The following is an 82,489-nucleotide window of genomic DNA, read 5'->3' on the forward strand; positions in this document are numbered from 1 at the left end:
GAAAGCGCTTTGCACTTTTCCCGGGAAAACCGTCTCACACTTTTCCTGAATTGCTCTGGGCTTTCAGGAAAAGTCAACTTTTGGCGGCCAAATATGCCGGCCATGGCAAAGCTTCTGATCGTCGAGGACGATGAGTCCGTCCGCACCCTGGCCGCCCGCGCGCTTGAACGCGCCGGGCACACAATCGATATCGCGGCGGACGGCGCGCAGGGGCTTTCGCTGATCCAGGCCGCGCGTGGCGGCTATGATCTCGTCGTCTCCGACATCCGCATGCCGGAGATGGACGGCATCGAGATGGCGATCGCGGCTGCGGCACTGTTTCCGGCGATCAAGATCGTGCTGATGACCGGCTATGCCGACCAGCGCGAGCGCGCCGAGGAATTGAACGGCATCATCCTCGATGTCGTGCAGAAGCCCTTCACGCTGGCCGAAATCCGCTCGCGCGTCGAACGGGCGCTGATCTGCTTCGCCTGATCAGGCTGGATCGGCAGTAGCGAGCACGGGGGCTGCGCTCTTGCGTCGTTCGGTGTTGAGCGCCAACAGGCCGGCGCCGATGATCAAGGCGGCCCCGATGACGGTCGTCGACCGCGGTACTTCGGCGAAGAACAGGAAACCCCACAGCGGCGACCACAGGATGCCGGTGTATTCGAAGGTGGCAACGCGGTTGGCCTGCGCCATCCGGTAGGCCTGCGACAGCAGGATCATGCCGGCGGAGGCGACGAAGCCGCAGGCGGCCATCTTGAGAAAATCCGGCAGCGTCGGCCAAAGCCATGGCCTTACCAGGAATTCCAGGCTCGGGTGGACGGCGTGGGTGATGCCGGCTAGATGAAACGCCCCGGCAACCACGGCGGCGCCGACCAGATAGGCGCCGTTCTGATAGAAGGCCATGACGGTGGACGATTCAGTATCGCCGATCTTGCGGGCCATCAGCTGCGAAAAACCATAGAGCGCCGCCGAGCCCAGCGACAGCAGCGCTGCCCAGTCGAACAGTCCTGCGCCGGGACGCAGCATCACGAGGACGCCGAACAAGCCGATCAGCACGGTTGCCAGTGTCTGCCAGGAGACGCGCTCGCCAAGATACGGCCCGGCCAGCACCATGATGAACAGCGGCGCCATGAAATAAAGCGCCACCGCATCGGCAAGCGGCAAGGCAGCGATGGCTAGGTAGTACATCGTATAGGAGGTGAACTGAATGAAGGCGCGCACCGTCAGCATGCCGAATCGCTTCGACAGGATCGCCCGCAAGCCGACATCGGCATGGACCAGAACGATCAGGATCGGCAGGGCGACGATCGAGCGGATCGCCATCACCTCGGTCACTGGATAGCCGCTCGACACGGCTTTGACGAGCGGATCCTGCAGCGAAAAGACCAGCACGCCGAGGCACAGGCTCAGGATGCCGCCCACCATCCGATTCTGCATCTGCATCCAGGCTCCTGCGCGTACGATCCGAAGCTGCCGCTTGCGGGTAAAAAGAACCCGCCACCGTTTCGGGCAGCGGGCACGAGTGAGGACTCTTGATTGGTCCGCGGCTGATTTCGCAGCCGCATATCCAATGGGTGAGGCCACTATCGTCCGCCGTTTGACATGTTGCAAACGAATTGGAATGATGCCAGCAATCAAATTCTCTTATGGCGGGTTTCATGCGGCCGACCCTCGACAGCGACCTCCTGCGCACCTTCGTGGCGATTGCCGAGACCGGCAATTTCACCAAGGCGGCGGAGCAGGCCGGCCGCACCCAATCCGCGGTGTCGATGCAGATGAAGAAGCTCGAAGAGCTGATCGGCGCCAGCCTGTTCGAGCGCGGTTCGCGCGGCGTCGCGTTGACGCGGCGCGGCGGCGAACTCATCGTCAACGCCCGCCGCATTGTCTCGCTGCTCGACGAGACGTCGGCATCGATGGCGGCAGCGCCGCTTGGCGGTCCGGTTCGCATCGGCATTCCGGAGGAATATGGCCACGCCATCCTGTCGCGCGCTCTTGGCGCCTTCTCGAAGCGTCATACGCAGGTCGAAGTCACTGTGCGCTATGCCCATTCCGGGGCACAGATGGCGGCGCTCGCCGCCGGCGAGCTCGATCTGTGCGTGGTGTTCGAATGGCAGGATCCTGCCGGCGGCGAAGTGCTGATGCACGACCCGACCGTGTGGGTGACGTCGACCCTGCATCACATGCATGAGGAACAGCCGGTGCCGATCGCGCTCTACAACCGGGCCGGCTGGTGCAAGGACTTTGCCATCAAATCACTGGAGCAGCGCGATCTTGCCTATCGTGTCGCCTATACCAGCGACACCACCGGCGGCCTCAAGCTCGCCGTCACCTCCGGACTGGCGATCGCGCCGATTTCGCGAAGCAACATTCCGGACGGCTGTCGTGAACTGACCACGGCAGACGGATTCGGCGCCATCGATTCCTCGAACGTGGTGATGCACCGCAACCCGAATGCGTCAGGCGAGGCGATCGACGGCATGCAGGATGCTATCCGCGAAGCCTTCGTCAACAGGCTCAGTCAGCCGGCGGCATCCTCGTAGAAATGCAGCCTGTTGCCGAACGGATCGGCGACCGATATCTCGCGGGTCTTCCAAGGCGTCTCTTCCACGCCTAGCCGGGCGAAGCGGTAGTTTTTGCCGATCAGTTCGCCATGAAGAGCCGTGATGTCCTCGACCTCGATGCGCAGGGCGATGCCGGGTGCACCGTCGCCATGATGTTCGCTGAGATGCAGAACGCAGCCGTCGCGGCCGACCGCCATGTAAAGCGGCGCGTCGTCCGCGAAGCGATGTTCCCACTGCACCTCGAAGCCGAGGAAGCCGACATAGAATTCACGCGCCTTGGCAATGTCGAAGATGCGCAGGATGGGTGTGACGGCGCCAAGTCTGGGCATGGTGGTGCAACCGTGCGAGAGGATTTTTCAGGTGGGACGGACGCGGGCGGCAATCCTATGTTTTTTCGCAATTCCGGACGGAAAACCGCTTCACACTTTTCCTGGAATTGCTCTATTTCAGCTCGAGCAGCCGTTCCAGATAGCTGCGTTCGATATCAGGGCTGAGCGCATTGCCGAGCCGCTTGCGGATCGCTTCCAGTATCTGGCGGGCACGCTGCACGTCGATCTCGTCGGGCACCTTCACCGAATCGCCGAAGTCGGGACCCGTGCTGGCGCGTGGCCGGCCGAGCGGATCACGATCGGCGTTCTGCTGGCGGCCGCCTTCCTCGCCGCCGCCCTGGTCGCCTTGCATGGCCTGCATCTGCTTCATCATGTCCTTGGCGCCCTTGCGCAGCGCTTCCAGCGCCCGGCCCTGATGACCGACGGCCGCATCGCCTTCGCCCTCGCCGAGTGCCTGTTCGGCATTGCCCATGGACTTGCCGGCCTCGCCAAATCCTTCATTGGGCTCCATACCCATGCCTTCGAGGCCCTTCTTCAGCTGCTCGAGGTCGCTTTGCAACTGGCCCTGGCCCTGCTGCAGCTGTTTCAGCGCATCGGCGAATTCCTGGGGCGTCATCGGCTTTTGCCGGGCGAGCGGATCGCGGTCTTCGCCGACGCCGGGTCTGTCCTCATCCTGGCCGCCTTCGCCGAGCTGCTCGTCACGGTTCTGCCCGCGCTGGCGCTCGCCGCGCTGCATCTGATCCATGCGGAAGGTGTCGTTCATCATCTCCTGCTGACGTCGCAGGATCTCGCCCAGCTTGTCCATCTGTTGGCGCATCTCGCTGTCCTGCTGGCCGCCTTGCTGCTGACGGCCGGCTTGCAGATTGTTCATCATGTCCTGCAGTTGCGACAGCAGTTGCTGGGCCTTGTCGCGATCACCGGACTTGGCCAGGTTTTCGATCTGGTCCATCATGCGATCGATGTCGCTCTGGCGCAGTTCCTGGCCGTTCTGCTGCATCTGCGGGGCGTTGGGATTCTGCTTGGCGCGCTCCGCGAATTCCTGCAGGAACTGGTTCATCGCCTCGCGCAGTTCCTTCATCGCCTTTTCGATTTCAGCGTCGCTTGCGCCATTCTTGATGGCGTCCTGCAGCGCCTGTTGCGCCTGACGCAGCCGTTTTTCGGCGGCCGAAAGATTGCCTTCCTCGATGCCGAGCGCGATTTCCCAGAGATAGGAGACTTCGCTGCGCAATTGATCGTCGCTCTCGGCCATCTTCAGCCGGGTGCGGGCGCTCATGATGGCAAGGTAGTGGGACATGTTGTCGAACGTGTCTTCCGGCCGCAGCGTGATGGCGTCCATCAGGTCGAGCACGCGCGGCTTGGCGTTGGCGTCGAGCGCCAGCAGGCGGCGCTGTTCGATCACGGCGCGTGCCAGCGGATTGGCGAAAGGCCGCTCCGGCATCAGCAGCGTCTTGGTTTGGCTCGATGCGGTGTGCCCGCCATCGTCGGTGGCGACCAGCGTCAGCTTGATGCTGCTGCCGGCCCAGACATGCTCGGTCAGGTCCTTGGAGGTCCTGGCGGCGTTCGACTTGCCGCCGCGGCGCGGCAGCGTCAGCGGCATTTCAGGTGCACCGTACAGCGGACGCGCATTCGGCGCCTGCGGATCGGCGAGCGCGAACACCGCCCTGGCGGTGGCGGCGCCATAGTCGTCGTCGATCTGGTAGTTTAGCTCGAAGGCGCCGTTGGCGGCGCGCTTGGGCTCGCCGACGAAGCGGATCTGCGGCGGCTTGTCCGATACGACCGCGAAGGCCCAGCGGCCGAGCTGGTCCTCGCCCGACGTCAGCGTCAGCGTGCCGTCGCCGGTCAGCTTGCTGGTGAACTGGCGCACCTTGGACGGCGGCGCCGGGCTTGCAGCCGGCTTGGCGGCGGCCTGCGGCGCAGCGGGGTCGATGACGCGGGCGTTGCCATTCTTGTCGGCATAGCCGAGCGTTTCCTCACCCGAGCCGCCCGTCACGCGCAGCGAAACGTCACTGCCTTCGGGAACCGTAAAGGTCGGGATCGCCTGGTTTGCATCGGCGGTCAGGAAGATCGGCGGCTTGCCGGTATAGGCCGGTGGCGTCACCCATGCATCGATGCGCGGAGGCACGATATCGCGCGTCCCATGGGCATTGAAGCCGTCGCTGATCCTGCCGCCCGTCGGTCCGAAGGAGAAGGCGAAGGCGGTAACGAGCAAAAGGGCCGCCACCGCGCGCAGCCCCCAGGGGTCGCGCTCCGGCACGCGCGTGCGCGGCAGGTCGGCGCCAAGGTTGTCGAGCTTTCCGGCCATGCGCTTCTGGTGTTCACGCCACAACGCCTGCGAGAAGCTGCTTTCCCTGCCGCTGGGCCGGTCGGTCTGCACCAGCACCGGGCTGTGCAACAATTGATTGGCGGCCTCGATGCGGCGGTCGATTTCGCCGGCGCCCGGCAGGCGGAAGAAGCGCAGCGGATAGAGCGCGGCCAGTGCCGCTATGGCAAAAGCAGCGACGAGGCCGATGCGCGCCATATCCGGCAGCCGGGAGAACAGCCCGAGCCAGGAGATGCTGAGGAACAGGCTGGCGACGATGACGAGCGGAAGCAGCAACGGCCAGCCGCGCTCGACCATCATCGAGACCCGCGTCGCCAGCCGGCTCACGGCCAGCCGCCCGGCGAGGCCGCGATTGCTGCTGAAGGTGGGTCGTTGCGTCATCGGCCCTTCCTTGAGCCTATCCCGGAAACCGGGATGCGGCCCTATCCCTATGAGCATGATCTGTTCCGAAAGGGATTTCACTTTTCGGGATCATGCTGTGGAGCGGGCAGGATAGCCCGACGCCTCACGACTCAAAGAATACCAGCAAACACGGCAAAGGCGAGGCAGTTCGGAAAAACGTGAAGTGGCCGTTATCGTTCCATCCTGCATACCCTTCAGAAGTTGGTGGGCCCCTTTAGAAGGTAGCGGGGTCTGCATTCGCCCCGCAGACCAGTACGGCGACCCGTTCGCCCGCCGCCGGCGCATAGCGGCCGGACAGGACCGCGGCAAAGGCGGCCGCACCTCCCGGCTCGGAGATGATGCGAGCCCGGTTCCACAGCGCCTTCTGCGCGGCGATGATGTCGTCGTCACTGACCAGGATCGAGCGTTCGACAAAGGCCTCGGCGATCGGGAACATCATTTCGCCGACGCGCTTTGGCGCCAGCGAATCGGCGGCGATGCCCTCGGCCGGTGCGTCGACGGGGTGTCCGGCCTCGAAGGCGCGATGCAGCGTCGGCGCTCCTTCCGGCTCGACGGCGATGATGCGGATGCGGCCGGCAAACCAGGCAGCGATGCCGCCGATCAGGCCGCCGCCGCCGACAGCGACCAGCAGCGTGTCGATCTTAGGCAAATCGCTCTCGATTTCGAGCCCGAGCGTGCCTTGGCCGACGAGCGTTTCCTCCTGGTTGAAGGCATGAATCTGCAAGGCGCCGGTTTTCTCGGCGAAACGTTCGCTGGCCGCCAACGCCTCGGCATAGCGGGCGCCGCCGACGATCAGCTCGGCGCCGTAGCTGCGGATCCGTTCCAGCTTGGCCGCCGGGCTCACCTCGGGAACGAAGATGGTCGCCTTATGGCCCAGCCGCATGGCGGCATAGGCGACGGCCGCGCCATGGTTGCCGCCCGATGCCGCGACGACACCGGCGTCGGGAACCGGCCGCTCCAGGAGATTGGTGAAAGCGCCGCGCGCCTTGAACGAGCCGGAATGCTGCAGGCATTCGAGCTTCAGGTCGACGGCCAGCGGCGGCCGGTCGAAGTCGGCCATGTCGACGCGCAGCACTGGCGTGAGCCTGATATAGGGGCGGATGCGCGGTTCCATTGCGGCAATGCGCTCGCGTGTGACGGTGATGCCGTTCGTCATGATTGCTCCCTGTGACGGGTAGGTGTGTTTCCGGCGCTTCTATGCAAGCCAGTCGGGCATGGAATCCAGCCCGATCAGGTCGTCATAGGTCAGGCGTGGGCGCACGACGTGGAACCGGTCGCCGTCGACCAGCACTTCCGGAACCAGCAGACGCGTGTTGTAGGTGCCGGCCTGTACCGCGCCATAGGCGCCGGCGGTGGAGACGGCAATCAGGTCGCCGGCCTTCAGCCTGGGCAGATCGCGGTCCAGGCCGATATAGTCGCCGGTCTCGCAGACCGGGCCGACCACGTCGACCATCATGCGCGGCGTGTCGGCCGGCGGCTGCACGACCGGACGGATGTCGTGGAAGGCGTCGTAGAGCGTCGGCCGGATGAGATCGTTCATTGCGGCGTCGACGACGAGGAAGTTCTTGGCGTCGCCTTCCTTCACGAAGATCACTTCCGAGACGAGGATGCCGGCATTGCCTGATATCAGCCGGCCAGGCTCGAACATCACCTTTAGCCCGAGCTTGGTGACATGCTTCCTGACGATCTGGGCATAGGCGTCGGGCAGCGGCGGCGGGTTGTTGTCGATGCGGTAGGGAATGCCGAGCCCGCCGCCGACATCGATATGCTCGATGGCATGGCCGTCCGCCCGTAGCGCGCCGACGAGATCGACAAGCAGGGCGAAGGCATCGTCGAAGGGCTGCAGCTCGGTGATCTGGCTGCCGATATGGGTATCGATGCCGGTGATCCTGATGCCGGGAAGCTTTGCCGCGCGGGCATAAACCTGCCGCGCCCGCTGCCACGGGATGCCGAACTTGTTCTCGGCCTTGCCGGTGGAGATCTTCTTGTGGGTCTTGGCGTCGACGTCGGGATTGATGCGCAGCGAGATCGGCGCCACCTTGCCAAGGGCAGTGGCCCGCGCCGACAACAGCTCGAGTTCAGGCTCGGACTCGACGTTGAAGCAAAGGATGCCGGCGGCAAGGGCAAAGTCCATTTCGCGCGCGGTCTTGCCGACGCCCGAAAACAGGATCTTGCCGGCCGGAATGCCGGCGGCCAGCGCCCGGCGCAATTCACCTTCCGAAACCACGTCGGCGCCGGCGCCGAGCTTGGCCAGCGTCCGCAGGACGGCCTGGTTGGAATTGGCCTTCATGGCGTAGCAGACCAGCGCGTCGAGCCCGGCAAAGGACTGGGCAAACACCCGGTAGTGCCTGGTCAGGGTGGCCGTCGAATAGCAGTAGAATGGCGTGCCGATCTGTGCGGCGATATCTGGTATCGCCACGTCCTCCGCATGGAGCACGCCGTCGCGGTAGTCGAAATGGTTCACGAGAGTGGTTCCGGAAAGTTGGGGCTCGATGAGATCGGGTTGGAAGGCCCCGCTCTCGTCGGCTCTAGATCAGCGGGTCGAGGATGAATTTCTTGTCCTTGACCGGTTTTTCCGGCTCCGGCGGCACGGGCTGGTGGGCCTTCGAGGCATCCTTGCGCGCCTGCACGGCCGCCTCATAGGGCGTGTCGAGAGCGCCCCTCCTGCCGCAGGCCGAAACGGCCGCGATCGCAACCAGCAGCGTCAGCGTCACCAAAATCCTGCTTCCGGTCATCGATCCATCCGTCCGAAACGTTTGTCAGCCGCCGCTTTTAGCCGAGTTCTCGGCGCATTGCACCCCGAGATATTGCTCGTCGAAATATCCGGGATATTACTGCTCGCAATATCCGGCATTACGCCTTCGCCAGCCGCTTTTTCCAGGCGCGGATCTGCTTCCTCACTTCCGACGGCGCGGTGCCGCCGAAACTGATGCGGCTCTTGACCGAGTTCTGCACCGCCAGCACCGAAAATATGTCGGCCGTGATGCCGGAATTGATCGACTGCAAATCCTCCAGTGAAAGCCTCTCCAGCCCCACCTTCTTGTCTTCGGCCAGCGCCACCGCCCGGCCGGTGACATGATGCGCTTCGCGGAACGGCAGGCCGAGCGTGCGCACCAGCCAGTCGGCAAGGTCGGTTGCTGTCGCGTGGCCGGAGCCGGCGGCCTTCTTCATCGCGGCAGCGTTGACCGTCATGTCCGAGACCATGCCGGTCATCGCCGCCAGCATCAGGTCGAGCGTCTCGGCGGCGTCGAACACCGATTCCTTGTCTTCCTGCATATCCTTGCCATAGGTCAAAGGCATGCCCTTCATCACCGTTAGCAGGCCGACCAGATGACCGGTGACGCGGCCGGTCTTGCCGCGCACCAGTTCGGCGGCATCGGGGTTCTTCTTCTGCGGCATGATCGAGGAGCCGGTGGAAAACGAGTCCGACAGCCTGACGAAGCCGAACTGCGGCGTCGACCAGATGATGATCTCTTCGGCCAGCCGTGACAGATGCGTGGCGCAGATCGCGGCAAGAGCGAGGAACTCAAGCGCGAAATCGCGATCCGAGACGCTGTCGAGCGAATTGCGCATCGGCTCCCGGAAGCCGAGCGCCTTGGCGGTCCGGTGACGGTCGATCGGGAAGCTGGTGCCGGCGAGGGCCGCGGCACCGAGCGGGCTTTCGTCCATCCGCTCGATCGCATCGCGCACACGCGACAGGTCGCGCGAAAACATCTCGACATAGGCCATGCAGTGATGGCCGAAGGTCACCGGTTGTGCCGCCTGCATATGGGTAAAGCCCGGCATCACGGTCGCGGCATGCTCCTCGGCCCGCTCCAGCAGCGCCTCGATCAGCCCTTTCAACGCCTCGGCGACGCGAAAGCACTCATCCTTGACCCACAGCCTCAAATCGACTGCGACTTGATCATTGCGCGAGCGGGCGGTGTGCAGCCGGCCGGCCGCCGGGCCGATCAGATCGGCGAGGCGCGCCTCGATGTTCATGTGGATGTCTTCGAGCCGTGTCGAAAACTCGAAGCTGCCGGCCTCGATCTCTTTCAGGATCGTGTTCAGCCCGTCAGCAATTTTTTCTTGGTCGGCCGCCGAAATAATGCCCGTTTGCGCCAGCATCTCGCTGTGGGCGATCGAGCCTTTGATGTCCTGCGCATAGAGTTTGCGGTCGAAGGAGATAGACGCGTTGATCGCTTCCATGATCGCGGCCGGACCCGAGGCAAAACGTCCGCCCCACATCTGGTTGCTGGTTTTCTTGTCGCTCATGGCTATAACCCGTGCTTCGGAGCAGTTTTGAAAAAATGGCAGACGGTAGTAGATTCTTCCCGGCCCCGCGCCTGATCCTCGCCGCCTTGGTGGCGGGCGCGCTGGCGGGCGCGGTCGCGGTATATGTCAGCGAGAGCCGGTCTGGCAACAATGCACCGGCACAAGCTGCCGTGGATGAGAGCAAGGACGATGTCGCCTGCGCGGCCAAGAGCGACCGCGCCAAGAAAATCGCGGCGTCGGCCACCGGTGAGGTTGCGGCACTTTTGCCGGCCGATCCGCCACAATCCCTGAAGAGCCTTGCCTTCAATGGCCCGGACGGCAAGCCGATGACGCTTGCCGATCATGCCGGCAAGACGGTGCTGCTCAATCTGTGGGCGACATGGTGCGCGCCGTGCCGTGCCGAAATGCCGGCGCTCGATGCGCTGCAGAAGGAAAAGGGCAGCGACTCCTTTGAAGTGGTCGCCGTCAATGTCGATGCCGGCGACGATGTGAAGCCGAAGAAGTTCCTCAGCGATACCGGCGTCACGACGCTCGATTATTACCGGGATTCGACGATGGAGCTGTTCAACGACCTCAAGAAGCGCGGCCTGGCGCTAGGCCTTCCCGTTACCATGCTGATCGACGGCGAAGGCTGCCTGATCGCCCATATGAACGGCCCGGCCGAATGGTCGGGGCCGGACGCCAGGCGGCTGATCGAGACGGCACTCAAGCCCGAGAGTTTTTAAGCCCTATTGAGGACAGGCGCGGGTGCGAAGGCCAGAACGCTTCTGTCGCGCAAGGTGGCGGGTTTGCTGCCGACAGCGGGTGCGACTACACCGGTCAGCTCGCCGAATTCCTCGATGAGAGCTGGCCTGCCGATGTAATAGCCCTGGCCGATCTCGCAGGCTTCGGCGTCCAGGAATTTCAGTTCGCCGAGCGTCTCGACACCTTCCGCCAGAACCGGCAGGCCGAGACCGCGTCCAAGTCCCAGGACGGCGCGCACGATCGCCGCGACCTGGCCGTTCTTGTCGACGGACTTGATGAAGGAGCCATCGATCTTGATCTTGTCGAAGGGGAAGGCGCGAAGGTTGGAGAGCGAGGAATAGCCTGTACCAAAATCGTCCATGGCGACGCGCACGCCCAGCGCCTTGACCTGCCGCAAGGTGGCCAGTGCCCGCGGCATGTCCTTAACAAGCGCCGTCTCGGTGATCTCAAGCTCGAGCCTGCCGGGCGCCAGGCCGGAATTCAGCAAGGTTTCGTGGACCTTGCGGCTGAAATTCGTGTTGTGGAGCTGCACCGCCGAAACGTTGACGGCCACCGTCAGCGGATTTTCCCAGCGGGCGGCTTCCTCGCAGGCAGCCGTCAGCACCCATTCGCCAATCTGGCCAATGGCTCCGCTGTCTTCGGCCACCGGGATGAATATGCTCGGCGACACGTCGCCGCGCGTCGGATGCCGCCAGCGGACCAGCGCTTCGAAACCGACCATCTTTCCGCTGCTGATCTCTTTCTGCGGCTGATAGACGAGGTAGAACTCCTGGCGCGCAACCGCCTGGCGCAGTTCGTGCTCCATCACGCGCTTGTCGCGCGCCTCGGCCCCCATCGAAGCTTCGAAATAGCGATAGGTGTCCTTGCCTTCGGTCTTGGCCCGGTAGAGTGCCGTATCGGCGTGGCTTATCAAGCTGGCCTGGTTCTCGGCATCCGATGGATAAAGCGCAATGCCGATGCTGGCCGACACCAGGCCGCCGCCGACAGAAAGCCGGTTTTCCTCGCGCATGGCGGTCAGCACCGCGTCGGCGATACGGCCGGCCTCCAACGGGTCGGTCAGGTTCGGCGCGATGATGGCGAATTCGTCGCCGCCCAGCCGCGCCACCATCTGTCCCTGGCGAAGGATGCCGGTAATGCAATGCGCAACCTTCTGCAGCATGGCGTCCCCGGCGCCATGCCCATACAGGTCGTTGACCTCCTTGAACCGGTCGAGATCGAGCAGCAGAAGCGCAAGCTGGCCGCCTTTTCTGGTGCGGCCCATCGCAGCAATTTCCGTCTCCAGCCGGCCGGAAAAGCTGCGGCGATTGGCCAGTCCGGTCAATGGATCGAAATGGGCAAGCCGCAGGATCTCCTGTTCCGCCTTCTTGCGCTCGCGAATGTCGCGGACCGCGACCACGTTGTGCGGCTTGCCACAGTAGTCGATGCTCCTGGCGATCAACTCGACAGGAATGCTCGTGCCATCGCGGCCGCTCAATTCGGCCTCCTGCGGCTGTTCGCCGAAGCCTGACATGTCGGATCCGAAGAGATCGCCAAGCTGCATTCCGTTCAGCGTCGCTGTTGCGATGCCCGTCAATGTCGCCATGCTGTCATTGGCACTGATGATGCGGTTGCCGTCGCAGACGATCAGCCCCTCCACGGCGGCATTGGCCAGGCCGTGCATGCGGTCGACCTCGAGCTTCTGGCGACGGAAGCGCAAATCGATCCACAGCGCCGATGCCGACAGGACCAGGATCACCAATGTGGCGGCGGCGGCGGCGAAAGCCTGCGAGGTCGGCTCGATCGTGTATTCGGATATGACGATCGAGGGATCGGGGAAGATCGAGACGGCACCCATGCCGATGAAATGCAGGGTGCAGATTGCCAGCGTCAGCAGCACCGCGCCGCCGGATGTCGCCTTCAGGGAGGGGCGGCGCTGCACGACACGCAGCGCCAGCGCCGCGAGCGTTACGCCGGCCAGAAGGGAAACGGCGACAAGCAACAGGTTCCACTCGATGCGGCCCTGAACCTCGAACGCCGCCATACCAATGTAGTGCATGGCCGCGATACCGCCGCCCAGCACGGCGCCGCCGACGAGATGATAATCTAACTCATTCCGCAAGGTGGCGATCCACATGCCGGCTGCCGTCAGAGTGACCGAAGCAGCGAGCGAAAGCACGGAGAGTGCGGGATCGTAAGCACTGGGTATGCCCGGTGTGAATGCGAGCATGGCGATGAAGTGCGTTGCCCAGATGCCGAAGCCGGTCGAAGTGGCCGCGATCATCAGCCAGGCAAGCCGGTTCCGATCGGTGGAGCGGCTTATGTGATGAAGCAGGTTGACGGCAGAGAAACAGGAAATTCCGCAGATCAGCGCGGCAAGTGCGACCAGTCTCAGATCGTGTTCGTTGACGATACAATTGTAGACCGTCAGCATTTTATTTCACCTGATCTTTGGAAATAAACAGGGCAGCAGGATTGAGTAGCGCGTTGCCGTTGAGGGATCGATAAAGTCGCCTGCAACCTTGGCGTGTCTCTTCGGGTTGCGGCGGCTGCAATCAGGGCTGACACGCCGAAGCCAGCTTGGCAGTTCCGATGGTAGTTCCTGGCGCGCTTGTCGTCGCGCTAAGCCGGCTAACCGTGTGGCTTTCCATGTCTCCAAGCGGAGGCGAGGGTGGCGTGAGGTAAAGGGTGAAGTTCGTCGATCTGCAACAAAACCGTTGTCTGATTGTCACGAGCGACACATATTGCCTTCGCGGGAGTGCCCCTTTCGCCAATGACAAACGGGAGATGAAACATGAAGTCCTTCGGCTTCGCGGCCGGTGTTGCCGCCACCTTTATGCTGCTTTCCTCAACCTCCGCTTTTGCTGTCACGCAGATCAGTTGGTGGCACGCCATGACTGGCGCCAATGCCGAAGTTGTCGACAAGATCTCCAAAGATTTCAATGCCAGCCAGAGCGACTATGAACTCGTTCCGGTGTTCAAAGGCACGTATCCCGAGACGCTGAATGCCGGCATCGCCGCCTACCGCGCGGGCCAGGCGCCCGATATCATGCAGGTGTTCGATGTCGGCACCGGCGTGATGATGGCAGCCGAAGGCGCAATCAAGCCGGCAGCCGATGTGTTGACCAGCGCTGGAATGACCTTCGACAAGAGCCAGTATCTGCCAGGCATAGTCGGCTATTATTCGAAGCCGGACGGCACCATGCTCTCCTTCCCCTACAACTCCTCCTCGCCGATCCTTTATTACAACAAGGATATCTTCAAGAAGGCTGGTCTCGACGTCGACAGCCCACCCAAGACCTGGAATGAGGTGTGGGAAGACGCCAAGAAGATCAAGGCGAGCGGCGCAGCCGCCTGCGGCTACACCTCGACCTGGCTGACCTGGATCCATCTGGAGAATTTCGCGGCCTGGAATGACGTGTCATGGGCCACCCAGCAGAACGGTCTGGCCGGCGGCGATGTCGAGCTCAAGATCAATGCGCCGATTTTCGTCAACCATTTCCAAGCGCTCGCAGACCTCGCCAAGGACGGCACCTTCAAATATGGCGGCCGCACCTCCGAAGCCAAGCAGATCTTCCTCGCTGGCGAATGCGGGATCATGACCGAATCCTCCGGCGGCCTTGGCGATATCGTCAAGTCCGGCATGAATTACGGCATCGGCCAATTGCCCTATGACAGCGACGCCAAGGGCGCGCCGCAGAACACGACGCCGGGTGGCGCCAGCCTGTGGGTTTTCGCTGATAAATCCGACGAGGAATACAAGGGCGTCGCGGCCTTCTTCGCCTACCTGTCGAAGACCGAGGTGCAAGAATACCTGCACCAGAAGTCGGGTTATCTGCCGGTGACGCTGGCGGCTTATGAAGCGACCAAGAAGTCCGGTTTCTATGACAAGAACGTCGGTCGCGAGACCCCGATCCTGCAGATGACGGGTAAGGCACCGACCGACAATTCCAAGGGCGTACGTCTGCCGAACCTGCCGCAGGTGCGCGATATCCAGAACGAGGAGTTCGAGAAGATGCTCGCCGGCCAGCAAACCGCCCAGCAGGCGCTCGACAATGCGGTTACGCGTGGCAACGCCGCGATCAAGGAAGCGCTGGGGAATTAGAGCGAGCGCAGGTCCTTTGCTCTACGGCGCGCCCATCTGTCCTGCCAGGCATCTCCCCTCGGCGAGGGGAGTTTTGCCGTCCCTTGCGATTTCGCCAATGGTCGATGATGCCAACGCCGAAACGCTCTTCAAAGCCATCTTGGCGAAGAGGGGTGCCGCATCGTGCCGCCCGCCTCATCACCTCGGAGTGGCTCCATGACCCCTCGCGTCGTGTTTCCCAACAAGATCCTTCCCTACCTGCTGGTGGCGCCGCAACTGGCCATCACGCTCGTTTTTTTCTACTGGCCGGCCGGTCAGGCGTTCTACCAATCCATGCTCAGGCAGGACCCGTTCGGACTGAGGACCAAGTTCGTCTGGTTCGCCAATTTCAGGAAAGTGCTTGCCGATCCGGCCTACCTGAACTCGATCAAGGTCACGGTGGTGTTTTCCCTTGCGACCGCTATCGTCGCCATGTGCGTGGCGCTCCTGCTCGCGGTCATGGCAGAGAAGGTGGTGCGCGGCAAAGGTCTCTACCGCACGCTCTTGATCTGGCCCTACGCGGTGGCGCCGGCGATCGCCGGTATGTTGTGGCTGTTCCTCTTCAACCCGTCGATCGGGTCGCTGGCCTACATGCTGAGGAGTTTCGGCATCGCCTGGGATCCACTGCTCAACGGCACCCACGCCATGATCCTGCTGGTGTCCGCCGCTGCCTGGAAGCAGATCAGCTACAATTTCCTGTTCTTCGTCGCCGGCCTGCAGGCGGTGCCGAAAGCCTTGATCGAGGCGGCGGCCATGGACGGCGCCGGCGAGACCAAGCGATTCTGGACCATCGTCTTCCCGCTGCTTGCGCCGACGACCTTCTTCCTGCTGGTCGTCAACACCGTCTATGCCCTGTTCGACACCTTCGGCATCGTCCATGCCGTCACCGGGGGTGGTCCGGGCAAGACGACTGAGACGCTGGTCTACAAGGTCTACAATGACGGCTTCGTCAATCTGATCCTCGGTGACTCGGCGGCGCAGTCGGTCATCCTGATGGTCATCGTCATCTCGCTCACGGCCATCCAGTTCCGCTACGTGGAACGCAAAGTCCATTACGGCTGAGGGCGAGCGATGATCGGCCAGTCACCGCTCCGCACCGTCATCGCCCACGTCGTGCTGATCCTCGGCATACTGATCGTCGCCTTCCCGATCTACTACACATTCGTTGCCTCGACGCAGACGCTGCAAACGATCCTCAGGCCGCCGTTGCCGCTCCTGCCCGGCTATCAGTTCTGGAACAATTACGCCGAAGCGCTGTTCGGCGGTGTCGGTCGCATCGGCGGCGTCAGCGTCGGTCGATTGCTGCTCAACACCACGGTCATGGCGCTCGGCATCGCGGTGGGGAAGATTTTCATCTCGATCCTGTCGGCCTATGCGATCGTGTTCTTCCGTTTTCCGCTGCGGATGGTCTTCTTCTGGCTGATCTTCATCACCCTGATGCTTCCCGTTGAGGTGCGCATCCTGCCGACCTACAAGGTGATGGTCGATCTCGGCATGATCGACACCTATGCCGGCTTGATCATCCCGCTGATCGCCTCGGCCACCGCCACATTGCTGTTTCGACAGTTTTTCATGACCATTCCAGGTGAGCTGGTGGAGGCGGCGCGTGTCGACGGTGCGGGGCCGTGGCGCTTTTTCTTCGATATCCTGTTGCCGCTGTCGCGGACAAACATCGCGGCGCTGTTCGTCATCCTCTTCATTTATGGCTGGACGCAGTATCTGTGGCCGCTGCTCGTCACCAACAGCAGCAACATGAACACGATCGTCATCGCGCTCAGAAAGATGGTCTCCTTCGCCGATGCCGATACGCAATGGAACCTGGTCATGGTCACAGCGATGCTGGCCATCGTGCCGCCGATCCTGGTCGTGGTGCTGATGCAACGCTGGTTCGTTCGCGGCCTGGTCGATTCCGAAAAGTGAGAAGCTGATGGCGACCGTCGATCTGAAGGATGTGAAGAAGGTCTACCCCAGCGGTTTCGAGGCCGTGAAGGGCGTTTCAATCGCAGTTCCCGACAAGGAGCTTTGCGTGCTGGTCGGCCCATCGGGCTGCGGCAAGTCCACGCTGCTCAGAATGATCGCCGGGCTCGAAACCATCTCCTCGGGAACAGTTGCGATCGATGGCAAGATCGTAAACTCAGTCGGTCCGACCGAGCGTGACATCGCCATGGTGTTCCAGAACTATGCGCTCTATCCGCATATGAAAGTCTACGACAATATGGCCTATGGGCTGCGCAACCGCGGCACGCCGAAGGACGAGATCGACAGCCGGGTTCGCGCGACGGCGAAAATACTGGAACTTTCGGCGCTGCTCGACCGCCGCCCGCGGGAGCTTTCCGGCGGCCAGCGCCAGCGTGTCGCCATGGGTCGTGCCATTGTGCGCAACCCGAGGGTTTTCCTGTTCGACGAGCCGCTCTCCAATCTCGATGCCAAATTGCGTGGCCAGATGCGGGTCGAGATAAAGAACCTGCAACGCTCGCTTGGCGTCACGTCGGTCTATGTCACGCATGACCAGCTCGAGGCGATGACGTTGGCCGACATTCTCGTCGTCATGAATGCCGGACTGGTCGAGCAAATGGGGGCGCCGCTCGACGTCTACGAAAGACCGGCCTCGACCTTCGTCGCTTCCTTCATCGGCGCGCCGCCGATGAATCTCCTGGCACTGACCGAAGGCGCCTCGGGCGCGGTGCTCGCAGACGGCACGGCGATCGCTTTCGCGCCTCGGGAGGCAAGAGCTGCGACCCTCGGTTTTCGGCCCGAGGATGCCGACGTCACCTTCAATGCGGAGGCGCCGTCCGGCGCGCTCGTCCTGCCGGCGCTGGTCGAGGCAGTCGAACCGGTAGGCGCCGAAAGTTTCCTTCACTGTGCGGCAGGCGGCAACCGCATCGTCGTGCGTGTCGCGGGTCGCGCCACCGCCACGGTTGGCAACCAATTGCGCGTGGTTGCCAAGGCAGAAAAGCTGCACTGGTTCGATCAGGCAGGAAAGCGCGTCGGTTAACCGCATACGGCGTTCAGGCGAAGACATGCGCCTTTCCCGATACGGTCAGTCGGACGATCTCGCCGACCGCCGGCGCGTCCATGCCCGGTTTGCGCAGGACCAGCGGCGTGTTGCCGATCGCTGCCGCATCGGGCGGATCGGCATTGTTCAAGAGCCGCACCGCGACCGTGCACATCGAGCCGGCGAATTCCGATTCCGTCACTTCGCCGAACAGCATGTCCGAGGTGCCGGACATGCCCTCGCGCGACGTTCTCTTCAGCGCGATCTGCTCCGGGCGAAGCATGATGCGGGCGATATCGCGGCTGTCATTGGTGTCCACCGCGATGCGGCCGAGCGGCGAGTTGGCGAAGCCATTCGATATCTTGGCCGGCAGGATGATGGCGTCGCCCAGGAATTCGGCGATCATCCTGTCCTTCGGCTTGAGATAGAGCTCGCGCGGCGTGCCGATTTGCGAGAACTTGCCGTCGCGCATCACCGCGACCTGGCTGGCAAAGGACAGCGCCTCGGCCTGGTCGTGCGTCACCAGGATGGTGGTGATGCCGGCGGCCTCCAGCAGCTCGGCCACCGCCTTGCGCATTGAGGCGCGCAGGCCGGTATCGAGCGCCGAGAACGGCTCGTCGAGCAGCATCAGCCGAGGCTTCATCGCCATGGCGCGGGCCAGTGCCACACGCTGCTGCTGGCCGCCGGAAAGCTCGTGCGGGCGACGTTTGAGGATCGCCTTGTCGAGCCCGACTATATAGGCGAGCTCGACGATGCGCTCAGCGCGCTTGTCCTCGCCGCGGCCCATGCCGAAACCGATATTGTCGCCAATGGTCAGATGCGGAAACAGGGCACCATCCTGCGCCACCACGCCGATGCCTCGCCGATATGCCGGCACCGCAGCGCCGCCATTGGCCAATATCGTACCGTCGAGCGTGATGTGCCCCTGGTCCGGCGCCTCGAAGCCGGCAATCAGCCGCAGCAGGGTCGTCTTGCCGCAGCCGGAAGGACCGACAATCGCCGTGCGGCTGCCGCTGGCGACGTTCATGTCGACGCCGGCAAGGGCCGACACCGGGCCGTACTGCTTGTGCAGGCCGCTGATTTCGAGAAAGCTCATCGTCCGGCCATCCGTTTCGACTGGACATAGAGCAGCCAGGTCAAGGGCAGCGACATCGCCACCATGATGAAGGCGTAAGGTGCCGCGGAGGCATAATCAATCTCACCGCTGTAGGACCAGAACGCCATCGCCAGCGTGCGGGTACCGTTGGGCGCCAGCATTTGGGTGGCGGTCAGTTCGTTCATGATGCCGAGCGCCACCAGCGCCATGCCGGCCGCGGCACCAGGCGCCGATAGGCGGATCGTCGTCGACCACAACGCCTGCAGCGGCGGCCGGCCGAGGCTGGAAGCGGCGCGTTCGAGTTCGACCGGCGCCTGCGCGATCGACGCCCGCAGGCTGACCAGCGCGCGCGGCAGGAACATCAGCGCATAGGCCACCAGGATGGTGAACAGGGTCTGGTAGAGCGGCAGCGCGATGCGCACCGTGATGGTGACCAGCGCCAGTGCAATGACAACCCCCGGCAACGAGCCGACAATGTAGTTGCAGCCCTCCAGCAGGCGCTGCAACGGCCCCGGCGCGCGGATCGAGATCCAGGCCATCGGCATGGCGGCGACCGTGGCCAGCAAGGCGCCGGCGAGCGCCAGGAACAGCGTCTGGCCAAGCGCCAGGCCGATCTCGTTCAGGCGCCAGACAGCGGCGCCGCCGGCGGCAAGCCAGCCGCCGATGGTGACGAACGGCACGCCGAGCGCCAAAAGCGTGGTGACGACAAGCAAGAGCAGGCTAGGGATGGTGGCGCGTCCGAGGCTCGTGCGTTGCTGATGGCGCGCCGCACCTGAGCCGACGCGGGCATAGCGCTCCTCACCGCGCACCAGCACTTCGAGGCCGAGCAGCACGAAGCAGCAACTGACCAGCACGCCGGCCAGCATGTTGGCGGCCGGTCCGTTGAAGGTCGACTGGAACTGGTCGACGATCGCCGTGGTGAAGGTGTCGAAGCGGATGAAGACATAGAGGCCGTACTCGGCCAGCAGATGCAGGCCGACCAGCAGCGAGCCGCCGCAGATGGCGAGCCGCAATTGCGGCAGCACGACCCGCCAGAACACGCGCCGGGGCCCAAGGCCGAGTGCGGCGGCGGCGTCCTCGAGGGCGGGATCGAGACGGCGCAATGCCGCCGACACCGGCAGATACAGGAACGGGAAATAGGCGATCACGGAAACCAGCACGCCGGCCCACAGGCCGTGCAGTCCCGGCACCATGGTGATCCAGGCATAGCTGTGCACGAAAGCCGGGATGGCGAGCGGCGCCACGCATAGCCAGGCCCAGAGCCGGGCGCCCGGCAGGTCGCTGCGCTCGGTCAACCAGGCCAGCGCAACCGACAGCACGATGGTGATCGGCACGGAGAGCGCGACCAGCAGGACAGTGTTGACCAGAAGCTCGCCGACACGCGGCCGGAAGACCAGCGCCGAGACGGTTTCCCAGCCGGTCTGCACCGCGATCCAGATGATGAAGGCGAGCGGCACCAGCGCCAGCAGCGCAACGAAGATGGCGGCGAGGACCAGCCAAAGCGGTGCGCGTCGCCGGGCCCTTCGGCCTGTGCCCGAAGGCAGGCCCGAGCGCGCGAGATCAACCGCGGACTGCATCAGGTCAGACGCCGTGCCGCTGCCGTCCAGCGGCAGCAATTGAAGGACCGCGATCACGGTCGGGAACACAGCGTGTCGTCATCGACGAATGCCATCTCGAAAAACAAAATCACTCCCGCGGAAGGCGAATTCCCGCGGGAGCGTGGTCGGGTGTCCTTTTAGGACGAACGGCAACTAAAGCAAGCCGGCTGCCGTCATCAGGTCGGTGACCTTCTTGGAGTTCAGCGTCGTGGCGTCGACCTTCGGCGCCTGCAGATCGGCGAGCGGCACCAGCTTCGGGTTGGACTCGGCACCCTTGCCGACCGCGTATTCGAAGGAATCGCCGGTCTTCAGCACGTCCTGGCCGCCCTTGCCGGTCAGCCATTTCAGGAAGGCTTGGGCTTCCTTGGGATGCTTGCTCGAAGCCAGCACGCCGCCGCCGGAGATCGAGACGAAGGCGCCCGGATCCTGGTTCTTGAAATAGTGCAGCTCGACATTCCCGCTGTTTTCGCCGGTCTTGGCCTGATCGCCGAAGTAGTAATAGTGATAGATGATGCCGCCTTCGATCTCGCCGGCATTGACCGCCTTCATCACCGTGCTGTTGCCCTTGTAGGCGGTGAAGTTGGTTTTCATCGCCTTCAGCCAGTCGGCGGTAGCGGCTTCGCCCTTGAGCTGGAGCAGGGCGCTGACGATGGCCTGAAAATCGGCGCCCGACGGGGAGGCGGCCCAACGGCCCTTCCAGCTCGGATCGGCGAGGTCAAGCATCGACTTGGGCAACTGGTCGGCGGTCAGCTTGGTCTTGTTATAGGCAAAGACCGTGCTGCGCGCTGCGACGCCGACCCATTTGCCGCTGGCCGGCTGATAGTCCTGGGGAACCTGTGCCAACGTGTCGGCGTCGACCGGCGCGAACAGGCCGGCCGTCTCGACCAGCACCATGGCCGGCGAGTTTTCCGTCAGGAACACGTCGGCCGGCGAAGCAGTACCCTCAGCGACGATCTGGTTGGAGAAGTCGCTGTCGCCGCCATTGCGCACGGTGACCTTGATGCCGGTTTCCTTGGTGAAGCCTTCGGCCCACGCCTTGGTCAGGCTTTCGTGCTGGGCGTTGTAGACAATGATGCCGGCATCCTCGGCCATCGACGGGCTGGCGATCAGCAAGATTGCCAGCGCGGTGGCGCTGGCGAGGGTGGAAAGAGCGTATTTCATGTCATTGTCCTAAAGTTCGGTTGGCACCGGCTCACCTACCGATACCTGATAGCCTTAGTCAACATTGGTGATCTGCTTCAATCGGCCGCTGAAGCACAAACGCTTGATGTCGGGCTCACAATTCCAAGTGATGAAGTGACGCGAATGGCGTGCCGAATTCAACCCGATGTTTGATCGGCCGACCGGATGAATGGGGCGGCTTGCAAACCGTGGAAAAGCACCGAATGCCGCCTGACGACCCTGGGAAGATCCAAGCACCAGCCTTTGGCCTGCGTGAACAAGGCCTCCAGCAGTACAGCCATTTCTAACCGGGCGACGTGTTGACCCAGACAGGCATGCAGTCCGGTGCCAAAGGCAAGGGCCGACGAAATGCCGGAACCCAAATCCAACCGGTCGCCCGCCGGAAAAACAGAAATGTCTCGATTGGCGCTCGCCAGCACGGGTACAACGGCCTGCCCGGCTTTTATGGTTGCGCCACCAAACTGCAAATCTTCCGCGGCGATACGCGCTCCGGCATAGTGAACCGGAGCGCAAAAACGGAGCAGCTCTTCGGCTGCTGAAAACCAACTGACTTTCCCATCTGCAAGCAGCGAAAGCTGTTCAGGGAAGCGTGCAAGCGCGACCAGCGCATTGCCGAAGGTATCGACGACTGTCGCCTGCCCGGCAAAGAGCAGGAATACGATGTTTGCAATGGCATCGTCTTTCAGCCAGCGGCCAGCCTCGACTTCGGCAAGCATCTGAGCTGAAATACCGTTTGGGCGCACAGCACCGTGTTCTATCACGCTGGATACCCATGCCTCCAACCGGCGGCAGGCATCGTTTGCGTCTTCGTCTACGCCTCCGGCCCTTATTTCCAGGGCGTTGGCCATAAGCTGTGCGTCGGCGCCAATCCGCCAGGGATCGTCCATGTCGATACCAAGGATCTGTTCCAGGCCTGAAAACGATAGCGGCAGGCCTATATCACGAACCGCGTCGAACTCCGGTTTTTGTACAGCTGCCTGCGTAAGTTCCGACGCTTTGGCCGCAAGCCGGTCGAACAGCCCATTGCTGGAGGAAAAGCTTAGCGAACCAGCCAATGGGCGGCGCAGGCGCATGTGCCGCGGCGGGTCGGACAGCAGCATGGAACGGGTCAACAGGTCCAGGGCCGGATTGGCGCTGATCTTTTGCCTGACCTCCTGATAGGCGCCCGGCGGTGCCTGCAGCAACAGCGGGTGTTTCAAGGCCTGGGAAACAAGCGCATGGCTGAACACGTAGAAGGCTTCACCGACCTCGGGATAAGGAGGTTTGCCCCAACTGGCGCCTCCTGAACTCCGACGACGGGCGAATTCGGGAAACGCATCGCTGCCATGGGCAATGGGGTCAAATAGATCAGCTTGATCTGTCATCGGGCAAGATCGACAGCAAAGATAACGCGAAATCCGCCGGAACTCATGTCTTCAGGTAGAAAATCGGACGCGAGATGTAGAAATTCGCACCGGAGAACACGGTTATAGAACCGCAGTAGCGGATCCCTCGTTATTGATTCCACCGAAGGCATGACACCGGTCCGGTGCCAATCGTCGATGGTCCGACGAAATTCCGGATCCGGCCGAACCTTGTCGGGCAACTCGTCCTGTGCTCCCGCGTAGGACGGGCAACGTCCGTCGCCGACCAACCAACGCGCACCGACCTGCCGGCCATAGTCAGACATTTGCGACAACAGGCGGCGTGCCATGTCGGTGCCGCGGAATTCGGGTCGCACACCAAGATTGTAAACGTAGAGTGACCGTGCAGGTTGGCTCCTGACAAGCGAAGAGTAGGCGGAGAAGGTCTTGGGGAACCTTCCCGTATCGTGCGGATCTTGGCTGGTTTCCACGAAGCAGATCGCGCCTGCAACAAGGTTCTCAACCATGGCCAGGATCATTGTATGCCCGAGCGAAAGCCGGTGGTGAATTGTTTTTTCGCTGGCACCGAGTCGTCCCCAGGCTGCGGCCTCCATCGCGGCCATGCCCGGAACGTCGTCTGCCACAAGTTGTTGAAATACGATCATCTTCATCGTCGAAAGGCCGCTCGTAATTGCGATATCGAATCGATAATTTTCTGATACCAGCTGTTGATGGGTGCATGAGTAGGGGCGGGTTGTCTCATGATCTTCTATGTTTGCCATCGCTTGCATGCCTATACCCTGGCAAGCCTGCTACTCTATTTTCGAACTGATTTGCAGGATTCTGTGCGCTTTGTCCCCTATGACGAACGGGCGCATCTGCTTGAGATTTCCAGAGGCACCGTTCTTTGGACGGATTTGGACCGACTGAGCGAAGCAGAGATTGAAGCATGCTCCAATCTCAGCCAGCGAATGAAGTCGCAGCAGCCTGATCTGTTTCAACTCAACCATCCGCGAAAAAGCCTTCAGCGTTTCGATCTATTGCGTATGCTGTTCGCGGACGGCATCAATGATTTCAATGTATACAGACCCGAAATTCTGCCGGCGGGAATGCGTTTTCCTGTCTTTCTGCGTGACGAGACGGGCGCCGCTTATAAAGTGCCGCCGCTGTTGCAATCGCCGGCGGAACTCGGCGAGGCGCTCTCGAACCTGGGTACGATGAATTTTGTTCGCCCCATGGTGGTGGAGTTTGGAGCAAAGGCTGGTGCCGATGGCAGCTACCGAAAATACTCGGCATATCGGATCGGCGAGCGCAGTTATGCGCAACACTGCTTCGCCAGCAAGGAGTGGTTCATAAAGGTACAGGGAGGCGGTATGTCGGGGCAACATCGGGTCGAGCATACCGCCTTTGTGCGCGACAATCCGCATGCGGTAGAGCTGATGCCGATTTTCGAGAAGGCGGGGATCTCATATGGCAGGATCGACTACACCATTGTCGATGGTCGCATCCAGGTTTTCGAGATCAACACCAATCCCACTGTATTGAACGACCCTCCCACACCCTTCGACAGATATGATTCGTTGCCTTACGCCAACATGCATGCAGATGCCTTGGCACAGCTGCCATATGCTAACGATCCCCTATCCACTCCGGATATCGATGAGACACATCTCCACATCTTGGGCCGCCTGAGAAACAAGTACCGTCGCAGACGAATGAAGCTGACCGTTCGAAAGGGCTTCAGGTCTTTCCGGGATGCCATGTTCGGCGCCAAGCCTTGAGTTCAAGAACAAGAGCGCGGGGCAATATCGCACTGGCGATCGGCGCGCAGTGTGCAGCAAACTTTCGTGATTTGCCGGCAGTTTGGCTTGGACATTATTTCGCCGGCCACGTAACAAATCAGCGCCGAGACGCGAAATTCGGGGGAGTGAACTCTTGTGAGCGGCAAGGACGAGGCCGAACTTTCCCGGCTGATGCGGGCCGCCATCGCGGGAGATGAAAGGGCTTACGCCGACTTTCTGCACCGGATTGCCGCGCTGGTTCGCGGTTTTGCCAGGCGCAAGATCGTGCTGGGCGGGGTCGATCCCGAGGATGTCGTGCAGGAAACCTTGCTGGCCATTCATGTGAAACGACATACCTGGCGCCAGGATGCGCCGGTGTTGCCGTGGATCTACGCGATCGCCCGCTTCAAGCTGATCGATGCGTTCCGGCGGCGCGGACGGCGCATCGAGATCGACATCGACGATATCGCCGAGACGTTCGCCGAGCCGGAAACCGAGACCGTCAGCGAGCGAGACATCAACCGGGCATTGCACAGCCTGTCGCCGGCACAGCGCGCCGTGGTCTCGGCCGTGTCGGTGGAAGGGCGGTCCATCGGTGAGACGGCGGCGAAGTTCGGCATCAGCGAGACGGCGGTGCGTGTGTCGCTGCATCGCGGACTTGCCGCGATAGCCAAGCGATTCGGGTAGGGGCGGTTCGGGCGGGAATGACATGAGGACGGACGATCTCATCAAGGCGCTGGACGCCGATGCAAGCAGCAAGGCGATGCCGCTGCAATCGGCCTGGTGGCTGGCCGCCGGTGCGGGGGCGGTGATCGCGGCCATCGTTTTCCTGCTGACCATTGGCCCGCGCCCAGACTTCATGGCGGCCGCGCACACGATGCGCTTCCTCTCCAAATTCGTCTTCACCATCGTGCTGGCCGTCAGCGCCTTCGCCCTGATCCGTGCCTTGTCGACGCCGGGCGCCTCGACGGGCCGGGCAATGGCCTGGATGGCCGCGGCGCCAGTGCTGGTAGCCGTGGCGGTGCTTCTGGAGCTTTTCATGGTGCCGGAGGCGCTGTGGGGTACACGGATGGTCGGCAACAACATGATGCTCTGCATGGGCTTCATCCCGCTGATCGGTATTGGCCCGCTTGCCATCTTCCTGTGGATGCTGCGCTATGGCGCGCCGACACGGCCGGTGCTTGCCGGTGCGGTGGCGGGCCTGCTCGCCGGCGGGCTGGCGGCAACCTTCTATGCCGCGCACTGCTTCGACGACTCGCCGCTTTTCGTCGCCCCCTGGTACACGATAGCGATCGCAGCGCTCGCATTGCTCGGTGCGCTCGGCGGACGGTTTTTCATACGCTGGTAGCGTTTCGTAACGATCGCGGACCCGTGCACCGATCCTTAATCATGCCGGCAATTGTTTGCCGGTTAGCGACCACGCCGGCAGGCCGGACGCAACCTTTCCTTAAAATCGATCCGCCAAGGTTGATGCGAGAACATGCGTTTGCGCACGGGGGTGGCACGTATCGTGATGTGGCGAGGATTGACCAGCCGAGAATCTCTTGGGCATGCAGGGTTGGCGTTGCTCGTCGCCGGCCTGGGCGTGCTGGCGACCTCGATCCTGCTTTCGCGCCTGGACCTCGGCACCGAAGCGCTGAAGCTCTGCCTGCAGATCGCGGTGGCGGTGGCGGTGGGCGCGCTGTTCCTCGCTGCCCTGTCCGCCCGTAGGATCAGCAGGGATCGCCAACAGATCGCCGAGAGCGAACTGCGCTTCCGCCGCGCCATGGAGGATTCGGCGATCGGCATCGTGGTTGTCGGTCTCGACGGTCGCATCCGCCAGACCAATCCGGCCTTCGCCGCCATGCTTGGCTACACAAGCGAAGAGATCGAGGCGCTGACTTTCTTCCAGATCACGCATCCCGACGATCTGCAGATCGGGCGGGAGACGATGGACGATCTGAAGGCGGGCACGGTCAATTCCTTCCACTTCGAGAAGCGTTATCTCAGGAAGGACGGAACGCCCGTCTGGGCCCATCTTGCCGGCTCGGTCATTCGCGATGAAAACAGCGGCCGTCCGCTCTATCTCGTCTCGCAAATCGAGAACATCGACGCGCGCAAGCAGGCCGAGGCGCGCATTGCCGAAGCGGAAACGCGTTGGAATTTTGCTCTGGCTGGTGCCGGCCAAGGCGTCTGGGACCTCGACATGCGCAAGGGCGGCACGACCTATTCCTCGACCTGGGTCAAGATGCTGGGCTATGCGGATGGCGAGCTCGATGGCGACACCGACAGCTGGCTGACGATGATTCATCCCGAGGATCGCGAGACTGTCGCCGAAGCGGATCGCGCTCATCTCGAGGGCAAGACACCGTTCTTTGAGGCCGAATTCAGGATGCGCCACAAGGATGGCCACTGGATGTGGATACTCGACCGCGGCAAGGCCATCGAACGCGACGAAAATGGACGGCTGATCAGAGCCATCGGCAGCCTGACCGACATCACCCGTCGCAAGGAGGCCGAAGAGCGCCTTACTGTGTCGGCGGCAATGCTTGCCGATGAAAAGGAGCGGCTGAGGGTGACGCTGCAATCGATCGGCGATGCCGTCATCTGCACCGATGCCGCAAACCGCGTCACCTTCATGAACCCGGTCGCCGAAAAGCTGACCGGGATTGCCGGCGGCGAGGCTCTCGGCAAGATGCTTGGCCATGTCTACTGGGCGGTCGACGAGGAGACGGGGCACAGGATCGGCGTGACCCGGCCCGCGGTTGGCGTTCATGCGCCCGCCGACCAGAACAGCCGCGCCGTCCTGATCCGGCGCGACGACACGCGCTGCAGCATCCGTCAGGTCGTGTCGCCGATCATCAACGAACGGAACGAATTCTGCGGGCTGGTCATCGTCTTCCAGGACTTTACCGATGCGCGCGCGCTGCAGCGCCAACTGGCGCACGCCGCGGCACACGATGCGCTGACCGGCCTTGCCAACCGCTCGAGCTTCATCCGCGCCATGGAGGAACTGGGCGGTCAGGCCCGCAAGGACGGCACCGCCGACACGAGGAAGTCGACCGGCGACACGACAGAGTCGGTCGGAGCCAGCGGACATCAGTTCATGTTCATCGATCTCGACCACTTCAAACTGGTCAACGACACGGGCGGCCACGCGGCGGGAGACGCGCTGCTGAAGCGGGTTGCCGAGGCTATTCGCGGCGTGCTTGGTCCAGACGATATCGTCGCTCGCCTCGGCGGCGACGAATTCGCGGTCATTCTGAAATCGGGTTCGGCAGCCGGCGCGAAGATCGCGGCACGTTCCATCATCGATGCGATCGGCGGGCTGGACTTCACCTGGGACGGCCGTCCTCACGTGATCGGCGCCAGCATCGGGCTGGCTGCGATCAATGCCAATTGCGGCGAGGTCGACGAGATCATCGCGAGAGCCGATGCGGCCTGCTATGCGGCCAAGGCGGCCGGCCGTGGCTGTGTCTCCGTGGCGCCCGACGCACCGATCGTGGATGGCCGGACAGAGCCGCTGGCCGCGGCCTCCTGATCGAGCCTGTCACCGCCGAAAGGCTTGCCCCTGATTTGCACCGACGATGCGCTCAGCGCGTCGGAACGGGATGCTCGCCGCGATAATCGTAAAAACCGCGCCCGGTTTTGCGGCCGAGCCAGCCGGCCTCGACATATTTCACCAGCAGCGGGCAAGGACGGTACTTCGAGTCCGACAGGCCGTCATGCAGCACCTGCATGATCGACAGGCAGGTATCGAGCCCGATGAAATCGGCCAGCTGCAGCGGCCCCATCGGATGGTTGGCGCCGAGCCGCATGGCGGTGTCGATGGCGTCGACCGAGCCGACACCCTCATAGAGAGTGTAGATCGCCTCGTTGATCATCGGCAGCAGGATGCGGTTGACGATGAAGGCCGGAAAATCCTCCGAGACCGTAATCGTCTTGTCGAGCTGCTTCACATAGGTCTTGGCCGCCTCGAAGGTCTGGTCCTCGGTGGCGATGCCGCGCACCAGTTCGACCAGCTTCATCAGCGGCACCGGGTTCATGAAATGTATGCCGATGAACCGCTCCGGCCGGTCGGTCTGCGCGGCAAGCCGCGTGATCGAGATCGACGAGGTGTTGGTCGCAAGGATGGCTTCGGGATTGAGCTGCGGACAAAGCTGGGCGTAGATCTTGCGCTTGACCGTCTCGTCCTCGGTCGCCGCTTCGATCACCAGATCCGCGCCGGCAAGATCGGCCATCGCGGGCGCGGCCGAAATGCGGCCCATCGCGTCGTTGCGCACCTTCTCGTCGAGCTTGCCGGATCCCACCTGGCGGGCCATGTTGCCGCTGATTGTGGCGATGCCTTTCTCGATGCGGTCGGGCGAAATATCGTAGATCAGCACCTTGTAGCCCGAAAGCGCGGAGACATGGGCGATGCCGCCGCCCATCTGGCCCGCGCCGATGATGCCGATCGTCTCGATCTTGCTCATTACACCGATCCCGTCCTGAGCCCTTCCGCTTGAACTGCGAAAGCGCTCCACCTTTTTATTTTACCGCAATTCCCTAGGGAAAGCGCTACGCGCTTTTCCGGGAAAACCGCTGCGCACTTTTGCTGGTTTGCTTTTCGCCTTTGCGGCCTGCTTTTTGTGCGGTGCAAACTAAAAGGGCGGGGCGACTTCGTCTACCCCACCCTCACCATTTAATACGCTTTGGCAGAAAGCGTCAAAGCGCCTTTTGCAGCTCCGGCAGGATGACGAAGAGATCGCCGACGAGGCCGTAGTCGGCAACCTGGAAGATCGGCGCCTCCTCGTCCTTGTTGATGGCGACGATGACCTTCGAATCCTTCATGCCGGCGAGATGCTGGATGGCGCCGGAGATGCCGACCGCGATGTAAAGATCGGGGGCAACCACCTTGCCGGTCTGGCCGACCTGCCAGTCGTTCGGCGCATAGCCGGCATCGACCGCGGCGCGGGAGGCGCCGACGGCTGCACCGAGCTTGTCGGCGACCGGCAGGATGACCTCCTGGAACTTCTCCGCCGAACCCAGCGCACGACCACCCGAGATGATGATCTTGGCCGAGGTCAGCTCCGGACGGTCGGTCTCGGAAAGCTTGTTCTCGACGAAGGTGGACAGGCCGGGATTGGCCGCGGCCTTGACGGTCTCGACCGCCGCCGAGCCGCCCTCGGGGGCTGCCTGGAACGAGGCTGTGCGCACCGTGATCACCTTCTTGGCGTCGCTCGACTGCACCGTCTGGATGGCGTTGCCGGCATAGATCGGCCGCTTGAAGGTGTCGGGAGATACGACTTCGATGATCTCGGACACCTGCGCGACATCGAGGAGCGCAGCCACGCGCGGCGCGATATTCTTGCCCGACGACGTCGCCGGCGCGATGATGGTGTCGTAGGCGCCCGCCAGCGACACAATAAGCGCTGCCGTCGGTTCGGCCAGGCGCTCGGCAAGCTCGTCGGCTTCGGCCAGCAGCACCTTGCTCACGCCCTTCAGCTTGGCGGCAGCGTCGGCTGCCGGCTTGGCGCCCTTGCCGGCAACCAGCACATGCACGTCCGAGCCGATCTGCAGCGCCGCCGACAGCGCCTTGGCGGTCTGGTCGGAAAGCGTTGCGTTGTCGTGTTCTGCGATGAGGAGAATAGCCATTTTTCTGTTCCTTTCCCGATCGCTTACAACACGCCGGCTTCGTTCTTCAGCTTGTCGACCAGCTCAGTGACGCTCTTGACCTTGACGCCTGCCTTGCGGCCACTCGGCTCCTCGGTCTTGATGACCTTCAGCCGCGGCTTGACGTCGGCGCCGTAGTCGGCCGGGCTCTTCTCGTCGAGCTGCTTCTTCTTGGCCTTCATGATGTTGGGCAGCGAGGCATAGCGCGGCTGGTTGAGGCGAAGGTCGGCGGTGACGATCACCGGCATCTTCAGTTCCACGGTCTGCAGGCCGCCGTCGACCTCGCGCGTCACCTTGGCCTTGTCGCCGTCGAGCACGATCTTGGAAGCGAAGGTGCCCTGCGCCCAGCCAAGCAGTGCCGCCAGCATCTGGCCGGTCTGGTTGGAGTCGTCGTCGATAGCCTGCTTGCCGAGAATGACGAGGCCGGGCTGCTCGGCGTCGACGACGCCCTTCAGCACCTTGGCGACGCCGAGCGGCTCGGTCTGTTCGTCGGTCTTGACCAGGATGGCGCGGTCGGCGCCCATGGCGAGCGCGGTGCGCAGGGTTTCCTGCGCCTGCTGCGGGCCGATCGAAACGACGATGATCTCTTCCGCCTTGCCGGCTTCCTTCAGCCGGATTGCTTCTTCCACCGCGATCTCGTCGAACGGGTTCATCGCCATCTTGACGTTGGCGAGTTCCACCGCCGAACCGTCAGCCTTCACGCGAACCTTGACGTTCGCATCCACAACCCGCTTCACGGGCACAAGGATCTTCATTTGCCTGTCACCTCTTCACGCTAGTTGGGCGCGCTATAACAGCCTGCGCCCTTTCTGAGTTGTCGAAAGCCGACATTCCTGACTGAATTTTGGCCGGATGGAATTCTGGCCGGATGGAAATTCTGGTCTTTGCCCGCCTTAGGTTGCGGCGGTGACGTTTCCGTAGTTGCGGCAACCCTGCACGTCAATACGCTGCAAGCTGCTCAAATCGGTTCAGTCCGAACTGGAAGCGTTTCCTCGCCCCCAGCGCGGTGTCGCGGCGGGCGGGTCGGGGATCAGCGGTTCCGTGGCAACCGGGGGTTGGTCGGGAGCGGTGGGCGCGACGTCCTCGTCGGCGCCGGCAAACAGCGGCACGCCGCGGCTGCGCAGGACGAGCACAAGAACGGCTCCGGCAATGATGCCGCCGATATGGCAGGCCCAGGAGATCTGGTCCTCGCCGCCGGCGGCAAACATCACCACCTGGAACAGCACCCACAAGATGAGCGGGATGAAGGCCGGAATCCGCAGCGGGATGCGGGCAAAGGCCAGCACCCAGACCTTCACCCTGGGATAAAGGATCAGATAGGCGACGACCACGCCGGCGATGGCGCCGGAGGCACCGATCAGCGGCGCCTGCGAATCCCAGGCGACGAGGCCCTGGAAAGCGGCGCCGGCAATGGCGCACAACAGGTAGAAGATGAGATAGCGGATGTGGCCGAGCGCATCCTCGACATTGTCGCCGAACACCCACAGGAACAGCATGTTGCCGCCGAGATGGAAGATGTCTGCATGCAGGAAGGAATAGGTGAGATAGCTCAGGCTTTCTGGGATGACGATGAAACGGGGATCGAGCTCGGCGGTGTCATGGACGACCGACGGGATGAAGCCGAGACCAAGGACGGCGGCATTGGAGAAACTCTCGCCGCCGAGCGCGGTGGCGAGGTAGACCAGGGCGTTGACCACGATCAGCCCGATGGTCACATATTGCAGGCGGATGTGGCGCAGCCTGTTGGTGTCGTAAAGCGGGATGAACATTGCCCCAGGCCCTCTTCCGCTTTCGACGATCAGCGGTTCTTGCCGGGAACCCATAGCACGTCGGCGTTTCCGTTGTCATTGACCGCCCGGGCGGCGACAAACAGGAAATCCGAGACGCGGTTGATGTATTTCAGACCGTCGCGGTTGACGTGCTCGTTCGGGTCCTGGGCAAGGGCCACGATCAGCCTTTCGGCCCGCCGCGCCACGGTGCGGGCAAGGTGAAGTGCCGCCGCTGCCGGCGTGCCGCCATTGAGCACGAAGGATTTGAGCGGCTGAAGCTCCTTGTTGAGAAGGTCGATGTCCTTTTCGACCCGGTCGGTCTGCACGGCGACGATGCGAAGCGGCTCATAGCCGAGCGGCTTGCCGTCGTCGGGCACGGCGAGATCGGCGCCGAGATCGAACAGATCGTTCTGGATGCGGGAAAGCATGTCATCGATCGCGGGATGGGTCGCGGCCGTGTGGACCCGGGCGATGCCGATGCAGGCATTGGTCTCGTCGATCGTGCCGTAAGCGTCTACCCGAAGGTCGGATTTCAGCCGCCTTTCGCCGGTGCCGAGACCCGTGGTGCCATCATCGCCGGTGCGGGTGTAGATCTTGTTGAGCTTGACCATTTCGCCTCCCCGGCTGCCGATATCCTCACTTGCGGGTGAAATACACCGCAAGCAGGATCAGCACCAGCGCCACGGCCTGCAGCATGACGCGTGCCTGCATCAGCTTGTTCGATGTGACGCCGGAACCGCCGCGCATCATGTTGATGAGGCCACGAACAAGCACGACCGCAACGGCGACCATGACCAGAATGGCGAGAATGTTGAAGACGGTTGCCATTGTTGCGTTCCAGTTGTTTGGCGTTCAGGCGCGTTTGGCCATCAGGCGGTAGAGCATCGATGCCGGCAGGATGCGTTTGAGCACCGCACCGATCCTGGCCGGCACTGTTACCACATAGTGCGGGCGCGGGCGCCGCGACAGAAGTGCATGGCGCAGCGCCGCATGAACGACTTCCGGCCCTGGCTTCAAGGCCGATTGGCTGCCGCCGGCCCGCAACCGCTCGAGTTGCGCCGCATAGTCCACGCGGTGCACGGAATTTTCGTGGTCGATGTTGCTGAGAAACCAAATGAGGCCATTGCTGGCGATCTTCGACTTCACCGGCCCCGGCTCGATGAGCGAAACGTGGACGCCGCTGCCGGCCAGTTCCTGGCGCTGGCAGAGCATCAAGGCCTCCAGTGCGTGCTTCGATGCCGAATAGGCGCCGCGGAAGCGCACCGGCACCAGGCCAAGGATCGACGAGCAGTGGACGATGCGGCCCTGACCCTGGCGGCGCATCACCGGCACCAGCCGGCGAGTCAAATCATGCCAGCCGAAGAAATTCGCCTCGAACTGCTGCTTGAGCGCCGCAACAGGCAGATCCTCGACGGCGCCCGGCTGCGCATAGGCGCCGTTGTTGAACAGGGCGTCGAGCCGGCCGCCGGTGCGGTCGAGCACCGCCGCCACCAGCGAGGCGATGGAGTCCGGCTCGCAATAATCGAGATAGAAGGCCTCGATGCCGTCGGCTTCGAGTGCGGCGATGTCCTGCGGCTTGCGCGCCGTTGCGAACACCCGCCAGCCTTCCGCCTTCAACGCGCGGGCGCAGTACGCGCCTATTCCCGAAGACGCACCGGTGATGATAATCGAGCGCACCTTCTGCGCCGGACTGTTCGTGGTTTCGCCAAGGGTTGCCATTTGCCGCAATCCCTTCCCATATTCCCGGCGTGGAGACAATTGGAGGGCGCGGTTCTTGTTGCGGAAGATCGTAGCCCTCAAGCGGGTTCTCTACGACGCGCTTGGCCATTTCAACACCGATGACGGCTGGGCCATGGCCAGCCATCTGGCGATCACATCGCTGATGGCGCTGTTCCCGTTCCTGATCTTCGCGACGACGCTGGCGAGCTTCCTGGGCGCACAGGCGTTCTCCGACACGGCCGTGCATCTGGTCTTCGACACCTGGCCCGAACAGATCGCCAAGCCGATCGCGCGCGAAGTGCTCAATGTGCTGACCGTCCGGCGCACCGACCTTTTGACCTATGGTGTGGTGCTTGCTGCCTATTTTGCGTCGAACGGCATCGAGGCGCTGCGCACGTCGCTCAACCGCGCCTACCGCGTTTCGGAAACGCGCGGCATCATCTACCGCCGGGTGCAGAGCATCATCTTCGTTCTCATCGCCACGGCCGGTTTCCTGGCGATCAGCGTGCTCCTGGTGTTCGCGCCGCTGCTGGCGCGGCTCGCCGAAGCCCATATCGACTGGATCAAGCCCTATATGGGCACCATCACCCTGTGGCGTTACGTCATCGCTTCGGCGGTCATCGTCGGCGGATTGTTTGCCGTGCATTTCTGGCTGCCGGCGGGCAAGCGCCGCTTCGTCTCGCTGGTGCCGGGCATCGTCTTCACGCTGGCGGCATGGCTTATCGGCTCGACCATCTTCGCCACCTATCTCGACCACTTCTCGTCCTACGTGACGACCTATGCCGGCCTGGCCTCGATCATGATCGCCGTGGTCTTCCTCTACATGGTCTCGGCGATCTTCATCCTCGGCGGCGAGCTCAACGCCGCGATCAGTCGCTATCTGGAGGCGCGTGCGCGGGTGGGATGACAGGTCGAATTGGGGAACTGGGGAATGGGAGAATTGAAGAATTGAAGAATTGACGTAGCACCCAGCGCCAGATGGCCCCCATCTTCCTCAATTCCTCAATTCCTCAATTCCTCAATTCCTCAATTCCTCAATTCCTCAATTCCTCAATTCCTCAATTCCTCAATTCCTCAATTCTTCAGTTCTTCAATTCCCCAACTCCCTTGGCCTGCCGAGCCGTTGCCAGGCCAACGCCGAAGGTCGTGATCGCCATGCCGGCGATCTGCAGCGCATTGAGCTGTTCGTCGAACAGGGCCCAGGCGATGATCGCCGTCACCGCGGGCACCAGGTAGAACAGCGAGGCAACTTTTGACATCTCGCCGTCGCGGATCATCACCATCAGCAGGAAGATGGCGCCCAGCGACAGCACCAGCACCAGCCAGGCCATGGCGAAGATCAGCTCGCCATTGATGATGATCGTGTGGGTTTCGAAAGCGAGCGAGGCGAGGAGCATCAGCGAACCGCCGCCGACATATTGCCACATGGTCGCCGCGACCAGGTCGCCGCCGGAAGCGAAGCGCTTTTGCCAGATGGTGCCGGCGCTCATGCCGAGCACCGAGACCAGCGAGGCGGTCAATGTCGCAACTGTTACGCCGCCGCCCAGCGCGCCGAGCTTCGGCCACAGCACGATGACGATGCCGATGAGGCCGATGCCAAGGCCAAGCCAGTGGCGCGGCAGGATCGCCTCGCCGAGAAACTTGCCGGCAAGCACGGCCGTGATCAGCGGCTGCAGGCCGACGATCAAGGCCGAAAACCCGGCCGGCATGCCCCTGTGGATGGCCCAGAACACGGCGCCGAGATAGACGCCATGCATCAGGATGCCGGCGCCGGTGGCATGCAATGCCTCCTTGCGCGTGGCTCTTTTTGAACCCAGCACAAGCATCAAAACTGCCAGCAGGATGGCGGCGATGACGAAACGCGCGGCGAGGAATGTGAACGGTTCCGCCCACGGCATGGCGTAGCGCGCGCCGATAAAGCCGGTCGCCCACAGGACGACGAAGGTGGCGGGGATGAACCGCTTGATGCTGTGCATGTTCCGGAGACCGCCGTGTTGGGGGGAGTTGACCGTGGCGCTGCTCTAATGCGCTTCAACCCGACGCGCAAAGCGAAACCATTGATCCATGCATCATCGGAATTCAACGGCCGGCGCATTTGGCAGGTGGTTTGTCTGATCTCGCCGGCTCAAAGCCCGACTATCCGCCGGATGCCGTCAGGTGATGCGCCGGCATGGCGCAAGGCGGCAAGGCTGGTGTCGCCGAGGCTTTTGGACAGCTTTCGTCCGTCTGGCCCCAGGATGAGACGATGATGGAAATAGGCCGGTTGCGGCAGTCCGAGGAGTTGCTGCAGCAGGCGCTGCACGCCAGTGGCGGAAAACAGATCCTGGCCGCGCACGACGTGGCTGACGTCTTGCAGCGCATCGTCCATGACGACGGCGAGGTGGTAACTGGTCGGAATGTCTCGGCGCGCCAAGATCACGTCGCCCCAGTCCCGCGGGCGGGCTTCGACGGAGCGCGTCGCGGAAAGCGTCTCGTCAGAATACTCCGTCCATGAAAGGTCCTTGCCGACACGCGCCATGGCGGCATCGACATCCAGCCGCCAGGCGAAGGGTGCATTCTCGGCGATCCGCCGCTGGCGTTCCTTCAGCGGCAGCGCCTTGTCGGTGGCGGGGTAGAGCGGCACGCCATCGGGATCGCGCGGCCAGTCGCGCCCACGCTTTTCGCTGTCGGTGATGAAGGCGCGGATCTCGCCACGGCTCATGAAGGCGGGGTAGACGAGTTCGTCCGCGATCAACCGCTCGAGCACCGCTTGGTATTCGGCGAAATGCTCGGACTGGCGGCGCACCGGCTCTTCCCAGCCAAGCCCCAGCCATTTCAGGTCGGCAAGCACGCCTGCCTCGAATAGCGGCGTGCAGCGCGTCGTGTCGATATCCTCGATGCGCAGCAGCAGGCGGCCGTGCGCCTGTGCCGCCAGCTTCTGGTTGAGCAGCGCCGAATAGGCGTGGCCGAGATGCAGGTCGCCGTTGGGGCTGGGCGCGAAGCGGAATGTCAGGAGTGTCATCTCTCAGGCGGCAATCATGTTTTGCGGCGCTCCGCCAATTGCTACCCTGTCGACGGTCGAGGAACAAGAAAGCATGCGCCGTATCGTGACATCAGACGACATTGCCCGGGGGCTCGACGCGCTTTGCGTGATCGACCCGCGCCTGGAAAAGGTGCGCGGCATGGCCGGCGAGGTGCCGCTGCGGCTGTCCGAGCCGGGGTTTCGAAGCCTGGCGTCGATCGTCGTCTCGCAGCAAGTGTCCCGCGCCAGTGCCGATGCGATCTTCGGCCGGCTGACCAAACTCGTCGATCCGCTGACGCCGCAAGCGATCCTGGCCGCCGGCGAGGACATGTTTCGCGAGGCCGGCCTGTCGCGGCCCAAGCAGCGCGGCCTGATCGCAATTGCCCAGGCGGTGGCCGACGGCCTCGACCTTCATCACCTCTGTTCGCTCGATGCCCAGGAGGCGATCACGACGATGACGGCGGTGTCCGGCATCGGCCCGTGGACGGCGGAAGTGTATCTCTTATTCGCCGCTGGGCATCCCGACATCTTCCCCGCGCGCGACGTCGCGCTGCAGAGCGCGGTCGGCCACGCGCTCGGCATCGAGCCGCGTCCGCCGGAGAAAACCCTGATCGCATTGGCCGAATCATGGAGCCCGTGGCGAGGTGTCGCATCGCGGCTTTTCTGGTCCTATTATCGTGAAACCAGAGGGCGAGACGCCGCGCCGCCGGCCTGAATCCGCAAAAAATCATAAAAATCACGCATTTTTGGCGCTTAGGCCACGCGACAATCCGCTTCACATCCCTGTCATGTCGGGCTTACAGTATCCGCGCCGTTCGGGTCTAGAACCAAGGAGGTGAACACGTGACGGTTGCCGTATCTCCGGATGGGCTTCCAGCACTGGTGCTGAATGCGGATTACCGTCCGCTCAGCTATTACCCCTTGTCGCTCTGGTCGTGGCAGGATGCCATCAAGGCGGTGTTCCTCGACCGGGTGAACATCGTCGCCGAATACGAGCACGCCGTCTCCTCGCCGACCTTCTCGATGAAGCTGCCGAGCGTGGTCAGCCTGAAGGCCTATGTGAAGCCCTCCAGGCACCCGGCCTTCACCCGCTTCAACGTCTTCCTGCGCGACCGTTTCCAGTGCCAGTATTGCGGCACGCCGGAGGACTTGACCTTCGATCACGTCATTCCCCGCCACCGTGGCGGCGCGACGACATGGGAGAATGTCGTTGCCGCCTGTTCGCCCTGCAACCTCAGGAAGGGCGGCATGATGCCGGCGCATGCCAAGATGTGGCCGCTGCAGAAGCCTTTCCAGCCGACGGTGCACGATCTGCACAACAACGGCCGCCTGTTCCCGCCCAACCATCTGCATGAGAGCTGGATGGATTATCTGTACTGGGATGTCGAACTGGAGCCCTGAGATCGTTCGAGAATTCGGGAGGCTGGCCGTCTGGAGCGATTGTCTGCGCTTCCGATGCTCACGGACCAAATGTCCGCTCCGCTTCGGTTCTCGAGAATCACTCCATACGACTCAGCCAGCCGAATTCTTTGAACGATCTCGCGTCGGCGCCATCGCGCCAAATCAGTCGCGGGTGAGGGCGCCGCGGAAGGCTACGGCGGCGAGGATCAGGCTGGCGATTGCGTTCCAGCCGGCCAGCGACAGGCCGAGGATGCGCAAGGCGGCCTTGTCACAGGACGGCGGCACGAATTTGTCGAGCGCGTCGAGCACGCCCTTGCCGCCGGTGTCGACCGGCCCGGCGCCTGCGGTACAATCGGTCGGGCCGGCCCACCACTGCCATTCGACGCCGGAGTGGTAGACGCCGAGATAGAGGCCGTAGAGCATCAGGATGCCGCCGGCGGCCAGCAGGCCGCGCGTCAGCCAGCTGGGTGCGTGCAGCATCGATGCAATCACCGCCAGCACCATCAGCGGCACGCCGATATAATAGGGCGTGCGCTGTTCGAGGCAGAGGTGGCAGGGGATGTAGCCGCCGAGATACTGGAAGCCGAGCGCCGAGCCGACGGTTGCGGCCATGGCGACGGCGAGGAACAAGGCGGTTAGCGTGCGCTGGCGTCCGGTGTCGGCATTCATGGTCGCTGTCATCTCAATCGGTCCGTCCGGCTCGCAATGGTTCTGTTCAGAACGCGTATTTGACCAGGATATAGAGCAAAATCAGGGCAGCCGCGCCGGCGCCGGCGATGAGGCCGAGGCGCTTTTCGATGAATTCGCGGATCGGTTCGCCATAATGGCGCAGCAGCCAGGCGAGCAGCAGGAAACGGCCACCGCGGGCCACGATCGCCAGCACCACGAACAACAGCAAATTGACGCCGATGACGCCGGACAGGATCGTCACCACCTTGATCGGCGGCAGGTGGGCAGCGCCCGACGTGATCAGCATCAGGACGATGAAGCCGACGCCTGCCCCCGCGCGCAGCGCTTCGAACTCGTCGTACTTGCCGTAGAATTCGAGGATCGGCCTCGCCACCGCGTCATAGGCGTAGTGGCCGATGAACCAGCCGGCGATGCCGCCCAGCACCGAGGCGACGGTGGCGATCAGCGCATAGCGGTAGGCGCGATCCGGCCGCGACAGCGCCATCGGCAGATAGAGCACGTCGGCCGGCACCAGGAACACCGAGCTCTCGACGAAGGCGATGAAGGCCAGCCACCATTCGGCGGATTTGCGGGCCGCCAGCGACAAGGTCCAGTCGTAAAGTCCGCGAAGCATCGGCACTCCTAATGCGTGTCGTTCAATTGCGCAGGCAGGTTGGGGTGTAACGGGATGCACAGAACAAAGACCCAGAGCACGCCATCCGTCCCCGCAGACGTGCCGCGCTTTGATGCGCCGCCTGTCTAGAAAGATTTTCCGCGCTGCACAATGGCAGCCCCGTCACGAAATCGAAAGGCGCAGATTGGTCGCATCTTGAGGGCACCGGAGAATTGGCCAGTTGACGAACAGCCCTCCAACCGTATAGTCCCGCGCCATCCAGGCCGCCCGGCCTGAGCCCCTATGGCGGAATTGGTAGACGCGCTCGACTCAAAATCGAGTTCCGCAAGGAGTGCTGGTTCGATTCCGGCTAGGGGCACCAACCTTCACTCTTCGAGCTTTGGGTGGCAAATCCCAACGCGATCAAGACGCCTTGCGCGTCGCGGTGGGATCGCCGTCATTGGCCGCGCCAAGCTCGCCAGCCGCCAGCAATTCGTCGAATGTCCGTTCGAGATCGGCATTGTCATCCGCTGCCGGTCCGCTGGGCGGATCCTGGCGTCTCAGCGTTTCCAGCCTGTGGTGAAGCTGGCGGTTCTCATCGCGGCAACGGGCATGCGCGAGTTCGTCGGTCATGTCGCGCAAGCGGAGATCGGCGAGTTGAACCTTCACCGCGCCATAGTCTCGGCGCGCCGCGTCGCGCTCCTGGCGCAACGTCGCAATCTCGGTTTCCGAGGTTTGGCGCCGATGCTCGGCCACGTCCTCGGCGCGCTGCCCCACGCTCGGCGTTGCGCGGACCACGCTTTGATCGGCGGCGCTGCGCTGGAGCGAGCGCAACCTCTTTTCAAGTTCGGCGGCCCGTACCTGAGCGGTGGCGGCGCAATCGCCGAGAACGCCGCGCTGATGCTCCACCATGGACAGCCGCACCTGCAGGTCCTGCTGCACCAGCATCTGCGCAGACAGTTTGCCGGTCAGTCTTTCGTTGTGGAGCTGGTAATCCGCGACCTTGGAACGAAGCAGCATGGCGGCCTGTTGCAAGCTGGCGAGCCGCGATGCGACGTCCTCACGCGCCTGCTCGGCGGCTTGCCTGGCGATGATCTCGTCGCGAAGTTGCCCCGACACGCGCGCCAGGTTCCGGCCCAGACGCTCGACCTCGACATTCGCTTCGAGGAACCGCGTTGCGCGCTGGCCGGCATGCCTGTCCGCTTGCGCAATGGTCTGCCGTGCCTTGTTGAGTTGGACCTCCAGGTCGGCGATTGTCTTACTCGCGATCGATAGCTCGCGCGATTTTCGCCCAAGCTCTTTCGAGGTGCGATCCTGCAAGCGCTGCAGCTTCGCCACCTCTTCCTGCAATTCCCATTTGTCGGTATCGGGAGCGTCGGCATCGTGGTCAACCAAAGACCACGCCAAGTCGTCATCGGCACGTGGATCCAGCCTGTCGTTGGACAAGAGCGAGGAGCCGCGCATGGCGCGGGCCTGGCTCGAGCCCGTCCGGGCCGAAGTCGAGCCGAGGGAGGCGGCCAGCGTGTCTGACTGGGCCAATCCGGTCACGGGCTCCTCTTCGAAGAGAGGCAAAGCTTGATGCGTTGCGGCTCGAATGCTTCGAATCAGTTCTTCGAAGTCTTCGTCGGCCCTTCGGACAACGGCGCTGTCCTCCGCACTGATGTGCCGGGCGCCGTTGGCCTCATGATTCAGCGACATTTCTCTCTCATCGCTACCGAATCACTAGATTATCGTGAATTAAGAACAAGAATGCGAGTAGATCTTATCGGCTTTCACCGAAAATTTCTGCGAGAAATCTCGTTTTTTTATAAGCAGAGATCAATATTCGCGTTTTCCTGCTGGCAACCGAAGTAAATTCCCGGTCACCCACCCCTCAAATATTGCAGCGAAGATGTGCCATTCTCTAGAACCGCACCCTGCCTTTTCTCAGCGCCGCCCCAGCAAGCTCTTCATGCGGTTGCGCAGCAGGCGGGCCATGTTGCGGGTTTCGCGGTAGAGGTGCAGTTGCGAGGCGGCCTGGCGGGTGAGGCGGTCGGCGTCCGGCGCCAGGCCGATCACCAGGGTGCCCATCGGCTTGCGCTCGGCCCATAGCCGGCTCATCACCGGATGGTCGGGCACCGCGCAGGAATCGGTCATCATGATGTTGGGATCGTCGAGATGCTGCCTGGTCACCTCGATCATCAGTAGCGTGCCGGGCGAATAGCTGGCCAGCGTCTCGTCATAGGCCGTCTTCCAGGTGTAGGCGATGCCGGCTTCGACGAAGACGATCAGGCAGGCGATGGTGCGGCCGTCGAGCGTCAGCGAATGGATGCGGCACATGTCCTGTTCGGCCAGCCGGTGCACGGCTTCGCGGGCGAAGGCGGCGCGGAAGCGGTCGATCGCCATGGCGGTGCGTTCGCGGCCTTTCCAGCCGGCCGCTTCCAGCGACAGGAAGCCTTCGATGGCATGGCGGATGTCTTCGGGGCCGCGCGCCACGACATGCTCAAGCTTGCCAAGGTCGCCAAGGCGCCGCTTCAGGCGGCGGAACTCGCGATAATGGTGCGAGCGCAGCGAGGCCTTCAGATAATCGTCTCCATCGAGCTCGCTCTCCAGCGCCGGGCGCTGGCTCTGGCCGGTGGTGACCAGCGTCAGGCCGCGCGCCTCGGCCACGGTGGCAAGCAGGCTCGCCACCGGGCCATCGAGCCGGATGTCGGGCAGGACGAACACTTTCGGCAGCTTGAGATGCGGGCGCGACAGCATCGCGAAGAAGTCCTCGACGACGCCGACCGGGTCGTCGCGGTCGACCAGCGGCGTGCCGAGCGGACCGAACGGGCTCGACCATGTGCGCATGACCGGAACGCCGAGCGGCACCACCGGCCGCTCAACCGAGAACGGCACCAGGAGGCGCAGCCGGTTGCGGTATTCGTCGCCGTCGCGAATGACCGCCAGCCGCACCTCGCGATCCTCCAGCCGCGGCATGGCGGGCGCCAGGAAACGCGGGTTGAAGAACACGTTGGACTCGACCGTGCGGGCGCAGAGATAATCCAGCTCCTCGACCAGGTCGAAACCGGCCGATGCCGGGTAGATGGCGAGCTTGCGCTCGGGCCGGTTGTTGGCGAGGATCTCGATATGGGCGGGGTCGGCGTCGCGGGTCAGCCCGGCAAGGCCCGACACCATGGCTCCGGCGGTGCCGCCGCTGGTTTCCTCAAGCAACGGGATGGCAGCCATCACGCGGCTCCTTTCGCAGGCACGAAGATGAGCATGGCGATGCCGAGCTTGCGCCACACCGTGAAGGAGAGCGCGCCGGCTTCGAAGATCATGGCAAAGGCGGTGGCCATTGCCGCGCCCCACAGGCCGAACATCGGGATGAGCACCACATTGAGGGCGATGTTGAAGGCCAGCGTCATGGCATAGACGGCGGCGCAGATGTTCTGGTTGCCGCTCATCGTCAGCAGGCTTTCGCAGGGGCCGACGGCGGCCCGCGCCACGACGCCGAAGACGAGCAGGAACAGCAGCGGATAGCCTGATGTGAATTCAGGGCCGAACAGCACCAGCATCGGCTCGCCGAGCGCCAGCACCAGCAGCGCCATCAAGAGCGATGGCCAGAACGTCCACGACACCGTCTCGCGGGCAAAGGCGGCGAGCCTTTGCGGGTCGCCATGGGTGAACTGGGCGTAGCGCTGGGCAACGCCGGCCTTGACGGCGAAGTAGACGAAATGCACCAGCGCCAGCGTCTTCACGGTGGCGAAATAGATGGCGACGTCGTTGGGGTCCATATAGGCGCCGACCATCAGCACATCGGCATTGGTCAGCAGGAAGAAGAAGCTCTCGACCAGGAAGATCGGCAGCGAGACGATGAACCATTGCGCGAAATGCACCTTCATCGGCCCTGCCGGGATCTGCCTTTCCATGCGCTGGGTGACACCGATGAGTTGTCCCAGCGTGGTGGCGTAGGTGGCGGCGATCGAGGCGAAGATGGCGGTCCTGGCATCGGGTGCGTAGCCCACGAACAGCATCAGCGCCATGAACAGCAGGATAAGCACGGGCCGCACCAGATAGGTCGGCGACAGGGCAAACAACGCCCAGCTGTTGGCGCGTGCCAGGCCCGACAAAAGGTCGGACATGGCGATCATCGGCAGGCAGATGACGCCGAGGATGAACGGGATCACATAGTAGTTCTCGATCCAGGGTGCCGCCAGCCAGACGCCGAGCGCGCCGAGCCCGGCAATCAGCGTGGAGGCGATCAGCACGAACAGACGGCTGGCCAGTACGATGCCGCGCAGCTCATCCATCAAGCCGCGCTCGCGATATTCGGGAATGTAGCGGATGACGGAGGTGTGGAAGCCCAGGCAGGCGAGGTTTCCGACGATGACCATCGTCACCCAGACGAGGACGAAGATGCCATATTCGAACGAGCCCATCCAGCGTGCCATCAGCACCTGGCTGACGAAGGCGATGACGGCGCTGACGATGCGGACCGAGAAGGCGATGACCGACATGCGGCTCGCCTCGCCGCGCTCGTCGGCGGTGAACAGCACGGCATCGATGCGGCCAAGCAACGGCCCCATGCGCAGCGCCCAACGCTGCGGCAAGAACCGCCCGGCAGTCGTGGCCGCGGAAAAGCGCACCCCGATTTCTCTCCGTTTTCCGCTTCTTTTCAGGCTTTGGTGTAGCGGAGACACATTAAGAAACGGTTGGGTGAGGGGGAGCGGGACGGGGCGGACGAAAAGCCAACGGTTTGGCTTTTCGAGCGACGAACGCCCGGAGCCATGGCGAAGGGCCGGCAGGGGATGGTGCGCGGCACGCGCATTCGTCATGGCGGTGCGGAGCGATCCGCGCAGCGGACGAAAGCCAACTATTTGGCTTTTCGAGCGACGAACGGTGGAGCGCCGCGGTAGTGGGTCAGTTTAAAATTCCACCTTTGAATGGCCGGGCTTGAATGCGATATTGAGAACATGGCTATTTCAAGCACGGGCACCCATGAAATTCGCTGCGAAAAATGCGGGGCGCGCTACCTAGCGACCTATCAGGACGGGCCGCAACGGGAACGAGGAACGTTCGATTGCCTGAAATGCGGCGACACATTTTGGCGTTGGAACAGCTCCAGAGACTATCTGGACATGAAGTTGATCGATTAGGCGATGACCGACAAGCACCCTAAGCGCCCGCGCGATGCCAACCAATTGGCGAAGTCGATTGTCGATCTAGCGACCGGCGAAACGGAAGACAAGAAGCCGCTCGCCAGCGCCCGCAAGGGTGGCCTTATCGGTAGCAAGGCCCGCCTCAAAGCACTCACGCCGGAACAGCGCTCTGAGATCGCCAGAACGGCAGCGGCGGCGCGCTGGAAGAAATCTAGCTAAGCCGCCTTCTCTTCGTCGATACCGGCAGCGATCATCATCTCTTCAACGTCGTCGTTGAAATCCAAGACAAGCTGGATTCGCTCTTCGTCGGGATGAGCGTCGCTGTAGTGATCGGCATCCATGCGAAGCTGCCAACAGTCGCCGACGATTTGCTTTCTGCGCTGGCCTACAGCCTTTTCGACATGACTTCTCGGGGCAGTATCGATGTCACCCCACAGCGACGTTTGGCGACCGTCTGTGGTCGCCCGCACAGCCAGGTTCGCGCGGTATCGCCTTCCGGCGCTGTCTGTTCGGTATTCTTCCCTGAGCGCCTCAGCCATCTCGTTGGCGAAGCGGGTCTGAATATCCGCAGGTCGCGGGTGCCAAAGCCCCTGTTTCATCGCCCAAGATCCAACCTCCCGCAAATCGGCAGGATCGGGCGACACCTCAGCCGCGTACTGTGCAAAGATCGCCTGCATTTGTTGGTGATAGTTGGCCATCATGGCCCTCCTACAATTCGACAGGGACTACATCGCCCCAGCCATCAGCCAAAGTTGCAATGCTTAGATGCTCTCTTATTCTAGCCTGATGCTTTCGAAGGAAGTCGTATCGGCCCATCCTTCTCTGCAGTTGGCCAACGATAATTCCGATATGAACACCCATCCGTGTCGCAAACGCGGCTACATCGCGCTCCGAGAAAAATGGGTTCTTCCGGGCATAGAAGGAATTCATTTTGTCCTGAGGCACACAGAATTCCGCAGCGTCGGAGTTCGCTAGCTTCTCCTCCGCATCGATGCCGTCTTGCTTTTCAAGTTCAACATCGATGATCTCTTGGGACATGCCGTGACCGTGAAGGACATGGGCGCATTCATGCGCTAGCACAAACCAGAAATTATCAACCCGGTCGAACCTAAGAGACATTCCAATTACGGGACTGTCTTTGTCGAGCCAAAAACAAACACCATCGATCTTGCTACCCGGCAGACCTTCCGAGACGACAAACCGAACTCCGGCTTCTAACAAGACGCTCGGCACTTGGCGGGCATCCTCGACATTGGCGAGCCACCTCTTCATGACAGTCAATGCTTTCCGAAGTTTGTCCTGAGAATACTTCGGAGCAACCATTTCTCTGGCGATATGACGGACGCGAAATAGCCAAGCAAGTTGTGCGGGCGGCACTTCATCATAGTGGCTCTTCTTGGCTGCGTACTCCAAATGCGGCACATCATCGATGGATGCCACACTGAAAAACCGAGCGAGCTGCAGCTCCATCATGTCTGCCGATGCATCGGCAATCCAGCCACGCTTAATCATCTCTCTCAGCGGATATTTCGATTGAACTCGACCTCGCCGGGCAATGGCTGGATCGGGATCATGCGCGCGGGACAACTCGTAGGATTTTTGCAGGTTGGCAAAGAGATCAGCGGAAGTGCCGAAGGCGTCGCCGAGCGCTTTCGCCATGTCTGCGCTGATGCCTCGCTTTCCAGAAATGATCTGGTTCACGCCCTGCGGATGAATTCCGAGAATGTAGGCCAAATCGGTCTGCGACCAGCCGCGCTCGTCAAGTTCCTCCTGAATGAACACGCCCGGAGGTACAGCGAAATTGTTGAACTTAGCGTCCACGTCCTGTTCCCTCCTCAATGAGGGTCACCGATGAAGGTGACCTCGATTTCGTTTGGCTGGCAGCTGCTATCCAGCGTGAAATGCATTCGGTACTGGTCATTGAGACGTATCGCACACTCGTTTGTATCGCCCTTCAGCCGCTTGAAATGCAGGCTGGCCCATTGCCGCAAATCCCTTTCGTCTTTCGTTGCCCGAATAAACAGAAGCTTGTTCCTGAGCGACGCAATGACCGCCGTCGGCAAGCCGGTTGAGTTGGCCTGGTCCGTCTCCACAAGAGCGTCGATCTTTCGGGCGAATCTGACTTTCATGGAACGGGATATCCGCTGTTACCTCAAATAAGTCAACATACGTTTAACCGCAAGCGTTAAACTGACCTGAATGCTTGACTGCGACGCATTGACTCGATATGGCGTGGGCATGAACAAGCTCGATACCAACACCCGTTCCCAAATCCTGCACATGCTTTGTGAGGGCCAGTCGATTCGAGCGATCACCCGCCCCAAGGGCATGAGTAAGAACACGATCGCCAAGCTCCTTTCGGACGCCGGCGCCGTATGTGCCGAGTATCACGACCAGGCCGTTCGCAACCTGACCAGCAAGCGCATACAAGTCGATGAAATCTGGTCGTTCACCTACGCCAAGCAGAAGAACGTCGCGGCGGCCAAAGCTGCCCCAGAGGGCGCTGGCGACATATGGACATGGACAGCCATCGACGCCGACACCAAGCTTGTCATGTCGTGGCTGGTCGGCGGTCGCGATAGCGAATACGCAATGGGCTTCATGAACGATCTTTCGCGCCGCCTTGCCAATCGCGTCCAGCTGACCAGCGACGGCCATAGCGCTTATCTGGAGGTCGTTGAAGGCGCGTTCGGCGGCGACATCGACTACGCGATGCTGATCAAGCTGTACGGGGCTTCGCCGGACAGCGCGAAGGGTCGCTGTAGCCCCGCCGAATGCACTGGCATCAAGAAAAACCGCATCGAGGGCTCGCCCGATCTGGCACATCTCAGCATATCGTTTGCCGAACGCCAGAACCTCACGATGCGGATGCACATGCGCCGCTTCACGCGCCTGACCAACGGCTTCTCAAAGAAGGTCGAAGCGCACGCGAACGCGGTTGCCCTGCACTTCATGTACTACAATTTTGTGCGCATTCATGCTTCTCTGCGCGTGACCCCGGCGATGGCCGCTGGCGTGACCGATAAACTTTGGGAAATCGCGGACATCGTTACGCTTCTCGAGGCGAAGGAAGCTGAGAAGCCGACCGTTCGCGGCCCCTACAAGAAGCGTGAGAATGCTCATGTCGACTGATGACTGTAGCGTAATTGGCAGAACCCCATGTCCGTGCGGGAAGGGGGAAATTGTTGTAGAGCATTGCACGCCTGACCATCCTTGGGCGAGGGACAGTCAAGGTTGGTATAACAACACCTTAAGCTGCGCAGAATGCGAATTGCGATATGAAATTTTTCAGAAGGAGCAAAGTGCGAAAGGCAGGCTTGTTTTGCGAGAGGAAGCTGAGCGTGTGCGCGATGCAGAAAAGAAGTGGCATCAGACCTTGAGGAACATCGAAGCTTCGCAGGCCTTTAACCGGCTATCCACGCAGCTCGACAGAGCCTTGAGTGAGCAGCGATCTGCTGCGGCCGCACACCGTCTGCTTGTCCAAGCAGAGCTGACTTATGATTCAATCGGACAATACCGTCGAAATGGCTACAAGTTGTCCGCCCTCAACGCGGGCGAGGCTTTAAGGCTATTCCGCAACCATGCCCCCGACCTTGAGGCGATGATTTCTGACGAAAGCAGCTACCGCAAGGCAATGCGGGAAACACCTGCGGCTATTAAGACCGGAAATCCCGGCCTCATCCTTTAATTCAAACGCTGCGCTTACGCGAACGCGCCATGGCAATGCTTGTACTTCTTCCCCGAGCCGCAGGGGCAGGCTTCGTTGCGGCCGACTTTGCCCCAGGTGGCGGGGTTGTTGGGGTCGCGGTCTTCGGGGGCGACGATGGCGGTTGTCTCCGGGCGGACCAGGAGGGCGGTCTCGCCGCCTTCGAAGTCGTTTTCGCCGGTTGTGCCGTCAATATGGGTGCCGAACATGTCGGGGGCTTCCGGGGGCGGCGCTTCGGCGGCCTGGCGGACCAGTTCGACGCGCATCAGCTGCGCGGTGACGGCCTGGCGCAGATTGCCCAGCATGGCCTGGAACAGCTCGAACGCCTCGCCCTTGTATTCCTGCAGCGGATCGCGCTGGGCGTAGCCGCGGAAGCCGACGACCGAACGCAGATGGTCGAGATTGACGATGTGCTCGCGCCACAGATGGTCGAGCGTCTGCAACACAACCGAACGCTCGACATAGTTCATCACCTCGGGGCCAAAACGCTCGGCGCGCTCCTTGGCGGCGGCTTCGGCGGCCTGCGCGATGCGCTCGCGGATGTCGTCCTCGGCGATGCCCTCTTCCTTGGCCCAGTCTTCGACCGGCAGGTCGAGGTTCAGGAACTCGGCGATCTCGGCCTTCAGCCCGGCAACGTTCCACTGCTCGGCATAGGCATTTTCGGGAATGGCCTTGGCGACGATCTCGTCGATGACGCCTTCGCGCATCTCGGCGATCGTTTCGGAGAGGCCCTCGCCGTCCATCAGTTCGATGCGCTGCTCGAACACCACCTTGCGCTGGTCGTTGGAGACGTCGTCATATTTCAAAAGGTTCTTGCGGATGTCGAAGTTGCGCGCCTCGACCTTCTTCTGCGCCTTTTCCAGCGCCTTGTTGATCCACGGATGGATGATCGCCTCGTCTTCCTTGAGGCCGAGCTTCTGCAGCATGCCGTCCATGCGCTCGGAGCCGAAGATGCGCATCAGATCGTCCTGCAGCGACAGGAAGAATTTCGAGCGGCCGGGGTCGCCCTGACGGCCGGAACGGCCGCGCAACTGGTTGTCGATGCGGCGCGATTCGTGGCGTTCGGTGGCCAGTACGTAGAGGCCGCCGGCGGCCAGCGCCTTTTCCTTCAGCCGCTCGATGTCGGCAATGATTTCCTTTTCCCGCGCTTCGCGCTCGGGTCCGGCCGGCATGTCGCCGAGTTCGTCTTCAATGCGCATCTCGGCATTGCCGCCGAGCTTGATGTCGGTGCCGCGGCCGGCCATGTTCGTGGCGATGGTGATAGCGCCTGGCTTGCCGGCCTGGGCGACGATCGCCGCCTCGCGCTCGTGATGACGGGCGTTCAGCACTTCGAAATCGGTAAAACCTTCCTTGCGCAGGCGCTCGGCCAGCTGCTCGGACTTTTCGATGGAAGTGGTGCCGACCAGCGTCGGCTGGCCCTTGGCGCTGGCTTCGCGGATCTCCCTGACGATCGCCTTGTATTTCTCCTCGACAGTCCGGTAGACCTCGTCGTCCTCGTCGATGCGCACGACGGGCAGATTGGTCGGGATTTCGGTGACTTCCAGGCCGTAGATGTTGCCGAATTCCTCAGCCTCGGTCAGCGCCGTGCCGGTCATGCCGGAGAGCTTCTTGTAGAGGCGGAAATAGTTCTGGAAGGTGACGGAGGCCAGCGTCTGGTTCTCCGGCTGGATCGCCACATGCTCCTTGGCTTCGAGCGCCTGGTGCAGGCCTTCCGAATAGCGGCGGCCCGGCATCATGCGGCCGGTGAACTCGTCGATGATGACGATCTCGCCGTTGCGCACGATATAGTCCTTGTCCTTCTGGAACAGCCGGTGCGCCTTCAGCGCGTTGTTGACGTGGTGGACGATGGCGACGTTCTCGACGTCGTAGAGCGACTCGCCCTTGAGCAGGTCGGCGTCGCGCAAAAGGTTCTCGAGCTTCTCGGTGCCTTCCTCGGTGAAGATCGAGGTCTTCTGCTTCTCGTCGATCTCATAATCCTGCGGCTGCAGCTGGATGATGAAGGTGTCGATGGTGTTGTACATTTCCGAACGGTCCTCGAGCGGACCGGAAATGATCAGCGGCGTGCGCGCCTCGTCGACCAGGATGGAATCGACTTCGTCGACGATCGCGTAATTGTGACCGCGCTGCACCATCTGGGCGCGCTCGTATTTCATGTTGTCGCGCAGATAGTCGAAGCCGAGCTCGTTGTTGGTGGCATAGGTGACATCGGCGGCGTAGGCGGCGCTGCGCTCCTCGTCCGACAGGCCATGGACGATGACGCCGACCGAGAGGCCGAGGAATTTGTAGACGCGGCCCATCCATTCGGAGTCGCGGGTGGCCAGGTAATCGTTGACGGTGACGACGTGGACGCCCTTGCCGGCGAGCGCATTGAGGTAGACAGGCAGCGTCGCGACCAGGGTCTTGCCCTCGCCGGTGCGCATCTCGGCAATACCGCCATTGTGAAGCACCATGCCGCCGATCAGCTGGACATCGAAGGGGCGCATGCCGAGCACGCGGCGCGCTGCCTCGCGGGCGGTGGCGAAGGCCGGGATCAACAGGTCGTCGAGCGTGGCGCCGTTGGCGATGTCCTGGCGGAATTTCGCGGTGCGGCCGACCAACTCCTCGTCGGAAAGCGCCCGCATCTCGTTTTCCATGGCGTTGATTGCCTCGACACGCGGCCGGGTCGATTTGACCCGACGGTCGTTGGAGGAACCGAAAACCTTACGGGCGAGACCGCCGAGACTGACCATCCAATGGTCCTTTCGATAGAATTCTCAATCTTGAGATGAGCGCCGGCCGGCCCCATCAATTCCACGTGAACACTGGCAAACACATTAGTGAGCACTGGCAAACACAAAAAGCGCCCGGAAAACGGTTCTGGACGCAAAGTCGTTGGACAGATAAGAGGGGGCTCAACTGATGTCAACGCCGCGCTGGCCCTGCTGGCTGCGCCAAATTCCGCCACAATCTGGCCGATCTGGAAGCCACCCCTCTTTCAATCCCCACCGGAGTCACCCTATGTCCCTGTTGTTCCGCCGCGCGTCGCTCGCCAGCCTTGGCTTGGCCGTCGGCCTGTCGGCCCTTTCGCTCTCGCCGCTGATGGCGCAGCAAACCGCTCCCGCTCCGGCGGATGCAGCAGCGCCAGCCGCGGCACCGGTCGATCCGAATAAGGTTATCGCCACGGTCAACGGCCAGCCCCTGACCGAAGCCGATCTGGTGCTTGCCGAAGGGGAATTGTCGCAGCAGTTCGCGCAATTGCCGCCCGAGCAGCGCCGTGCCGCCGCCCTTTCGGCTGCCATCGAGATCCGCGTCATGGCCGCCCAGGCGGTCACCACAGGGCTCGACAAGGATCCCGACTTCCAGCGCCGCATGGCTTTCCTGCAGCAGCGCGCGCTGCATGGCGAGATGGTCGAGAAGGGCGTCGTCGACAAGGTCACCGACGCCGAGGTCCGCGCCCGTTACGACCAGGAAATCGCCAACACGCCGCCCACCAATGAGCTGCATGCCCGTCACATCCTCGTGAAGACCAAGGAAGAGGCCGAGGCCATCATCAAGCAGCTCGATGGCGGCGCCGACTTCCAGAAGCTCGCCAACGAGCACACCAGCGATCCCTCGGGCAAGACCAGCGGCGGCGATCTCGGCTGGTTCGGACCTGGCCAGATGGTGCCGGAGTTCGACAAGGCGGCCTCCGCGCTCGAGGTCGGCAAATACACCGAGCAGCCGGTGCAAACGCAGTTCGGCTGGCATGTCATCAAGCTCGAGGACAAGCGCACCAAGCAGCCGCCGGCCTTCGACGACGTCAAGGACCAGGCCAAGCAGGCGGTCATCCGCGACAAATATTTCGCACTGGTCAAGTCGCTGCGCGCCGGCGCCAAGATCGAGATCCCCGACGCGAACCTGAAGAAGACGGTCGATACGCTGGAAAGCGCCAAGTAAGACCGATAGCTCCTTGAAAAAGGGCGCGGCAGCCAGGGGTTGCCGCGCCCTTTCTCATTGCCATCTTTACGGGGCGGGCGCCGCTATGCCTCGCATCACGTAGTTGACCGCCTTGCCGATGGTCGCTTCGTCCTCGTCGAGCCGGTTGGTCAACAGATGTCTCCAGGCGAAGGAGGCGATCAGGTCGGCGACAACAGCTGAATCGACGCTGGCCGGGATTTCGCCCCTTGCCTTGGCGCGTTCGATGATCTGGCCGGTATGGGATCGTCGGCCCAGTGAGTAGTCGGCAAGGGCCGCGGCAGCGGCCTCGTCCGACTGTGCCTCGGCGATCAGCGACCGGAACACGCTTCCCGACGATGTCTCGCGCCAGTGGGCGAACAGGTTTTTGAGGAAGCCGACGAGATCCTCCTCCAGCCGCCCGGTATCGGGAACCTCGACGCGCTTCTGGCGCTGATAGACCTCGAGCAGCAATGCCGCCTTGCTCGGCCACCAGCGATAGATGGTGGGTTTGCCGGCGCGGGCTCGCCGCGCCACCGCCTCGATCGAGAAACCGGCATAACCGGCTTCGACCAGCACGGCCTCGGCGGCTTCGAGAATGGCATCGGCGCTGTCGGGGTTGCGCCGCGCACCGATCGATCTGCGCGCCGGATCGGCGTCCTCGGCCATCTCTGTCTCCTCGCCAACACTATCGCCGGCAATATAGGCGACCCGACGCTCAAACGAAACGGCGCGTTTTCAAGCTTCAGGAACGGATGGTAGCGGCAGGGGTTAAGTTTATTCTCTGGAAGTCTACCGGCGTGTCGGTTGGCGAAGCTCCAAAGGCAAAAACCCGCCGGGCGGCGGGTCACTGGCGCAAATCAGCACCATGGGCAAAAATGTAGCATAGCTGCCCTCACAGAGTCAAGAAAAAATTCCTATCGCTATGAGACGCTGCCGGCTTAAATTGCCCGGCTGGCCGTGGGATCACGCCTACTGCATCGCCTGCGATGTCTCGGATTCGATACGCCAGCCGCCGCCGGCCTTGACCAGCCCAAGCGTGACGCGCGCCTTGCCGGTCAGGCGTGCCGCCGACGTGTCCTTTGGAAGATAGTCGTAGCGCATCGCAAAGACTGCCTCGGCGCGATCTTCGCCCTGCGGAGCGACTTCCAGGCTGCCGGCCTCCATGCTTAGCGACCAGGAGGCCCACTGCGCGAACCAGTCGGCCTTGACCTTGACGATGGCGTCGGCGTCGTAGCGGGTTCCGAAGATGATGGCGGATGGGCCGTAGAGCCGTTTGACGGTCTCGCTCATCGCCCTGGTGTCCGGCGTCAGATAGTCCTGGCGCAGGAATTTCTCGATCGATCCCTTGTCTTCGCCGACAGAGCGTTCAAGTGCGGCGACTTCCGTCGAAGGGGCCGGCGCCGCGGCCGGCCTTTGTGGCTCTGCAGGTTGTCCGTCCGAGACGAATTCGAAGCGTTCGAGCAGCGATCCCTGCTCCCAGGGGCGCTGGGTTTCGCGGGTTTGCGAAACCACGTCACGGCGCACCGCGATCATCATGTCGTTGATGCTCTGGCCGGGCTCGGCGATGTGGCGCAGCAGGGCGGCGGCGAAGGGCGAGTTGCGTCCGCTGCCGTCCATGGCGACAGCGCCAGGTGCCGTCGAGAAGGCGATGAACGAGCCGCGCGTCGAATCGAACTGGGCCAGCCCGGCCAGCGCCTTCGCCGAGCGCGTGGTGGCGGTGCGGCTGAGACTGCGGGCAAATGGATTGTTGCGGCAGGCATCGAGAAACACCAGGCTGACCTTGGTCTGCTGTTCCATGATGTCGAGGACTTCGTCGATCGGCACGGCCTCGAGCTGCAGCTTGACCGGTACGTCCAGCCTGGCGTCGACCGGCACGATGTAGTTGCGCCCGTCGACCTGCAGGCCGTGGCCGGCATAGTAGAAAAGCCCGACGCCGGCGCCTTCGAGCGCATCGGAGAACTCACCGATGCTGCGCTCGAGTTCGCGCTTGCCGAGATCATTGCCTTCGATGACATCGAAGCCGATGGAGCGCAGCTTGTCGGCGATGTCGAGGGCGTCGTTCACAGGATTGGCCAGCGTGCCGGCTTCAGCGTAAGTGCCGTTGCCGATGACAAGCGCTACCCGCCGTTGCGGCTGCGCATCCGCGCTCAGCAGCAAAAGTCCCAGAAATGCCCATGCAAGGATCGCAAGCCTGCCCATGGGGCAGATCATAACGCCATCGGCCCCGGCGACGCCATCGGATTTGAAATGCAGGCCTAACCTAACCACGAGCGGGTTCGAGCTCCCGGGCAAGAGCGACGAAAACGCCCTTGCGCCCGCGCGGTCTATCGGGCAAACCGGCCTTCCCCTGCGATTTTTCCCGCCCGAGGCCTCCATGTCCACGACGATTTCGCCGCTCGCGCCGAAGAAATACCCCAAAATGCCGGAAATCGAAGGGGTGCGCATCGCCACCGCCGAGGCAGGGATAAAGTACAAGGGCCGCACCGATCTTTTGACCATGGTCTTCGATGAAGGCACCGCGATCGCCGGCGTGTTCACGAAATCGAAATGCCCTTCGGCGCCGGTCGACTTCTGCCGGCAGAATCTCGGCGCAGGCAAGGCCCGGGTGCTGGTCGTCAATTCCGGCAACGCCAACGCCTTCACCGGCAAGAGAGGCCGCGAGTCGACCGCGCTGACCGGCGAGGCGGCCGCGAAGGCGGCCGGCTGCACGGCAGCGGAGGTTTTCCTGGCCTCGACCGGCGTCATCGGCGAGCCGCTCGATACCAGCAAATTCAGCCATCTGCTCGCGGGACTGGTCAGCAACGGCAAGCCCGGGCTGTGGACCGAAGCGGCAAAGGCGATCATGACCACGGATACCTATCCGAAACTGGCGACCGCGACCGTCAAGCTCGGCGACACCGATGTCACCATCAACGGCATTTCCAAGGGCGCCGGCATGATCGCGCCCGACATGGCGACGATGCTCTCCTTCATCGCCACCGACGCGCCGATCGCCGCCCCTGTCCTGCAGGATCTGTTGTCGCGCGGCACGGCCAAGACTTTCAACGCGGTCACCGTCGACAGCGACACCTCGACCAGCGACACGCTGCTGATCTTCGCCACCGGCAAGGCCGCCAAGCGCGGTGCGCCGGAGATAACCGATCCCAGGGATGCGCGCCTTGGCGCGTTCCGCCGGGCGCTCGGCAAGGTGCTGAAATCGCTGGCGCTGCAAGTGGTGCGCGACGGCGAGGGCGCCCGCAAGCAGGTCGAAGTCACCGTCACCGGCGCCAAATCGGCGCGCTCGGCCAAGCGCATTGCGCTGTCGATCGCCAATTCGCCGCTGGTCAAGACGGCGGTCGCCGGCGAGGACGCCAATTGGGGCCGCGTCGTCATGGCCGTCGGCAAGGCCGGCGAACCCGCCGATCGCGACCGGCTGTCGATCTGGTTCGGCGACAACAGGCTGGCGCATGAAGGCGAGCGCGACCCCGGCTACTCCGAGGCCGCGACGTCGGCCTACATGAAGCGCGACGACATCCGCATCCGTGCCGATATCGGCATCGGTCGCGGCAAGGCGACGGTGTGGACCTGCGATCTCACCAAGGAATATGTCGCCATCAATGGCGATTATCGGAGCTGACGGTTTTGAGCTCCAGGCATCCGGCAAGCATGCTCGCGATCGTACGCCGCTACGAGGCGGCCGGCTTTCGCGCCTGGCCGGCAGCCGCCGTCCACTATGACGGCACCTGGGTGGTGCGGCTGACCGCCGGCCATCCTGCCAAGCGGCTGAACTCGGTCAATCCGCTCGATCCCGGCGATATCATGCACATGGCCGACCGTATCGGCCGGGCCAGCCGCCGTTTCGATGCCTATGGAAGGCCGCTGACGTTCCGCATGTCGCCGCTGTCGGGTCCAGATCTCGCCAGCCATCTCGACCGCGAGGGCTGGAGCCGGTTCGACGAGTCGCTGGTCATGCGGCTGCCGCTGGCCGGCGCGCAGCTCGACGCCGCCATGGACCAGATTCCGCTCAAGGACATCAGCCGCTTCATCGGCGCGTTGCTCAAGGTCAGCGGTTCGGATGTTTCGCTGCGGCCCGGCCTGTCGGAGATCATCGGCGCCATCCAGCCCGAAGCCGGGCTGTTCGCGCTCGAAGATGGAGCCGAGGCGCTGGCGACGCTTATCTGCGTCCATGACGGCGATCTCGCCGGCCTGTTCGAGGTCGCCACCGACAGATTGGCGCGCAACAGGGGCCATGGCCGCAACCTGATCCTGTCGGCGCTCAAATGGGCGCGGCTGCGGGGCGCGCGGGAAGCCTGGCTGCAGGTCGAGGCCAACAATGTGCCGGCGCTGGCGCTCTACCATTCGCTCGGCTTCGAGGAAGTCTATCGCTACCACTACCGCCGGCCGCCGGGTCATGAATGATGTCGTGACCGCCGGCAAGCGCCTGCTCCTGGTCGCCGCCTGCGCGCTTGTCGATGCCGACGGCCGGGTGCTTCTGGCGCAGCGGCCTCAGGGCAAGCAACTTGCCGGGTTGTGGGAATTTCCCGGCGGCAAGGTCGAGCCCGGCGAGACGCCCGAACAATGCATCATTCGCGAACTGCATGAGGAAATCGGCATCGAAACCGACATTCCGTGCCTGGCGCCGCTCACCTTCGCCAGTCATTCCTACGACGATTTCCACCTGCTGATGCCGCTGTTCATCTGCCGCCGCTTTCGCGGCATAGCCCATCCCAGGGAAGGGCAGGCGCTGAAATGGGTGCGGCCGAAGCAGATGCGCGACTATCCGATGCCGCCGGCCGACGCGCCGCTGATCCCGTTCCTCATCGATCTTCTCTGAGGCTCGCGTCCGGTCGGTTCCTGGCCGAGGCGTGTATCAGCCAGCGTTAATGGAAGATTTATATCGTCGTGAAAAATTGAAGCATGGCCGTTCGCGGCCGAGCCGTCGATTTGCCGGGGAGCGATAGCATGAACCTAGACAGGGATTGGGATTCGATCCGGCCCGAGCGCGGCTTTCGCGCCGCCGATGCGGGCATGGGCATATTGCGCATCACGCTGCTGTTCGGTTCGGCCGCGGTGGCGCTGGCGCTGATTGTAACCCCTTTCCTCGACAGCCAGACACGCTCGCTGTCGGCCCGTGATGGTTTCGGCGGGCTTGACATGGCGGCGACAGGCTCGATCGGCCATCGCGAAACCTACACGCTGCGCCGCAGCGTGCTGCAGCCGCAGCCGAGCTCGGTCTGCATCATCAGGTCCAATGGCAGGAGCAGCGGCGACTGCTGACATGGTTAAGAGATTTCGGAAAGGCGGCGGTTTCATCGCCTGTTAAGCCTTTGCCGTTAACCTTTCTTAACAGGTCGGCTGTAGGGTCCCGGACAGAGGGGTTGAGGCCATGAAAGCAGTCCTGCTGGGTTTTTTGAACGACGAGACCGGCGCCACGGCCGTCGAATATGGCGTGATCATCGCCGTGCTGTCGCTGGCCATCATCGGCGGTATCGGTGAGGTCCGTGACGGGATCGTCTGGCTGTTCAGCGACAACAACAGCAAGCTTGCGAACGCTTTCGCACCCACTCCCTGATCCAACTTTTCCGCGCCTGCGGGCAGGATCATTGCCCGTCGGGCGCCTCCAGGATTGTTTTCAGCGAGACCTTGGCCGACCCTGGCTTCAGCGGTTTTTGCTGCGATGCGTCGGGCGCCCAGCCGGACATCCAGACAATCGAGAAACTTGCCCTGACACGGCCATCGGGGTCGGAAAACCGCTCGGCGTAGATTTCCGCCGCGCGGGCAAACAGCTTGCGCGAGCCCGGCCGCCGGCTGCGATCGGTGAGCGCATTGGTTTCGCCCATGGCCCGCAGATCCGCCATCAGGTTGAACAGGCTGGCATAGCGCACGGTCACCGTCTCGACGTCGGCGACCGGCAGAGCGAGACCGGCGCGCTGCAGCAGCGCACCGGCGTCGCGCACGTCGGTGAACGGGACGACACGGGGGCTGGCGCCGCCGTAAAGCTCGGTCTCGGCCGAAAGCAGGCTTTCGCGCAGCTCGAAAAGCGTACCGGCGCCGGCAAAGGCGCCGAGGAAAAGCCCATCCGGCCGCAACGCACGCCGGATCTGGATCAGCATGCCGGGGATGTCGTTCATGGCCTGCAGCGACAGAAGCGACACCGCCAGATCGAGGCTTTCGGGTTCGAACGGCACGGTTTCGAGCGGTGCGATCAAGCCGGCGCCGCCACCGCTCAGGAAGGCCGTGTCCGCCTCGACGCGGACAATGTCGGCGACCTTGCTGCTTTCGGCGAGCGTTTCGGCCGCCGCCGGCGTCTGGCAAAACAGCACAGCCGCCTTGCCGAACCTGCGCTCGACGGCGCCCAGCCGGTCGGCAAGGTCCTCGGCCGTGCGGCGCATGAGGAAGTCCGCGCCGTCGACCGGATGGGCAAGGGCGCGCCGCTTGTGCGCCAGCCACAGAGAGGTATCCATTATCGGCTGCAACGGGCAGATCCTTTGTTTGTCCACGCTCCGAGATCGTTGATATAGTGGCGTGCAGGAGCAACCACGTGGCCGATCCGATGCCCAAGATCAAGTCCATCGGAATCACGAACCTGGCCCGGTCGGTTGTCAGCTGGCCGGCGCGGATGCTGTTTCCGCCGGTCTGCGCCGGTTGCCGCCGGCATGTCTCGCAGCCGGGCGTGCTGTGCGGCGCCTGCTGGCCGAAGCTTAGGCTGCTGGAGCGGCCATGGTGCGCGGTCATGGGCACGCCGTTCACCCACCATATGGGCGAAGGCTTTCTGTCGGCCGAGGCGATTGCCGATCCGCCGCCTTTCGAGCGGGCGCGGGCGGCGGTCGCCTATTCCGGCGTTGCCCGACAGATGGTGCAGGGGCTGAAATACCAGGATCGCACGGATCTGGCACCATGGATGGCGCGCTGGATGGTTCGCGCCGGTGCCGATCTCATCGCCGACGCGGACGTGGTGGTGCCGGTGCCGCTGCACTGGCGGCGCTTTTTCAGGCGGCGCTTCAACCAATCGGCGGAGTTGGCGAGGGCGGTCTCGGTACTCAGCGAATTGCCCTTCGCCCCCTCGGCGGTGCGGCGCGTGAAACTCACCCGCCAGCAGGTCGGGCTGGAGCGCGGGGAGCGCGAGGAAAATGTGCGGGCCGCCTTTCGGGTACCCGCCGAGGCGGAAATCGAGATCGCCGGCCGCAGGGTGCTTTTGATCGATGATGTCTACACCACCGGCGCCACGGTGCGTTCCGCCACCAAGGCGCTGAAAAGGGGAGGTGCGGCCGCCGTCGACGTGCTGACCTTTGCGCGTGTGTTGCCGGGGGACTTCCGGGCGGACGAGTCCGCGACTATATAAGTCGGCAACGAACAGCGGAAATTCGTCATGGCCGATGTCACGATCTACACCCGCATGATGTGCGGCTATTGCACGGCAGCCAAGCGGCTGCTCGAGCGCAAGGGCATAGCCTTTACCGAGCACGATGCCTCCTTCTCGCCGGAACTGCGCCAGGAGATGATCTCCCGGGCGCATGGCCGCACGACCTTTCCGCAGATTTTCATCGGCGATACGCATGTCGGCGGCTGTGACGATCTCCACGAGTTGGAGGCCGAAGGCCGGCTCGACAAACTGCTCGCTGACGGCGCGACGAATTGAGGGAATGACGATGGGTGTTTTCAAAGCCGCTGCGATCCAGATGCGTTCAGGCGAGAGCCCCGAGCGCAACGCCGTCGATCTCGAACGGCTGGTGCGTGAAGCAGCCAGCCTAGGTGCCACCTACATCCAGACGCCGGAAATGACCGGCGCGCTGATCCGCGACAAGGAAGCGCGCGCCGCATCGTTCATGTCGGAGGACAGGGACATCGTCGTCGCGACCGCGCGCAGGCTGGCCAGGGAGCTCGGCATGTTCCTGCATATCGGCTCGACCGCGATTTTGCGCGCCGACGGCAAGCTCGCCAACCGGGCGCTGCTGTTCGGGCCGGACGGCGCCACGCTCGCCACCTACGACAAGATCCACATGTTCGACGTCGATCTCGACAATGGCGAGAGCTGGCGCGAATCCGCCGCCTACGAACCGGGCACCGAGGCCGTCGTCACCGAGATCGAGGGTACAAAGCTCGGCTTCGCCGTTTGCTACGATCTGCGCTTTCCGCAGCTCTTCCGTGCCGAGGCACTGGCCGGCGCCGACCTGCTTTCCGTACCCGCCGCCTTCACCCGCCAGACCGGCGAGGCGCACTGGCACGTGCTGCTCAGGGCCCGCGCCATCGAGAACGGCGCCTATGTCGTCGCCGCCGCGCAAGGTGGGCTGCATGAGGATGGCCGCGAGACCTACGGTCATTCGCTGATCGTCGATCCGTGGGGCCGTATCATCGCGGAAGCCGCGCATGACGAGCCGGCGGTGATCGTCGCCGAAATCGACCCGGCGCAGTCGCTTGCGGCACGCAAGAAGATCCCCAATCTCAGAAATGCGCGGGATTTCGCCGTCAATGCCGGCTTGGGCGAGGCGCCGCGGCTCAGGGGTGCAGCCTCTTGATCCGTTTTGCTCTGATCTGCGAGCACGAGCACGAATTCGAAGGCTGGTTCCGCAGCAACGACGATTTCGACACCCAGAAGAAGCGCGGCTTTGTCGATTGCCCCACCTGCGGTTCGCACAAGGTGCAGAAAGCGCTGATGGCGCCGGCTGTCTCCACGGCGCGCAAGCAGGAAACCGTAGCGCTCGCCATGGGCGAGGCGCAGAAGCAGGCCCTGGCGCAGCTGAAGGCGATGGCCGAGAAGGTGCGCGAGAATGCCGACTATGTCGGCGACAAGTTCGCCGAGGAAGCGCGAAAGATCCATTTCGGCGAGAGCGACCCGCGCGGCATCTATGGCGAGGCGACGCTGGACGAGGCCAAGAGCCTGGCCGAGGACGGCGTCGAGTTCATGCCGATCCCGGTGTTTCCGGACGATCGCAATTGACCGGCTAGCTGACGCTGCCGATCAATTTCTCAAGCAGCCGAGAGAGCGTTTCGCGTTCCGCCTGCGTGAAGCCCGAAAGCACCGCGTGTTCGTTGGCCACGTGGGCGGTAACGGCCTCGTCGATCAGCGCCAGGCCTTTTTCGGTCAGCCGCACGACAATGCCGCGCCTATCGTTGGGATGAGGCCCGCGCAGGATCAATCCGGACGTCTCGAGCCGGTCGAGCCTGTTGGTCATGGCGCCCGACGTCACCATCGTCGCCTCATAGAGAGCGGTCGGCGTCAGCGCGTAAGGTAAGCCCGAGCGGCGCAGCGTTGCCAGCACATCGAATTCCCCGGACTGCAATTCATAACGGGCAAACAGCGGCGCGAGCCGTTCGCGGGCGATCAGCGAGGCGGCCTCGTTCAGCCGTCCGAGCACGGCCATCGGCGAGACGTCCAGATCGGGTCGCTCCCGCTTCCATTGCTCGATCGCTCTTGCTGCCCTGTCCAATTGTCTCACCATCATATATCTTGACGTTAAGAATCTTTCCATTATCTTATCGTAACGTACAATGCCGGCCAAGAGCCGCGCTACAGGATTCGGTCAATGAAACTTCTCTGGGATTCGGCGCTCGGCCTGCTGGTCGTCACTGGCGGCCTGCTCGGCCTGACGCTGCCCTTCGGCAAGCTCGCCACGGCTGCCGGCGTGCTGGCCATGGTCTGGGCCTTCGTCATCTCGCTCGGCGCCGGCGGGGTCTTGCTGTGCGTGCTCTTGGCTCGCGGCAAGCGGGTCCGGCTCACCGCGCACAAACTGCGCTATTTCTTCGTCACCGCCGCGGTGTCCTATGCTGTCCCCAACCTCCTGATGTTCTCGGCCATCCCGCATCTGGGCGCCGGCTACACCGGCATCATGTTCACCCTGTCGCCTGTCATCACACTGGTGTTCTCGATCCTGTTGCGTGTCCGGCGCCCCAACATGCTGGGCATTGTCGGCATCGCCGTCGGCTTCGTCGGCGCTGTCATGGTCGCGGTGACGCGCGGCGAGGCCGGCCAGCCGGCCGATTTGTTCTGGGTGGCGATGGGGTTGCTCATTCCGGTCAGCCTTGCCGTCGGCAACATCTACCGCACGGTCGACTGGCCGGACGGCACAGGCCCGATCGAGCTTGCCGTCGGCAGCCATCTGGCGTCAGCGGCGATGCTGCTTGCCGGCATTCTTCTCCTGTTCGGCGGCGAGGCTTTCGTGCCACTCGGCGGCGTGCCGCTGGTGGTGGTCGCGCAGGTCGCGTCGGCGTCGGCGATGTTCGCCTTCTTCTTCCGGTTGCAGGCGGTCGGCGGTCCGGTCTATCTCAGCCAGATCGGTTATGTGGCGGCGGCCGTCGGCCTGTTTGCCGGCACGATCTTCCTCGGCGAGCACTATCAACTGCTGACCTGGGCGGGTGCGGTCATCATCACCGCCGGCGTTTTCATCACCACCACGGCACAAAGCCAGAAGGGTCGAGTTCCTGCAGCCGGAACCGCCTTGCCGATCCGTTAGGCCTGGCTCGCGTCAAAGATTTTCCTGAGAGCCGGCGGGGCAACATTTCGCCATGACATCCGTATTGCGCTGCGAAATGTCTTTCATCGCATGCGTCAAGAATGATCGACGTCCAGCCCTTTCGTCCCCATCCACCAGGCACTGGCTTGAAAACCAGCGGTTCGGCTGCAGTCGTCATCTCTTGCTGGCCGATGTCGAGCTTTATGACGGCGCGATCGTTTTCGGGCAGCGACATGAAGATGCGATTGCGTACCCGGAAGTCGGCCTTGCCGAAATGCGATTTCTCGGCCGCTTCGGGAAGCTCAAGCGCCAATTGTCGGGCTCTCACACTGTCCACGGTCCGACAAATCTCCAGATCAGCCTTCAGACCGAGCCTTTTTCCGCCAGGACCATGTAGTTGACGTCCATGTCCTTCGACCGCGCCCAGCGGTCGGCCAGCGGGTTGTAGGTGACGCCGGTGCGGTCGATGATGGTCAGGCCGGCGCCGCCAAGCGCCTTTTCGAGCTCTTCCGGGCGCACCAGCTTGCCGAACTGGTGGGTGCCGCGCGGCAGCCAGCGCAGCACATATTCGGCCCCGATGATGGCTAAGCCCAGCGCCTTCAGCGTGCGGTTGATGGTGGCCACGAACATGATGCCGCCGGGCCGCACCATCTCGCCGCATTTGGCGACGAACAGGTCGATGTCGGCGACATGCTCGACCACTTCCATGTTGAGGATGACGTCGAATTTCTCGCCGGCGTCGGCAAGGTCCTCGGCCGTCGTGGCGCGATAGTCGACGCTGACATTGCCCTCGGCGGCGTGCAGCTTGGCCACTTCGATGTTGGTTTCGGAGGCATCTGCGCCCACAACCTCGGCGCCAAGCCGCGCCATCGGCTCGCACAGAAGTCCGCCGCCGCAGCCGATGTCGAGGATGCGCAGGCCCTCGAAAGGCCTTGCAGCGCGCGGGTCACGGCCGAAGCGCGTCGCTATCTGGTCGCGGATATAGGCCAGCCGGACCGGATTGAATTTGTGCAGGGGACGGAATTTGCCGTTCGGGTTCCACCATTCGGCGGCAAGGGCGGAAAAGCGTTCCACTTCTCCGGCATCGATCGTCGATCGTCGGGGCTCTGGCATCGGTTGGTCTCCTCGACACTACAGCGCCGCGCGTCCTCTTGGACGCGCAAAGGACGCTGTAGCACTTTAAATTCTGCGTATGATCCTTTCCGAAATCGACTTCGATTTCGGGGTCATGCGCTAGGAAGTCGGGCGTGAGGCCGCGAATGTCAAGGCAGCATTTTCCTCGGCCTGCCAGGCAACAGGCTCTGTCAGGGCATGTCACCTGTCACGCGCCTGCATCGAAACACAATTGATCCGCCGGGCGAAAAGGAGACAGGATTTGAATTGGAGGAAACCATGATGAAACAGGAAACGGCTTCGATCCTTTGGCACCGCCTCGACGTGGAGGGTCACGACGCCTGCCTGTTGTCACAGACCAATGTCGGGCACAGTCTCGAGGGACAGGCCATCTTCATCCAGGACGGCAAGCCGTGCTGCCTTGGCTATGAGGTGATCTGCGATGTCGGCTGGCGCACGCGTTCAGCGCGGATCGACGGCTTTCTCGGCACCCGCAAGCTGCATTATGCGATCGAACGCGATTCGGACGGCCAGTGGACGCTGAATGGCGAAGTCCAGCAGGGCGTCGACGGCCTTGTCGATGTCGATCTTGGCTTCACACCGGCATCGAACCTGCTGGCGATCCGCCGGTATGACCTCGGCATCGGCGAGGCGACGCCTGCTCCGGCCGCCTACCTGACTTTCCCTGAACTGAGCCTGGTGCGCCTCGATCAGACCTATCAGCGTCTCGACACGGTTCGCTACGCCTATGCCGCGCCGGTATTCGGCTATGACGAGACCCTCAACATCTCGCCGCACGGCTTCGTTGTCGACTATCCTGGCCTGTGGAGAAGCGCGGTTGCGTCAGACTGAAGCGATTGTGGTCAATCCGCTGCGCCCTGCGTCGTGCCGAGCACGTCACGCAGTTTCGCCGCCAGTTGCTCGATGGTGAAGGGCTTGGCGAGGAAATGCACGTCGTGGTCGAGCACGCCGTTGTGGACCACCGCGTTCCTGGTGAAGCCGGTGGTGAAGATCACCTTCAGCAGCGGCATGCGGGCAACGGCCTCTTCCGCCAGCTTGCGGCCGTTCATGACGGGCATGACGATGTCGGTGAACAGAAGGCCGACGTTCGGGCGCTCCGCCAGTTTCTGCAACGCTTCCTCGCCGCTCGCGGCATGAATGACGGTGTATCCGAGTTCGCGTATGGCCTCGGTGGTGGAGACCCTCACGCGGGCATCATCCTCGACGACAAGGATCGTTTCGGTGACCGGTGCGGCGGGGTTGTCGCCTCGCCCGGTGGGCACGGCCGGCTCATCGGCGCCGAAATACCGCGGCAAGTAGATCTTGATCGTCGTGCCTTCGCCGGGTTCGGAATAGATATTGACGTGGCCGCCCGACTGTTTGACGAAGCCGAACACCTGGCTCAATCCCAGGCCGGTGCCCTTGTTGACCGGCTTGGTGGTGAAGAAGGGTTCAAAGGCCTTGGCGATGACATCGGGGGTCATGCCCGAACCGGTGTCGCTGACGGCGATCATCACATACTGGCCGGCCGCGACTTCGGCATGGGCGGCGGCGTAGCTCTCATCGAGATGGCTGTTGGCGGTCTCGATGGTCAGCTTGCCATCATCGCCCATGGCGTCGCGCGCGTTGACGGCCAGGTTGAGAACGGCGTTCTCGATCTGGCTCGGGTCGGCATGGGTTTTCCACAAGCCTCCCGCCAGCACCGTTTCGATGCGGATGGTTTCGCCGAGTGCCCGACGGATCAGGTCGGACATGCCGGTCAGCAGACGGTTGGCGTCGACGATCTGCGGCGCCAGCGGCTGCTGGCGCGAGAAGGCGAGCAGCCGGGCCGTCAGATTGGCGGCACGGGTCGCGGCATCGATCGCCGCATCGACGAATTGTGCGATGTCGTGCTCGCCGCGCGCCAGCTTGCGCTGGGCGAGGTTCATGGCGCTGATGATCACCGCCAGCATGTTGTTGAAGTCGTGGGCGATGCCGCCTGTAAGCTGGCCGACAGCCTCCATCTTGTGCATCTGGCGGATCTGGGATTCGGCCTTTTCGCGTGTCTCGATCTCCTTGCCGAGGGCGACGTTCTTGCGCACCAACTCATCCTGGGCAACGGCAACCTCACGGAAGCGGCGGCGCGATTCCCTGATCGCGTAGCCGGCAAGCAGGAAGATCGCCAGCAGCGCCGCCACCGAACCGATGCGTAACCAGGCCTCGACCTGGTCGGTATGCGCATCGCGCGCGGCGACGGCTGCGGCGCTGATGCGTCGGACCGTATCCATGCTGGTCCGGATTTCCTCCATGACGGCCTTGCCCTGGCCGCTGCGAACCAGATCCAGCGCATTCGTCGCATTGCCCTGGTCGTACAGGGCAATCGTCTCGGCCAGTTCAGCCTGCTTTTGCGAAAGCGCGTCCTTCATATGGCTGATCTGCTGGACGAGCTGGTCGTCAGGGGCAGTCAAGCTGTCGATGCGGGCAAGTTGCCCCGGAATGGCGCCGACAGCGCGCTGATAGGGATCGAGATAGGATTTCTCGCCGGTCAGCAGATAGCCGCGTTGGCCGCTCTCTGCATCTTGCGCCAGCGAAAGCAGTCCCGAAAGCAATTGCTGATATTCGATTGCCTCGCGCGCGGCGGCGCGGTTGGCCCGCTGTTCCTCGACCAGCATGGCACGGCTGCCGACAATCAGCGCCAGCACGGCAAAGCCGGCGACAAGCGGGAGCGATTGCCATCGCATGGCGCGTCGAAGACGAGCAATCATCATCTGTTATGCCGAACCAAAAGAATTCCCCGCAGGCAGCATTTCGTAGGCGGCGGCGGGGCGGAAGGCAATATGCCGGCTTCCGGAGCCGCAATCGGCCGCCAGCCTTGCGAAACCTTCATCATTTGGCTAAGGAGGCCGCGCATTCAGCGGCCGGCGTCAGCCGGCCTTCCGCTTTTCGGGATTCCGGGTTTTGGCCGGGTCCGGCTTCAGGCAAAGGCATTTCGCTCCCATGGCGCGCATCGTGATGAAATTCGGCGGAACCTCGGTCGCCGACATCGCCCGCATCCGCAACGTGGCGCGTCACGTCAAACGCGAGGTCGACGCCGGCCATGAGGTGGCGGTGGTCGTTTCGGCGATGGCCGGGAAAACCAATGAACTGGTCGGCTGGACGCGTGAGGCCTCGCCGATGCACGACGCACGCGAATATGATGCGGTCGTCGCTTCCGGCGAGCAGGTCACGGCCGGCCTTCTAGCCATCACCTTGCAGAATATGGGCGTGCATGCCCGCTCCTGGCAGGGCTGGCAGATCCCGATCAAGACCGACAATGCGCATGGCGCGGCGCGCATCCTCGACATCGACGGCGCGTTCCTGATCAAGCGCTTCGGCGAGGGCCAGGTGGCGGTGATCGCCGGGTTCCAGGGCATCGGCCCGGACAATCGCATCGCCACGCTCGGCCGCGGCGGCTCCGACACCAGTGCTGTCGCCATCGCCGCGGCGGTCAAGGCCGACCGCTGCGACATCTACACCGACGTCGACGGGGTCTACACCACCGATCCGCGCATCGAGCCCAAGGCGCGGCGGCTGGCCAAGATATCGTTCGAGGAAATGCTTGAAATGGCTTCGCTCGGCGCCAAGGTTCTGCAGGTGCGTTCGGTCGAGCTTGCCATGGTGCACAGGGTGCGTACCTTCGTGCGGTCGTCCTTCGACGATCCCGACGCGCCCGGAATGGGGGATTTGCTCAATCCGCCCGGAACGCTCATTTGCGACGAGGAAGAGATCGTGGAACAGCAGGTCGTCACCGGAATTGCCTACGCCAAGGACGAGGCGCAGATTTCGCTGCGCCGGGTCGGCGACCGGCCGGGCGTTGCCGCCGGCATCTTCGGGCCGCTGGCCGAGGCCAACATCAATGTCGACATGATCGTCCAGAACATTTCCGAGGACGGCAAGTTCACCGACATGACCTTCACCGTGCCGTCGGGCGATGTCGACAAGGCGCTGGCCGTGCTTGAACGGCTGAAAGCCGAGATCGGCTACGACGTCGTGCAGTCGGAGGCCGGCATGTCGAAGGTTTCGGTCATCGGCATCGGCATGAGGAGCCATGCCGGCGTCGCCGCCACCGCTTTCAAGGCGCTGGCCGACAAATCGATCAACATCCGCGCCATCACGACCTCCGAGATCAAGATTTCGATCCTGATCGACGGTCCGTATACGGAACTTGCGGTTCGTACTTTGCATTCCGTCTACGGTCTGGATAAGCAGTAGCGAGAACGATTTGAGTTGTTGCGTGTGCGCCGGTCGCGGTGGAAACTGCGGCGGGCAGAATGCCCATTGGAGAACAAGCCGCGATGCGTGATCAGGCCAGTGGCCCGCGCGTTTTGCTCAAACGGCTCCGCGAGCTCATGCAGGAGCCGCTGGAGCCGCAGGAGCGGCTTGACCGGATTGTGCGCGACATCGCCTCCAACATGGTCGCGGAAGTCTGCTCGCTCTATGTGCTGCGCGCCGATTCAGTGCTCGAACTCTATGCCACCGAAGGTCTGAACCCGAACGCCGTCCACCTGGCGCAGTTGCGGCTGGGCCAAGGCCTGGTCGGCACGATCGCCGCCAGCGCGCGGCCGCTCAACCTGTCCAATGCGCAGGAACACCCTGCCTTCGCCTATCTGCCGGAGACGGGGGAAGAGATCTACAACTCGTTCCTCGGCGTGCCGGTGCTGCGGGCAGGGCGCACGCTGGGCGTGCTGGTGGTGCAAAACAAGACCATGCGCCACTACCGCGACGACGAAGTCGAGGCGCTGGAAACCACGGCGATGGTGATCGCCGAGATGATCGCCACCGGCGATCTGGCGCGGCTGACCCGGCCCGGCCTCGAACTCGATCTGCGCCGTCCTGTCAGCTTCACCGGCCTGTCCTTCAATGAGGGCGTCGGGCTTGGCCATGTGGTGCTGCACGAGCCGCGCATCGTCGTCACCAATCTGTTCAACGAAGACAGCGAGGAAGAGGTCCGCCGGCTCGAGACCTCACTCAGCTCGCTCAGGCTGTCCATCGACGACATGCTGGAACGCCGCGACGTCGCCTTCGAAGGCGAGCATCGCCAGGTGCTGGAAGCCTATCGCATGTTCGCCAACGATCGCGGCTGGGTGCGGCGGCTGGAAGAGGCCATCCGCAACGGCCTGACGGCCGAAGCGGCGGTGGAAAAGGTGCAGAGCGACATGCGCGCCCGCATGCTGCACATGACCGATCCCTATCTGCGCGAGCGGATGAGCGATTTCGACGACCTCGCCAACCGCCTGCTGCGCCAGCTGATGGGGCGCGGGCCGGAAGATGTCGCCGCATCGCTGCCGAAGGATGCCATCATCGTCGCCCGTTCGATGGGGGCCGCCGAGCTGCTCGATTATCCCCGCGACAAGATGCGCGGGCTGGTGCTCGAGGATGGTGCCGCGACCAGTCACGTCGTCATCGTCGCGCGTGCCATGGGCATCCCCGTCGCCGGCCAAATGAAGGGCGCCGTTTCCATGGCGGAAAACGGCGATGCCATCATCGTCGACGGCGAAGAGGGCGTGATCCATTTGCGGCCGCAGCCAGATCTCGAGGCCGCCTACGCCGAAAAGGTGCGTTTCAGGGCGCGCCGGCAAGAGGTCTACCGCGAGCTGCGCAAGAAGCCGTCGACGACCAGGGATGGGGTCCAGGTCGATTTGCTGATGAATGCCGGTCTTGCCGTCGACCTGCCGCAGCTTGCCGAAGCGGGTGCGGCCGGCATCGGCCTGTTCCGCACCGAACTTCAGTTCATGGTCGCCTCGACATTTCCCCGGGCCGAAGCCCAGGAAAAGCTCTACCGCGACGTGCTCGAGGCGGCGCGCGGCAAGCCGGTCACCTTCCGCACCATCGATATTGGCGGCGACAAGGTGCTGCCCTATTTCAAGGGCGCGATCCAGGAAGAGAACCCGGCGCTTGGCTGGCGGGCGATCCGCCTGACGCTTGACCGGCCAGGGTTGTTGCGCACCCAGATACGCGCTTTGCTCAAGGCCAGCGGCGGCCGCGAATTGAAGCTGATGCTGCCGATGGTGACCGAGTTGGGCGAGATCGCCCAGGCACGCGAGATCATCGACCGCGAGGTGCGGCACTTGTCGCGCTTTGCCCATCATTTGCCGACCAGCCTGAAGTTGGGCGCCATGTTGGAAGTGCCGTCGCTCCTGTTCCAGCTCGATGAATTGATGAAGGCGGTCGATTTCGTCTCGGTCGGTTCGAACGACCTGTTCCAGTTCGTCATGGCCGTTGACCGCGGCAACACGCAACTGGCCAACCGCTTCGACACGCTGTCGGCGCCGTTCCTGCGCGTGCTCAAGCAGATCGCCGATGCCGGCGTCCGCAACCATACGCCGGTGACGCTGTGCGGCGAACTCGCAGGCAAGCCGATCTCGGCGATGGCGCTGATCGGTCTCGGCTTCCGTTCGATCTCGATGTCGCCGGCCTCGATCGGTCCGGTCAAGGCGATGCTGACGGAACTGCCGCTGGACGAGTTGAAGGCGTTTTTCGACGACAATCTGATGGCTCCGGCACAGGGCTTGCCGATGCGGGCGCTGCTGCAGGCCTTTGCCGACGACCGTTCGATCCCGTTATAGCAGCTTCATCATGGTCAATTTGCCCCGCGATCGTATGGATCAAGTCGTCAAGCGTTTCGAGATGCTCGAAGCGCAGATGTCGGCCGGCCCGGCGCCGGATGCCTATGTGCGGATGGCGTCTGAATATGCGGAAATCCAAGACATGGTGGCCAAGGTCAGGGCGCTGCGCCTGGCCGAGCATGAGCAGGCCGACCTCGAAGCCATGCTTGCCGACAAGGGCACCGATGCCGAGATGCGGGCGCTCGCCGAGGCCGAGCTGCCGGAGGTCGAGGACCGTATCGAGGCGCTGCAGAAGGACATCCAGATCCTGCTGTTGCCCAGGGATGCCGCCGACGACAAGAACGCCATTCTCGAAATCCGCGCCGGCACCGGCGGTGACGAGGCCGCGCTGTTCGCCGGTGACCTGTTTCGCATGTATGAGCGCTACGCCGCCGAACGCGGCTGGCGTTTCGAGACCGCCTCGGCCAGCGATGGCGATGCCGGCGGCTACAAGGAAATCATCGCCACCGTGTCCGGCAAGGGCGTCTTTGCGCATCTGAAGTTCGAATCCGGCGTGCACCGGGTGCAGCGCGTGCCGGCAACCGAGGCGAGCGGGCGCATCCACACCTCGGCGGCAACCGTCGCGGTGCTGCCAGAAGCCGAAGAGGTCGACATCGACATCAGGGCCGAAGACATCCGCATCGACACGATGCGCGCCTCGGGTTCGGGCGGCCAGCACGTCAACACCACCGATTCGGCCGTCCGCATCACCCATCTGCCGACCGGCATCATGGTCGTGCAGGCGGAGAAATCGCAGCATCAGAACCGCGCCAAGGCCATGCAGATCCTGCGGGCCCGGCTCTATGATCTGGAGCGCGGCAAGGCTGACGAGGAGCGTTCCGAATCGCGCAAGTCGCAGGTCGGTTCCGGTGACCGCTCGGAACGCATCCGCACCTATAATTTCCCGCAAGGCCGCGTCACCGACCACCGCATCAATTTGACGCTGTACAAGCTCGACCGGGTAATGATGGGCGAACTCGATGAGATCATCAACGCGCTGATCGCCGATCACCAGTCGAAATTGCTCGCCGACATCGGCATCGATGACTGACCTGCCCGATGCACTCGGGCCGCTGCTGCGGGAAGCGCGGGCTCGGCTTGCCGCTGCCGCTATCGATGATCCGGCGCTCGATGCGAGGCTGATCGTCGAGCATTTTTCCGGCACCACGCGCACGCAAGCCATTGCGGACCCCGAACGCAGGCTCGGCGCCGGCGTTGTTGCCGAAATCGATGCCGCCTTGAGACGCCGCGCTGGCGGCGAACCGGTGCATCGCATCCTCGGCTATCGTGAATTCTACGGTTTGCGCCTGTCGCTGTCGCCGGAAACGCTGGAGCCGCGGCCGGATACCGAAACGCTGGTCGGGGCGATATTGCCCTTCGTCAAGGCAGTTGCGGCGCGGGAAGGCGAGTGCCGCATCCTCGATCTTGGCACCGGCACCGGCGCCATTGCGCTGGCGCTGCTCAGTGTCGTGCCGACGGCTAACGCCACGGGCGTCGATCTGTCCGCGGGTGCGCTGGCGACGGCGGCGCGCAATGCTGGGCAACTGGGTCTTGCAGGCCGGTTCACGGCGCTGCAGTCGGACTGGTTCGAAAAAGTTTCCGGCCGGTACCATGTAATTGTCGCAAACCCTCCCTATATAACCACGGAAGACATTGGAAATCTGCAGGACGAAGTCCGCAATTTCGACCCGCGCCTGGCCCTGGATGGCGGTGCGGACGGTCTGAACCCCTACAGAACCATCGCAGCGGAAGCGGCAAGGTTTTTGGAAACTGAAGGCAGGATTGCGGTCGAGATCGGCCATACGCAACGCAACGAGGTCTGCGAGATATTCGCTGCAGCCGGCTACGTGTCGGGCGGTGCTTTTCGTGACCTCGGTGGAAACGACAGGGTTGTTGTCTTTGAAAGGATAAAGCCTTGACGCAGTGCAAAAAAGCGCTTGGCAATGCCGGGGAATGCGGCTAGGGTCGCCTTAACCGGATGAGACGAAGCAGGCAGTGCTCTTAGCGATTCGGTTTTCCTTGGAAATAGCTGCCTTCTTGCGCAAACGATGCCCAAGCTTCGTGCGGGAATCGTCCGGCAAGTGATGTAACCGGAACAGGATGGCACGTGGCGCCAACGCAATCGATGCGGGCGAACGCCGGTGAAGAGACGAAACGGCTGGCTGCATGAGCGCCTCCGTTCGTGAAGAGTTTTTCGAAAATTTCAAAATGAAGAGAGTTTGATGAGGCCACAACAGCAGAACAGGCGCATGCGCGGTCGCAACAATAGTGGCGGCGGCGGTGGTAACAACAACAACAACAATAACAACAACAACCGCAAGGGGCCTAATCCCCTGACGCGCAACTACGAGAGTAATGGCCCGGATGTGAAGATCCGCGGTTCGGCTCAGCAGATCGCCGAAAAATACGCCACCCTTGCCCGCGATTCTCACAGCTCCGGCGACCGGGTCATGGCGGAGAACTATCTCCAGCACGCCGAGCACTACAATCGCATCATCGCGGCCGCACAGGCGCAGATGCCGATCCAGAACGCGCAGCAGAATCGCGACGATTTCGACGATGACGGCGACGAGGATCGCGACGATTTCGACAATGGCGGCAACAACAACAGCAACACTGTTTCCGACGTCCAGATCCCGGTGATCAACCATGGCGCCGGCCCGCAGCCGGTCATCGAAGGGACGCCTGCCGAGGTTGCGCTCAACCGGGAAGGTGGCCGCGAGGCCCGTGATAACAATGGCGGGCGCAACAATGGTGGCCGCGACAACAATGGCGGGCGCCATCGCGATCGTCGCCCCAATGGCGGTTATGGCCAGAACGGCCAGCGCGACTTTGGTTCACCCGTGGAACAAGGTGGTCAGCCTCAGGGCAACGAGACCCCGGTTCAGGGCGAAGCCGTTTCGCCGACCGAATCTGTAGCGCCGGCCGAACCGGCTCCGTCGTTCGAGAATCTTTCCCCAGCAGGTCTTGCCGCCCAGGCCGAACTCAACGAGGCGGCCGCCGAAAGCGGGGCTGCCCGTCGTCCGCGTCGTCCGCGCCGCCCGCGCGTCAACGCCGATCAGGTTGATGGCGGTAGTGACAATGCCAATTCCGTGGCCGATGCCGGCGAGGCGGCTGCGGCCCCGGTCGACAGCGGCAACGCCCAACCGGTCAACGTCGATACCGACAGCTGATCGAACGGCATTTCAAGGCATTGAACGGCGGAGAGAAATCTCCGCCGTTTTCGTTTGGGCGGCGGTGCAATATTATGAAGTTGCCGATATCGAGACGTCTTGAGGGTTCGGGACCTGTGCACCATATCAGCCTCAACTGGACCCGGCTCGAATGGGCGGGTCCGTCACCGCAATCGGATCCGGTGCCGCAAAGCGGGCCGGTGATGGAAGGAGACAGATATGAACCTCGAGAAATACTCAGAGCGTGTGCGCGGCTTTATCCAGTCCGCGCAGACTATGGCACTTTCCCGCAACCACCAGCAATTCACCCCTGAACATATCCTGAAAGTGCTCGTCGACGACGATGAGGGCCTGGCGGCGTCGCTGATCGAACGCGCCGGCGGCAACGTCCGCGACGTCAAGCTTGGCGTCGAGACGGCGCTCGAAGCGATGCCCAAGGTCGAGGGCGGCAATGGCCAGCTCTATTTGGCCCAGCCGCTGGCAAAAGTGTTTTCGACCGCCGAGGAACTGGCCAAGAAAGCCGGCGACAGCTTTGTCACGGTGGAGCGGCTCTTGCAGGCGCTCGCCATGGAGAAATCGGCCAAGACCGCCGACATACTGGCCAAGGCCGGCGTCACCGCGCAGGCGCTCAACCAGGTCATCAACGATGTCCGCAAGGGCCGCACCGCCGATTCGGCGAGTGCCGAACAGGGCTACGACGCGCTGAAGAAATACGCGCGCGACCTGACCGCGGATGCCCGTGCCGGCAAGCTGGACCCCGTGATCGGCCGTGACGACGAGATCCGCCGCACCATCCAGGTGCTGTCGCGCCGCACCAAGAACAATCCGGTGCTGATCGGCGAGCCGGGCGTCGGCAAGACGGCGATCGCCGAGGGCCTGGCGCTGCGCATCGTCAATGGCGACGTACCGGAATCGCTGAAGGACAAGCAACTGATGGCGCTCGACATGGGCGCGCTGATTGCCGGCGCCAAATATCGCGGCGAGTTTGAGGAGCGGCTGAAGGCCGTGCTCTCCGAAGTCACCTCGGCCAACGGCAACATCATCCTGTTCATCGACGAGATGCACACGCTGGTCGGCGCCGGCAAGGCGGATGGCGCCATGGATGCGTCGAACCTGTTGAAGCCGGCTTTGGCGCGCGGCGAGCTGCACTGCGTCGGCGCCACCACGCTCGATGAGTATCGCAAGCATGTCGAGAAGGATGCAGCGCTTGCCCGCCGCTTCCAGCCGGTGTTCGTCGACGAGCCGACGGTGGAGGACACCGTTTCGATCCTGCGCGGCCTGAAGGAAAAATACGAGCAGCACCACAAGGTGCGCATTTCGGATTCGGCGCTGGTGGCGGCGGCGACGCTGTCCAACCGCTACATCGCCGATCGCTTCCTGCCGGACAAGGCGATCGACCTGGTCGACGAAGCCGCATCGCGGCTGCGCATGCAGGTCGATTCCAAGCCCGAGGCGCTGGACGAGATCGATCGCCGCATCATGCAGCTCAAGATCGAGCGCGAGGCGCTGAAAGTCGAGACGGACGATGCTTCGAAGGACAGGCTCGCCCGCCTGGAAAAGGAACTCGTCGGCCTTGAGGAGGAATCGACCGAGATCACCGCCAAATGGCAGGCCGAGAAGCAGAAGCTCGGGCTTGCCGCCGATCTGAAGAAGCAGCTCGACGAGGCGCGCAACGACCTTGCCATTGCCCAGCGCAAGGGTGAATTCCAGCGCGCCGGCGAGCTTGCCTATGGCAAGATCCCGGAGCTGGAAAAGAAGCTGAAGGAGGCCGAGGCCCAGGACGGCAAGGTCGGCATGGTCGAAGAGGTGGTCACCCCCGACCACGTCGCCCATATCGTCTCGCGCTGGACCGGCATTCCGGTCGACAAGATGCTGCAGGGCGAGCGCGACAAGCTGCTGCGCATGGAGGACGAGATCGGCAAGCGCGTCGTCGGCCAGGGCGAGGCGGTGCAAGCTGTCTCGAAGGCTGTGCGGCGCGCCCGCGCGGGCTTGCAGGATCCGAACCGGCCGATCGGCTCGTTCATGTTCCTCGGGCCGACGGGTGTCGGCAAGACCGAGTTGACCAAGGCGCTGGCGAGCTTCCTGTTCGACGACGACAGCGCGATGGTGCGCATCGACATGTCGGAGTTCATGGAAAAGCACTCGGTCGCCCGGCTGATCGGCGCACCTCCCGGCTATGTCGGCTATGAGGAAGGCGGCGCGCTGACCGAAGCGGTGCGGCGCCGGCCTTATCAGGTCGTGCTGTTCGACGAGATCGAGAAGGCGCATCCCGATGTGTTCAACGTGCTGTTGCAGGTGCTCGACGATGGCCGCCTGACCGATGGCCAGGGCCGCACGGTCGACTTCCGCAACACGCTGATCATCATGACGTCGAACCTCGGCGCCGAATCTCTCGTCAATCTCGGCGAGGATCAGGACGTCGATCTGGTTCGCGACGAGGTGATGGGTGTCGTCAGGGCGTCGTTCCGGCCGGAGTTCCTCAACCGCGTCGACGAGGTGATCCTGTTCCACCGGCTGCGCCGGCAGGATATGGGCCGCATCGTCGAGATCCAGCTCAAGCGGCTGGAGAGCCTGCTTGTCGATCGCAAGATCACGCTGTCGCTGGACCAGGAGGCGGTCAATTGGCTGGCGGCCAAGGGCTACGACCCTGCCTATGGCGCGCGACCGCTGAAGCGAGTGATGCAGAAGGAGTTGCAGGATCCGCTGGCGGAGAAGATCCTGCTCGGCGACATTCTCGACGGCTCGACCGTCAAGGTGACAGCCGGTTCCGACCGGCTGAACTTCCGCTCGAAGCCGACGATTGTGGCGGCGGAAGTGGCAGCCTGATCCAAAGCCGCGCGTCCATCCCGGACGCGCGGCTTTTTAGGTTCTTTGTCATATGCATGTCGTTCTCCCAAAACCGGGGCCACTTTTGGGCGACATGCGCAAAAAAGCGGGCGCGGATGACACTGGACGATTACAACAGCTTCTGCGCCTCGCTGCCCGCGACGAGCCATGTCGTCCAGTGGGGCGGCGCCCATGTCTGGAAAATCGGGGCCAAGGTCTTCGCGATCGGCGGCTGGGACCAGGGCCAGCAGCTCTTCGTCACCTTCAAATGCTCCGATATCGCCTATGACGTGCTCAAGGAGCAGCCGGGCCTGCGGCCCGCGCCCTATCTTGCCTCGCGCGGCATGACATGGATCCAGCGTCGGACAAGCCAGAGCATGGATGATGCCGCGCTGAAGGACTATTTGCGCGAGAGCCATCGCCTTGTAGCCCTGAAACTGACCAGGCAGGCGCGCAAGGAATTGGGACTTGCCGCAAGCTAGTCTATATTCCTCGAGGCGCCGGAAAACCGCCATCTTCATGCCCGGTTCATGTTGGAACCATATGGTGGGTAACTGGTTTGCTGGCGAGGGGCTTCGCCAGAGAACAATGCCGGGCGGCGGCAATTACGGACCGGAGAGTTTCGCCACTATGCTGCGTACGATCTTCACCCTTTCGGTACTTGCCGGCGGGCTTTTGTCTGCCAATGCAATCGCTGCCCCAACGCAGGACAGCGCACCACCGATTGTCCGTGCCGCCGATACCGGGGGCATCCTTATCGCCCAGGACGGCAATCTCGACATCTACTACGACGCTAGAGGCAACCGCGTCATCGTCGATGCCGATACCGGCAAGGTCATCGCCATCCAGCCGCCGCAGACCCGGCTCGACCGTCGTGCCCTGCGCCGTGAGACACGACTGCGCGAATTGGGCCGCGCCCCCGACGGCGACGACCGCTACTATCTCGACGATCCGGAAGACATGGCGCGGTTCCGCCGCCAGCAGTTGGAAGAGGAAGGCCGCGTTATCCCGCCGCCGGCGGACGAGTACGATCCCTATGGGGACAATTCCGTCGAAGCCTATCCTCCCCCACCGCAGGACGATGGCAGCTACGACGACAATTATCCCGACGCGCCGCAGCCGGCGAAGCCGGGCACCATCAAGCGCCAGCCGCTGAACGAGGCCTCGATAGACCCTGCCCAGCCGGCGATACCCGCCGATCAGGCGGCTCTGCCACCAAAGGCTGGCGACAAGACCACTGTTGCCCCGGCACTTTCGCTGGGAGCGCGCCAGGATGTCGCCGCCCTTCAGGTGCTGCTCGACCGGGGTGGCGCTTCGCCTGGCGTCATCGACGGGCGTTTCGGTTCGAATGTCGACAAGGCGCTCGCTGCCTACAACCAGATCACCGGCGCCAATCTGCGATCGACCGACGCGGTCGCCATCCAGGCGGCACTTGCGCAATCCGGCGGCGATGCCTTCGCCAACTACACGATCACAGCGGAGGATGCGGCCGGTCCCTATGTCGCGTCGATCCCGGAAGACTACAGCCAGAAGGCGCAACTCGACCGCATGGGTTACACGTCGGTGACCGAGGCGCTCGCGGAGCGCTTCCACATGGACGAGAATTATCTCAAAGCGCTCAACCCGGACGTCGATTTCAATCGTCCCGGCACGACCATCAAGGTCGCCAATTTCGGAAAACTGGTTTCGACGCCGGTGGCCCGCATCGTCGCGGACAAGGACAAGAAAGAGGTTTTCGCCTATGATGCCGGCGGCAGACTGGTCGCGGCCTATCCCGCAACCATCGGCTCATCGGACACGCCGTCACCGTCCGGCATTCACACGGTGTCGCGCGTCGCGCTCGATCCGAACTACACCTACAATCCCAGCATCAATTTCAAGCAGGGCCAGAACGACAAGGTCCTGACCATTCCGCCGGGCCCGAACGGTCCCGTCGGCTCGGTCTGGATCGCCCTGGACAAGCCGACCTATGGCATCCACGGCACGCCGGATCCGTCGAAGATCGGCAAGACCGAAAGCCATGGCTGCGTACGCCTGACCAACTGGGATGCGCGGGAGTTGGCCAAGCTGGTTTCACCGGGTGTCACTGTGGAGTTTGTCGGCGGACCTTCAGCCGATAGCCTTGCGCAGCAGTGAACTGTGAAGTGCGGTGGCATAGACCAGATGCACGATCGGGATGAAACCGAGCTTTCAAGTGGTCGCCTCACCGAAATCCCCGCCGGCTGCGTGTAACGGGGCTGGCATGACTGTGCCATTTGCGCCCTGACAGGGTGCAACCCTGGCCAAACGGCTGGTTTCAGCGACAGCAAGCCACTGGATGGTTGTTGCCGGTGCGCTAGGGGTTTAAGCAAGATTTCATGCATTCACCGAGTAAAGCTGCCGCCGTCCCGCTGACCAGCCCGGTCAGGAATGGGACGTTCTGTCCGCAGTCGCAGCGGCGATTTGTGCTGATCGCGGCAATTCTGGCCTCGGCGCTTAGCTTCATAGACGGCTCGATCCTGGCCATCGCCACACCGGCGATCCGCGTCAATCTCGGCGCCAGCCTGGCCGAGGCGCAGTGGATTTCCAATGCCTATGCGTTGACGCTCTCGGCACTGATCCTGGCCGGGGGTGCCGCCGGCGACCGATTCGGCCTGCGCCGCGCCTTCGTGGCCGGCATTGCGCTGTTCATCGTCGCTTCGCTTGCCTGTGCGCTGGCGCCGAATGCCATTGTGCTGATCGCATTTCGTGCCGTCCAGGGCATTGGCGCAGCGATCATGGTGCCCGGCAGCCTCGCCATCATCGCCAAGGCCTACCCGAAGAAAGAACGCGGCCGCGCTATCGGCATCTGGGCGGCGGCTTCGGCGCTGACCACGGCACTTGGCCCGGTGCTCGGCGGCTTCGTGCTGTCGGCCTTCGGCGACGGCATCTGGCGGGCGATCTTCGCCATCAACCTGCCGCTCGGGCTTATTTCGATCTGGCTTCTGCTGGCCAAGGTTCCAGCCGATACGCCGACGGAGAAACGCAGCCTGGATCTCGGCGGTGCAGCGCTCGCGACATTGGCCTTCGGCGCGCTTGCCTATGGGCTGACCTCGATGAGCGCCAGCGGCGAGGGCCTCATGGCAGGGCCGAGCATTGCCGCAGGCGTCGTATTGCTGGCTGTCTTCATCATCTTCGAGCTTCGGCAGCGCGAGCCGATGATCGACCTCAGCCTGTTTCGCGTCGGTGCTTTCGCTGGCGCCAATGTGGCGACGTTCTTCCTCTATTTCGCGCTATCGGCCAACCTTTTCTATCTTCCGATGCTGCTGATCGCCGGCTGGGGACTGAGCACGGCCGAGGTCGGCTTCATCTTCCTGCCCTTGTCGGCAGCGATCGCGCTTTTGTCAGGACCTGTCGGCAAGCTGTCGGACCGGATCGGACCGCGTTTTCCGATCGCCTGCGGCAGCCTGGTCGTGGCTTTTGCGTTTGCCGGGCTGGCCTTGCTCACCTACGCCGGTATCCATAATTTCTGGACCGGAACATTCCCGCTGATGGGGCTGATGGGGCTCGGCATGGCTCTGGTCGTATCGCCTTTGTCGACCGCGATCATGACGGCGGTGGAAGACAAGGACACGGGGGCGGCCTCCGGCATCAACAATGCCGTCTCACGCATCGGCGGTTTGATCGCGGTGGCGGCGATGGGCTCGCTTGCCGCATGGGTTTACGCGAATGCGCTGGACGCGAGCGCAACGCCGGGCATCCCAGGATTTGGTGAACCGGCGCCAGCCGGGCTTGGGCCGGCCATCGATGCGGCGAGGCTCGCCGCCAGCGACGCCGCTTTTGCCGCGGTCTCTTCGGTGACCGCGCTGCTTTGCCTGTTTGCGGCTGTCATCGCCTGGACGACCATTCCCGGTGAGCGATTGCCATGGTCGCGACAGGCCGAAGATCAGCAAGGCTGAAGCGGGTCAACCGTCGATCTTGGCGCTCGCAACCTTCAGCGAATCGCTGTCTTCCTGCTTCAGCAGTTCGTCGATGCGCTCGCGCTCGCGCTTGAAGGCAACGAGGTCATCGCCCTTCAGCACCTTGCCGACCGGCAGGCGGACACGCATCGGATCAACCTTGGTGCCGTTGACGATCAGCTCGTAGTGAAGATGCGGGCCGGTGGCGAGGCCGGTCTGGCCGAGAAAGCCGATGGTCTGGCCCTGGCGGACGTGCACGCCCGGTTCGATGCCTTTGGCAAAGGCGCTCTGGTGATTGTAGGACGTTTCGTAGCCATTGGCGTGGCGGATGATGATCTGCTTGCCGTAACCGCCCGCCCAGCCGACCTTCTCGACCGTGCCGTTGCCGGCGGCGATGATCGGCGTGCCGATGGGGGCTGCCCAGTCGACGCCGGTGTGCATGCGGACATAGCCGAGGATGGGATGCCTGCGGGCGCCGAAACCGGAGCGGAATTTCCCGGCGGGCAGGGGATTGCGCAACAGGAACTGCTCGGCGCTCGAACCGTCCTCATCGAAATAGTCGGTGCCGCCGTCCTGCATCTGGAAGCGGTAGAAGTTGCGGGTCTGGCCGCCGAACGTCGCCGAGACGTAAAGAAGCTCGGAGTTGTCCGAGGTCTGGTCGTCGCCGTCGGGCTGCGAGAACAGGACTTCGATGCGGTCGGCGGGGCTGAGGCGGGACTGGAAGTCGACGTCGGACGCCAGCAGCTTGATCAACCGCTGCGTCATCGCCTTGGACATGCCGTAGGAATAGGCAGCGCGGTAGATGCCGTCATAGACGTTGGGCAGGTTGCCGCGCACCACGACCGGCGCCGACGAATCATCGAAGGCTGTCAGCAATTCGGGGTTCGGATCCGGTTCCTGCGCCGGCACATACTGGCCGCGATCGTTGAGCGCGATGGTGACGATGTGCTGGGTCCGGTCATAGACGCTGGTGCGCACGACCTTGGCGGCATCGCCGTGAACCTCGAGGCCGACACGCAGTACGGTTCCAGCCTTGAGCGCCGTCGCATTGAGCAACTTGGCGATGGCTTCGGCCATTCCGGTGGCATCTTCACCTGTGTAGCCCGAATCGGCAAAAGCCTCGGTGACGTCGAGATCCTTGGTGAAGGGGATGATTTCCTCGGCAAAAGCCGGCGCCTGGTCGTCAACGGTGGCTCGCGGCGCCACCGAGACATTTTCCGGCACGATCTTGACGTCGTAGGAGCCGGCCATGCTCTCGGCAAAAGCTTCGCCGAATCGCTGCGGGTCGACATAGTGGAGCGAAGCGACCTGCACGGCGCCGTCGCTGAGGTCGGTGCCGGCTTCGCGCACCACCTTTTCCACCTCGTCGGCGGAGAGGTCGCTCTTTTCGTCGAAGGAAGCGGTGTCGATCGGAAAATCGACGGTCTTCAGGCTCATCTCGCTTTCGACCTTGGCGCCGTAGATCTGGCCGGAAGCGGCAGAGGCCGTCGCCGGCTGGGCATTGTCGTCGCTGTCGTCGCCGAACACCTGCATCGGGTCGAAGGGTGGGTAGGCGCGGCTGGTGGTGTGGCCGGCGGCAAGGGCCATCTTGATCTGCACGAAAGGCATGGTGTGGATGACATCGCGGTCGCCGACCTTGGTGACCATCGACACTTCCATGCGACGGCGGTCCTTGGCCTTTGCGATTTGACGCGGCGCCACCAGCCTGGTGGTCTTGGCGACTTCGCCGGAATCCCCGTTGCCGGCAAGGCTGATCAACTCGGCGATCTCGGGTGGGGTGGCCAGCTGCTGGCGGCCGTCAAGGGCGGCGAACAGCGCCACGCCCATCAGCACGCTCGAGGTCACGCCAGTGAGAAATGTTCCCGACAGCCAGCGTGCAGAAACCTCGCGCCGGTCGGGCGGGCCGCTGCGGCCATCCGCGATAAGCGGCGGCTCGTTGCCGAGTTCGGCTATGACATCTTCCGTGTCTGGCATCCAGAAAGGCTGCTTCTTCCCCGGGCGGAACGGCTTGTCGCTTTTGTTGTGGCCGTGACATTTGCCTGTCATGGCAGGTGAAGTCAACGAAGCGCCAGGCTCCGAACGAATTGCCCCCAAGCACTTCTCTTGTAGAGCGCTCTACCAGGCGGGGCGGTGTACCTTCTCTGCAAGGCCCATCGCACACTCCTATATAGGAG

At 63.0% G+C, this 82,489-nt stretch carries 76 protein-coding genes, 1 tRNA gene and 1 pseudogene; 39 read left to right on the forward strand and 39 right to left on the reverse strand.

Annotation, left to right across the window (positions count from 1 at the left end):
- Window positions 1-102 precede the first annotated feature (102 nt).
- A complete protein-coding gene (locus tag NKI66_RS23840) occupies window positions 103-474 on the forward strand; it encodes a response regulator (protein ID WP_023811105.1) in 372 nt (123 codons plus the stop codon).
- Here NKI66_RS23840 and NKI66_RS23845 read toward each other — a convergent pair whose 3' ends face one another.
- Window positions 475-1,422 (reverse strand): DMT family transporter, encoded by a 948-nt coding sequence (locus tag NKI66_RS23845; protein WP_023811106.1) that lies wholly within the window; start codon window positions 1,420-1,422, stop codon window positions 475-477. It abuts the gene before it with no gap.
- A gap of 221 nt (window positions 1,423-1,643) precedes the next feature.
- Here NKI66_RS23845 and NKI66_RS23850 point away from each other — a divergent pair, with 221 nt between their 5' ends.
- Window positions 1,644-2,525, forward strand: a complete 882-nt coding sequence (locus NKI66_RS23850) for a LysR family transcriptional regulator (RefSeq protein WP_127269182.1) — start codon at window positions 1,644-1,646, stop codon at window positions 2,523-2,525.
- On the opposite strand, the gene NKI66_RS23855 is transcribed toward NKI66_RS23850, so the two are convergent.
- From NKI66_RS23855 to argH, 6 genes are all read right to left on the reverse strand, one after another.
- Window positions 2,504-2,875 carry a glyoxalase superfamily protein gene (locus NKI66_RS23855; protein WP_352753203.1) on the reverse strand — a complete coding sequence of 124 codons (372 nt, stop codon included), beginning with the start codon at window positions 2,873-2,875 and terminating at the stop codon, window positions 2,504-2,506. The two genes, NKI66_RS23850 and NKI66_RS23855, sit on opposite strands and share 22 nt — an antisense overlap.
- 112 nt (window positions 2,876-2,987) lie before the next feature.
- A complete protein-coding gene (locus tag NKI66_RS23860) occupies window positions 2,988-5,576 on the reverse strand; it encodes a TIGR02302 family protein (RefSeq protein ID WP_352753205.1) in 2,589 nt (862 codons plus the stop codon).
- A 235-nt stretch (window positions 5,577-5,811) separates the two neighbouring features.
- On the reverse strand, window positions 5,812-6,753 hold the full coding sequence (locus NKI66_RS23865; protein WP_128304651.1) for a threonine/serine dehydratase: 942 nt from the start codon (window positions 6,751-6,753) through the stop codon (window positions 5,812-5,814).
- A gap of 39 nt (window positions 6,754-6,792) precedes the next feature.
- Window positions 6,793-8,061 carry a diaminopimelate decarboxylase gene (gene lysA, locus NKI66_RS23870; protein WP_128304650.1) on the reverse strand — a complete coding sequence of 423 codons (1,269 nt, stop codon included), beginning with the start codon at window positions 8,059-8,061 and terminating at the stop codon, window positions 6,793-6,795.
- Between the two features lie 64 nt (window positions 8,062-8,125).
- On the reverse strand, window positions 8,126-8,332 hold the full coding sequence (gene lptM, locus NKI66_RS23875; protein WP_023811112.1) for an LPS translocon maturation chaperone LptM: 207 nt from the start codon (window positions 8,330-8,332) through the stop codon (window positions 8,126-8,128).
- Between the two features lie 118 nt (window positions 8,333-8,450).
- Window positions 8,451-9,851 (reverse strand): argininosuccinate lyase, encoded by a 1,401-nt coding sequence (gene argH / locus NKI66_RS23880; RefSeq protein ID WP_128304649.1) that lies wholly within the window; start codon window positions 9,849-9,851, stop codon window positions 8,451-8,453.
- 35 nt (window positions 9,852-9,886) lie between these two features.
- Between argH and tlpA the strand changes: the two genes are divergently transcribed.
- The gene (gene tlpA, locus NKI66_RS23885; RefSeq protein ID WP_352723318.1) at window positions 9,887-10,576 is read left to right on the forward strand and encodes a thiol:disulfide interchange protein TlpA; all 690 of its coding nucleotides are present in this window, start codon (window positions 9,887-9,889) and stop codon (window positions 10,574-10,576) included.
- On the opposite strand, the gene NKI66_RS23890 is transcribed toward tlpA, so the two are convergent.
- The gene (locus NKI66_RS23890; protein ID WP_352723319.1) at window positions 10,573-13,005 is read right to left on the reverse strand and encodes an EAL domain-containing protein; all 2,433 of its coding nucleotides are present in this window, start codon (window positions 13,003-13,005) and stop codon (window positions 10,573-10,575) included. The genes tlpA and NKI66_RS23890 overlap by 4 nt on opposite strands.
- Before the next feature lie 360 nt (window positions 13,006-13,365).
- Here NKI66_RS23890 and ugpB point away from each other — a divergent pair, with 360 nt between their 5' ends.
- From ugpB to NKI66_RS23910, 4 genes are all read left to right on the forward strand, one after another.
- Complete coding sequence (gene ugpB, locus NKI66_RS23895) at window positions 13,366-14,676, forward strand: sn-glycerol-3-phosphate ABC transporter substrate-binding protein UgpB (protein ID WP_023811116.1); 1,311 nt, start codon at window positions 13,366-13,368, stop codon at window positions 14,674-14,676.
- A gap of 195 nt (window positions 14,677-14,871) precedes the next feature.
- Window positions 14,872-15,756 carry a sn-glycerol-3-phosphate ABC transporter permease UgpA gene (gene ugpA, locus NKI66_RS23900; protein ID WP_023811118.1) on the forward strand — a complete coding sequence of 295 codons (885 nt, stop codon included), beginning with the start codon at window positions 14,872-14,874 and terminating at the stop codon, window positions 15,754-15,756.
- Window positions 15,757-15,765: 9 nt separating this feature from the next.
- Complete coding sequence (ugpE, locus tag NKI66_RS23905) at window positions 15,766-16,614, forward strand: sn-glycerol-3-phosphate ABC transporter permease UgpE (protein ID WP_352723320.1); 849 nt, start codon at window positions 15,766-15,768, stop codon at window positions 16,612-16,614.
- Window positions 16,615-16,621: 7 nt separating this feature from the next.
- Complete coding sequence (locus NKI66_RS23910) at window positions 16,622-17,689, forward strand: sn-glycerol-3-phosphate import ATP-binding protein UgpC (protein ID WP_023811120.1); 1,068 nt, start codon at window positions 16,622-16,624, stop codon at window positions 17,687-17,689.
- 13 nt (window positions 17,690-17,702) lie between these two features.
- On the opposite strand, the gene NKI66_RS23915 is transcribed toward NKI66_RS23910, so the two are convergent.
- From NKI66_RS23915 to NKI66_RS23935, 5 genes are all read right to left on the reverse strand, one after another.
- A complete protein-coding gene (locus NKI66_RS23915) occupies window positions 17,703-18,785 on the reverse strand; it encodes an ABC transporter ATP-binding protein (RefSeq protein ID WP_023811121.1) in 1,083 nt (360 codons plus the stop codon).
- Window positions 18,782-20,362 carry an ABC transporter permease gene (locus NKI66_RS23920; protein WP_352723327.1) on the reverse strand — a complete coding sequence of 527 codons (1,581 nt, stop codon included), beginning with the start codon at window positions 20,360-20,362 and terminating at the stop codon, window positions 18,782-18,784. Before NKI66_RS23920 ends, NKI66_RS23915 begins: the two co-directional genes overlap by 4 nt.
- A gap of 174 nt (window positions 20,363-20,536) precedes the next feature.
- Window positions 20,537-21,544 carry an iron ABC transporter substrate-binding protein gene (locus tag NKI66_RS23925; RefSeq protein WP_352753207.1) on the reverse strand — a complete coding sequence of 336 codons (1,008 nt, stop codon included), beginning with the start codon at window positions 21,542-21,544 and terminating at the stop codon, window positions 20,537-20,539.
- A 158-nt stretch (window positions 21,545-21,702) separates the two neighbouring features.
- Entirely contained in the window at window positions 21,703-22,929 is a 1,227-nt protein-coding gene (locus tag NKI66_RS23930; protein WP_128304641.1) for a cytochrome P450, read from the reverse strand.
- Window positions 22,926-23,699, reverse strand: coding sequence for a GNAT family N-acetyltransferase (locus NKI66_RS23935; protein WP_196815322.1), 774 nt, complete (start codon window positions 23,697-23,699; stop codon window positions 22,926-22,928). Before NKI66_RS23935 ends, NKI66_RS23930 begins: the two co-directional genes overlap by 4 nt.
- On the opposite strand from NKI66_RS23935, the gene NKI66_RS23940 reads away from it, so the two are divergent.
- The 4 genes from NKI66_RS23940 (at window position 23,670) to NKI66_RS23955 (ending at window position 28,209) form a co-directional block, all read left to right on the forward strand.
- Complete coding sequence (locus NKI66_RS23940) at window positions 23,670-24,689, forward strand: hypothetical protein (protein ID WP_352753209.1); 1,020 nt, start codon at window positions 23,670-23,672, stop codon at window positions 24,687-24,689. The two genes, NKI66_RS23935 and NKI66_RS23940, sit on opposite strands and share 30 nt — an antisense overlap.
- Before the next feature lie 156 nt (window positions 24,690-24,845).
- Window positions 24,846-25,376 (forward strand): sigma-70 family RNA polymerase sigma factor, encoded by a 531-nt coding sequence (locus tag NKI66_RS23945; RefSeq protein ID WP_128304640.1) that lies wholly within the window; start codon window positions 24,846-24,848, stop codon window positions 25,374-25,376.
- Between the two features lie 22 nt (window positions 25,377-25,398).
- Window positions 25,399-26,037: an NrsF family protein gene (locus NKI66_RS23950; protein ID WP_352753211.1), complete on the forward strand. Its 639-nt coding sequence runs from the start codon at window positions 25,399-25,401 to the stop codon at window positions 26,035-26,037.
- Window positions 26,038-26,247: 210 nt separating this feature from the next.
- Window positions 26,248-28,209 carry a PAS domain S-box protein gene (locus NKI66_RS23955; RefSeq protein ID WP_352753213.1) on the forward strand — a complete coding sequence of 654 codons (1,962 nt, stop codon included), beginning with the start codon at window positions 26,248-26,250 and terminating at the stop codon, window positions 28,207-28,209.
- Between the two features lie 52 nt (window positions 28,210-28,261).
- On the opposite strand, the gene NKI66_RS23960 is transcribed toward NKI66_RS23955, so the two are convergent.
- The 7 genes from NKI66_RS23960 to NKI66_RS23990 all read right to left on the reverse strand — a co-directional run bounded on the left by NKI66_RS23960 (window position 28,262) and on the right by NKI66_RS23990 (window position 33,808).
- Window positions 28,262-29,140: a 3-hydroxybutyryl-CoA dehydrogenase gene (locus NKI66_RS23960; RefSeq protein ID WP_013529423.1), complete on the reverse strand. Its 879-nt coding sequence runs from the start codon at window positions 29,138-29,140 to the stop codon at window positions 28,262-28,264.
- 232 nt (window positions 29,141-29,372) lie between these two features.
- Window positions 29,373-30,302, reverse strand: a complete 930-nt coding sequence (locus NKI66_RS23965; protein ID WP_352753216.1) for an electron transfer flavoprotein subunit alpha/FixB family protein — start codon at window positions 30,300-30,302, stop codon at window positions 29,373-29,375.
- 23 nt (window positions 30,303-30,325) lie between these two features.
- On the reverse strand, window positions 30,326-31,075 hold the full coding sequence (locus tag NKI66_RS23970) for an electron transfer flavoprotein subunit beta/FixA family protein (RefSeq protein ID WP_352753218.1): 750 nt from the start codon (window positions 31,073-31,075) through the stop codon (window positions 30,326-30,328).
- Between the two features lie 213 nt (window positions 31,076-31,288).
- Window positions 31,289-32,089, reverse strand: a complete 801-nt coding sequence (locus NKI66_RS23975; RefSeq protein WP_127379996.1) for a rhomboid family intramembrane serine protease — start codon at window positions 32,087-32,089, stop codon at window positions 31,289-31,291.
- Between the two features lie 29 nt (window positions 32,090-32,118).
- Window positions 32,119-32,700, reverse strand: coding sequence for a cob(I)yrinic acid a,c-diamide adenosyltransferase (locus tag NKI66_RS23980; protein WP_352753221.1), 582 nt, complete (start codon window positions 32,698-32,700; stop codon window positions 32,119-32,121).
- A gap of 25 nt (window positions 32,701-32,725) precedes the next feature.
- Window positions 32,726-32,917, reverse strand: a complete 192-nt coding sequence (locus NKI66_RS23985) for a twin transmembrane helix small protein (protein ID WP_013529428.1) — start codon at window positions 32,915-32,917, stop codon at window positions 32,726-32,728.
- A gap of 24 nt (window positions 32,918-32,941) precedes the next feature.
- A complete protein-coding gene (locus NKI66_RS23990; protein WP_352753223.1) occupies window positions 32,942-33,808 on the reverse strand; it encodes an SDR family oxidoreductase in 867 nt (288 codons plus the stop codon).
- Between the two features lie 55 nt (window positions 33,809-33,863).
- Between NKI66_RS23990 and NKI66_RS23995 the strand changes: the two genes are divergently transcribed.
- On the forward strand, window positions 33,864-34,715 hold the full coding sequence (locus tag NKI66_RS23995) for a YihY/virulence factor BrkB family protein (RefSeq protein ID WP_013529430.1): 852 nt from the start codon (window positions 33,864-33,866) through the stop codon (window positions 34,713-34,715).
- A gap of 175 nt (window positions 34,716-34,890) precedes the next feature.
- Here NKI66_RS23995 and NKI66_RS24000 read toward each other — a convergent pair whose 3' ends face one another.
- Window positions 34,891-35,784: a DMT family transporter gene (locus tag NKI66_RS24000; RefSeq protein WP_352753226.1), complete on the reverse strand. Its 894-nt coding sequence runs from the start codon at window positions 35,782-35,784 to the stop codon at window positions 34,891-34,893.
- A gap of 149 nt (window positions 35,785-35,933) precedes the next feature.
- Window positions 35,934-36,809, reverse strand: a complete 876-nt coding sequence (gene gluQRS, locus NKI66_RS24005) for a tRNA glutamyl-Q(34) synthetase GluQRS (RefSeq protein ID WP_023811136.1) — start codon at window positions 36,807-36,809, stop codon at window positions 35,934-35,936.
- A gap of 73 nt (window positions 36,810-36,882) precedes the next feature.
- Here gluQRS and NKI66_RS24010 point away from each other — a divergent pair, with 73 nt between their 5' ends.
- Window positions 36,883-37,524: a DNA-3-methyladenine glycosylase family protein gene (locus NKI66_RS24010; RefSeq protein ID WP_023811137.1), complete on the forward strand. Its 642-nt coding sequence runs from the start codon at window positions 36,883-36,885 to the stop codon at window positions 37,522-37,524.
- 128 nt (window positions 37,525-37,652) lie between these two features.
- Complete coding sequence (locus tag NKI66_RS24015; protein WP_006328497.1) at window positions 37,653-38,210, forward strand: HNH endonuclease; 558 nt, start codon at window positions 37,653-37,655, stop codon at window positions 38,208-38,210.
- A 162-nt stretch (window positions 38,211-38,372) separates the two neighbouring features.
- Here NKI66_RS24015 and NKI66_RS24020 read toward each other — a convergent pair whose 3' ends face one another.
- On the reverse strand, window positions 38,373-38,891 hold the full coding sequence (locus NKI66_RS24020; RefSeq protein ID WP_023811138.1) for a disulfide bond formation protein B: 519 nt from the start codon (window positions 38,889-38,891) through the stop codon (window positions 38,373-38,375).
- A 34-nt stretch (window positions 38,892-38,925) separates the two neighbouring features.
- Window positions 38,926-39,513: a YqaA family protein gene (locus NKI66_RS24025; protein ID WP_023811139.1), complete on the reverse strand. Its 588-nt coding sequence runs from the start codon at window positions 39,511-39,513 to the stop codon at window positions 38,926-38,928.
- 276 nt (window positions 39,514-39,789) lie between these two features.
- Here NKI66_RS24025 and NKI66_RS24030 point away from each other — a divergent pair.
- Window positions 39,790-39,874: transfer RNA gene (locus tag NKI66_RS24030), tRNA-Leu, on the forward strand.
- Between the two features lie 41 nt (window positions 39,875-39,915).
- Here the strand turns inward: NKI66_RS24030 and NKI66_RS24035 are convergent.
- The 3 genes from NKI66_RS24035 to NKI66_RS24045 all read right to left on the reverse strand — a co-directional run bounded on the left by NKI66_RS24035 (window position 39,916) and on the right by NKI66_RS24045 (window position 44,099).
- A complete protein-coding gene (locus NKI66_RS24035) occupies window positions 39,916-41,190 on the reverse strand; it encodes a coiled-coil domain-containing protein (protein ID WP_352753228.1) in 1,275 nt (424 codons plus the stop codon).
- A gap of 228 nt (window positions 41,191-41,418) precedes the next feature.
- Window positions 41,419-42,699 carry a GNAT family N-acetyltransferase gene (locus tag NKI66_RS24040; RefSeq protein WP_023811141.1) on the reverse strand — a complete coding sequence of 427 codons (1,281 nt, stop codon included), beginning with the start codon at window positions 42,697-42,699 and terminating at the stop codon, window positions 41,419-41,421.
- Window positions 42,699-44,099, reverse strand: a complete 1,401-nt coding sequence (locus NKI66_RS24045) for a lipopolysaccharide biosynthesis protein (RefSeq protein ID WP_023811142.1) — start codon at window positions 44,097-44,099, stop codon at window positions 42,699-42,701. The genes NKI66_RS24040 and NKI66_RS24045 overlap by 1 nt, the downstream gene beginning before the upstream one ends.
- Window positions 44,100-44,612: 513 nt before the next feature.
- On the opposite strand from NKI66_RS24045, the gene NKI66_RS24050 reads away from it, so the two are divergent.
- Entirely contained in the window at window positions 44,613-44,831 is a 219-nt protein-coding gene (locus tag NKI66_RS24050) for a histone H1 (RefSeq protein WP_352441713.1), read from the forward strand.
- On the opposite strand, the gene NKI66_RS24055 is transcribed toward NKI66_RS24050, so the two are convergent.
- From NKI66_RS24055 to NKI66_RS24065, 3 genes are read right to left on the reverse strand one after another with little or no spacing between them, the layout of a single operon-like run.
- Entirely contained in the window at window positions 44,828-45,310 is a 483-nt protein-coding gene (locus NKI66_RS24055) for a hypothetical protein (RefSeq protein WP_352461349.1), read from the reverse strand. The genes NKI66_RS24050 and NKI66_RS24055 overlap by 4 nt on opposite strands.
- A 10-nt stretch (window positions 45,311-45,320) precedes the next feature.
- Entirely contained in the window at window positions 45,321-46,433 is a 1,113-nt protein-coding gene (locus NKI66_RS24060; protein WP_352441711.1) for a HigA family addiction module antitoxin, read from the reverse strand.
- A 14-nt stretch (window positions 46,434-46,447) separates the two neighbouring features.
- Window positions 46,448-46,741, reverse strand: coding sequence for a type II toxin-antitoxin system RelE/ParE family toxin (locus tag NKI66_RS24065; protein WP_352441710.1), 294 nt, complete (start codon window positions 46,739-46,741; stop codon window positions 46,448-46,450).
- Between the two features lie 109 nt (window positions 46,742-46,850).
- Here NKI66_RS24065 and NKI66_RS24070 point away from each other — a divergent pair, with 109 nt between their 5' ends.
- On the forward strand, window positions 46,851-47,744 hold the full coding sequence (locus NKI66_RS24070; protein WP_352753232.1) for an IS1 family transposase: 894 nt from the start codon (window positions 46,851-46,853) through the stop codon (window positions 47,742-47,744).
- A 139-nt stretch (window positions 47,745-47,883) separates the two neighbouring features.
- Window positions 47,884-48,300 (forward strand): hypothetical protein, encoded by a 417-nt coding sequence (locus tag NKI66_RS24075; RefSeq protein WP_352441708.1) that lies wholly within the window; start codon window positions 47,884-47,886, stop codon window positions 48,298-48,300.
- A gap of 14 nt (window positions 48,301-48,314) precedes the next feature.
- Here NKI66_RS24075 and secA read toward each other — a convergent pair whose 3' ends face one another.
- The gene (secA, locus tag NKI66_RS24080; protein WP_352753234.1) at window positions 48,315-51,047 is read right to left on the reverse strand and encodes a preprotein translocase subunit SecA; all 2,733 of its coding nucleotides are present in this window, start codon (window positions 51,045-51,047) and stop codon (window positions 48,315-48,317) included.
- Window positions 51,048-51,315: 268 nt separating this feature from the next.
- Between secA and NKI66_RS24085 the strand changes: the two genes are divergently transcribed.
- Complete coding sequence (locus NKI66_RS24085; RefSeq protein ID WP_224698851.1) at window positions 51,316-52,233, forward strand: peptidylprolyl isomerase; 918 nt, start codon at window positions 51,316-51,318, stop codon at window positions 52,231-52,233.
- A 66-nt stretch (window positions 52,234-52,299) separates the two neighbouring features.
- Here the strand turns inward: NKI66_RS24085 and NKI66_RS24090 are convergent, their stop codons facing one another.
- Together NKI66_RS24090 and NKI66_RS24095 are read right to left on the reverse strand one after the other, a co-directional pair.
- Window positions 52,300-52,899 (reverse strand): TetR/AcrR family transcriptional regulator, encoded by a 600-nt coding sequence (locus NKI66_RS24090; RefSeq protein ID WP_352753236.1) that lies wholly within the window; start codon window positions 52,897-52,899, stop codon window positions 52,300-52,302.
- Between the two features lie 303 nt (window positions 52,900-53,202).
- Window positions 53,203-54,432, reverse strand: coding sequence for a caspase family protein (locus NKI66_RS24095; RefSeq protein WP_352753238.1), 1,230 nt, complete (start codon window positions 54,430-54,432; stop codon window positions 53,203-53,205).
- Window positions 54,433-54,607: 175 nt separating this feature from the next.
- On the opposite strand from NKI66_RS24095, the gene argJ reads away from it, so the two are divergent.
- From argJ to NKI66_RS24120, 5 genes are all read left to right on the forward strand, one after another.
- Complete coding sequence (gene argJ / locus NKI66_RS24100) at window positions 54,608-55,849, forward strand: bifunctional glutamate N-acetyltransferase/amino-acid acetyltransferase ArgJ (RefSeq protein ID WP_352753240.1); 1,242 nt, start codon at window positions 54,608-54,610, stop codon at window positions 55,847-55,849.
- Between the two features lie 29 nt (window positions 55,850-55,878).
- Entirely contained in the window at window positions 55,879-56,631 is a 753-nt protein-coding gene (locus NKI66_RS24105) for a GNAT family N-acetyltransferase (protein ID WP_352753242.1), read from the forward strand.
- Entirely contained in the window at window positions 56,624-57,046 is a 423-nt protein-coding gene (locus NKI66_RS24110; protein WP_292455459.1) for a (deoxy)nucleoside triphosphate pyrophosphohydrolase, read from the forward strand. The genes NKI66_RS24105 and NKI66_RS24110 overlap by 8 nt, the downstream gene beginning before the upstream one ends.
- 128 nt (window positions 57,047-57,174) lie before the next feature.
- Window positions 57,175-57,489: a hypothetical protein gene (locus NKI66_RS24115; RefSeq protein ID WP_352753245.1), complete on the forward strand. Its 315-nt coding sequence runs from the start codon at window positions 57,175-57,177 to the stop codon at window positions 57,487-57,489.
- A gap of 109 nt (window positions 57,490-57,598) precedes the next feature.
- On the forward strand, window positions 57,599-57,784 hold the full coding sequence (locus NKI66_RS24120; RefSeq protein WP_352441702.1) for a Flp family type IVb pilin: 186 nt from the start codon (window positions 57,599-57,601) through the stop codon (window positions 57,782-57,784).
- A gap of 28 nt (window positions 57,785-57,812) precedes the next feature.
- Here the strand turns inward: NKI66_RS24120 and NKI66_RS24125 are convergent, their stop codons facing one another.
- Window positions 57,813-58,688, reverse strand: coding sequence for a class I SAM-dependent methyltransferase (locus NKI66_RS24125; protein ID WP_352753247.1), 876 nt, complete (start codon window positions 58,686-58,688; stop codon window positions 57,813-57,815).
- Between the two features lie 65 nt (window positions 58,689-58,753).
- Here NKI66_RS24125 and NKI66_RS24130 point away from each other — a divergent pair, with 65 nt between their 5' ends.
- The 4 genes from NKI66_RS24130 to NKI66_RS24145 are packed head-to-tail and all read left to right on the forward strand — an operon-like array spanning window position 58,754 to window position 61,150.
- Entirely contained in the window at window positions 58,754-59,554 is an 801-nt protein-coding gene (locus tag NKI66_RS24130) for a ComF family protein (protein WP_352753249.1), read from the forward strand.
- A gap of 27 nt (window positions 59,555-59,581) precedes the next feature.
- On the forward strand, window positions 59,582-59,851 hold the full coding sequence (gene grxC / locus NKI66_RS24135; protein ID WP_352554396.1) for a glutaredoxin 3: 270 nt from the start codon (window positions 59,582-59,584) through the stop codon (window positions 59,849-59,851).
- Between the two features lie 10 nt (window positions 59,852-59,861).
- Window positions 59,862-60,728: a carbon-nitrogen hydrolase family protein gene (locus NKI66_RS24140; RefSeq protein WP_352753251.1), complete on the forward strand. Its 867-nt coding sequence runs from the start codon at window positions 59,862-59,864 to the stop codon at window positions 60,726-60,728.
- On the forward strand, window positions 60,725-61,150 hold the full coding sequence (locus NKI66_RS24145) for a DUF1178 family protein (RefSeq protein ID WP_352753253.1): 426 nt from the start codon (window positions 60,725-60,727) through the stop codon (window positions 61,148-61,150). The genes NKI66_RS24140 and NKI66_RS24145 overlap by 4 nt, the downstream gene beginning before the upstream one ends.
- A gap of 4 nt (window positions 61,151-61,154) precedes the next feature.
- Here the strand turns inward: NKI66_RS24145 and NKI66_RS24150 are convergent, their stop codons facing one another.
- Window positions 61,155-61,640: a MarR family winged helix-turn-helix transcriptional regulator gene (locus tag NKI66_RS24150; protein ID WP_352753268.1), complete on the reverse strand. Its 486-nt coding sequence runs from the start codon at window positions 61,638-61,640 to the stop codon at window positions 61,155-61,157.
- Between the two features lie 96 nt (window positions 61,641-61,736).
- On the opposite strand from NKI66_RS24150, the gene NKI66_RS24155 reads away from it, so the two are divergent.
- Window positions 61,737-62,663, forward strand: coding sequence for a DMT family transporter (locus tag NKI66_RS24155; RefSeq protein ID WP_352753255.1), 927 nt, complete (start codon window positions 61,737-61,739; stop codon window positions 62,661-62,663).
- Here NKI66_RS24155 and NKI66_RS24160 read toward each other — a convergent pair.
- A pseudogene (locus NKI66_RS24160) lies at window positions 62,660-63,000 on the reverse strand (MmcQ/YjbR family DNA-binding protein). The gene NKI66_RS24155 and the pseudogene NKI66_RS24160 overlap by 4 nt on opposite strands.
- Window positions 63,001-63,026: 26 nt before the next feature.
- Window positions 63,027-63,776 (reverse strand): bifunctional 2-polyprenyl-6-hydroxyphenol methylase/3-demethylubiquinol 3-O-methyltransferase UbiG, encoded by a 750-nt coding sequence (gene ubiG, locus NKI66_RS24165; protein WP_023811162.1) that lies wholly within the window; start codon window positions 63,774-63,776, stop codon window positions 63,027-63,029.
- A gap of 279 nt (window positions 63,777-64,055) precedes the next feature.
- On the opposite strand from ubiG, the gene NKI66_RS24170 reads away from it, so the two are divergent.
- Window positions 64,056-64,628 (forward strand): putative glycolipid-binding domain-containing protein, encoded by a 573-nt coding sequence (locus tag NKI66_RS24170; RefSeq protein ID WP_352753257.1) that lies wholly within the window; start codon window positions 64,056-64,058, stop codon window positions 64,626-64,628.
- An 11-nt stretch (window positions 64,629-64,639) separates the two neighbouring features.
- Here the strand turns inward: NKI66_RS24170 and NKI66_RS24175 are convergent, their stop codons facing one another.
- A complete protein-coding gene (locus tag NKI66_RS24175; RefSeq protein WP_352753259.1) occupies window positions 64,640-66,496 on the reverse strand; it encodes a CHASE3 domain-containing protein in 1,857 nt (618 codons plus the stop codon).
- Window positions 66,497-66,752: 256 nt separating this feature from the next.
- On the opposite strand from NKI66_RS24175, the gene NKI66_RS24180 reads away from it, so the two are divergent.
- The 9 genes from NKI66_RS24180 to NKI66_RS24220 all read left to right on the forward strand — a co-directional run bounded on the left by NKI66_RS24180 (window position 66,753) and on the right by NKI66_RS24220 (window position 80,315).
- A complete protein-coding gene (locus NKI66_RS24180) occupies window positions 66,753-68,006 on the forward strand; it encodes an aspartate kinase (protein ID WP_023811164.1) in 1,254 nt (417 codons plus the stop codon).
- A gap of 83 nt (window positions 68,007-68,089) precedes the next feature.
- Complete coding sequence (gene ptsP, locus NKI66_RS24185; protein ID WP_013529460.1) at window positions 68,090-70,360, forward strand: phosphoenolpyruvate--protein phosphotransferase; 2,271 nt, start codon at window positions 68,090-68,092, stop codon at window positions 70,358-70,360.
- 10 nt (window positions 70,361-70,370) lie between these two features.
- Complete coding sequence (prfA, locus tag NKI66_RS24190; RefSeq protein WP_352675599.1) at window positions 70,371-71,450, forward strand: peptide chain release factor 1; 1,080 nt, start codon at window positions 70,371-70,373, stop codon at window positions 71,448-71,450.
- A complete protein-coding gene (prmC, locus tag NKI66_RS24195; RefSeq protein WP_352753261.1) occupies window positions 71,443-72,318 on the forward strand; it encodes a peptide chain release factor N(5)-glutamine methyltransferase in 876 nt (291 codons plus the stop codon). Before prfA ends, prmC begins: the two co-directional genes overlap by 8 nt.
- Before the next feature lie 303 nt (window positions 72,319-72,621).
- A complete protein-coding gene (locus NKI66_RS24200; protein WP_352723280.1) occupies window positions 72,622-73,572 on the forward strand; it encodes a DUF4167 domain-containing protein in 951 nt (316 codons plus the stop codon).
- Between the two features lie 219 nt (window positions 73,573-73,791).
- Window positions 73,792-76,398 carry an ATP-dependent chaperone ClpB gene (gene clpB, locus NKI66_RS24205; protein ID WP_352753263.1) on the forward strand — a complete coding sequence of 869 codons (2,607 nt, stop codon included), beginning with the start codon at window positions 73,792-73,794 and terminating at the stop codon, window positions 76,396-76,398.
- A gap of 116 nt (window positions 76,399-76,514) precedes the next feature.
- Window positions 76,515-76,880 carry an MmcQ/YjbR family DNA-binding protein gene (locus NKI66_RS24210; protein WP_128304548.1) on the forward strand — a complete coding sequence of 122 codons (366 nt, stop codon included), beginning with the start codon at window positions 76,515-76,517 and terminating at the stop codon, window positions 76,878-76,880.
- 148 nt (window positions 76,881-77,028) lie between these two features.
- Window positions 77,029-78,534 carry a L,D-transpeptidase family protein gene (locus NKI66_RS24215; RefSeq protein WP_128304574.1) on the forward strand — a complete coding sequence of 502 codons (1,506 nt, stop codon included), beginning with the start codon at window positions 77,029-77,031 and terminating at the stop codon, window positions 78,532-78,534.
- 221 nt (window positions 78,535-78,755) lie between these two features.
- Complete coding sequence (locus NKI66_RS24220; protein ID WP_352753266.1) at window positions 78,756-80,315, forward strand: MFS transporter; 1,560 nt, start codon at window positions 78,756-78,758, stop codon at window positions 80,313-80,315.
- Window positions 80,316-80,321: 6 nt separating this feature from the next.
- On the opposite strand, the gene NKI66_RS24225 is transcribed toward NKI66_RS24220, so the two are convergent.
- Window positions 80,322-82,289 carry a M23 family metallopeptidase gene (locus tag NKI66_RS24225; RefSeq protein WP_023811173.1) on the reverse strand — a complete coding sequence of 656 codons (1,968 nt, stop codon included), beginning with the start codon at window positions 82,287-82,289 and terminating at the stop codon, window positions 80,322-80,324.
- Window positions 82,290-82,489 lie beyond the last annotated feature (200 nt).

This window comes from Mesorhizobium sp. M0518, from assembly GCF_040321125.1.
Lineage (GTDB): Bacteria > Pseudomonadota > Alphaproteobacteria > Rhizobiales > Rhizobiaceae > Mesorhizobium.

Bases quoted from the DNA above. Each gene is read 5' to 3' on its own strand.
- NKI66_RS23840 (WP_023811105.1), top strand. From the start codon at position 103: ATGGCAAAGCTTCTGATCGTCGAGGACGATGAGTCCGTCCGCACCCTG.
- NKI66_RS23845 (WP_023811106.1), bottom strand. From the start codon at position 1,422: ATGCAGAATCGGATGGTGGGCGGCATCCTGAGCCTGTGCCTCGGCGTG.
- NKI66_RS23850 (WP_127269182.1), top strand. From the start codon at position 1,644: ATGCGGCCGACCCTCGACAGCGACCTCCTGCGCACCTTCGTGGCGATT.
- NKI66_RS23855 (WP_352753203.1), bottom strand. From the start codon at position 2,875: ATGCCCAGACTTGGCGCCGTCACACCCATCCTGCGCATCTTCGACATT.
- NKI66_RS23860 (WP_352753205.1), bottom strand. From the start codon at position 5,576: ATGACGCAACGACCCACCTTCAGCAGCAATCGCGGCCTCGCCGGGCGG.
- NKI66_RS23865 (WP_128304651.1), bottom strand. From the start codon at position 6,753: ATGACGAACGGCATCACCGTCACACGCGAGCGCATTGCCGCAATGGAA.
- lptM (WP_023811112.1), bottom strand. From the start codon at position 8,332: ATGACCGGAAGCAGGATTTTGGTGACGCTGACGCTGCTGGTTGCGATC.
- argH (WP_128304649.1), bottom strand. From the start codon at position 9,851: ATGAGCGACAAGAAAACCAGCAACCAGATGTGGGGCGGACGTTTTGCC.
- tlpA (WP_352723318.1), top strand. From the start codon at position 9,887: ATGGCAGACGGTAGTAGATTCTTCCCGGCCCCGCGCCTGATCCTCGCC.
- NKI66_RS23890 (WP_352723319.1), bottom strand. From the start codon at position 13,005: ATGCTGACGGTCTACAATTGTATCGTCAACGAACACGATCTGAGACTG.
- ugpB (WP_023811116.1), top strand. From the start codon at position 13,366: ATGAAGTCCTTCGGCTTCGCGGCCGGTGTTGCCGCCACCTTTATGCTG.
- ugpA (WP_023811118.1), top strand. From the start codon at position 14,872: ATGACCCCTCGCGTCGTGTTTCCCAACAAGATCCTTCCCTACCTGCTG.
- ugpE (WP_352723320.1), top strand. From the start codon at position 15,766: ATGATCGGCCAGTCACCGCTCCGCACCGTCATCGCCCACGTCGTGCTG.
- NKI66_RS23910 (WP_023811120.1), top strand. From the start codon at position 16,622: ATGGCGACCGTCGATCTGAAGGATGTGAAGAAGGTCTACCCCAGCGGT.
- NKI66_RS23915 (WP_023811121.1), bottom strand. From the start codon at position 18,785: ATGAGCTTTCTCGAAATCAGCGGCCTGCACAAGCAGTACGGCCCGGTG.
- NKI66_RS23920 (WP_352723327.1), bottom strand. From the start codon at position 20,362: ATGCAGTCCGCGGTTGATCTCGCGCGCTCGGGCCTGCCTTCGGGCACA.
- NKI66_RS23925 (WP_352753207.1), bottom strand. From the start codon at position 21,544: ATGAAATACGCTCTTTCCACCCTCGCCAGCGCCACCGCGCTGGCAATC.
- NKI66_RS23930 (WP_128304641.1), bottom strand. From the start codon at position 22,929: ATGACAGATCAAGCTGATCTATTTGACCCCATTGCCCATGGCAGCGAT.
- NKI66_RS23940 (WP_352753209.1), top strand. From the start codon at position 23,670: ATGATCTTCTATGTTTGCCATCGCTTGCATGCCTATACCCTGGCAAGC.
- NKI66_RS23935 (WP_196815322.1), bottom strand. From the start codon at position 23,699: ATGCAAGCGATGGCAAACATAGAAGATCATGAGACAACCCGCCCCTAC.
- NKI66_RS23950 (WP_352753211.1), top strand. From the start codon at position 25,399: ATGAGGACGGACGATCTCATCAAGGCGCTGGACGCCGATGCAAGCAGC.
- NKI66_RS23960 (WP_013529423.1), bottom strand. From the start codon at position 29,140: ATGAGCAAGATCGAGACGATCGGCATCATCGGCGCGGGCCAGATGGGC.
- NKI66_RS23965 (WP_352753216.1), bottom strand. From the start codon at position 30,302: ATGGCTATTCTCCTCATCGCAGAACACGACAACGCAACGCTTTCCGAC.
- NKI66_RS23970 (WP_352753218.1), bottom strand. From the start codon at position 31,075: ATGAAGATCCTTGTGCCCGTGAAGCGGGTTGTGGATGCGAACGTCAAG.
- NKI66_RS23975 (WP_127379996.1), bottom strand. From the start codon at position 32,089: ATGTTCATCCCGCTTTACGACACCAACAGGCTGCGCCACATCCGCCTG.
- NKI66_RS23980 (WP_352753221.1), bottom strand. From the start codon at position 32,700: ATGGTCAAGCTCAACAAGATCTACACCCGCACCGGCGATGATGGCACC.
- NKI66_RS23985 (WP_013529428.1), bottom strand. From the start codon at position 32,917: ATGGCAACCGTCTTCAACATTCTCGCCATTCTGGTCATGGTCGCCGTT.
- NKI66_RS23990 (WP_352753223.1), bottom strand. From the start codon at position 33,808: ATGGCAACCCTTGGCGAAACCACGAACAGTCCGGCGCAGAAGGTGCGC.
- NKI66_RS24000 (WP_352753226.1), bottom strand. From the start codon at position 35,784: ATGCACAGCATCAAGCGGTTCATCCCCGCCACCTTCGTCGTCCTGTGG.
- gluQRS (WP_023811136.1), bottom strand. From the start codon at position 36,809: ATGACACTCCTGACATTCCGCTTCGCGCCCAGCCCCAACGGCGACCTG.
- NKI66_RS24010 (WP_023811137.1), top strand. From the start codon at position 36,883: ATGCGCCGTATCGTGACATCAGACGACATTGCCCGGGGGCTCGACGCG.
- NKI66_RS24020 (WP_023811138.1), bottom strand. From the start codon at position 38,891: ATGACAGCGACCATGAATGCCGACACCGGACGCCAGCGCACGCTAACC.
- NKI66_RS24025 (WP_023811139.1), bottom strand. From the start codon at position 39,513: ATGCTTCGCGGACTTTACGACTGGACCTTGTCGCTGGCGGCCCGCAAA.
- NKI66_RS24035 (WP_352753228.1), bottom strand. From the start codon at position 41,190: ATGTCGCTGAATCATGAGGCCAACGGCGCCCGGCACATCAGTGCGGAG.
- NKI66_RS24040 (WP_023811141.1), bottom strand. From the start codon at position 42,699: ATGGCTGCCATCCCGTTGCTTGAGGAAACCAGCGGCGGCACCGCCGGA.
- NKI66_RS24050 (WP_352441713.1), top strand. From the start codon at position 44,613: ATGACCGACAAGCACCCTAAGCGCCCGCGCGATGCCAACCAATTGGCG.
- NKI66_RS24055 (WP_352461349.1), bottom strand. From the start codon at position 45,310: ATGGCCAACTATCACCAACAAATGCAGGCGATCTTTGCACAGTACGCG.
- NKI66_RS24065 (WP_352441710.1), bottom strand. From the start codon at position 46,741: ATGAAAGTCAGATTCGCCCGAAAGATCGACGCTCTTGTGGAGACGGAC.
- NKI66_RS24070 (WP_352753232.1), top strand. From the start codon at position 46,851: ATGAACAAGCTCGATACCAACACCCGTTCCCAAATCCTGCACATGCTT.
- secA (WP_352753234.1), bottom strand. From the start codon at position 51,047: ATGGTCAGTCTCGGCGGTCTCGCCCGTAAGGTTTTCGGTTCCTCCAAC.
- NKI66_RS24085 (WP_224698851.1), top strand. From the start codon at position 51,316: ATGTCCCTGTTGTTCCGCCGCGCGTCGCTCGCCAGCCTTGGCTTGGCC.
- NKI66_RS24090 (WP_352753236.1), bottom strand. From the start codon at position 52,899: ATGGCCGAGGACGCCGATCCGGCGCGCAGATCGATCGGTGCGCGGCGC.
- NKI66_RS24095 (WP_352753238.1), bottom strand. From the start codon at position 54,432: ATGGGCAGGCTTGCGATCCTTGCATGGGCATTTCTGGGACTTTTGCTG.
- argJ (WP_352753240.1), top strand. From the start codon at position 54,608: ATGTCCACGACGATTTCGCCGCTCGCGCCGAAGAAATACCCCAAAATG.
- NKI66_RS24105 (WP_352753242.1), top strand. From the start codon at position 55,879: ATGCTCGCGATCGTACGCCGCTACGAGGCGGCCGGCTTTCGCGCCTGG.
- NKI66_RS24110 (WP_292455459.1), top strand. From the start codon at position 56,624: ATGAATGATGTCGTGACCGCCGGCAAGCGCCTGCTCCTGGTCGCCGCC.
- NKI66_RS24115 (WP_352753245.1), top strand. From the start codon at position 57,175: ATGAACCTAGACAGGGATTGGGATTCGATCCGGCCCGAGCGCGGCTTT.
- NKI66_RS24120 (WP_352441702.1), top strand. From the start codon at position 57,599: ATGAAAGCAGTCCTGCTGGGTTTTTTGAACGACGAGACCGGCGCCACG.
- grxC (WP_352554396.1), top strand. From the start codon at position 59,582: ATGGCCGATGTCACGATCTACACCCGCATGATGTGCGGCTATTGCACG.
- NKI66_RS24140 (WP_352753251.1), top strand. From the start codon at position 59,862: ATGGGTGTTTTCAAAGCCGCTGCGATCCAGATGCGTTCAGGCGAGAGC.
- NKI66_RS24155 (WP_352753255.1), top strand. From the start codon at position 61,737: ATGAAACTTCTCTGGGATTCGGCGCTCGGCCTGCTGGTCGTCACTGGC.
- ubiG (WP_023811162.1), bottom strand. From the start codon at position 63,776: ATGCCAGAGCCCCGACGATCGACGATCGATGCCGGAGAAGTGGAACGC.
- NKI66_RS24170 (WP_352753257.1), top strand. From the start codon at position 64,056: ATGATGAAACAGGAAACGGCTTCGATCCTTTGGCACCGCCTCGACGTG.
- NKI66_RS24175 (WP_352753259.1), bottom strand. From the start codon at position 66,496: ATGCGATGGCAATCGCTCCCGCTTGTCGCCGGCTTTGCCGTGCTGGCG.
- NKI66_RS24180 (WP_023811164.1), top strand. From the start codon at position 66,753: ATGGCGCGCATCGTGATGAAATTCGGCGGAACCTCGGTCGCCGACATC.
- ptsP (WP_013529460.1), top strand. From the start codon at position 68,090: ATGCGTGATCAGGCCAGTGGCCCGCGCGTTTTGCTCAAACGGCTCCGC.
- prfA (WP_352675599.1), top strand. From the start codon at position 70,371: ATGGTCAATTTGCCCCGCGATCGTATGGATCAAGTCGTCAAGCGTTTC.
- prmC (WP_352753261.1), top strand. From the start codon at position 71,443: ATGACTGACCTGCCCGATGCACTCGGGCCGCTGCTGCGGGAAGCGCGG.
- NKI66_RS24200 (WP_352723280.1), top strand. From the start codon at position 72,622: ATGAGGCCACAACAGCAGAACAGGCGCATGCGCGGTCGCAACAATAGT.
- clpB (WP_352753263.1), top strand. From the start codon at position 73,792: ATGAACCTCGAGAAATACTCAGAGCGTGTGCGCGGCTTTATCCAGTCC.
- NKI66_RS24210 (WP_128304548.1), top strand. From the start codon at position 76,515: ATGACACTGGACGATTACAACAGCTTCTGCGCCTCGCTGCCCGCGACG.
- NKI66_RS24215 (WP_128304574.1), top strand. From the start codon at position 77,029: ATGCTGCGTACGATCTTCACCCTTTCGGTACTTGCCGGCGGGCTTTTG.
- NKI66_RS24220 (WP_352753266.1), top strand. From the start codon at position 78,756: ATGCATTCACCGAGTAAAGCTGCCGCCGTCCCGCTGACCAGCCCGGTC.
- NKI66_RS24225 (WP_023811173.1), bottom strand. From the start codon at position 82,289: ATGCCAGACACGGAAGATGTCATAGCCGAACTCGGCAACGAGCCGCCG.